Genomic DNA, 115343 nt, shown 5'->3' with positions numbered 1-115343 from the left:
AAATATACAATTAATTATCAGAATTATAAGTTTTTTAAGGTTTAAAATGACTGACAATCAGTCGTTATTCGATAAGGAGGTATTTTATGGATCGTACAGCCGTTAAAACTTTAACCTTGAATATGTACATAAACGGAGAGTGGAGAAAAGCAGAGAAGCAGCGCTCTACTGTTAATCCAGCGACAGGTGAAGTGATTGGATATGCTGCAGAAGGCAGCGCAGAAGATATGAAAGCAGCAATTGAAGCAGCACGAGAAGCCTTTGACAGCGGAATTTGGTCTGAGACTTCTGCATCTGACAGAGCAGCCATCTTATTCAAGATTGCCGATAAGCTTGAGGAAGCGAAAGAAGAACTAGCAGCATTAGAAACAATGGATAACGGAAAGCCCTATCGTGAAGCTGAGGCTGATGTGGAAGATGCAGCTGCTTGTTTTAGGTATTACGCTGGGTTAATTACAAAGCCAGACGGTCAAACGTACAGCGTTCCTGCACCTATGCAAGCAATGGTTATAAAAGAACCAATCGGCGTGTGCGGATTGATTGTACCTTGGAATTATCCGCTATTAATGAGCGTGTGGAAAATTGCACCTGCTTTAGCTGCAGGAAATACGATTGTATTTAAACCTTCTGAAGTGACACCAGTTACTCCTACAAAACTTTTTGAGATCTTAGAAAGCGTAGGATTGCCAAAAGGAGTGGCAAACCTTGTTATGGGAGCCGGAGATACTGTGGGAAATACGCTTATTCAAGATAAGCGTGTTGATAAGATTTCTTTTACAGGCGGAACGGTAACTGGAAAACACATTATGCGTCAAGCAGCAGAAAATGTAACGAAGGTATCTTTAGAACTTGGAGGAAAGTCACCGAACATTATATTTGCTGACGCTGATTTTGAAACAGCTGTAGATTATGCCTTGTTTGGAATTTTTGCAGGGAGCGGCCAAATTTGCGCTGCAGGTTCTCGTATTTTAGTAGAAGAAAGCATTGCTGAGCGATTTATCGAACGTTTTGCAGAACGTGCTCAAAAAATTAAAGTAGGAAATGGAATGGACCAAGAGATTGAAATGGGTCCTCTTGTAAGTGAAGAACATATGAAAAAAGTATTAAAGTACATCGAAATTGGAAAGCAAGAAGGCGCCCGCCTTGTATGTGGAGGTAATCGAATCACCAGCAGTGGATTGGAAAAAGGATTCTTTATAGAACCTACGGTTTTTAGTAGCGTTACGTCAAATATGAAAATTGTGCAAGATGAAATCTTTGGGCCCGTGGTTGTTATTCAAACGTTTAAAGATGAAAAAGAAGCTATTAAGCTTGCAAATGATACGGAATATGGTTTGGCAGGCAGCGTGTTTACAACTGACGGTGCAAAAGCTCTTCGGGTGATTAAAAAGCTGCGTGCGGGCATCACTTGGGTAAACACGTATCATTTTACGTTTAACGAAGCACCTTGGGGCGGATATAAGCAGAGCGGAATTGGCCGAGGACTGGGCACGTTTGGATTGGAAGAATTTCAAGAAGTAAAACAAATTAATATTAATTTACAAGTAGAGCCAATCGGCTGGTTTGAAAATTAAAAAGTAGAGAAGGAGCGATATTAAAATGAATACAGTGACGAAAAATCAAGAGGTAAACAAAGCATATGGTGAAGTAAACGAATATATCAACAAAGTGCTGGGACTTATTGAAAAAAGCGAAGTGTCAGCTGAAGAAGCACAGTGGATTACGAAAGAAACAGTAGACGGATTTCGCGAGCATGTCAACCCAGGCTTTTTAGAATATCGTAAAACAGTAACGGTGGATACGCAGTTTGCAGCTGTTGAATGGTCAGATGAAGGTTCTTGTTTTACGGATGTAAACGGTAAAAAATACATTGATTGTTTGGGCGGGTTTGGAATTTATAACGTGGGACACCGTCATCCTAAAGTAGTCAAAGCTGTTCAAGATCAGCTTCAGCGTCAAGCCCTTCATAGCCAAGACTTATTAGATCCACTTCGTGCGATGCTTGCTAAAATTTTAGCAGATATTACACCGGGGGATTTGAAGTATTCCTTTTTCACAAACAGCGGAACAGAAAGTGTAGAAGCCGCTTTAAAACTAGCGAAAATGTATAGTGATCGAACAACGTTTATTTCCACAACACGTTCTTTTCATGGAAAAAGTCTAGGTTCTTTATCAGGTACGGCAAAAGGAATGTTCCGTAAACCATTTCTGCCGTTAATTCCAGGTTTCCGTCATGTACCGTTTGGTGATATTGACATGATGCGCAAAACATTTGAAACGTGCGCGCTTGTAGGGGAAGATGTGGCAGCTGTTTTATTAGAACCAATTCAAGGAGAAGGGGGCATTATTCTTCCTCCTGAAAATTATTTAAAAGAAGTGCGTGCACTATGTGATGAGTACGACGCTATCTTAATTTTTGATGAAGTTCAAACAGGCATGGGACGTACCGGTGAAATGTTTGCATCAGAATTATACGATGTTGTACCCGATATTTTATGTCTTGCTAAAGCGTTTGGAGGAGGAGTTATGCCTGCTGGCGCGGTTGTAGCAAAAGAAAAAGTGTTTTCAAGCTTCTTTGATAATCCGTTTATGCACACAACAACGTTTGGAGGCAACCCGCTTGCCTGCGCAGCGGCTATTGCAACTATTAACGTGTTGATTGAAGAACAGCTGCCAAACCGTGCAAAAGAGCTAGGAGAATATTTCCTTGCTGGTTTAAAGAAAGCTGCTGAAAACCATGGAGATAAAGTACTTGAAATCAGAGGGCAAGGCTTAATGATTGGAATTGAGTTCCACCAAGATGAAATTGGCTACGCGCTTTCTAAGGGAATGTTTGATGAAGGAATTCTAGTAGCTGGGACGCTTGTAAACTCTAAAACAATTCGTATTGAGCCACCGTTGACTATTGCAGCTGAAGAAGTAGATCAAGTCATTTCTACATTTGAAAAAGTATTAAATGAGCTGAACCACCAATAAATGTAACAAGGAGCAATGAATATGAGTCGTCAAACGTTTCTTATTCCTGTATTGCTTTCAATGATTTTAGTAGTGGAAATGCCTAGCGACTAACTGAAATCATTGAAACGGAGGAGTAAATTATGAAATATCCATTGTCCCCAGATGTCAAACCAGAGTTTTGTACAACGGGCTCATTTATGAGGCTGCCAGCGGAAAGAGAAAATGCAAAAGTAGGGCTAGTAGGAATGCCGTTTGATACGGCAGCATCTTTCAGAGTAGGTGCACGCTTTGCACCTCAAGCCATTCGTCAAGCTTCCATGACGCTGTTTCCTTATCACCCGGTACACGACGTATACCCATTTGATGATACAAATGCCATTGATATTGGTGATGTGCCGGTTATTCCGCACAATATTCACAGAAGCTATGAATTGATGGAAGAAGCGGTAGGAGCTCTTATGGATAGAGGAATCGTTCCAATTGGAATCGGAGGAGATCATTCTGTTACTTTAGCAAGCCTTCGTGCTGCTGCTAAAAGATATGGCCCAGTGGCTATGATTCATTTTGATTCTCATACAGATACGTGGGATACGTATTATGATGAAAAATATTGGCACGGATCTCCTTTTATACGCGCATATGAAGAAGGGCTAGTAGATCCGAAGAAAGTTTTTCAAATTGGTATTCGCGGAACATTAAATCATCCGGGAGATGTTCAAGAAAGCAAAGATCTCGGTTACCATGTAGTAACGGCAAGAGAGCTTGAACATCAAGGGTTTTCATTGATTTTGGAGCAAATGAAGACAGCGATTGGAGATACCCCGTGTTTTTTAACATTTGATATTGATTTTGTTGACCCTTCGTGTGCACCGGGAACGGGAACGCTTGAAGTAGGCGGATTCAGCAGCAGAGAAACGCTGCAAATGATCCGTTCTCTGACGGGATTTAACTATGTTGGATTCGACTTGGTAGAAGTGCTGCCCGCTTATGATCCAACGCAGATAACCTCTTTGCTTGCAGCTACAATCATTCATGATTTTGCTAGTTTAGTTGCAGTGAAAACGAAAAGAGAGTCATTGGATACGATGATTAAATAACAGTTTGTAAGCAGAAATCCCTCTTATTCAGAGGGTATTTCTGCGTGGATATAGCAGGAGATTAGGAATATATAGCTATTTAAAATAAAGCGCTTTCATAATATGATAAAAGAAAAAGATAGTTTGTTAGCAACCCTTACCAACTTAAAGAAATAAATCATATATTTGCTTATAGTAAATGTAACAACTCTTTATATAAAAATGAATGAAAGTCATTCATTTTTATATAAAGAAATTAAATCATATGCATTTATGGGTTAAATTGTCAGAATGTTCTTAATAAAGTGAAGGGGGAAGATAAATGAAACATGAAACAGTAACATTAAAAAGGTCGTTGAAATTATGGCAGATTGTATTAATGGGGATTGGATATATGACTCCGATGGTAGTGTTTGATACGTTTGGGATTGCGTCTGATATGACGAATGGACACGTTCCCACATCTTATATCATAGCCCTTGTCGGGATGCTTCTCACGGCAGTAAGCTACAAAAAGATGATTCAAGTGTTTCCAAATGCAGGCTCAGCCTATACATATACGCAAAAGACAATCAATCCACATTTAGGGTTCTTAGTTGGCTGGTCTGCACTAATGGATTATCTCTTTTTACCGATGGTTAACGCACTTATTTTTCAAATTTATTTATCATCTATTTTTCCTTCGGTACCATCGTGGATTTGGGTTGTCAGTTTCGTCATTATCGTTACGCTGCTAAATTTACGAAGCGTTAATTTCACCGCCAATTTCAATACGTTTCTTGTTGTATTTCAAATGACGATTTTAGTATTGTTTGTTGCTGTTTCAGTCAAAGCGTTGCTAGGCGGAATGGGGGAAGGAACCCTTTTTTCTATGAAGCCTTTTTTTAATCAGAACATGACGTCATCAGGGCTAATAGCGGGAGCGACACTTATGTGTTTTTCCTATTTAGGGTTTGATGCAGTGGCCATGTTATCAGAAGAAACGCCCAATCCTAAAAAAACGATTCCGCGAGCTATTTTTTTAGTTGCGTTAATTGGAGGAGTCATGTTTACCGTGACATCTTATTTTATCCAAGCGGTTTTTCCAACGTTAGAAGGATTCAAGCATCCAGACGCTGCAGCTCCTGAAATTGCTATGTATGTGAGCGGCACGCTGTTTCAAATTGTCTTTTTAGCTGGAGGAATTGCAGGAACATTATCATCAGGCATGTCATCGCATGCAAGCGTTTCACGTTTATTATACGTAATGGGACGGGATCGAATTTTACCTCAGTCATTTTTTGGGTATGTTCATCCTAAGCTGCGCACTCCCTCGCGAAATATTGTATTGGTCGGAGTTGTATCAGCAACTGCCATTTTCTTCAGTCTGGCAACGGCTACTTCATTTATTAATTTTGGAGCACTCATTGCGTTTTCTTTTGTTAATATTTCGGTTATCGCGCACTATGCTGTTCATCAAAAGCAGCACCGGTCGGCTAAGGGATTTTTGTCATACATTGTTATGCCACTATTAGGAGCAGCAGCGATTGGCGTTTTATGGCTTAACTTGGAGCGCAATTCATTTTTACTTGGGATTGGCTGGGCGATTGCTGGTTTAGTTTATTTGGTGTATGCAACGAAAGGTTTTAGAAGGCAGCTGTCTTCCATTGAGTTTAAGGAAACAGAAGAAATGTCACCTTTGATGAAAGTCGGAGAAAAGTAAGGATAGAAACTACCTGTTTAAGCCTATCTTATTAAGGAAGCCACATTTATGGATTACGTATTTTGAACGTGTTACTATGTAAGAACGATAAGATAGAAAAAGGTAGGTAAATTATGATTAAAGCAGTTGTGTTTGATTTTGATGGATTAATTATTGATACAGAATCAGTGTGGTACGAGGTGTACCGCGAAATGTTAGAAGACAGGGGAGTAGATCTACCGATTGCAACGTTTGCTTCTTATGTGGGAACGGATGCTACGGCACTTTACGATTATTTGCTTCAGCAGTTTAACAATGAGTTCACGAAAGAGGAACTGGCTCAAGAATCGTTAAGACGTCATCAAGAAAAAATGAAATCATTAGTAGCCCGAGAAGGTGTAGCAGAGTACTTGGCAGAAGCAAAAGAACTTGGATTAAAAATTGGTTTAGCAAGCAGCTCATATCGCGACTGGGTAACAGCATTTTTAAAAGAGCTAGATTTGCTACACTATTTTGAAGTCATTCAAACGCGCGATGATGTAGAAAAAGTGAAGCCAGATCCGGCTCTTTACCGAAATGCAATTGAAAAGCTAGGAGTAGAGCCCTCTGAAGCTTTAGCATTTGAAGATTCTTCTAATGGAGCAAAAGCTGCTATGGCAGCAGGCTTGCGCTGTGTGATTGTACCAAATCCGTTAACTAAACATCTGTCATTCGAAAGATATCACTTACACATCGAATCGATGAAAGAGAAAAGTTTAAAAGAAGTGATTCAGTATCTTTGTATTGAAGATTAAAAAGAAAGGACGCTCCTGCTGCGTCCTTTCTTTTTTTATAGAATAGGTATAACTTTTTTAATTAAAAAATAGCGAATCAGCTTGTTTAAATAGATAAAACTGATATAATGATAACGATTATCAGTTTCAAGAGTCGATTATCTACATAAAGATACAAGCAGGAGGAATGACATTTGAATAAGAAAAAAATAGGACTGCTGGCTTTTATTACAATGCTGGCAATCGGAATGCTTATCGGCTGCAGCAGCACGAACAAGGAAAATTCAGCCGATGAAAAAAATGAAAAAACAAGAGTGGTTAAACATGAGCTTGGAGAGACAAAAGTAAAAGAAAATCCAAAGCGAGTAGTTGTATTAGAGTTAGGTTTTATTGATGCATTGTTAGATGCTGGTATTAAACCTGTAGGAGTAGCTGATGATGATAAAGCAGAACAGCTTATTGATAAAGATGTACTAAAAGAAATCAAAGGATACAAATCAGTTGGTACGCGAGCACAGCCTAGCTTGGAGTCGATTAAACTGTTGAAGCCAGATTTGATTATCGCTGATTCAGAACGTCATAAAAATGTATATAAAGAATTATCGAAAATTGCGCCAACAATTGAATTAAAAAATTTAAATGCTAATTACGATGATTTACTAAATACGGAGTTAAAAGTAGGAGAAGCGGTTGGCAAGAAGGCAAAAGTTGAAAAAGTTGTAGAAGAGCATAAGCAAAAAATGAAAGATTTAAAAGCAAAAGCGCCAAAAAATCCGGGCAATGTACTTGTTATCGCTGATGCAAATGGTAATATTAATGCTAGAACTTCAAATTTCTTTACAACGGGTGTTCTTGAGCAATTAGGCTTCAAAAATGCATTAACAGATCCTACAAAAGAGTACAGTGTAAAAATGACAATGGAACAGCTCGTAAAAGCAGATCCAGACAAACTCATTGTTATGCGAAATGAAAAAGGTCATACGCCTTTAGCAAAACAGCCATTATGGAAAGAGCTAAAAGCGGTTAAAAATAATCAAGTGTATGAAGTTGATGTATTTAAATGGTCTCTTCGCCGAAGTGTACAAGGTGCAAATGGTATTGCAGATGAAGCAGAAAAGTTATTATTTGAAGGCAAATAATAACGAAGAAAAGAACAATCCAGCGGGGTTGTTTTTTTCTTTTTATTGAACTTTCAAATGGAAGGAGGCGCAGTCTACTATGAAAGCTGTTCACGGTTTATCCAAAAGAAACAAATCTCCACTTCGCATAATAGCTATTTTTCTTGCTGTTATCATTCTTTTACTGATTTCTATGTTTTTATCTATTTCCATCGGTTCTATACATATTTCTTTTGGAACGATTAAGCAAGCTTTACTAGATTTTGACGGATCAAAAGAACAATCGATTATTCAAACTGTCCGCCTGCCTCGCTTATTGGTCACGGCATTTGTTGGTGCTAATTTGGCTGTCGCCGGAGCGTTGATGCAAGCATTAACTAGAAACCCATTAGCTTCTCCTGGTATTTTTGGTATTAATGCCGGGGCATCAGCGGCAATGGTATTTTTAACGGTTTTAGTGCCAGGTGTAAGCATGATTGGCGGGGTGTTTGGAGCATTTTTAGGAGGCGCCTTTGCTGCTGTTATTGTCTACGTCATGAGTTCGTTGATTAAAGGAGGAGACAGCGATGTAAAGCTTGCTTTAACGGGTGTCGCTATACAAGGTATGCTTATGTCTCTTACACAAACGCTGCTAATTTTTAATGAAAGCAAAACAGAAGGCGTTATGTTCTGGCTCACCGGCTCAGTTATTGGGCGGGACTGGGGACATGTTCACGTGTTGCTTCCTTTTAGCATTGTAGGTCTGCTTGTTGCGTTTGGTCTGGGAAGAGCGTCTTCTTTGCTATCTTTAGGAGATGATGTAGCTAGAGGACTCGGGCAGCGAGTCTTTGCCATTAGAGCGTTCACTGCAGTTGTTGTGATTGTATTAGCAGGTGTTTCAGTGGCGATTGCGGGTCCCATTGGCTTTGTAGGGCTTGTTGTTCCCCATATGGTGCGCTATTTAATAGGTGTAGATTACCGAGTTGTTTTGCCAATGAGCGCGCTGCTTGGAGCATCTTTACTGCTATTAGCAGACGTATTGTCGCGATTTATTACATACCCGTATGAGACCCCTGTAGGTGCAGTGACAGCACTTCTTGGAACACCGTACTTTATTTACTTAGCGAGACGCAAAAAAACAGAAAGGAAGGCATGAGTATATATGCAGACTGTCAATAAAACAAAAAAGCAGCCATCTCGATTCAAGTCTGTCGGCCTGTTTATCATTCTTTCTGTCTTCATTATAGCGCTGAGCGTGATAAGCCTTAGCTTAGGAGACATTAACATACCTCCTTTAGATATTATTACGTCTTTTATTGGCATTGGCGATCCTGACTTGACGTCTATTTTGGTAGAATTTCGCCTGCCTCGTATTTTGCTGGCTATTTTAACCGGGATCGGCCTAGCTGTGTCCGGAGTCGTCGTACAGTCTATTATGAGAAATCCGCTCGCTAGTCCAGATACATTAGGTCTTTCAAGCGGATCAGGGTTAGCTGCTGTTGCAGTCACTATTTTACTGCCTTTAGCAAGTCCGTCTGTTTTATCAGTCGCTGCGTTTGCAGGAGGCTCCTTTGTCTTCGTAATCGTCTATTTGCTTGCTTATAAAAAAGGAGTAGAACCTATTCGATTTGCGTTAATAGGTGTAGCGGTCAGCGCTTTTTGTTCATCCGGTATTCACTTGTTAATTTCAAAAGCAAATCCAAACGTAAACGCAGCACTCATTTGGCTGAGCGGCAGCTTATGGGGAAGAACATGGGATCAATTGATTGGTTTACTTCCGTGGGTCGTTATACTAGTACCGCTGATTTGGCTGTTAGCTGCTCGGTTAGATTTAATTCATTTAGGCGATGAAGTGGCTAGGGGGCTAGGGGCTAGAGTAGAGCTAATTCGTCTAATATTACTAGCAAGCGCAGTGGCAATGACGGCTGCCGTTGTATCGGTTGTTGGTACCATTGGCTTTGTCGGGCTTATTATTCCTCATGTGGCCAAACGGTTAGTGGGACCGAGACATAAACAACTGATTCCTACAGCCGCTTTACTTGGAGCTTTGTTTGTACTAGCGGCAGATTTGATTGGGCGAGGAATTGCTCCTCCGATTGAAATTCCGGCCGGATTAATCATTGGCATTATCGGCGCTCCGTATTTTCTTTATTTACTGTGGAGAGAATCTAAAAAATAAGCTCGCGCTTTAGCGCAAGCTTATTTTTATTCCAAGTGAATTTTGGGAAATGGAATATGCGGAGGCTCTTCTAGCCATCCTTGTTCAATACTTATTCTTGATACTTCTTTGGCATATTCCAAAATTTCAGTCGTGAAGTTTGTATAGTTTAAAGCGAGATCTAAACGGGGGCTTGTTGACATCGCAAGCCCGTAGCCACGTACATTTTCAGTAATCATCGCAGCTAGGTGAAACATCATGAGTTTTTCTGAAAATGGGGGAACAGAAGACTTTTCTACTCCGTAATCCCACTTCATTGTGACCGGTATGTTTTCTACCATTAGCGGTTGTGACAGGGATTCAATATGCTGCTGCACAAGCTCTCTACCCTTTAATAAAAAAGCCTGAATGTCCTGAGAAGGAGCTGTTTGAGCAAACCCTAAAATTAAATCCTTTGCAATTAAGTTCGTCTGTATGCTTGACACGATATGAGAAATTTCAATGACGGTTAACGGCCGCTTTTCATCAAAATAGCTTCCTAAGAAGAGTTCTTTATCGTTCATATCAGACGCATCTGCAATAGGAATGGGAGGCAGTTCTATAAAAATTTGTTTTTCCAACAACAAATCTGTAATCGTTTGGTTAAGCTTTTCTGCTTTTAACAGCAAGCTGCGAAAAAAAGATCGTACATCATTTCTTGCGGCAACATCGACGCCCGTAGTTGCTGACAGCAGAAGGACATTTGAAATATGCTTTAAATAAAGCAAATAAAAAGAATCCGAAAATAATTTTGGAGCTTCAGCGTCAAGGTCTTCTTCTCCGAAACCAAGCGGGATTGGCATATTTTCTTTTAAAAAGATAGCAGTGAGCGCATCACTGTTTTTTGTTGTGATATGCAGTGTACCTTGAATCGCTTTTTGAATCTCTAAATCGTCTACATGACAAAGAAATTGTTTGAGCATACAAGAAATCGCTTTATCGTTCATATATTGCTTCCAAATAACAGCCATCTCAGCGGCTGATAGTGGAGAAAATGATTGATTATTCATAATAAACTCCTCATGCTAAGTAATTAACAAGTTTCTAAAAGGTTACCAACTAGTATAAGTCAAAGGAAGTAAGATAAACACTATAGAAAGTAAAAAAGGTATCAACATTTTACTATAAGAGTAAACGTCATGCATAATTTAAAGGTTCTTTTAGCAAAAGAAGGGCGCAGCCGCTTCTTTCTTGCAAAGCAGAAATAAAACCTAAATAATAAATGAAGAAAGTTAGGCAAGAAAGGAGTTTCATTATATGCCAGAAGGTCCAGAAATTAGACGAGCAGCCGACGAAGTGGAAAAAGCGATTATCGGTCTTCCTGTTCGCGAGATATGGTTTGCTTTTCCATCTTTGCAACATTATGAAGAAGTATTAACAGGAGCTCGTATTGAGAGAGTAGATACAAAAGGAAAAGCTATGCTTATTCGTTTTGACAACGGCTATACCATTTACTCACATAATCAGCTTTATGGAAAATGGTATGTTCGTTCATCTTACAATTATCCATCTACAAACAGACAGCTGCGCCTTGCAATTCATAATGAAAAAAAATCAGCGCTGCTTTATAGCGCTTCTGATATTGAAGTATTGCGTGATGAAGAAGTTCCAGCTCATCCTTTTGTATCAAGGGTTGGTCCTGATATCTTAAGTGAAGAAGTAACGGCAGGTGAGCTTTTAGACCGTTTTTATTCTAAACCATTTTATCGTAGAAAGTGGGCATCGCTGCTGCTAGACCAAAGCTTTATAGCTGGGATTGGCAATTACTTGCGCAGTGAAATCCTATTTGTAGCGGGAATTAACCCTGCAGCTCGTCCCATAGACTGCACGGAAGAACAGCTTAAAAAGGCAGCTGAAGCAACCATTTCTCTTGTAAAACAGTCCTATAAAACAGGTGGCATTACAAATGATGTAAAGCTTGCTGAATCGTTAAAAAAGAAAGGGCAAAAGCGCTCTGCATACCGCCACTGGGTTTTTAACCGTGAAGGAGAAGCTTGTCGAATTGACGGCACGCCTATTCTAAAAGTCCAAGCTGCTTCTAGAAGGCTTTATTACTGTCCTACTTGTCAGAAATAGCAGGATATATTTATTCTGCTATTTTTTGATGTAAAAATGAATTACCATTCATTTTTGTGATATAGTTAAAAAGTAAAGTCATAACCTTAAGGGGAGGGATAAGATGGAATGTAAAGCAGGAGATACATTTACGTGGCAAAGAACGTTTCAAGAGGAAGAAATCATGCAGTTTGCGGAGATGACTGGAGACCGGGGCAAACATCATATAGAACGTGACGAAAAAGGGCGGCTAATGGTACATGGGCTTATGACTGCTAGTATTGGGACAAAGATAGGGGGAGACTTAAACTACATTGCAAGAGAAATGGTGAGTGAATTTCTTCGTCCAGTTTTTGCAGGAGATACAGTTACCTGTGAATGTATATTAACTGAAGTAGAAAAAGCAGATGGTTTTCAAAAAGTGAAAATCAAATCAGTGTATCGAAATCAACAAGGTAAAGAAGTACTGATAGGGACAAGTAATGGAATTATAAGAGATTGAAATGAAAGCGCTAACAAAAAAAGTTATGAAGGTTGTTAAAAAAGTCACGGATTCGTGGCTTTTTTATTGTTCAATTTCCTTCTTTTGTTGGTTACCATTTAAATGTAAATATGGTAATTTGGTAAAGTTGAGTTTCACAAATGGTAAAAATGTGTATTTACTAAGTACATAGATTCTTATTTTTGGAAAAATATTTAAAAAGGAGTTTCTTAGATGAAAAAAATAATGAATACCGGCTTAGCACTATCATTCGCTCTATTGCTTTCGGCATGTGGGATGCCGTCTTCAGAGGAATTAACGGGTGACGTGAAAGAAGCACAAGAAAAGGTGAAAAATGTTCAAGTGAAAGTCAATGGGAAAGAAGAAGGGTCGTCTAATTACAAAGTCAACGGAGTACAAGAGTTTGATTTTAAAAGTAAAGCAGGTTACATTAACACAAAAATGAACGGCGAAGAATTGAAGATGTATCATGACGGTGATGAAACGTTAGCTGTGGCTGGAGAAGAAAGCAAAAAAGTACAGGGAGAAGAAAAAAAGTACGTTAAGGCTTTAATTAATAACGCTAGGGAGCTTCAACAAAATCCAATACGCTACTACCAAAAATATGATAAAAATCTTCCAAATGAATTTGACGTCACCGAAAAAGACAAAGAGTATGTATTAACATTTAACGGAGACAAAGACAAAAAGCAAAAAATTGTAGCAGGTGATGCTAAAGCTTATTATAAAATAACAAATCAAGGCAGCGATACTGCTGTAGACCTTGACCAAATTAAAGGAAAAGATTTTTCGCTTATTGTGACAATTGATAAAGAAACGAAGCAAATAAAGAAAGTAGTAAAAAATCAGTCGTATTCAGTTAAAGTAGACGGAAAAACAGAAAACTCAAAGTCTAAGCAAACGTATACGTATACATATAACCAATTAGACAATGTAACAAAACCAAAAGTGGAAGCAAAAGCCGCTGCTGCTTCTAATGGTAGCAGCACCGAAACGCCAAGTAAAGAAAAGCAGGCTGCCTATGCCAAGGAAGCGGGACAATACGTGGATGCTTTAATTCAAGCCACTGTTTATCAAAATACAGATCAATTTGTTGCTAAACATCCGAATCAGCAAGATAAGAAACAGGTAAAAGAAAAAGGGGAGTTCCAAAAGAGTTCGTTTGTAGAGTTTTTTGAAACGAATTTTAAAGGGGCTTTATCATCATTGAGCTCAAATATAACCGATGAGCAGTTAAACGAAGTAAGCAGCGCTTTTCTAAAAGCTCTTTCATCTACAAAATATACCATTAAAGATGCAGCGTATAGTGCTGAAGATGATGCGTACGTCGTACAAGTCGAAATTCAAGGATTTAACGATGCAAGTGTATTAGCGGAAGTCATGACACCACTTGCAGAAAAATATCAGGCGGGTGAGCTGAGTAACGAGCAGTTAGTAAACGAACTTATTGACGGAGTAGCAAAACGCTATCGTGAGCCAGTTGAATTACTTCCGGCAAAAACAGTCCCTGTACACGTCGTAAGAAATGGTGAAAAAGATTACGAAGTTTTAATGCAAGATGAGTATCTGTTAACATTTGCTCAACAATCATAAATAGACATAAAAAAGGATTTCAGCTATATGCCTGAAATCTTTTTTTATGTTGTTTTAAAATATAATTTCAAAAAACAAAATAAATTATTGAAATTATATTTTAAACGAATTATAATAACCATAACTTCACTACATGATGAAAAAGGGGCCGAAAAGATGAATGAACAGCTTACGTTATTAACAACAGAGTCTCAAAACGAGCAGACCATGAAGATAGATACGGCTAGTACAAAAGAAATTTTAAACGTAATGAATAAAGAAGATCAAAAAGTGGCGCTGGCTGTGCAAGAGGTACTTCCAGACGTAGAGGTAGCAGTTGAGTTTGTAAGCGAATCGTTTCAAAAGGAAGGGCGGCTTATTTATGTCGGAGCAGGAACAAGCGGACGGCTGGGAGTATTGGATGCTGTTGAATGCCCGCCTACTTTCAGTACCAATCCCAATCAGGTACAGGGACTGATGGCTGGAGGAGAAAAAGCATTTGTGAAAGCAGTTGAAGGTGCAGAAGATAAAGAAGAATTGGGAGCAGCAGATTTACAAAAAATACATTTAAATGAACGAGACACAGTCATTGGAATTGCTGCAAGCGGACGTACGCCTTATGTGATTGGTGCATTGAAATATGCAAAATCTGTAAAAGCTAAAACAGTGGCGCTGTCTTGCAATGGTAATTCACTTATTGGAAAAGAAGCAGATCATAGCATCGAGGTAGTAGTAGGTCCAGAAGTGCTAACAGGTTCCACAAGGTTAAAAGCAGCAAGCGCTCATAAAATGATTCTCAACATGATTTCTACCGCGGCCATGATTAAAGTAGGAAAAGCATATGAAAATTTAATGATAGATGTTCATGTGAGTAATGAAAAGCTTAAGGAACGAGCGATAGGTATTATTTGTAAAATTACAGGTGTTTCTTACGAGCGAGCAAGTCAAACGCTTGAAGAAGCAAATAATGAGGTAAAAACAGCAGTGGTTATGATCAAAACAAATGAAAATTACGACACCGCAAAGATGTTACTGAATAATGCGGGGGGGTATGTGAGAAAAGCGATTGAACATTACGTATAAAGGAGAGAAACGATGTCAACAGGCGGATTAACAATGATTAAAAACACGGTGGCTAAGCTTCCAGATTCGGAGCGGAAAATTGCTGAATATATTTTAAACAACCCGCATACTGTGGTAAACAGTACGGCTGGGGAACTAGGAAGACTAGCGAATGCGAGCAGTGCTGCTGTTATTCGTTTGTGTAAATCTATCGGGGTTAGCGGCTTTCAAGAATTAAAGGTTAGAGTAGCCGGTGATTTAGCTAAAGATACAGAACAAGGATACCGTGATATTGAAACAAATGAAACAATTCAATCTATTGTCAAAAAAACGGCAAGCAACAGCATTCAAAGTCTAAGTGATACGGCTGAGCTTGTGAATTATAAAGAAGTAGAGCGGGCTGTTTTGGCGCTGATTGGAGCAAAAAACATTCATTTTTTCGGAATTGGTGCTTCACATATTATTGCTATAGATGCGCAGCAAAAATTTCTTCGAATTAATAAAAATGCGACGGCTTTTGCGGATAGCCATTTAGCAGCTACACTCATCGCAAATGCAAGTAAAGACGATGTAGTTGTGGGTATTTCTTTTTCAGGAGAGACTCCTGAAGTAAGCAACGTCTTATCTTTAGCTAAAAATCGCGGAGTAAAGACGATTAGCTTAACTAAGTACGGACAGTCTACCGTTTCGTCTTTAGCAGATATTTGTTTGTATACGTCTTATTCTCAAGAAGCGCCGTTTCGAAGCGCAGCAACATCGTCTCGTTTAGCCCAGCTTTATGTGATTGATGTTTTATTTTTAAGTATTGCAGCGCAGCAGTACGACCAGACGATTGAGTATATTGACAAAACAAGAGATGCCATTCAGTTTTTGAAAGATAAGAAATAAAAAAAGAAAACGATTACAAAAAAGGGGATTTTGTGGTCTGTTTCCTCAGTGGCGTATCCATCTAAGAGGAAAATACAAAGGGGGATTAACATGTCTTTAGATAATCATCAATTAGCAAAGGCTGTTTTGGAGATGCTTGGGGGAGCATCTAATATTGAAGCGTATACGCATTGTATGACGCGGCTGCGTGTGACTATAAAAGATGATTCAATTGTTAAAAAGGCAGATATACGAAAACTTGAAGGCGTGCTCGGATTAGTGGAAGAAGAAACGCTGCAAATCATTATTGGGCCGGGCAAAGTGAACAAAGTAACAGAAGAATTTGGAAAGTTAATTGATGAATCCGGCGGTATTAACTTAGAAGATCGTGCAGCACAGCGGAAATCGGAGCTGAAAGAAAAAAATGCAACTCCGTTTAAGCTGTTGCTTCGCCGAATTGCAAGTATTTTTATTCCGTTGATACCTGCTCTTGTAGCATCTGGACTTATTACCGGAGTGACAAAAGCAGCTGTGCAGGCGAAGTGGCTTCCGGCAGATTCACAGATTGCTATTCTTTTAACCGTTATCGGAAGCGGTTTATTTGCCTATCTGGGTATTTTAGTAGGTATTAATGCAGCAAAAGAATTTGGTGGTTCGCCAGCTCTAGGAGGCTTAGCGGGCATTTTAGTCATTAATCCTGCCGTAGCTGATATTAAACTTTTTGGTGAAGCACTTTTGCCGGGGCGTGGGGGCTTAATAGGAGTGCTGCTTGCAGCAATCTTTATGGCCGTGTTAGAAAAACGAGTACGTAAATTTGTCCCACAGTCACTGGATATTATTATTACACCAACCGTTACGGTGTTAATTACAGGAATTATTACGTATGTGGTATTCATGCCAATCGGCGGCTTCATTTCAGATGGAATCACAAAAGGTCTTTTAGGAGTTTTAGAGGTTGGAGGAGTTGTAGCAGGCTTTGTTTTAGGGGCAACGTTTTTGCCGCTCGTTATTACAGGACTGCATCAAGGTCTTACTCCGGTCCATTTAGAGCTTATTAATTCGATTGGAGATGATCCGCTTCTTCCTATACTAGCAATGGGCGGAGCCGGTCAGGTTGGTGCAGCTTTTGCTATTTATATCAAAACAAAGAAAAAACGCTTAAAGCGAGCAATTGGAGGCGCACTTCCTTCAGGGCTGCTGGGAATCGGAGAGCCGCTTATTTTTGGAGTCACACTTCCTTTAGGGCGTCCATTTTTAACCGCTTGTCTTGGAGCTGGAATCGGCGGAGCGTTTCAGGCGCACTTCCATATTGCAACTGTAGCAGTGGGAGTATCGGGTTTGCCGCTTACGTTTTTAGTTCATGCGCATCAAATTCTTCTTTATTTACTTGGATTAGTTATTGCTTACGCAGCAGGCTTTATTTGTACCTATTTCTTTGGATTTAACGATGAAATGGCGAGGGAGTTTGAATGATTGGCATTTCATTTTATTTGAACGATAGAGATGCCAAACAAAGATTAGTAGAAGCGAGTGAATGCGGCGTTACACGCGCATTCACTTCACTTCACATTCCAGAGGAAAAAGGAGATTTGGCTGAACGGGCAAAAGAATTGCTTCATGTGGCTAGAGATTGTGGAATAAGCGTGTATGCAGATGTATCTAAGCATACACCGGTTCATTTAGGTATCGAAAGCCTTATGACTCTATCTTCACTTGGCGTATCAGGTATTAGACTAGACGATGGCTTTAGCGTAGAAGAAACGATTTTACTTGCGGATGAGTTTTATATTGCCCTTAATGCAAGTACAGTGTCAAAACTAGAAATAGAAGCGCTATTATCTGCAGGCCTTCATCATCATCAGCTGCTTGCTTGGCATAATTTTTATCCGCGGCCTGAAACAGGGCTTGAAGAAACGTTTTTTCAACAGCAAACAGATTTATTTAATGAACTTCGTATTCCAGTTTGTGCTTATATTCCTGGAGAAGGCGAAAAGAGAGGACCTATTTATCAAGGACTTCCTACTAGAGAAAAAGACCGTAATAAATGTCCTTTTACCTCTGCAGTAGATTTATACGGATGCGGAGTAACGGAGGTTTATATTGGAGATCCATACGCCAGTTCAAATTTATTAAAACGTTTAGTTCAATATCAAGAAAACCGCATTATTCCGCTACGCATTCGTTCACCTCATATACAGGGAACGTACAGCGTGCGTCCGGATGTATCAAGAGACGTTCTGCGTTTGGTTGATACACGATCTGTAAAACCAGTGCTGCCATTTCATACAGTAGAACGCAGAATCGGAGCAATTACAATGGACAATGATGGCTACGGACGTTACAGAGGAGAGGTTCAAATAGCTAAAAGGAATTTGTCTGCAAATGCTAATGTGAATGTGATTGGGTATGTAATAGAAGAAGATCATGAGCTGCTTTCATTAGTGAGACCGGGACAAAAACTTAAGCTTATCAATGTCTAAAAGGAAAAATGGATTCATCATCGAATCCATTTTTTTATTTAAGCGGAAGAAAAAAGAATTGTCAAACTAAAATGAAAGCGTTATACTGAGTTTAGTAAAACGTTAAACTAAAAATGGAGATGGTCATCTGGTTACAATTAAAGATATTGCAAAAGCAGCAGATGTTTCAATTACGACTGCCTCCCTCATTTTAAACAACAAACCGGGAGCAAGCAGAATTTCTGAAGCTACTAAACTGCGTGTAATTGCAGCTTCAAAAAAATTAGGCTATATCCCCAATATGTCTGCGCGTAACTTGCGGGGACAAGACAAATCAGCGCAGCTAACAATTGCTCTTATTTGGCCAATTGATACGCGCGTATCGTTAGTGGGACGCATTCTTACAGGTATTCAAAACTACATAGCTTCATTAAAAAGCGGCCCTACTATTAAATTATTAGTCGAAACGTTTCAAAATGAAGAAGGTATTTCCTCTGTAAAAGGTCTTCAAACATCTTCATATTTTAACGGAGCGATTATTGCGAATACAACGGCAGCTGATGAGGCTTATATTCACCGATCTAAACCTGGTGTTCCGATTGTTTTATTTAATCGTGTATCATCTATATACTCTGTTATACAATCCAAAAATTATGAAGCGGGCCAAGCGGTAGCAGATCATTTTATTCGTAATAATCATCAACATATCAGTATTTTAGTTCCAGACGTGTCTTCACAGGCTTTAGAAGCAGGAGTAAAAGGCGTAACAGATAGAATTGAACAGACTGATGTTACGTATTGTCACCATTACTGTTCATATACAGAACAAGGTGGGTATGACAGCATCAAACAACTTATTGAACAAGGAAAAGTTCCAACCGCTGTGATTTGTTTGAGTGATCATGTTGCATTAGGAGCTCTTTCTGCTCTTAATGACTACGGCATCTCTGTGCCAGCTGATTGTGAAGTGATGGGATTTGATAACCAAGAGTTCTCTAAATTTACTAACCCAAAACTTTCGACTGTCAATTTGCCGGTAGAAAAAATGGCCTATTGTGCAGGAGAGCTTTTAGTTAAAACAATTTCTGATCCATATGGGGATGTGGACCAACAGATATTTGATTTGGAAATTATTCATCGTAATACAACGAGAATCAAATAAAAAGCAATGCCATTCATGAGGTCTCTTTAAAAAGAGACCGATTTACAAAAATATAAGAGCAAGCTTTTTATTTTTTATTAGTAAAACGTTGTACTAAAACGTTTTACTAAATATAGAGTAATTCACTACTAACAAAGGGGAGAAGGAAATGAAACATTTATACGGAGTTACAACAGCAATGGTTACACCGTTTACTAAAACGGGTGAAGTAGATTTAGAGAAAGTAGTAAATTTAACAGAGTTTTTAATTTCAAAAGGAGTGCACTGCTTGTATCCGCTTGGTACAACGGGCGAGATGCTTCGTCTATCTGTCAAAGAAAGAAAGCAAGTTGCAGAAACAGTAGTGAAACAAGCGGCTAATCGTGTAACCGTATTCATACATGTAGGAGCTATGAATGAAGAAGATACAATTGAGCTTGCAAAACATGCCTATGAAATTGGCGCCGACGGTATCGGAGTAGTTACGCCTATGTTCTTTGGAGCAAACGATAACGAACTAGAAACGTATTTTATAAAAGTAGCAAACAGTGTCCCGAATGATTTTCCCGTATATTTATATAATATCCCTCAGTGTTCAAGCAATGATTTAACGGCAGAGGTAGCTCAAAAAGTGGCAGATTCATGCAAGAATGTAATTGGTATTAAATATAGCTACCCTGACTATTTACGCGTAAATGATTATTTAAATATTAACGATGGAAACTTTTCTGTTCTTCCCGGAACCGATCGTTTATTTTTAGCAGCTCTGGCTATGGGATGTGAAGGAGTTGTCTCCGGTGTATCGGGCGTTTATCCCGAGCCTTTTGTAGAGACTTATAATGCCTTTAAAGCGAATGATTTAGAAAAAGCGAGAAAGATGCAAAAAGTTGCTATTCAATATTGTGAAGCTCTTTTAAACGGAAGCAACATGTCTTATTTTAAAGAAGCATTAAAATTGAGAGGCATTGATGTTGGTGGCATGAGATCTCCTCAAATAGATTTAACAGAAGAAGAAGTCAAAGAATTAGATGATAAACTAAATAGTATTCGTCCAAAGAGCAGTGTTTAATAATTGGTTCATGTTCTGAATAAACTCATGCATTTCTAGTGAACAGGGCTGTTTAATAATAAGCAAACAGCTCATTCACTATAACGATTAAGGTTATGGAGGGATATTCTATGGCGGTTACATCTAAATTAAATGAAAGCGTTAACAAAGATTTAGGTCCTGTAAAGCAAGATGTAAAAAAGACGAATATACGCTGGTGGCTTATTATTGTATTGCTAATTGGAGCAGTTGTTAACTATTTAGACCGCTCTAATTTAAGCATCGCTAATACCACGATTGCCAAAGAGTTTGGGCTGTCTTCTACACAAATGGGTCTTTTGCTTTCAGCTTTTCTCTGGCCATATGCCTTAGCAAATCTACCAGCAGGCTGGCTGGTTGACAAATACGGGCCGAAAAAAATGTTTGCATGGGCATCAGGCCTATGGTCTGTGGCAACGGTAGCAAGTGCATTTACTAACACGTATTCTGCTCTTTATGCCATGAGAATGCTTCTTGGTGTATCGGAGTCTCCTTTTTTTACTTCAGGAATTAAAGTGACGGAAAGATGGTTTAAAAAAGAAGAGCGCGGCCTTCCTACTTCGATTATTAATACAGGGTCTCAAATTGCTAATGCGATTGCTCCGCCACTTCTAACGGTACTGCTTTTAACAATGAGTTGGAGAGGAATGTTTGTTGTTATAGGAGCAGCAGGCTTTATTGTGATGTTTGTTTGGCTAAAGATATACCGAGATCCGGATTATGTTGCCAATAAAGTGAAAGCTGTCCCTAAAGAAGAAATAAAAATCAGTCATACCTCACAAGCAAAATGGTCACAGCTGTTTAAATATAAAAGCACATGGTTTATGATTATCGGGAATTTCGGAATTATGTTTACGATATGGGTTTATTTAACTTGGCTTCCTAGCTACTTAGAAACAGAGCGCGGTTTTAGCCTAAAACAAACGGGCTGGATTGCTGCTATTCCGTTTCTAGCAGGAATCATAGGAGTGTTGCTTGGTGGTGTAATTTCAGATAGATTTATTCGAAAAGGAATTAATGCAGTAACGGCAAGAAAAATACCAATTGTAGGCGGGGCAATCTTAGCCGCAGCATCGGTAGCACCCGTTCCTTTTATTGATAATGCAGCCTTAAGTATTGTCTTATTGTCGATTGGCTACTTCGCGTCACAGCTGCCATCAGGCGTCATTTGGACTCTAGCGGCGGATATTGCACCAAAGGAACAAGTTGCTTCACTCGGCGCTATTCAGAACTTCGGTGGATTTCTAGGAGCGGCAATGGCTCCTATCGTAACAGGGTTTATATTAGATGCAACGGGAACTTTTACGGCGGTTTTCCTGTTAGGAGCAGGACTGCTTTTAATTGGTGCTATTAGTTATGGCGTATTTTTAAAGAAGCCAATAGCTAACTAGTAATGTCACAAAAACAAAGAGCACACACTGCATGAAAAAGGTGTGTGCTTTTTCTTTTACTACTAAAAAGGAAACTATTTTCATTACCATATCATGAACCTTTCTATTGAATAAAACGCTTTACTATGATAAAACTATTACAGGTAAACATATGATAATAGATTAATTTCATAGAGATACAACACCACTAGGGGTGCTTTCGAAGCTGAGAGAGACGATAAGTCTTAACCCTTATAACCTGAACTAGGTAATACTAGCGTAGGAAAGAGGTATTGTAATGGATGTTTTGTATGGGATTTCCTTACGAACTCGTTATAATAATTTTGTGTACATAAACAAAAACACTTCTTTCCTGCGAAAGAAGTGTTTTTTTATGCGTAAAGGAAGGTGTCATACATGAAAGAAACAATTGATTTGCTTGTCAAACAGGTAGAGGAGCGCAAAGGAGAGTTAATCCAGTTATTAACAACGCTTGTTTCGTATAAAACGCCAGCGCCTCCTGCACGAAATTCTCATGAAGCGCAGCTGTACGTAGCGGATTTTCTTAAAAACTGCGGTTTTTCCATTGATATGTGGGACTTATATTCTAACGACCCTATCGTAGTGGGAACGTTAAAAGGACAAAAATCGGCTGACTATCAAAGCTTGATTATTAACGGCCATATGGATGTTGCTGAGGTACAAGAAAATGAAAATTGGGAAACCAATCCGTTTGAAGCTGTTGTGAAAGACAATATGATAATTGGACGCGGAGTTGCTGATATGAAAGGCGGTTTGGCGGGAGCATTATTTGCAGTTCAGCTTTTAACAGAAACAGGAATCGAGCTGCCAGGAGACTTGATTTTTGAATCCGTTGTAGGAGAAGAAGTAGGAGAGGCAGGTACGCTGCAATGCTGTCAGAAAGGGTATACAGCTGATTTTGCGCTTGTAGTCGATACAAGTGATTTACATATTCAAGGTCAAGGCGGAGTGATCACGGGATGGATTACGATAAAAAGCAGTAAAACCTATCATGACGGTACACGCCGAAGTATGATTCATGCTGGAGGAGGGCTGTTAGCCGCAAGCGCTATTGAAAAGATGGCAAAAGTGATCGGAGGGCTACAAGAATTGGAGCGTCACTGGGCTGTTACAAAGAGCTATCCAGGATTTTTGCCAGGGACAAATACGATTAATCCAGCAGTAATCGAAGGCGGAAGACATGCTGCTTTTATTGCAGATGAATGCAGGCTGTGGATCACCGTTCACTATTATCCTAATGAATCGTACGACCAAGTATCAAAAGAAGTGGAAGAATATATTATAGCTATTGCAAAAGCAGATCCATGGTTAAAAGATAATCTGCCAACCTTTGAATGGGGAGGCACATCAATGATTGAAGACAGAGGAGAAATCTTTCCGTCATTAGAAATTGATGAAAATCATGCAGGAGTGCAGCTGCTTGCAAATACTCATGAACAAATGGAAGGGAAAAAGCCTCCAATTGATGTGTCAACTAGCGTAACAGACGGGGGATGGCTAGCTGATGCGGGAATTCCCGCTGCTATTTACGGTCCGGGAAATTTAGCAAATGCACATGCTGTGAACGAACAATTAGATATTAATCAGCTTGTTCAATATACAAAAGTGATAGTGCAGTTCATTTATACGTGGCTGCATACGCATAAGGAGTGATCATCATGAAATTTAGTGAACGATTATACGAAAAGCTGCAGCCTATTTGGCGTCAAAATCATAATCATCCCTTCGTACAGGGGATGGGAGATGGAACGCTTGAAAAGGAGAAGTTTCGCTTCTACATGATTCAAGATTACCTTTACCTAATTGATTATGCCAAATTATTTGCGATTGGAGCCATGAAAGCTACCGATCTTCAAACGATGGGGAAATTTGCAGCCCTTTTAGATTCTACATTAAACGAAGAAATGAGTCTGCACCGTGAGTATGCCAAGAAATTTGAAATCAGCGAAAAAGAATTAGAAAAAGCGCAGCCATCTCCTACAACGCTTGCATACACGCACTATATGCTGCACGTTGGTCAAAGTGGAACATTAGCTGAATTAGTAGCCGCTCTTTTGCCTTGTATGTGGAGCTACTGGGAAATAGGAAAAGAACTTAGTGAAAAGCCTGGAGCTAACAATGAGTTTTACCGTGAGTGGATTGAAATGTACAGCTCAGAAGAATTTGGAGAACTGGCGACATGGTGTATCAATTTATTTGACTCACTTACTGAAGATAAATCAGAAGTGGAATTAGAAAAGCTTGAAGAAATTTTCTTGAATACGACGCGTTTTGAGTATATGTTCTGGGATATGGCTTATAACGAAGCGATGTGGCCAATTCATGAATAGGTCTGTGTTATCTTTTCAAAACGTCAGTTTTACGTACAAGAACGGTGATCAAGCGATTTTAAAATCATTAAACTTAGACGTGAAAGAAGGCGAGTTTGTCAGTATCGTTGGAGCGAGCGGCTCTGGGAAAAGTACGTTGTTTCGTCTCATTACAGGTCTTGAACAGCAGAGTGAAGGCGATATCGTGATTAACGGAAAGTCTTATGAAAAGCGACTAGGAAAAGTAGGCTATATGCCGCAGCAAGATTTGCTGCTTCCGTGGCGTACGATTCTAGACAATGCAGCACTGCCTCTTGAGCTTCACAATGTATCAAAAGCAAGTGCTCATAAGCAAGTGTCTCAGCTGCTTGAAGAGTTTGGCCTAAAAGGGTATGAAAACCGTTTTCCAAGTGATTTATCCGGAGGGATGAAGCAGCGCGTTTCTTTTCTTCGGACGGTATTAAGCGGTTCTAACGTGCTGCTTTTAGATGAGCCTTTTAGTGCACTTGATGCAATCACACGTTTATCGATGCAGGAATGGCTGCTTGACCAATGGCAAAAGCGTAAGCATAGCATCTTATTTATCACTCATGACGTCAATGAAGCGCTTTTTTTATCAGATCGCATTTTTATCTTTTCAGACAAGCCAGTAAGTTGTCTTGAAGAAATTCAAGTGCCGCTTAGCAGACCTCGAACGCAAAAAGATCTGAATCAACAGCGAGTGCTTGATGTGAAAGATTATTTAATTGAACAGCTAAGATCGAAGGTGAACACATGAAAAAGTACGGGGCTTCAGTGATTTTAGTAGTCATTTTGCTGGCTGCTTGGGAAATTGGAGCACGCATTGTAAACTATCCGTTTATTTTACCAACGCCCAGCGGTATTTTAACGAAGCTTTGGGAGCTGCGAATGGATTTATTGTTTAAGCATTTACCAGCTACGTTATCTATTGTCGTAATTGGGCTTGTAATATCCGTTGTGCTAGGGGTTCTGCTGGCTGTGTGGATGAATTGGAGTCCGCTTATTGAGCGTGCTTTTTATCCGCTTATTATTGCGTCACAAATGATTCCGACCATTGCCATTGCTCCTGTATTTGTGCTGTGGTTTGGCTACTCCATTTGGAGCAAAGTGATTGTGACCGTATTAATTACGTTTTTTCCCATTACCGTTAGCACATTTGACGGGCTTCGTTCTACAAACAAAGAGTTAAAAGAACTCATGTTAACGATGGGAGCAACAAAAAAAGATATTTTCTTTAAGTTGAACATTCCTTCTGCACTGCCTCATTTTTATTCGGGACTCAAAGTAGCGGTTACCTTTAGTATAATAGGTGCTGCCATTGGGGAATGGTTGGGTGCGCAAGCAGGCTTAGGATATTTCAGTCGTCGCATGATGACACAGTTTGATGCAGCTGGTGTATTTGCACCAATTGTGATTTTATCCGCGCTCGGTATTTTATTTTTTATTATTGTAGTAGGTTTCGAAAAACGTTCATTAAAGTGGAGGAAAACAGAATGAAAAAATGGTTTGCGATTAGCTTAAGCCTGCTGCTTGTTTTGATGCTCGCTGCTTGCGGTCAGGACAAGGAAAATAAAGCTGGTGACAGTAAAAAATTAAAAGACGTTACAATTATGCTTGATTGGTATCCAAATGCAGTGCACAGCTTCATTTACGCTGCACAAGAAAAAGGATATTTCAAAAAAGAAGGGCTGAATGTAAAAGTACAATTTCCTGCTAATCCAACAGACTCGCTTAATTTAGCAGCTGCAGGGAAAGTCACGCTCGGCCTTTACTATCAGCCTGATGTAGCAATGGCACGAGCAAATGAAGATGTGCCGGTAAAGTCGGTAGGAGCGATTGTAAGATCTCCGCTAAACCGGGTTGTGGCATTGAAAGATAGCGGTATTAAGCGTCCTAAAGATTTAGAAGGAAAAGTAGTAGGATACAGCGGAACACCATTAAGTGAATCTGTTCTAAAGAAAATGGTGAAAAGTGATGGAGGAGATCCGAATAAAGTAAAACTAGTAGACGTAGGGTTTGAGTTAAATTCATCGCTGATTAGCAAAAAAGTAGATGCTGTAATAGGTGCGTATATTAACCACGAAGTACCATTGCTTCACAAAAAAGGATACAAAACGGTTGACATTGATCCGTCAGATTACGGCGTGCCATCTTATTACGAGCTAGTGGCCGTTACAGGGGATCAAACGTGGGCAAAAGATTCTGATACGATTAAAGCGTTTTGGCGTGCCGCGACAAAAGGGTATGAATACACGGAGAAACATCCAAAAGAATCACTTCAAATTTTGTTAGATAATCAAGATAAATCAAACTTCCCGCTTGAAAAAGATGTGGAAACAAAAAGTTTGAATATCTTACTTCCAAAAATGAAGTCTGAACAAGGATTCGGCAGTCAAACGAAAGAATCATGGCAATCAAATGTTAACTGGTTAAAAGAGTCAGGGTTAATTAAGAAAAAGCCAAATGTAGATGAGATGTTTGAGAATATTGGGGAATCTCAGTAAATAATTTAAGACGAATTTAAAAAAACCTCCTTATACTGAACGTAACTTTCTGAAAGAGAAAGTGAAAAGGTCAAGGAGGTTTTTTTATGGCTTTTACGATAGTAGAGAAGGAAACATGTATTGCTTGCGGAGCATGTGGAGGGAGTGCGCCAGATCTTTATGATTATGATTCAGAAGGTCTTGCTTATGCCGTATTAGATAACAACGAAGGAACAAAAGAAGTTCCTGAGCATCAGCAAGATGAGATGATGGAAGCGTACGAAAGGTGTCCAACAGACTCGATTAAAGTTGCAGAGCAGCCGTTTTATGGAGATGCAGCAAAATTCGAATAGGGCTTTTGAAAAAATAAATAATGATAAAGTACATTTAGTTATCTGATAAGTGAATATTTGGTTATATAGAAAGTTCCAAAACAAAAAAGGTCTTGCCTAGGCAAGACCTTTTTCTACTCTAAATTTGCATGCTTTCCGTACATCGTATGAGTATCAAGTTCTTTCTTCTCCATGAAGCGAAGAATCAGCGCATCGTAAAAAAGAAGAAGCGTTTGTTCAAACAGTGACGCCATAGGCTGTACGGTTTGATAACTGCTTTGTTCTTGATCCTTCGGAGCGCCGGGCAGCTTCACGATGAAGTCAGCCAGCTTGCCAAGCGTGGAATCGGGGGAAATCGTGACTACTCCAACTTTTCCTCCAAGTTCTTTTGCTTTTTGAGCAATAGGAATCAAGCTCTTCGTTTCGCCAGAACCTGATCCGATGATTAATAAATCATCCTGCGTGAAAGTGGACGTCACGGTTTCTCCAATGACATAAGCATCAATGCCCATATGCATCATACGCATAGCAAACGACTTGCCCATAAGACCTGAACGGCCTGCTCCTGTGACAAACACTTTTTTAGATGAGATGATGCCATTTACAAGCTGTTCAGCTTCATCGTCAGCGATTAGAGCTGTTGTTTGTAAAAGCTCATTCATAACCGTTTTTAAATGTTCGCTCGTCTGCATAGAAAGCTCCTTAATTTGTAATAAGCTCTTTCATTTGAGAAGCAACTGATTTTTTATCATCTTGGCTCGTGATGCCTCCGCCAACGATAACAAGATCAGGCTGTGCTTTTACTACTTCAGGTAAAGATTCTAATTTAATGCCGCCAGCAACGGCTGTTTTTGCATTTTTTACAACGCTTTTGATTGTTACTAAATCTTCAAAAGAGTTTTGACCAACTGCTTGAAGATCGTATCCTGTGTGTACGCAGATATAGTCAACGCCAAATTCGTCTAGCTCTTTTGCGCGTCCTTTAATATCTTTTACACCAATCATATCGACTAGAATTTTTTTACCTTGTTTTTTCGCTTCTTCAACTGCACCTTTAATTGACATATCTTCAGCCACACCTAAGATGGTAATGATGTCTGCTCCAGCTTGAGAAGCTTGCTGTACTTCATAACCAGCTGCATCCATGATTTTTAGGTCAGCTAATACTTTTAAATTAGGAAATGCTTCTTTAATTTCTTTAACGGCGCGAAGCCCTTCATTGATTACAACAGGTGTACCGATTTCCACGATATCAATATGTTCTTCAACTTCTTTTACTACCTCTTTTGCTTGAGAAATATTAACAAGATCTAATGCTAATTGTAATTCCATTCTACTCCACTCCTTACAGAAATCTATAGATACCTTTTGTGCCTTTTTACATAAAAAGCAGCTGGTGTAGTTATTGTACCCGCAGTTTGAGGTTCTTAAAAGTACGCACTTTTCCCACAAATAGTGTGGGGAATGATAGTATACAGAAGTATACTAATGGACATATCAGTCTTGTAACCGCTTAATTTTCATTAAAAATGCGGATGATATTGAGTAATATCATCCGCATAAAAAAATAAAAACTATGGAATAGAAGGATTCGTTTCCATCATTTAATTAACGTTTCTGCCTTTTGTTCTTGATTGACCAGCACTGTATCACGGTAATTTTTACCCCAATCGTACATGGCTGTCAAAATAGGCATTAAACTTTCTCCTTCTTTTGTAAGTGAGTATTCGACTTTAGGTGGTACGACAGGATAAACTTTACGGTTAACAATTAGATCTTCTTCCAGTTCCCGCAGCTGGTTAACCAGCATGCGCGGCGTAATATCAGGAATAAGCGATTTTAGTTCCCCGAACCGTTTTGTTCCTTCACGTCCTAAGTGCCATAGTATCAGCATCTTCCATTTTCCGCCGATAATAGCAAGCGTTAATTCTTTTTCACAGTTAAATTCCTTATTAAGCTGGCTCAATTGTTTCACCCCTATGACCAATAGTATAAAATTTCTTTTACAGTACTTCTTATTATACCGGTGCTGACAATCCTTTTACAAAAATCCGGCTTGTATCTTTCCATTAAAAAATTTAGCTTTTTTTACTATATAGTTATTCTTGACTAGTGAGATATAAAAGGTGGCCTTTAGTCATGTTTTTTATTTTTAATGAATTCAATTGTTTAAATATAAAAAAAGATGGGAAATCACTCAATAACGATGCTAAAGGAGGCAGTAAAAATGGAAAGAAACCGATCTGAATTACAAAACCCTGCTTTAAGCAACAGCGCAGGCATCAACAACGATGTAGGAATTAATAACAATCCACAGACAGCTAATAGCACTGCTGCTGTTAGCACCACGGGGAAAAGCTACAGCAGCAAGCTAGTAAAAGGTGTTGTTGTCGGGGCAGTTGTAGGTGGATGTATAACATTACTTGATAATAAAACTCGCTCATCTGTTAAAAGAAGAGCCGTTACATTAAAGGACTCTTCTGCAAACATGATTAATCAAGTAAAAGAGAACCCTCAAGAAACAAAAGAAAAAATGGTGCAGCAAATGAAAAATGCATCGAATCTTTTAAAAGATGCAATTAATGATGCCAAACATTTGTACGAGCGTGTAAATGAAGATTTCTTTAAGCAAGCAGAAGATGTGAAAAGCGTTACGCATGATGCAAAATCAACGGTAGAAGATGCTAAAAGTGATTTACAGCAAATTGGTGAAAAAGTGAAAGATGCAACTTCTGAAATAAGTAAGGAAAAGATGACGCCGGACGAAAAACCAGAATCTGAGCGTGAAAGAACATATCAGTCTATTCACTAAGAAGGAGATGTTAACTGTGAGTCAAATGAATGAAGGAACTACAAAAGACATGAATAAAATTGAAGAAACGGTAGATAATTTAGGGACGGAGAAAAAAGAAGCAATTTTGCAGAATTTTGATACGTTTACTGATTATTTAACTCAAAAAGTTCATGTCGGTAAAAAGCTCGGGTTAAATGAGGAACAATTAGCAGCTGCTACAAAAAAAGTGGCTAGCTATTTAGCCAAAAATGAGGAGCCTCGAAACCGAGAAGAAAAAGTCCTTCATGAGTTATGGAAAGTCAGCAGTGAAGAGGAAAAGGAAGTCCTTTCTCATCTCATTTTAAAACTAGTTGCGTAACATTAAAAAAGCATCCCGTCTATCAGGATGCTTTTTTAATGTATTAAGATGATTGATTTTGAGCCTCTTGAATCGTTTTATCCCAGTCAATACCGCAATCATCCGTTGCACAAGAAGATTGCTGTGCGCAGCTTGCACATTTTCCCTGAGTACTCTTGCGGAAGAATTTTGTCATATGATAAAGGGCATACCCAAAAATCAAAACCCCAATTAAAATGTTAATAATCAATGTTATTCACTCCTTTTAAGAAAAACCAAGTACTTTTCCAATAGTGTGTACAAGCAAAGCTACGAGATAAGCGACAACCAAAGGGTAGGCCACAGCAAATGCTGTCCATTTTAATGAGCCGGTTTCTCGTCGAATAACAGCGACGGTTGCTAGACACGGAACGTAAAGAAGAACAAACACCATAAACGTATAGGCTGTTAGCGGTGTAAAGAATGTCTTCATTGTGTCGCCAAGCTGTCCTTCTTGTACTTTATAAATGATGCTCATAGTTGAAACAACCACTTCTTTCGCTAGGAAGCCTGTAATCAGTGATGCTACAGCTTGCCATGTCGCAAAACCTAAAGGGATAAATAGAGGAGCGATAGCACCTCCAATAATAGCCATAAAGCTATTTTCCATATCTACTCCAAAACCGCCAGGGCCAGCGTAAGATGATAGCCAGATAAATACAGAGCCAGCTAAAATAACCGTACCTGCTTTTCGGACGAAATTTCGGCCTTTTTCCCACGTGCTTCTCCAAAGAGTCTTGGCTTGAGGTACGCGGTAAGGAGGAAGTTCAACAATAAAAGTTGATTGTTCGTCTTTAAGAAGCGTTACTGATAAAATTTTCGTTACAACAAGTGCTAAAATAATGCCAAGCAAGTACATAGAAAACACCACAGCTGCTCCGTTTTGCACAAAAAACGCACCTACAAACAAAGCGTATACAGGAAGACGTGCTGAGCAGCTCATAAATGGATTGACTAAAATGGTCATAAGGCGCTCTTTTCGCTGTTCAATTGTACGCGCGGCCATAATCCCCGGTACGTTACATCCAAAGCTAATAATCATCGGAATAAATGCTTTTCCGTTCAAACCGAAAAATTCCATTATACGATCCATTACTACAGCAATTCTAGCCATGTATCCTGAATCTTCAAGCAGTGAAATGAAAAAGAACAGGACAAAAATTTGTGGTACAAATACCAGTACGCCGCCTACTCCTGCAATAATGCCATCCACAATTAAATCGTGAATAAATGGAGCAGCACCAGCTGCATTTAAAAGAGAATCAGCGCCTTCACTAAGCGTTCCGCCAAAGAAGCCGTCCAGTTTATCAGAAAGCGGAACGCCAATCCACGTAAACGTAATATTAAAAATCAAATACATTAAGCCAAGAAAAATAGGGAGACCAAGCCACTTATGCGTCACAATTCGATCGATTCGATCCGTGAAAGTTAAAGGTGTTTCGCTGCCCTTTATGATACACTCGCTCGAAATGCGTTCAATAAATGTCGTACGCACGTCAAAGAAATGCTCACTAAGCCGCTTGTTTATTTTTTGTGCAGCGGCTTTTCGAAGCTCAAGCAGCTCTGAGTAACTCGTTTTTTCTTTTAATGTTGATTCGATTACGCTATTTTCCGCTAAGAACTGAATGGCCATCCATCTGCTGACGTCCGCTTTTGTTTGAATCATATGAATTGCTTGTTCAGCGGTTTCCCCATAATTTAATTGAAATGAAGGGGCTTTTAAATCTTGCTTCAAAGTAGAGAGCAGATCGTTAATTCCTTTTCCATTGCGGGCAATAATCGCTGAAACCGGAATATGTAATGATTTGCTAAGCTTCTCCAAATTAAAAGTCAATCCGCGTTTTTCCGCTACATCAATCATATTTAAGCCGATTACTAATGGCTTTCCATATTCCAATGCTTGAATAGTGAGATGCATGCTTCTTTCAAACTGAGAAGCGTCTACAATATTCAGCATACTGTTAAATTCTCCGGTTAACAAAAAGTTAGTTACCACTGCTTCATCTGAAGAAAGAGGAGTAAAGTCATACACACCCGGCAAATCAACCAGCTGGCTGTTTTGCTTTTTAATAGATCCAACTTTCTTTTCAACGGTTACACCGCTCCAGTTTCCTACGTATTCATAGGAATCTGTTAATATATTGAATAAAGAAGTTTTTCCTGTGTTTGGATTTCCTAAAAGTGCAATTGTACTCATGCTGTCTCAACCTCAATTTTGGCCGCATCGCGTTTTCGGATGCTAATCATTTGACCTTGACATTCAATAATACAAGGTCCTCCTAAGATGGTTTTTTGCTTCATGCATAGTTCGCAGCCTTTTTTTACTCCAAAAGAAAGAAGGCGGCGTTCTAATGATCTATCTAAAAATTCAATGTTTTTAACTTTTACTTTGTCGCCAATACTCACGGTAGTTAAATTCATCATTCAGCACTCCTGTTAATGATAATCATTTTCAATTTGTATCTATCTCGATTATACATAAGGTTCTAAAATCAATCAATGCTTCTAGAGCGTTACAATTAAAAATATATATTTATAACTATATTTTTCAGGTGAAATTATGTACGATTTTAGCAGTAAATTGTCAGGAGGGATGTGAGTGGAGGTAATCATTCGCAAAATGAGAAAAGAAGATATTACGTCTGTTCAATACGTCGCAAAGATGAGTTGGTATGATACATATGAAGGAATTATTCCTAGAAGCGTTCAGAATCGGTTTCTTTCAGAAGCATACTCCAATAAAAGGCTGCTGTGGCGCTTGCGTAATTCGTTCATTTATGTAGCAACTATTGATGAGAAAATCGTAGGATACGCTAACTTTTTCCGACTACAAAACAGAGGGGAAATAGAACTAGGATCTATCTATATACTGCCTGCTTATCAAGGAAAAGGAATCGGTTCGCAATTGTTAGAAAAAGGAATGAAGCGCTCGAAGGAATTAAAAATCGTTTACATTAACGTAGAAAGGGAAAACGGAATAGGCCGTGCATTTTATCAATCAAAAGGTTTCCAGCTTGTGGATGAATTTGATGATGAATTTGACGGGCATTTACTAAGAACGATGCGAATGAAACTCATGATTTAAGCCTGATATTTAGTGTGAACGTTATCTTAAAAAGCTGATTTTAAACTTTCTGCTAAAATCAGCTTTTAATTACAGAATAACGATTGACCTTATTCTTGTGAATATGGTAACATTAATCAGAACTTCATGACCGAAAATGTTTTTCGGTCAAACAGTCAGGCGGAAGTAAGGATTATTGGAGGCTAAAAAACATGAATATGATTAAAGGAGAATGGAAAAAAATCTTTTCCAAACCAATGACTATTGTTGTGATTTGCGGATTGTTATTTGTTCCATTACTTTATAATGTCATCTTTTTATCTGCTTACTGGGATCCATATGGAAAAACAGATCAAATTCCAGTTGCAGTGGTAAATGAAGATAAAGGTGCTACGTTAGATGGAAAGAAATTGAATGTCGGTCGTGATTTTGTTGATGATTTAAAGAAAAACGATAAATTTGACTGGAAATTTACGAACAAAGAAAAAGCGTTAGAAGGCTTAAAAAATGAGGACTACTACTTAGTTTTGGAAATTCCAAAGAATTTCTCCAAAAATGCAACAACATTAATGGATGAGAATCCTAAAAAAATGAAATTTATCTACCATACAAATGCCGGAAAGAACTATTCAGGCGCTCAAATTAGCTCAAATGCAGTAGCTAAAATCAATGATCAGATTAAAGAAGCAGTCACAAAGCAGTATGCTGAAACGGTATTTGACAGCTTTAAGCAAGTAGCGGACGGTCTTCAAAAAGCAAGTGACGGTGCAGGAGAGCTAGAAGATGGCTCGAAAACGCTGCGAGATAACATGAAGAAACTAGCAGACAGCACGGTTACGTTTGAAGACGGTACAGCTAAATTGGCAAATGGATTAGCAGATGCACGAAAAGGAGCAACTGATCTAGATGCCGGTGCAGCTAAGCTACTAAACGGTGCGGACACAATTAATGAAAACTTAGGCAGCCTAAACAGCGGTTTAGGGAAGCTAGAAAGTGGAAGCGGACAGCTTTATGCGGCTTCTAAAGAACTTGAAACAGGTGCAGGAAAGCTTAGCACTGGGTTGGGAAAACTACAAGACGGAACTGAAAAACTGCAAGGTGGGACCAAAAAACTCCAAGATGCTACAAAGCAACTTAATGAAGGAACAAAAACACTTCAAGGGAAACTACCGCAGTTCACAAGCGGCTTAAATCAAGTAGATGCTGAAGTGAGCAATGTTACGCAGCAAATTAATCAAGCGGAACAGGAAATCACTCAGATTAAACAGCAAGTAGACTCAAAAAAAGCGGAGTTTGAACAGCAGCAGCAAGCTCTCATTGACAGCATTAACAGCAACGAATCTATTCCCGATGAGCAAAAACAAACGCTGATTGCAGGAATTAAAAAGCTAACATCTCAGCAGTTTATGGATGAACAGCAGCAAAAAGCAGAGCAGCTAAAAGCAAAAGTAGATAAAGTGCAAGAGTTATCAGCGGCGCTTCAAAAGCTGTCTAAAGGCGGAGAAGATATTCAAAGCGCCATTAATAAAATTGCTGACGGTCAAAATCAGTTGTACAATGGTCAAACTCAGTTATACAACGCACAGACTCAGTTATACAATGGTCAAACTCAATTATATAACGGTGCTGTTAAACTAGCAGACGGTGAAAAGCAGTTCAACAGCAAATTTGCAGAGCTAAACAGCGGTATAGCTGACGCTCATACAGGAGCTGGAAAGCTTGCTGATGGGCAGCAGCAACTTGTGGATGGGCTTAAGAAGTCTGAACAAGGAAGCGCAGCGCTAGCAAATGGTTTAACGCAGTTAGAAAACGGGGCAACCAAATTAGCAAATGGTTCTAAAGAGTTAACAAATGGTTCATCCAAACTATATGACGGTTCATCTAAATTATCAGATGGAACAAGCGAGCTTCATTCATCTTTAGCGGATGGTGCAAAAGATGCAAAAGATGTTAAAGCAGATGATAAAACATACAGCATGTTTTCAAATCCAACGGATTTAAAATCAGATAAACAAAATAACGTAGATAAGTATGGTGTCGGATTAGCTCCATACATCTTATGTATTGGCTTGTTTGCGGGAACATTAATGTTTTCAGCGGTGTACCCAATGAAAGAGCCATCAATTCGACCGACATCAGGTATTTCGTGGTTCTTAAGTAAGTTTAGTGTCATCACTATTGTAGGTATGCTGCAAGCAGCGATTGCTGTTACAGCTCTTCTTTGGGGCTTGCATTTAAACGTAACAAGCATTTGGCACTTCTATATCTTTACCATGATTACAGGTGTAACGTTCTTTACACTGATCTTGTTCTTAACAACAGGGTTAGGAAAAGTAGGGCAGTATTTAGCCTTTATTATTCTGCTGCTTCAAATTGGCGGCAGTGCAGGTACATTCCCTAAAGCACTTGTGCCGGAATTCTTCCAGGCAATCAATCCATACTTGCCTATGACCTATGCAATTCGCGGTTTCCGTGAAATTATTTCAATTGGTGATGATTTCGGCTATGTATGGCATCAGGCTGGCGTACTTGGAATCTTTGCAGCAATCTTCATCACTCTTTCATTGATAATGTTTTATATCAATGCCAGAAAAGAGAAGCATCACACAGAGGAAGAGGCAGCAGCCTAATTTAACTAATAGAAAAAGAGAGTTCCAGTTTAAAAAGGAACTCTCTTTTTCTTTATGTTAGTATAGGTTTACGTGTAAAAGAGGGGAATGTGAATGCATGCAGCTTACAAAATTTGCGGTGTATGAAAGTGATTGTGTGAAAAAGTGGCAGGAAGGGCTGAAAGAATGGGACGGTTCAATATCGGAACGGATGATAAATGACAAAGCTGAAGATGAATTTTGGCAGCAATATCTAGAAAAAATGTCTTTTGATTCAGAAAATGATCCTGTAGTGAAACAGCTTCAGCAAAAACTTCTTGCTTTTTTGAATCCTAGTGACTCTGTCATGGAAATTGGCCCTGGCTGGGGAAATTATACGTTTTCAATTGCGGATTATGTAAAAGAACTTACGTGTATGGATTGTTCGCCAAGCATCATCCGCTACTTACAAAAACAATCAAATGCCCGCTCTAATCTAAAGTTCATAGAAGGTAAATGGGAGTATGAGCGTCTAACAGATAACTATGACGTGGTAGTAGGAATAAACTGCTTTTATCGTATGCATAATATTGTCGATGGTCTCTTAAATATGAATGATTCGGCTAATCGTTTGGCGGTTATCGGCATGTCAGCGGGTCCAGAAAAGCCTCATTACGTAGAGTTACATAGAAAACTTGGGTACGAGATTAAATGGCGTCGTAAGGAATATATTGACTTACTAAATATTTTATATGAACTGGGTATTTACGCAGATTGTAAGCTGGTTCCTATAACCAAAACGATAACCTATGAGACGTACGAAGATCTCATCAAGAAGAACTCGACAAAGCTGCTTTCTAAAGATATTGACAAGTTAGAAACTGAGAAGATTATTTTACAGCATGTAAAGAAAATAAATGGCACATATGAATATACGTATCAATATCATATGGCTTTTATTTATTGGAAACCGATAAAAAGAACCCGTTGATTTTTATTCAACGGGTTCTTTTTAGTAGTGATAAAGCTGTAATTTAGAATAAATAATATTAAAATCGTCGCCGCTTAGAAGAACTTTCAATTCCAGCTTCTTCACGGTATTTAGCTACTGTTCTTCTTGAAATTTGAATTCCTTCGCTGGAAAGAAGAGACATGAGCTTTTGATCTGAAAGAGGTTTTAATTTATTTTCTTCGGCAATTAATGTTTTAATTTTCTCTTTTATAAAGGCGGTAGAATTGCTTTGTTCGCCATCGGTTCTCTCTAAAGAATTAGTGAAAAAGTATTTTAGTTCAAACAGTCCGCGCGGCGTTTGAATATACTTTCCGTTAGTTGCACGGCTTACCGTTGATTCGTGACAGTCTACTTTTTGAGCAATATCTTTTAAGGTAAGCGGCTTTAGCCCCGAAATACCCATTTCAAAAAAATCTTGCTGATGTTCCACAATGGCTTTAGACACGTTGTAAATCGTCGCATTACGCTGCTCAATACTATTAATTAGCCAAGTAGCTTCATGGATTTTTTCCTGTACGTATCGATCGGTTGTTACGCATGCAGAGCGATGAACCAGTTTTTGGTAGGTGCTGTTAATCTCGATGGGCGGAAGCAGCTCGCTATGAAGAATAACATGATAGCGGCCGTCTATTTTTTGTACCGTTACATCAGGCGAAATGTACTTCGTAAGCGGAACATAGAAATCTCCTGCTGGACGAGGATTCAATGTCCGCAAGCAGTCAACAATTTCTTGTACTTCGCGCATTGAAATAGAGTATTTTTTTGAAATGTTCCGATATTTTTTGTTAGCAATATCTTCAATATCGTGTTTCACCACATCATATAAAAGAGGAGGCTTTGACTTTTTGGCCTTAATTTGAATAAGCAGTGAATCGACAAAGTTTTGAGCGCCCACTCCGATTGGATCAAAGCTTTGTAAAACGTGAATCATATCGTTGACTTCGTCAATTGAAACGTTAAGCAGTTCGGCTGCCAATTTTGGTTCAATTGCTAAAAAGCCGTTTTTATTTAAGTTTCCAATTAGAAATTGAACGATGTGTTTTTGCTGTGAGTGTAAATGATTTAGCATAGACAGCTGCTCTAATAAATGGCTCTCTAATGTCACAGTTTGATCGGATATATAATTAAACGGATTATACTCGTCATCGGTGTGACCTTTTGAATATGAACGCTGTTCTCGAGTGTTAAATGAATTTTTTTGCTGAGAATCGCCAGCAGACAGTTTAATTACAGGATTTTCATTGACTTGCTCATGAAGATAATGAACTAAATCGGCCGTAGAATAATTTAAAATGTTGATAGACTGACGTAATTCAGGTGTCATGGCCAATTTTAATAGTTGTTTTTGAGATAAATCTAAACCTAATTGCATCATTGAATCACCTATCATTCTTGAGTTTTATTTCGACAATTCTGGCTGCATCGTTCGACATCATCATATATGAAAATGCGAAAGAATTCTATAGTGTTGTCAGATGTTCTTACACAAGGGCGACTCATAAGAAAGAGTAGGGAAATAGATAAAACAACCGAATAGCTCTTCCCAGCAGCTATTCGGTTATTTTAACAAAGCTGCTAGGAGAACTTAGCTGCAATTTGGGGTGTTTCCCATTCTTCTATCTCCCCATGCGCACATCATATTTAAAATTTCTCGTAAGGTCTCGCCTTCTTCACTGAGTGAGTACTCTACTTTAGGAGGAACTTCATTGTATACTTTTCTATTAACTACACCGTCTTTTTCTAATTCTTTTAGCTGTTGAGACAGCATTTTTTTAGTAATAGTAGGCATAGCTCGCTGAAGTTCGCTAAAACGTTTTTCGCCTTCTTTTAAGAGGCATAAAATAACGACTTTCCATTTCCCGCCGATTACTTCAAGTGTTGCTTCAACAGGTACATTATAGTGGGGTGCTTTCACCGCTAATCCTCCATTCATAAACAGATATGAAATATGGATATAATAATTTAATATCCATAGACCTAGGTTACCGGGAAGGTACCTGGTTACATGAAAGTGCCGTCTTTTGTAAACAACATGTATTTATTATACTGAAAAAGAACTTTTAATTGAAGGAAGAAATGTAAAAGGGGAGATCTTGATGAAAGCTTTACTGCTAGAAGGCAAAGGGAAAGTAAGTGAGATGAAAGTCGGAAATATCCAAAAGCCGCATCCAGCTAAAGGTGAAATTTTAGTTAAAATTAAAGCTACTGCCTTGAACCCTGTAGATTATAAAACAGGAAACGGCGGTAATCCCAGTTGGACATACCCTCACGTATTAGGACTTGATTCAGCTGGCGTTGTCGAGGAAGTGGGAGAAGAAGTCACAACTGTCAAAATCGGAGACCGCGTTGTATATCATAGCGATTTATCAAAAAAAGGCGGGTTTGCACAGTACGGAGTGACAACAGCTCATACGGTTTCCCTTATTCCACAAGGAGTTTCATTTGAAGACGCTGCAGCTATTCCATGTGCGGGGTATACAGCATATCAAGCATTGTTTCACAAAATGAACGCTTCAAAAGGACAAACGATTTTAATTCACGCAGGTGCTGGAGGGGTTGGAGGGTTTGCCATTCAGCTTGCTAAAAATGCAGGTCTTACAGTGCTTACAACCGCATCTTCTGCCAATCATGAGTTTGTAAAAAGTTTAGGTGCTGACTATGCAATCGACTACCGTAAAGAAGATTTTGTGAAAAAAGTGCTGGAGCTTACCGATGGACTCGGTGTAGATTTAGTCTTGGATACAGTCGGGCGTAACAATGCAGACGAGTCGGTAAAGGCTCTTGCTTTTAATGGTCAAATTGCATTTATCGCAGGACCTCCTAATGTAAATGATGCGATTTCGTTTGCGCATCCACTATCGTTTCATCAAGTTGCATTAGGAAGCGTACATCAGTCTAACAACGTAAAAGAACAGCAAAAACTTGCGGAGATGGGAAATAAAATGCTTTTGCTTTTACAAGAAAATAAGCTGAATGCTCTTGTGGAAAAAGTCATTTCACTAGACGAAGTGCCGGCAGCTTTAGATGAACTGGCGACTCGTCGAGTAAAAGGGAAAATTGTAGCTGTGATAGATAAATGATAGAGCGAAAAAGAGCTTGAGACAAAAGTATTTTAGTTGAAGTAAAAAACGAACTATTGATCAATAGTTCGTTTTCTCGTCTTTAGATTGGATTGGGTTAAGTTATGTCCCAGCCTCTTTTAAATCGTAAACTGCTGCGTATAGAGCTTGTGGTAAAAACCTTGTTTCTCTAATAGCTCGTGATGATTTCCTTTTTCAATAATCTGTCCGTCTTTTAAGACAAGAATTTGATTTGCATTTTCAATCGTTTTGAGGCGGTGGGCAATTACAAAGCTTGTTTTTCCTTTTAATAGATTACTCATTCCTTTTTGAATATCAATTTCTGTTTTTGTATCAATATTGGAAGTAGCTTCGTCTAAAATTAAAATATCACAGTCAGAGAGCATGGCTCGGGCAATCGATAAGAGTTGCTTTTGACCTTCACTTAAATTTCCTCCACCGGCTGAAATCACGGTATCGTATTGCTGCGGCAGGTGCTTGATAAAAGAATGAGCATTTGCCATTTTTGCTGCGCTTTTCACTTCTTCATCGCTGGCATCTAACCGGCCGAATCGAATGTTATCCGCAATCGTACCGGAAAATAAATAGGTATCCTGAAGAACAATGCCAATTCGATTTCGTAAATCATGGATGTTATAGTCACTGATGGAACGGCCGTCAATTTTAATGTCTCCGTTTGCGATGTCATAAAATCGTGTGAGCAAGTTAATGATTGTTGTTTTACCAGAACCTGTAGGACCGACCAAAGCAACCATTTCACCTTTTTTTGCTGTAAGTGTAACATTTTTTAAAATCATTTTTTCGTCAGTATAGCCAAATGATACGTTCTCAAAAGCAACGTCTCCTGCAAATTTTGTAACAGAAAGAGCGTTTGGCTTGTTTGTGACGTCCGGCTGCTCATCCATAATCGCAAACACGCGCTCTGCGCCGGCAATAGCCGAAAGAATAGTGTTTACTAAGTTTGCCATTTGACTGATTGGGCGAGAGAACTGACGTGAGTAGTTAACAAATGAAGCGATCATCCCAACTGTAACGCTACCTTGAACAGCCATAAATGCTCCTGCTCCAATCACTAGTGCTAAGCCTAAGTTGTTAATAAAGTTTGTGACAGGACCTAAAAAGCCTGAAAATGTTTCTGCTTTTGTTGCTGAACTTCTCAGCTGTTCATTTCGTTCATTAAAAACAGTTAAAAAATCTTTTTCCTTACTAAAAAGCGTAACAACTTCTCCTCCAGAGATTGCTTCTTCTACAAAGCCGTTTAGCTCACCTAAGTCTTTTTGGCGTTTGACAAAATTTTCACTGCTTCGTTTTAATATTTGTCGAACGATTATAACCATTAATGGAATAACAATCAGTGTGATAATGGCAAGAATCCAGTTGAGCGAGAACATCGCAATGGTAATACCGACTAGAGATAAAATAGAGGACAGAGCCTGAATAACGCTTTGACTCAGAGCGTTATTCAGGTTATCAATATCATTCGTAACCCGGCTCATTAACTCTCCGTGAGCTCGCTTATCAAAAAAGCGAAGAGAGAGAGTTTGAAGCTTTGCAAATAAATCTTGGCGGAGCATTCCGATGGTCGTAAACGAAACGTTTACCATTAAATAGGTTTGCAGCCATGTTAACAAAGATGTCGTAATGTAAATTCCTGCAAGAGTGAGTGACATTCGTATCGTTCCGCTGATATCTTTGGGAATAATATGCTCGTCAATAATAACCCCAATTAAATAAGGGCCTAATAAATTAAGCAGGGAAGTCACAATAACTAAGATGATCGCAGCCACAAGCGGAGGCTTTCGTTTTCCCATATATGACCAGATTCTATATAGTGTTTTTTTCGCATTCTTTGGCTTCACTACAGGACCCTTCATCATGCCTCTAGGGCCGCGAATAGAGCTCATTTGATTTTTACCTTGATTATTCACTAGGCAACACCTCTTTTCCGCCTTGTGCTAGATAAATGTCGTAATAAAGAGAGTGGTGACGAAGCAATTCTTCATGAGTCCCTTGTTCAGCAATTTTGCCTTCATCCATGACGATAATATGATCAGCGTGAAGAAGAGACGAAATTTTAGACGCAATAATAATGACGGTCGCATCGGAAAACTCTTCTTTTAAATGTGTTAGTACCTGCGCTTCTGAGACAGCATCCAACGCGGAAGTTGCATCATCAATGACCAATATAGCAGGCTTTCTAACAAATGCACGCGCGATTGAAAGACGCTGCTTTTGCCCTCCTGATAAGTTGGTTGCTCCTCGCGTTAAAGGATACTCATATTTTTCTGGGAGTTTTTCAATAAACTCCGTTGCGCATGCAAAAGCTGCAGCATCTTCAATTTCTGAGGAAGAAGCATGATCGTTTCCCATTCGAATATTCATATCAATCGTTCCGGTAAACAGTGTAGCTTTTTGAGGAATAAACCCAATGGATGAGCGAAGCTCTTTTACGTCATAGTTTGTCAGATTTTTTCCATCTACAAAAATTTCGCCGCCATCAGGATCATATAAGCGCGAAATAAGTTTTGCAAGCGTCGATTTTCCGCTTCCAGTAGAGCCGATAATGCCAATAGTTTCCCCATGTTTAGCAGTAAATGAAATATCTTTTAATACGTTTTCTCCATTTTTACTGTAGCTGTATGTAACGTTTTGAAACGATAGATCACCTTTAAGCCTGTTGATTTGAGCAGCAGAGTTTGCTGGAGGAATGTCTATTTTTGTTTTTAAAACAGAATCGATTCGTTCAGCTGAAGGGAATGCACGTGTAATTTGCATCAGCACCATGCTGCTTGACATAAGTCCGTTTAAAATAATCGTTAAGTAATTAATAAAAGCTAAAATCACACCTGCTTCAATTTTTCCTGCTTCAACTTGAAGTCCACCCAGCCATAGAGTAGCTACCATGCCGATATTTACTACAAATAAAATAACGGGCATTAAAAGCGAAATAAGCTGAACAGCACTCATATTAGCTTGCGTCAAGGAGCTGTTTGCTTCTTTAAACTGATTGATTTCATATGATTCTCTTACATACGCTTTTACTACGCGCATCCCTGATAAATTTTCTTGGACTTTTGTGTTTACACGATCAACGCTTCGCTGAACTTTTTTGAAAAGTTTTCCGGCTTTCGTGATCACAAACCAAATGCATAAAAATAAAATAGGGACGACCACGACGATAATAGGAAACAAAGAACGAGCGGTTAATAACACGATCACAATACTTCCTGCAAAAAGTAAAGGTCCTCTAACTAATACTTTTAGCGTCATATTCAATGCGTTTTGAACACTCGTTACATCATTTGTCATGACGGTGATTAAGTGACCAGTCCCTAGTTTATCTCTGTTGCTGTTTGAGAGGTTTTCAATCTTTTCAAAAAGCGATTTTCGAATATCGGTAGAAAAATTTACTGCTGCTTTTGTGCTAAGGATGGCGCAGACGATACCAGCAGCTAAGCCAATGATTGCTAACATAAGCATAAGAATACTTCGGGTGATAACATATGTTTGATTGTTGTTTGCAATGCCATAATCAATGATATGCTGCATAATAGTAGGCTGAAGAAGGTCAGCTAACACTTCAATGACCATCAATAGCGGGGCAAACAGCGCGAGCCATTTGTAAGGTTTTAAGTAAGGGTATAAAGATTTAATTGTATTCACACATTGTGGCACTCCTTTCTGTAAAAAATATGGTAACATAGAATAAGTTTAGAAGTTTGTTTCAAGCACCATTTATTATACGCCAATGCAAGCAGAAATCCACTTTTTGAGAGGGTCAGGTATGCAATGAATCAAACATTACGAGTACATCATCCACTTTTTGGATCTTTGTTATATGACTCGGCCTGGGTTGGAGAAAAACAGGTCACTTTCTTTGGACAACAACAACATGTGTTGCTGACAATTGATGGAGATAAAGAGAAGCCATTTCAAAAACGGCAAGAAGAGGCTTTTCAAGCATTTTGGCTTCAAAGCGAATTATTGTTAAAGAGGACGGAAAAAGCTCTTTTTGATTATTATCAACAGGTGCGAGATGAATACAGAACTCAAGTTGAAAAAGACGTGGTAGACTTATTAGTTCCGAATGTAAAAAAGCGAAAAGACATCGGTTTTTTAGTTGAGTGTATTCAAATCTTTGTTCCTGAAGCACCCCATGATACAAGAGAAGTTGGTTTGTTTTTTGAATGTACGTGGGAAGAAGAGCATATGTTAGCTGTAAAGTTTAGAAATGAACAAATTGCCGCTATTGGCTTACAAGAAGATTTATTCTAGTAAAAAGCCTTGAAGCAACCTGCTTCAAGGCTTTTTGGCATTAATGTTTGACAGGCTCTTCGATTCCCATACCTGTATTTGCTTTTACTAAAATCTCATCAAATTTCTTTTCGTCTGCTTTTTTAGACGAAAGAAGTGTTCCTATAAAAGCAGCTAAGAAGCCTAGAGGAATGGAGATAATACCAGGGTTTGTTAATGTGATGAGCGGTTCACCTACAAAGATAGCAGCTCCAGGCTCAGGTGCCCACACGTTTGGACTAATGGCAACTAAAAACAGTGAGCTGAATAGTCCAACCAGCATGCCAGTGACTGCTCCTGCTGTATTAAAACGTTTCCAAAAAATAGTAAGAAGAATAATTGGCAAGTTAGCGCTCGCTGCTACGGCAAATGCAAGTGCAACTAAAAATGCTACGTTCATGTTTTGAGCAAATAATGCAAGAATAATAGATAGAATGGATACCCCAATAGAAGCCCATCGTGCAGCCACTACCTGTTCTTTTTCAGTTGCAGCCCCTTTACGGAGAATATGACTATAAAAGTCGTGAGCGAATGCTGAAGCTGCTGAGAGCACCAGCCCAGCTACAACAGCTAAAATCGTAGCAAAAGCTACAGCTGAGACAAACGCAAAGAGAAAGTCTCCGCCAAGAACTTGAGCGAGCAGGGGAGCTGCCATGTTTCCTGCTGCATTTGCTTTGATAATATCATCGTACCCTACGAATGCAGCAGCACCGAACCCTAAAAAGATTGTCATAATGTAAAAAACGCCAATGATCCACGTTGCATAAATAACAGACTTTCGTGCGGTGATGGCATCTTTTACTGTAAAGAAACGAATAAGGATATGAGGAAGGCCTGCTGTACCAAGAACAAGAGCTAAATTCAACGAAATCATGTCCAGCGGATTTTTGAATTTATTTCCTGGATTTAAAAATCCGTCGCCAAGAGGAGTTGCGGTTTTCATCTCAGAAAACATTTTAGCAAAGCTAAAATCAAATTTTGAAAATACAATAATGGAAATAATGAACGTACCAATCATGAGAAGCAAGGCTTTGACAATCTGCACCCAGCTGGTCGCCGTCATGCCTCCAAATACAACGTAAACCGTCATCAACACGCCGACAATCAAGACAGAATACACGTAATCTAGACCAAGTAATAAATGAATTAATGCTCCTGCTCCAACAAGCTGCGCAATCATATAAAAAATGGAAATGGTGATCGTGTTTAATGCGGCAACTCCCCGCACTTTCTTTTCGTTAAAACGAGCTGCTATCATATCTGCCATCGTGTACTTTCCTAAGTTGCGAAGTGGTTCAGCTACAATGTATAACACGACGAGATAGGCAACTAAAAAGCCGATGCTGTAAAAAAAACCGTCAAATCCAGAAAGCGCTACCATTCCAGCTATGCCTAAAAATGACGCAGCAGACATATAATCTCCGGCAATCGCCATGCCGTTTTGCCAGCCGGTTAAACTTCCATCTGCTGTATAAAAGTCACTGGTCGTTTTTGTTCGCTTGGATGCCGCATACGTAATGATTAGCGTAAGACCTACAATAGCTAAAAAAAGTGAGAAAGCTAGTACGTTCATTCATTTAACCCCCTATTCAATTTGCAGCTTCTTTTTTTATCGTGTCAACAAGTTCATCAAATTTCGAGGCTCTTTTTGTGTATAAAATGCATAGGGCCCAAGTCATAACAAACTGTGCAAAAGCAAATACCCACGCCCAAGTCATAGAAGCAAAAGCTGGTTTGTTTAAGACGGTTGTGTAAGCCGTTAAGATGGGCAAGGTAAAATAAAAAGCAAGAAAAAACAGAGAGAGCGGTAAAATAAAATTGCGTTTTTGTTTCAAAAGTTTTTGAAATGAAGCAGACTGTACAATTTCTGTGTAATCAGGAGAGGAAGAAGCGTTGTTTACCTTCTTTAAAGAATTTTCATTCATCGCCAAGCGGAATTCCCCCTTTGATAATAAATAGATGAAGCAAAAAGCTCCATATCACTTGAATTATATTATTTTCGGAATAAAAAGTAAATTCTGTCTTTTTGTGAGAATGGTAACTTTGGAAGTTTTTTAATATACTAAAGCTTCAAACTAAATGCATACTGCCATAATAAAAAAAGAACAACATTCAGTATAAAGGAGAAATCGTTCACAATAGAAATGTTGAAATTAACCCTTAGTTTCTTTTACATATAAGGCTTTTCTTTATTATCTAAACGTTATTTTTTTGTTTGATTTTTTGAAAAATAAAAGAAGATGATGATAAAATCATAAGCACACAATAATGTTAGATAGGAAACAGGTGAAGAAAGTACGCTATTATTTAGAGATGGTTATAAATAGACAAGATATTATGAAAGATTTCTATATGAATGATATTTTTTCTTTATAGTAAACAAACAATGTGACTACTTATATAAAAGAGAAAAGGTGAAATAATGGCATTTGGAATCAAACGCCCGGAACTAAACGCATGGAAAGCAGCTGTTAAGCGAGGAGAGATCGCATTTTTAACTCATTACTGGCTCGATGAGCGTTTTCCGCACGCAACTACCGTAACAAAAGTAGGTTGCAGTGACTTAAATAAGCTGATTAAGTGGGGAGAAAAGTATGGTATTCCCGCTAAGTATATTGATAATCGATCCGGCTATCCTCATTTCGATTTACTAGGCGAGCGTCAGAAAGAAATTATGAAAAAGGAAAATCAGCTGGAGCAGCTGAAGCGATTTGAAGAAGTTAACGAATGAAAAGCAAAGTTAATTTTAAAAAACTGTAAAAAAATTCTATTGTTACGGCTTTTTTTATGTTTAAATAGAAAAAACAGTGGAATAGATTAAGAAGAACAATTACGTTATGTATTCTCTCATATAGGGAAAATAAGTTGATTTAGTTTCCTTATTTGATACGATAAAGAGCTTTGTTTTATAATAAAATTGTTGTTCGGATAAAAGGAGGAAGAAGGGCATGTCCGAGGTTGGAACTTTAAAAAAAGGATTAGATATCTTCTCTTTGCTTTTAAACCGTCCGAATATGACTATTCCGGAAATGATGGAAGCGCTCGGTTTTAATAAGAGTACGATGTATCGTCTTGTGAGCACGCTTGAACAAAACGGATTTATTGTAAGAAACCCGTCTAACCGCTATACGGTTTCACCACAACTGGTGCTGGCACTCGTACAAAATACGATGCATACGAACTATGAAATGAATTGGCTCTCAGTTCCTGCTATGCAGAAGCTGAGTGAAGAGACCAATGAGACCATTTACGCGGGAATTCTCCATCATAAACAGATGGTTACAACTCAGGTGGTGAACGGGCAATATAGCACTCGTACGCATTCCGAAGTAGGAAATAAAAAGCCGCTTCATGCAAATGCTATTGGAAAGTGTATTCTTGCTTATCAAGAGGACAGCGTGCAAAAATCTATTCTTCACGAACTTTCGCTTGAAGCTTATACAGATCGAACGATCACCGAGCTGGACGAGCTGGAAGCTGACTTAGCTTTAAGTAAGGAAAGAGGATATGCTGTCGATGATGAAGAACGGGAGCCTGGCGTTCGCTGTATTGCAGCCCCTATTTTCAGAAAAGGAAAAATAATGGCAGCTATTGCTTTATCAGGTCCATCCGTTCGTATTTCAGAAGAGAAAGACGAAGAACATGCTGCACTTGTTAAACAGTGCGCAGAACAAATTTCACAAGCAATTACTCTTTACGAATAATTCAACAGTAAAAAAGGGGATGAACAGCAACATGGAAAACTTACAGTCAACAACGACCTTAGCAAACGGCGTTAAAATGCCGTGGTTAGGTTTAGGTGTTTATAAAGTAGAAGATGGTCAAGAAGTTGTAGATTCAGTTAAATATGCAATCAAAGCTGGATACAAAAGCATTGATACGGCTAAAATTTATGAAAATGAAGAAGGCGTGGGACAAGCGATCAAAGAATCAGGTGTTTCTCGCGAAGAACTATTTGTTACATCAAAAGTGTGGAATGCAGATCAAGGATATGACACAACTCTTCAAGCGTTTGAAACAAGCTTAAACAAGCTAGGTCTTGAATATTTAGATTTATACTTAATTCACTGGCCGGTTGAAGGTAAGTATAAAGATACGTGGAAAGCACTTGAAAAGCTTTATAAAGACGGGAAGATTCGTGCAATCGGCGTATCGAATTTCCAAGTGCATCATCTAGAAGACTTAATTGCAGATGCAGAAGTTAAGCCGATGGTAAACCAAATCGAATTTCATCCACTTTTAACACAAACAGAAGTGCGTGAATACTGCAAAAAACAAGGAATCCAAGTGGAAGCATGGTCACCGCTTGCACAAGGTGAGCTGCTTGATAACGAAGTGTTAACTCAAATTGCTGAAAAGCACGGAAAATCAACTGCTCAAGTTATCTTACGTTGGGACTTACAAAACGAAGTAGTAACGATTCCTAAGTCAACAAAAGAACATCGTATTATCCAAAATGCAGACGTATTTGATTTTGAATTAAATGCAGAAGAAGTTGAAAAAATTAACGCATTAAATCAAAATCATCGCGTAGGTCCAGATCCAGATAACTTTGACTTTTAATGTTAAATTAAGACTAAAACGTCTTGTAAGATAAATAATAAACAAAGCGCTATTGTCATTCATGCAGTAGCGCTTTGTTTATTAATTAGGAAATGTGATGGTTGAACGAGGAGGAAAAGTAATGAAAATGTCAGGAAACACTATTTTAATTACGGGCGGAGCGTCTGGAATTGGATTGGCGCTTGCAGAACGTTTTTTAAAGGAAGGAAATGAAGTTATTATTTGTGGAAGAAGGGAATCAAAGCTGCAAGAAGCAAAAGAAAGATTCCCTTCGTTACATACAAAAGTGTGCGACGTATCAATAGAAGAAAGCAGAGTAGAGCTGGTAAAATGGGCGACTGAAAGGTTCCCAAAATTAAATGTTATTGTGAATAATGCAGGCATTCAGCAGCGCGTAAATCTTTTATACATGCACGAAGAGTGGCAGTATTACGAAAAAGAACTAATGAGTAATGTAAGTGCTCCTATTCATTTAACTTCGCTATTGATTCCTCATTTTGTTCAACAAGAACGTGCTGCGGTTATTAACGTAACGTCGGGGCTGTCTTTAACACCTGGAGCATGGGTGCCAATTTACAGCGCAACAAAAGCGGCGTTAAGGTCGTTTACGATTAGTTTAAGACATCAAGTAGAAGAAACAAATACCGAAGTGATAGAAATTCTTCCTCCAGCCGTGAACACGGATTTAGGAGGACCGGGACTTCATACATTTGGAGCACCGCTTGATGACTTTGCTGATTCGATATTTGAAGAATTGAAAAAAGGTAAAATCGAAATTGGCTATGGAGACAGCGCTAAAAGGCTTCAAGCTTCCAAAGAAGAAATTGAGAAAGCTACAGCACAGGCTTGGAGGGGATTTTTGAAAAATAATCCTGAATTTTAAAGGCAGAAAGCAAAAAGGTTTCTAAAGCCTTCAATGGTAGCGGGTCATAAAAAGCGTGTGTCCATAAAATAAATGGACACACGCTTTTTATCATTAACGATCCACGGTTTGTCTAATTCGTTTTTCCATTTTCTCAAGCATGCGGAGGTACTCATCCTGTTCTTCAGGAGTTAGAGCAAAAAGCATGTCTTGCCAAAATAAATTTCGCTGCTCAATTACATAGTTCACTAATGTTTCGCCAGCTTCTGTTAAGGATATCCATACAATTCGGCGGTCTTTTTGGTCACGTACGCGCTTAATGAGTGCATCATCTTCTAATTGATTTAATAAAATGGTAGTAGCCCCGGAGGTTAGCTTTAGATTTGAAGAAATTTCGGCTACCATACGTTTAGAGCTGATTCCAATGAATTTTAGAATTAAAAATTTTGTAATGGTCAAATTATAGGGCTGCTCACTGATTTTATCTTCCAAGAGCTTTCGCTTGAGTTCAAATAACGAGGTTTTAACTTGGTCAAGTTTTTCTAGTTTATCTATTAACTGCTGATCCATCATAATCACCTTTTCTTTATCATTATAGGTGTTAAACAATTGCTGCTAGTTACCTATTGTGGTTTATGTATATAGGGAGTTTGTTCCAAAAAAAGGAGCTGTTTTTATGTATAACCCTATGCTTATATATCTAACTTTAAAGTAAAGTAAAGTACTTGTAAAGAAACCAAAACTTTTAAGTTGTATTTCAGTTAAAGATGTAGTAAAGTATTCAGTCGGGAAAACTTTATGAAACATAAATGTTTAGTTTTAAAAATAAATTAAAATCAAAGTTATTTACAACTAAATATCTTTGTGATAAAGTTATCTAGCGTAATACTTAACTGAATGAAATATTAAGGAGGTAAAATAAATGTCAAGAGGGCGTTTAATTTTAATGAACTTTATCGGAATTATTGTAGTATTAGCTTTAATTATTGGTGGGGGATACTATTATATTCAAAAATCTAATTATGTATCCACAGACAATGCAAAAGTGTCGGGCGATCTTTATACAGTAGTAGCGCCAGCGGCAGGTAAAGTAGCAAGCTGGAATATTGAAGAAGGTAAAGATGTTTCAAAAGACGATGAGGTAGCTAAAATCCAATCAGAAGATGGAGAAAAAACAGTTACAGTACCAGAGGATGGTAAAATCATCAAAACACAGGTAAAAGAAAATCAAATGGTTCAAGCTGGTCAACAAATTGCTAGCGAAGTAGATATGAATAACTTATTCATCATTGCAAACATTAAAGAAGACAAATTAAAAGATATTGAAGCTGGCGATGACGTTGATGTAACAGTTGACGGAGATACTAAAACAACAATCGATGGAAAAGTAGAAGAAATCGGTTATGCAACAAACTCAATTTTCTCATTAATGCCAAGCTCTAATTCAGACGGCAACTATACGAAAGTATCACAAACAGTTCCTGTTAAAATCTCTATTTCTAACTACTCTGAAAACGTACTGCCAGGTATGAACGCAGAAGTTAAAATCTCTAAAAACTAAGAACGTACATGATTAAGAAGAGAAGAAAGGAGGAAGGAACTGATGTCAGCAAACACGATACAACCAGAGGAAAGCTCAGTTAAAAAGCATATCCCGCTACTAGTCGTACTTATGCTTGGATTGTTCTTAGCAATTTTAAACCAAACGCTGCTAAATGTTGCGATTCCGCATCTGATTACAGAGTTTGGCGTTACGGCTAATACCGCACAGTGGTTGCTTACAGGATATATGCTTGTAAATGGTGCACTTATTCCATTATCAGCCTATTTAATTGAACGTTTTGGCGTTCGTCGCTTATTCTTATTTGCGATGGCCTGCTTTACAATTGGAGCGCTTGTCTGCGGAATCGCGCCGACTTTCTCAATTATGCTAATTGGACGTCTGGTTCAAGCAGTCGGGGGCGGAGTGCTAGCACCTCTAGTTATGACCATTATCGTATTTATTTTCCCTCCTCATATGCGCGGAAAAGGAATGGGTATCTTTGGTTTAGCGATGATGTTCGCTCCGGCAATTGGACCGACGCTTTCAGGATGGGTTATTCAAAACTATGACTGGCACATTTTATTTACGGGAATGGTGCCACTAGGTGCACTCGTACTTATTATTGCAGCTTTTAAATTAAAAGATATTAAACCGCCTCAAAATGTAAAAGTAGATCTAATTTCTGTGTTTACATCTCTTGCAGGTATGGCTTTACTTCTATACGGCTTCAGTGAAGCTGGAAACGATGGCTGGACGGATTCAGTTGTATTATCAACGATGATCGGCGGTATTGTCTTATTAATCATCTTTGTTGTACAGCAGCTTCGACTTAAAAGTCCATTACTTGATGTGAGAGTATTTAAATACAATATTTTCTCATTATCTAATATCATCAGTATTGCCATTACAATCAGCATGTATGCTGGTATGTTCTTATTACCGATTTATTTGCAAAACATCCGTGGCTATTCAGCGTTTGACTCAGGCTTATTAATCTTGCCTGGTGCACTTGTTATGTTAGTCATGTCACCGATTTCTGGTACGCTGTTTGATAAATTAGGACCGCGTCCACTAGGGATTGTCGGGATGTTGATTACGGTTGTAACAACATTTGAATTTACAAAATTAACGTTAGAAACACCGTTTAGTCATATTGTTATTATTTATATGATTCGTGCATTCGGTATGTCATTATTAATGATGCCAATTATGACGGCTGGTTTAAATCAGCTGCCGGCAAAATTAAGCAGCCATGGTACATCTATGTCGAACACGCTTCGTCAGGTGAGTGGTTCAATCGGTATTAGTTTAATGACTACAATCTTTACAAATCGCACAACATATCATGTGAATGAAATGAGCAGTTCAATGACTACATCTGATCCATTCTTTATGAATAACTTCCAGGTATTTGTTCAAAAGATTGCTCAAACGCTTCACCTTTCTCAAACAGAGGCGCAAAAACAAGCTTTAACAACATTAGCTGGAAAAGTTCAAGCTCAAGCAACTGTACAAGGAATTAACGACGCGTTTTACTGGACAGTTATCATTGCCATTATTGGATTGATTTTAAGTTTCTTCCTACGTGATGTTCGTAAAGATCCAGTAGTGGAAGTGGAAGAAATAGAAAAAGAAACAACAGACGATATTCGTATGTTACCGGCACCAAAAGATATGAACTCATAAGCAACGGAGGGATAAAGGATGAAAATTTGTATCGTATATGATAGTGAAGGCGGACATACAGAGGCATTAGCCAAAGCGATTGCTTCTGGCGCTGAGCTGTCTGGAGAAGCAACTGTATATGTAAAGCATGTAGAAGAAGCAGATGTACGTGAACTGCCTGAAATGGATGCTATTATTTGGGGCTGTCCAGGGCATTTTGGAACAATCAGTTCAGGGTTAAAAACGTGGATTGATAAATTAGGTTATTTATGGGCAGAAGGTAAATTAATTGATAAAGTAGGTGCGGTGTTCTGTACAACAGCTACAACGCACGGTGGCTTAGAAGCAACGCTTTTAAATTTAATTACACCAATGCTTCACCAAGGAATGGTTATCGCTGGCTTACCAGGTAACATTCCAGAAAATGCGCTGTACGGTACTTATTACGGTGTGGGAATTACTTGTCCAATCGAAGGTGACGAATTATTAACAGAGAACGACCAAGCGCTAGGTAAAGCGTTAGGAGAACGTGTTGTTCAAGTGACTAAACGAATGACACAAGGACAGTAGGTGACGGTATGCTAGGTATTTTACTGATCGTTGTAGCTGTGATTCTGGTTGTCCTAATTATTACAATGAATGCTAAAGCATCATCTTCTAAGCGCCAGCGTACAGTTCCACCTAAAAAAGAAGCGGCTGCTTCAAATGCTCCTAAAGAGCCAAAAGTAGCAGAGAAAAAAGTAGCAGAAGAAAAACCTGCAGCACCAAAAGAAACACCAAAAGAAGAGCCAAAAGAGCCGCAGGCGAAGACGGAAACAAGAACATCTAGACATAAGAAAGAAAAAGATGTCATGAACGATGATATGTATCGTCAAGTGCTGCAAAAGTTTAGAGAAGGCGAAAAAGACGACACGGTTTTTACAAAAGAAGAACGTGACGTTATGAATGATGACGCTTTTCGTAAAGCTTTAAGATCGTTTAAGAAAAACGATGATGAATGAGTTTCTTCTATTATAATAGTACGGAATAAAACAGATAGAAAATAGGTTATAAGCATTCCGCGAAACCAGCCGCTCTCCCCAGGTTAGGTTTCGCTTGGGGTGCAGCAGGGGGCTGACATGTTAGAATCGACTCCCTGATTATAAGAAAGGGGACGTCAAAACATGGAACAGCTCACATTTATTGAAGAGGTCCAGAGAATTTCGATATCCCTTAACAAAAAGGTAATGACAGAGATAAAAGAAAGGTTACTTTCACAAGGGATTACGCCTTTTCAATATCATATCTTATTAATTATCGGTAAATGCAGTCACATTGGAGTAACCAAGCTGGCAGAGGAGATGCGCGTAAAGCCTAGTGCGATTACTCCTGTTATTACTCGTTTAATAGATTTAGAGTTAGTTTCACGCTATCACTCTAAAGAGGATCGCCGTAAGGTAAACATTGAGTTAACTGCTAAAGGTGAACAAGTGATTGAAGAAGCAAATGAAATTGTGCAAAAGATGATTGCTCATTTCTTTTCTTGCTATGAGCCGAAAGATCAAGAGCAATTTTTGAAATTATTTAAGAAACTAGACGCTAATATCTAATGAAAGAAACATCACTTCTTAATGGAGTGATTTTTTTTTGATAAAAAGATTGTCAACTTCACTTTTCCATGATATCATTTGTGTAAACGGTTACATATATGGAGGGAGGGAAATAAAGTGGTAACAATTCGTGATGTAGCAAAAGAAGCAGGCGTGTCCGTTGCGACCGTTTCGCGTGTTTTAAACAGTACAGGGTATGTAAAAGAAGACACGCGTGTGCGAGTAATGAATACAATTCAAAGATTAAACTACAGCCCTAACGAAGTAGCCCGTTCGCTTTATACACGTGAATCACGTTTGATTGGTCTATTGCTTCCAGACATCACAAACCCTTTTTTCCCTCAGCTCGCACGAGGAATAGAAGATGAAGTACATAGCCATGGATTTCGTTTAATTCTTGGCAATAGTGATGAGCAGTTAGAGAAAGAATTAACATATCTCCAAACGTTTACGCAAAATCATGTAGTAGGAATGATTACGGCAACAACAAGTTTAGCTCAGAAACTATATGAAGGTCTTACATTTCCCGTCGTGTTTTTAGATAAAAGTTCTGATCAGTATCCATCCGTTTATGCTGATGGTTTTGAAGGCGGGAAAATTGCTGCAGAAGAAATAATCAAAAGAGGAAGTAAAAGAATTACTCTTATCAAAGGTCCAGTAAATGTAAAGCCTGCTCAGGAACGTTTTCAAGGCTCTCTTTCTGTCTTGAGTCAGTCTGATGCAGACTTTTACGTATTAAATACAAATTCTCTAGCATTTGACGATGCGCAGAAATGGGCAAAGGAAATCTTTCAAAAGTACCCTGAAACAGACGGGATTATCGCAAGTAATGACATTGTAGCCACAGCTGTTTTACATGAGGCGTTTCGATTAGAGAAAAGCGTGCCTGATGATCTTCAAGTGATTGGTTTTGATGATATTCCGCAAAGCCGCTTTTCGTTTCCAGCCCTGTCTACAATTCGTCAGCCTGCTTATGAAATGGGCAAGCAAGCAGCAGGTCTGTTAATGAAATGCATTAAGAAAGAACCTTTAATTCAAAAGCAAGTACAACTACCCGTTACGTTTATTGAACGAAATACGACACGAAAGGTTGAGGAACATGGCTAAAGTAACTGTGATTGGAAGTTCATCAATGGATTTAGTAGTAACATCAAATATTCGTCCTGGAGCTGGAGAAACAGTGTTAGGAGAATCATTTAAAACCGTTCCGGGAGGAAAAGGAGCGAACCAAGCTGTTGCAGCAGCCCGGCTTGGAGCGGATGTGAGTATGATTGGATGTGTGGGCGAAGATCATTACGGAAAAGCAATCCTGGAGAATTTCAAATCAAACGGTGTATCTGTGGAAAATGTGAAACCGGTTACAGATTCAGATAGCGGAACAGCTCACATTATACTCGCTGAAGGAGACAACAGCATTGTAGTTGTTAAAGGAGCAAACGACCATATTACGCCCGACTACGTAGAAAAAGCAAAAGAAAAAATTAAAGAAGCGGATATCGTACTTATTCAGCAAGAAATTCCAGAAGAAACGGTTGAATATGTTGCTCAGCTTTGTCAGGAACTTAAAGTACCGCTTTTATTAAATCCAGCGCCTGCAAGACCATTAAAAGCAGAAGTGATTGAACAAGTTTCTTACATCACTCCAAATGAACATGAAGCAGCGCTTTTATTTGAAGGAAAAGAAAAAGAAGAAGTATTAAAACAGTATCCAAATAAATTGTTTATTACAGAAGGAAAACAAGGTGTACGCTATTTTAACGGCGAGAAAGAAGTATTGGTTCCTTCTTATCAAGTAGAAACGATTGATACAACAGGAGCAGGAGATACGTTTAACGCAGCGCTTGCTGTGGCACTTGCCGAAGGAATGGGTTTTGAAAAAGGAATTCAGTTTGCTAATCGCGCAGCTTCGCTATCCGTCACTAAATTTGGTGCGCAAGGCGGCATGCCGACTCGAAAAGAAGTGGAGGAGAGTCTGTAAATGAAACGTCACGGAATGATTAACAGTCATATTACGAAAATACTAACAGATCTAGGTCATACAGACACTATTGTCATTGCAGATGCAGGGTTACCTGTTCCGAGTGACGTGCCTAAAATTGATTTATCTTTAAAGCTAGGAGTGCCTAGCTTTGAAGATGTAGTAGTAGCTGTGTTAGAAGATATGGCTACAGAAAAAATAGTGATTGCTTCTGAAATGAAAGAAAGAAATCAAAAGGCTTACGAGTTGATAGAAAAGCAAAACATCTTAGTAGAAGAAGTATCGCATGAACAATTGAAAATGTTGACAAGCAAAGCGAAAGTTGTGATTCGTACAGGAGAAGCAACTCCTTATGCAAACTGTATTTTACAAGCGGGAGTTATTTTTTAAAAGAGGTGAACAGCATGCATATTGCAATGAGAGGGATTCATAAAGCCTTTGGAGCAAACCGTGTACTAAGAGGCGTGGATTTTGAATTACATGAAGGTGAAGTTCACGCACTAATGGGGGAAAACGGAGCAGGGAAATCTACGCTGATGAATATTTTAACCGGCCTTCATAAAAAAGATGAAGGACAGATTCTGATTGATGGCAAAGAGACATATTTTCAAAACCCAAAAGAAGCAGAACAAAACGGAATTACCTTTATTCATCAAGAGCTGAACGTTTGGCCTGAAATGACGGTGCTTGAAAACTTATTTATCGGCAAAGAATTAAAAACACCTTTAGGTTTTTTAAAAACAAAAGAAATGAAAGCGTTAGCAAAGAAGCAGTTTGAAAAATTAGCTGTCACCATTCCTCTCGATCAAGAAGCAGGACTTTGTTCTGTCGGACAGCAGCAAATGATTGAGATAGCCAAAGCGCTGATGACGAATGCAAAAGTGATTATCATGGATGAGCCGACCGCAGCGCTTACTGAAAGAGAAATTCAAAAGTTATTTGACGTAATTAATGCGCTGCGAAAACAAGGTGTATCGATTGTCTATATTTCACATCGTATGGAAGAGATTTTCGCTATTTGTGATTCCATTACGGTCATGCGTGACGGACAGACGGTAGACAAAAAGCCGATTCCAGAAACCAGCTTCGATGATGTTGTTCGCAAAATGGTAGGAAGAGAGCTAACGGATCGATTTCCTGCTAGGACATCTCCTAAGGGAGACGTTGTTTTTGAAGCAAAAGGCTTGGAGAGAAAAGGTATGTTTCAAGACGTTCATTTTTCAGTGCGATCAGGAGAAATTGTCGGCGTTGCGGGGCTAATGGGAGCTGGAAGAACCGAGATTATGCGCGCTATCTTCGGGCTTGATCCGTTAGAAAAAGGCGAAATTATCTTAAATGGCAAACGGGTCAGTATCACAAAGCCAGACCAAGCCATTAAATTAGGTCTCGGGTTCATTACAGAAGATCGTAAAACAGAAGGGCTCGTTCTGGATTTTTCTATTCGAGAAAATATTGCACTTCCAAGTCTATTCAGCTTTTCGCCAAAAGGCTTTATTGAACAAAAAAGCGAGCAGCAATTTGTAGATTTGCTTATTAAACGTTTAACGATCAAAACCGAGTCGTCTGAGACGAGTGCGGCTAATTTATCGGGAGGAAATCAGCAAAAAGTAGTTATTGCCAAGTGGATTGGCATTGGACCAAAAGTGCTAATTTTAGATGAACCAACTCGAGGAGTTGACGTCGGGGCGAAGCGTGAAATTTATCAGCTTATGAATGAACTGACAGACAGAGGCGTGGCTATTATCATGGTGTCTTCAGAGCTTCCGGAAGTACTCGGCATGAGTGATCGCATTTTGGTTGTGCATGAAGGAAAGATAACAGGTGAACTGACAAGTGAAGAAGCAACTCAAGAAAAAATTATGACATTTGCAACAGGAGGTCAGTAAAATGAAAGCAAACACAGCGATAAAAGAAAATCGCGTTGATAACGTGATGCAAAAGCTAGGTCCGTTACTAGGTTTATTTATTCTTATTGTCATTGTATCGATTTTAAATCCAAGCTTTTTAGAACCTTTAAATATTTTAAACTTGCTGCGTCAAGTGGCTATTAATGCTTTAATTGCATTCGGTATGACATTTGTTATTTTAACAGGGGGAATTGATTTATCCGTGGGCTCTATACTTGCTCTATCAAGTGCGTTAATGGCAGGTATGATTGTGTCAGGTGTAGATCCTATTTTAGCTATTTTAATAGGATGTGTGTTAGGAGCTGTAATGGGTATGGTTAACGGCTTACTTATTACAAAAGGAAAAATGGCGCCGTTTATTGCGACGCTAGCGACGATGACAATTTTTAGAGGGTTAACGCTTGTTTATACAGATGGAAATCCGATTACGGGCTTAGGTGAAAACTATTACTTCCAGTTATTTGGCCGAGGCTATTTCCTAGGTATTCCTGTTCCAGCAATTACGATGGTACTAGCGTTTGCTGTCCTATGGGTGATTTTGCATAAAACACCGTTTGGCCGTAGAACATATGCAATCGGTGGAAATGAAAAAGCAGCATTTATTTCAGGAATCAAAGTTCCGAAAGTTAAGGTTATGATTTACTCACTAGCAGGATTATTGGCAGCGCTATCAGGAGCGATTTTGACTTCTCGCTTGAATTCTGCTCAGCCAACGGCAGGTACGTCTTACGAGTTAGATGCTATCGCCGCAGTAGTACTGGGTGGCACAAGCCTTTCCGGAGGACGTGGACGCATTGTTGGAACGTTAATTGGTGCGCTGATTATCGGAACATTAAACAACGGTTTGAACTTACTCGGCGTTTCGTCGTTTTACCAAATGGTCGTAAAAGGAATTGTTATTTTAATTGCGGTATTAATTGATCGCAAAAAGTCAGCTTAGGAGGGAAAAACATGAAGAAAATTTGGCTCGTGCTATTATCATTTTCATTATTACTGTTAGGGGCTTGTTCACTTCAGCCTCCTGAGTGGGCGAAACCATCTGAAAGTAAGAATTTAAAAGATATTAAAATTGGTTTATCCGTGTCTACATTAAACAATCCGTTCTTTGTTTCCCTAAAAGAAGGAGTACAAAAAGAAGCAAAAAAACTGGGCATGGAAGTAGTTGTAGTAGATGCTCAAAATGATTCAGCAAAACAAATTAACGATGTAGAAGATTTAATGCAGCAAGGTGTTAACATTCTGCTTATTAACCCAACGGATTCAGCCGCTATTTCAACAGCTGTACAATCGGCTAATAATGTAGGGATTCCAGTTATTACGCTAGATCGTTCAGCAGAAAAAGGAAAAGTGGAAACACTGGTAGCTTCAGATAATGTAAAAGGTGGTCAAATGGCTGCTGATTACATTGTAAAAAAAGTAGGTGAAAAAGCTCAGGTAGCAGAACTTGAAGGCGTGCCCGGAGCTTCAGCAACTCGTGAACGAGGAAAAGGGTTCCACAACGTTGCAGATCAAAAGCTAGATATTACGGCTAAACAGTCAGCTGATTTTGACCGTACAAAAGGCTTAAACGTTATGGAGAACGTTCTTCAAGGAAACCCTGGTATCAAAGCCGTATTTGCTCACAATGATGAAATGGCATTAGGAGCTATTCAAGCGATTAACAGCTCAGGAAAAGATGTATTAGTAGTAGGGTTTGATGGAAACGACGATGCAATTAAAGCAGTAAAAGAAGGAAAACTAGGAGCAACTGTAGCCCAGCAGCCTGTTTTAATTGGTAAACTTGCCGTAAAGTCTGCTAAAAATGTTCTTCAAGGCAAAAAAGTAGATAAGCAAATTCCAGTGCCTTTAAAACTAGTAACCTCTGAAAAATAATGGCTTTATACGTGTGAAGAAAAAAGACGCTCATTTGATTTATGGGCGTCTTTTTATATATATAAAGTGTAAAAAAGAAGTGAAAAAGTCACAACCTTATAAATAGTGTAGGAATTATGTAGGTGGAATTTATGTAATAAAAAGTAAAAAACACAGAAAAAAGGCGGTAAAACACATAATTTTCTGTGAAAAATTTGTAATATAGCTGTAATAATAAGCGTTTATTTTGATTTTTAAAGAGTAATTTTGCCCCCTTTGTGACAAAAATATATCTTTTTTAATAAACAGTAAACCTCTCTATCAAGGGATTTTGGTGGTGAATTCCCAGAAAGAGATTCTTGGTTATACAGATTATGGGAAACTTTTAACTGTATTGTAACATAAACAGCTAGTTTTTTATGGTATAACTATGTCTATGAGGAAAGGGGACTATTACTTTATGAAAATTTTTAAGCGTATGACTCTTGCAGCAGTCACAGGAATTTTCTTCATGACCGGCATTACAGAGACTCACGCCCAATCGAATGAAGAAGCGCTCCAGACTACTGAAAATAAAATTAAAGAAACAGAAAAGGCTGTTCAACAAAAAGAGAAAGAGAAACAGTCTATCAATTCAGATGTTCAAAACATACAGTCACAATTAAATTCATTACATACAGTAATCTCTAGCAATAAAAAAGAGTTAGCATCGACTGAAAAGCAGATTTCAGAAGCGAACAAAATGATTGAGAAAAAGAAAAAAGAGATCGTTTTGCTTCAGGAAAAAGTGTTAAGTCGTAAAGATATTATTGAAAATCGATTAGTTGCTTTACAGCAGGACGATAAAACAAGCGTTGTTATTGATACATTAATGAATGCTGATAACTTTGGAGATTTTGTTGCACGTATGGGTGCGGTCACAACTTTATTGTCAGCAGATAATGATATTTTAAAGCAGCATCAAAATGACTTAGATCAAATTGAAAAAGATAAAAAAGAAATTGATAAGCAAGAAAAAGTATTAGAAGCAGCAAAAAGTAGCCTAGCGGCTAAACAAGCTGAATTAGATAAAAACGTTGCGAAACAAACAGCAACGTTAACAACTATGCAAGAAAAATACAGTACGGTCGTAAATGAAATTGATGCAGCTTCTTCAGAAAAAGCAAATCTTCAGTCTGAACTAACAGGCATTCAAGATAAGATTGCAAAAGAAAAAGAAGCAGCTCAAAAGCAAGCTGAGCAAGTGGCAAAACAGCAGGCGGCTGAAAAGGCTGAGGCTGATGCAGAAGCAAAGCGTCAAGCTGAATTAGCAACAGCTAAAAAAGAAGTAAAAACAGAGCCGAAACAAGAAGTAAAAACAGCTGCGGCTACAGAGAAGAAAGCAGCCGTTTCTTCAGAAGAAAAAGAAACGAAAAAAGAAGAAAGCACACAAAAGCATTCTGGAAAAGAAATGTATGTAGAAGCAACAGCTTATACAGCTAATTGTGCAGGCTGCAGCGGCGTAACAGCCACTGGACAAAATGTAAGTTCAGGCACTCATAAAATTATTGCGGTAGATCCATCCGTTATTCCATTAGGTTCAAAAGTATATGTAGAAGGATACGGAGTGGCAACAGCAGGTGATACGGGCGGTGCGATTAAAGGATATCGAATTGACGTATTAGTACCTTCTGAGTCAGCTGCAAAAGCATTTGGACGTCGTACAGTGAAAGTAACGGTGCTAAACTAAAGAGAAGATCCGAACGATTTATCGTTCGGATTTTTTCATTTTGTTGGTTTTCAGATGAGATGGATGCAGCTATGTCTCACCCTCTTCTTTGCATGTTTGGTGAGCAAGTTGCTAGCTAATCTATGCTCTTTTCGTTACCATACAATAAAGTAAATGGAAGAAAAGGAGTGGGTAAAATGAAGGTAGTTGATCCAGCGGTACAAAGTGCAAAAGATAATTATCATTTGCTAACAGGTGTCGTCATTCCCCGGCCAATTGCGTTTATTACAAGTCAAAATGATGACGGTGTAGTAAATGCCGCGCCGTTTAGTTTTTTTAATGTAGTTGCGGCAGAGCCTCCGCTGATTGCCGTTTCGGTTTCGAGAAGTGAAGGTCAAATGACGAAAGATACGGCCAAAAATATTAGTGCATCTAAAGAATTTGTAGTTCATCTTGTAGACGAAAACTTAGTGGAACAGGTGAATCAAGCGGCATCTTCTTACCCTTCTTCCGTGAGTGAAGTCGAGGAAACAGGGTTAACACTAGCACCGAGCAAAAAAGTGCAGGTTCCCGGAATTCAAGAAGCCAGCATTCGAATGGAATGTAAGCTTCACCAAATTGTTCCATTAGGAACGGATGAGGCATACAGCTCAGATTTGTTTATCGGTGAAGTTGTGATGTTTCATATTAGTGAAAAAGTGATAGAAAACGATCGCGTTTCTGCAGAACGTGTGAAGCCAGTCAGCCGGCTTGCGGGTTCTAACTATAGTAAATTGGGGCAATTATTTTCCTTAGAACGTCCCAAATAAGCAAGAAAGTGTTGCTTATGTAGCAAAAAAATAGTATACATTGGATTTTTTTAAATAAGCGATTGTGTTCTGTTTCAACAATAACAGTACATTCGCTTTTTTTTATGAACGAAAAAGTTAATAGAAACCATAATAACAAAATCAATTTACAAAAAGGCAAAAATGTAAGGTTTTTGCCTTTTATATTTACCATTGAGGAAAAGGGTATTCATTCATATAATTTAGATTAAGTAAATTGTATACGCTTTCAATATACAGAATTATTTTTCAATAATTCTATCTAGAAAGAGACGTGAGCGTTTACAAAAAAACTTGCCACACTAGGAGACGAGATCATAGGAGGGGTATTCATTGAAACGTTGGTTTAGTTTAATCAGTTTTGCACTCATTTTAACCCTAGTACTTGCAGGATGCGGAGGAAAGTCCGCTAATGAAACAAGTGGTAGCGGTGGAAAAGAAGTTGTTGCATGGGCTTGGAATATTAACGTACCGGTATTAAAGAAAGCAGCAGCAGAATATCAAAAAGAGAATCCAGGATTTAAATTAAAAGTAGTGGATATGGGACGTGAAGACGTTTATTCAAAACTAACAACAGGATTGCAAGCTGGCGGAAAAGGTCTTCCTGATATTGTATTAGTAGAAGACGATCGTTTCCAAGGATATTTGGATGCATTTCCAAAAGCATTTTTAAACCTATCTAAAAAAGGATTTGATAAGCAAGAAGATAAATTTCCAGAGTTTAAGAGAGCTCTTTTATCAAAGGATGGAGACATGTACGGCTTCCCGTTTGATGCAGGTCCGACAGGCGTTTTCTACCGCACAGATTACTTTGAAAAAGCAGGTGTAGATCCAAACAGCATCAAAACATGGGATGATTACATTGCGGCTGGTAAGAAAATTAAAGAAAAAGTTGGCGTTGATTTACTAGGTTTAGATTTTAATAATGACGATGGCTTATTCCGAATGGCACTAACGCAGCAAGGTACGTTCTATTTTAATAACAAAGGTAAGCTCAATTTAACTTCTAAAGAAGCGAAAAAAGCGATGGAGTTAAATAAGAAGTTAAAAGAAGCAGGCATTGTTAAAAATACAGTGGGCTGGGATGCTTCAATCAGTGCTTTAGCAGAAGGTAAAGTAGCAAGTTCACCATCGGGTGCTTGGCTATCTGGTTCTATTACGCAACAGGCTCCAGATTTAAAAGGAAAATGGGGAGTGTTTTTATTACCTTCGTTTGAAGAAGGAGGCAACCGTGCTTCTAACTTAGGCGGAAGCAACTATGTGATTTCAGCAAATAGCCAAAAAGCAGATGAAGCGTACAAATTTATGGAATATTTCTCAACAACAGATAAAGTTCAAGAAGAAGCGATGAAGGGCGGATTATTCCCATCATTAAATACCGTATATTCTTCAAAATTATTCACTGCACAAGATGAGTACTTTAACAATCAGACGATTTGGAAAACATTCGCAGATGAAATGAAAGATATTAAGCCGGTTAATTTTACAGGCAATTACTCAGTTGCAAACAGTGAAGCAGTCAAAGCTGTGTCAGAGGTAACAAATGGTAAGGGCGTTACAGACTCGCTTGAAGCAGCTCAAAAACGCTTAGAAAACCGAATTCAAAAATAATCAAGAAGCATAGAAGGTGATTTCTAGAAAATTGCCTTCTATCTCTTCTTCTTGCGGTACTAGGAGGTCATCATGAAGACAAATAAATCATTGCCTTACTTATTTATTGCTCCAGCACTTTTGCTGTTCGCGCTGTTTACCATCTATCCTATTTTTTCATCGTTTATTCTAAGCTTTCAGAGTATGGAAGGCGGAAAGTATGTATTTACCGGTTTATCAAACTATACACGTTTGCTCGGAGATGATATTTTCTGGAAAGCGCTTGGAAATACGGGGATTATTTTAATCGTTCAAGTACCCGTCATGATTTTATTAGCGCTTGTACTAGCTAACGCGTTAAACAGTCAGCTTTTAAGACTAAAAGGTTTTTTCCGAGTTTCATTTTTCTTGCCCGCAGTAACGTCGCTAGTTGCCTATTCTATTTTGTTTTCAATCATTCTTCAAGATGAAGGAATTATGAATACTATTTTAGGGTTTTTCGGTATCGATGCCATTCAGTGGCTGGGAGATCCTTTCTGGGCTAAAGTCTCAATCATCGTGGCGATGACTTGGAGATGGACAGGTTATAATATGGTTATTTTTCTAGCAGCTCTTCAAAGTTTATCTCATGAAGTTTACGAAGCAGCTGATTTAGACGGGGCAAATCGTATTCAAAAGTTTTTCCACGTAACGGTTCCACAATTAAAACCCGTTATCTTGTTTGCTACTATTTTATCAACAATTGGCACGCTTCAATTGTTTGACGAACCTTTTAACTTAACAAAAGGCGGCCCTGCTGATTCCACGATGACGCTAGGCTTATATATTTATCAAAATGGCTTTAAATATTTTGATTTTGGATATGCTTCAGCCATTGCGTACGTTGTTGTATTATTAGTCGGTATTTTAACGTTCTTCCAATTTAAATTTACGGGTGATAAATCATGAGTGTATTAGAGAGAGTAGAAGCAACCGCAGTAGCTACCGTGCCTAAGGTTAAAAAGAAAAGCAACATCATGCGTAAAATAGGATTATACAGCATGCTTGGGCTGTTCACGATTATCTCTATTTTTCCGTTTTACTGGATGATTATCGGCGCTACGAATGAATCGGGAAAAATGTTTACAAACCCTCCAACGCTGAAGCCTGGCGATCAATTTATGACAAATCTACAAAATTTAAATGCTTCAATTGATTTAGGGCGGGTCTTTTTTAACTCAGTATTTGTTTCAGTCGTGTATGTGATTGTAGCTTTAATGGTTTGTTCTACAGCTGCATATGCGCTATCTAAATTTGAATTTAAAGGCCGAAACGCAATTTTTACGACGCTTTTATTGTCCATGATGATTCCATATCAAGCAACGCTCATTCCGCTTTTTCAGCTGATGTCGAATTTTAATTTGCTTGATACGTATTTTGCTCTTATTGTTCCGCAGCTGTGCTTTCCGTTCGCTATCTTTTTATTACGTCAAAACTTTTTAGCTTTTCCAACGGAACTGATTGAAGCAGCACGTTTGGACGGTGCTGGAGAGATGAGAATCTTTTTAACCATTGTGCTTCCTTCTATGAAGCCTGCGATGGCTGCAGCAGCTATTTTCTTATTTATGACACAGTGGAATAACTTTATGTGGCCTTTAGTTGCGACTACATCAAACGAAATGGCTACATTGCCAGTTGCTCTTTCAAGCTTAATTGGGTTATCGATTATTGATTACGGTCAAGTAATGATGGGGGTAACGATTGCAACCATTCCAATCATTGTCTTCTTCCTAGCACTTCAGCGTCATTTTATTTCAGGAATGCTTGGAAGTGCAGTAAAATAAAAAGCAGCAGATGTTGAGAAAAAAGTATGTTAGTTAAAGGAGGATCCGAAAGAATCTGATTGTTGATCGAGAATCAAATTCGTTCGGATTTTTCCCTTTCTAGGATGAACGTAGATTTAATTGTAGTTAATTGCTTCTAGGTGTTGATTGGAGGGCAAGACGAAGACTCCTGCGGGAAAAGCGGAACAGGTGAGACCCCGCAGGAGCGTAAGCGACGAGGAGGCTCACCGGCCGCCCGCGGAAAGCGAAGTCTTGCACGGAAATCAACAGCTGTGTAACAAGTAATTCATACTAGTTCAATTTGTTCGTCTTTAGATTGGGTTGATTTAGCCATAGTTCAATCACTTTCTTAATGAACAGGGGGAGAGAAGATGGGAGAAATACCTGTAGGAGTACAGCTTTATACGCTGCGTGAAGAAACGAAAAAAGACTTTAAAGGAACTCTTCAAAAAGTAGCTGCTTTAGGATACCAAGGGGTAGAATTTGCAGGGTACGAAGGATATACAGCGCAAGAAGTAAGAGCGTGGTTAATGGATTTGCAGCTGAAGCCAGCTTCTAGTCACGTGCCGCTTGAACAATTAGAAGCAAATTTAGAGCAAGTGATTCACTTTGAGCAGCAAGTTGGAAATTCACATATTGTTTGTCCTTATTTAATGCCTGAACGACAAACTGAAAAAGGATATTTCGAACTTATTGATTCTTTAAATTACATTGATGCTTATTGTAAAAAAGAAGGCATGTCGTTTAGCTATCACCATCATGATTTTGAGCTAAAAAAATTGTCAACTGGAAAGTCAGCTCTCCAAACGATTCTAGAAGAAACTGGGGTAAATGTAGAGCTGGACATTTATTGGCTCACTAAAGCAGGCGAAGATCCAGTTGAGTGGATGAAGCACTATCGAAATCGTACGCCTTTTATCCATTTAAAAGATATGACAACAGACGGCGAGCAATTCTTTGCTCCTCTTGGTACCGGAGGGGTAAATGTAAAGGCTGTCATGAAAGAAGGCAATAAAGCAGGCGTAAAATGGTGGATCATTGAACAAGATCAGTGCATAGAAAATCCTCTTAGCAGTATTAAAAAAAGCTTAGCATATATCAAATAAAAAAAACGAACAGACGCTGTCTGTTCGTTTTTTATTGATAAGCTGGAGTCCATTCAATTTCTCCGCACTTATTCGTATAATCAATATTTACTTCAAAGTTATGTTTTTCATAAAAATGAATTAATCTTTCGAGATGATCCCAGTCGCGCTCAGCGATATCTCCTTTAATGACATGAACATTTTGATCAACCGCTACTTCTTTTAAATAATTCATACATACAGAGCCATATCCCTTATTAGCGGGACCTTTAATATCACCAATAAAAATCGTGTGAGTATCTTCATATACGCCATCGATGGCAAAATCCCAAGCCCCTCTATAGGCTTTTGTGCATTCATTTAGCATAATTTTACATGCGTTTCCGTCATTTTGTGCCGATACAATAACTAACTGATTATCTTCAGGCTGATCGACACCGATAACTTCGTACTTTTTAGCAATTTCTTTTAAATTATCCTGCATGCGAAATAGCTGAAACTCTAAATCATCAAGTGTTTCTTTCAGTTCTTCTGCATTCTGGTTTTTTTCTGTAAGCTGAGTAAACATTTTATACTCCTTTCCGTCTGTTTTCGGTCTAAGTGCGCCTATGACAAAGAGGACACGGTGTATAAAGCGAAACTTTATTTAGCAAAGTATCTGCCTTAGTAAAAATATAAAAAGGAAAGAACCTGATTTGATTGATCGTTCATCAAAACGGCTGCTTTCCTTAACATTCACTTTTAAATTTTTTACAACGTGTATAAGGGTAACAAAGACTCATTAATTTTGTCAATAAGGTTTCAGGTCTATTTGTAAAGAAGATAACAGGACATTTTACTTATCTGGAAAGAAAAATAATGAGTGAAAAAAGAATCATTTTAAAGTAAAATCATTGGAGGAAAAGTATGGTTAAAAAGGAATTGCTTTTCATTTGGAAAAAACATACTTAAAATAAAATTAAGAAAATATTTCATTTACTTACAAAATATTATAGAAAAATGGATGGAGTAATATGGGGTAAGTGTTAACTATATCGAACAAAGGGTGTATAAGATGGATAAATATCAAATTGCATTATTAGCTAATGTGCGTAAGCGGCTGCAAGAGTGGACTGATCAAAATGAAGAAATACTTCATGAAGAGGTGTACCGCTTTTTGCATTCAATTTCTGGAACGTCTGCAACTATTGGACTGCATTATTTAGGAGATCGCTCCCGCGAGTTAATGGAAGCTGTTGAAAAAAAACAGAAAAAAACCTGGAATTACGCCGAATTGAATACTTTTTTATTAGATATTATTAAAATTTGTTATCAAGATGAAATTCAATCCGCAGAAGATATAAATAAACCGATAGAAATAAGTGAACAAACAGCTAATATTTTACTTGTTGATGACGATCTTTCAATGCTGATGTATTTAAAAGAACAGTTTGAAAAACAGGGCTGGTACGTATTAGCAACTGCATCTAAAGAAAAAGCCATTACGGCTTTTTACGAATTAAAGCCGGATTGTTTTGTTGTTGATGTACATATGAAAGACTGTACAGGCTTTGACATTCTTTCATTTTTACGCGATAAAACAAAGCAACTGTTCGTTCCGATTGTCATGATGAGCGTTGATAATCAAAGAGATACGCGTTTGAAGGCTTTTAAATTAGGGGCCGATGACTTCCTTGTTAAACCTCTCGATATGGAAGAAAGTCTACTTCGAATTGGTCATCATATTGAACGAAAGCAGATGTTTAACTCCTATTTAATGTTTGATGAATTAACAGGAGCCTATAACCGAACGTATTTAAAAGAAATCTACAGTCAGCAGCTATCCAGCTACGACCGCTTAAAAGATCCTTTTTGTTTAGCGATTTTAGATTTAGATTTCTTTAAAAGAATAAATGATCAGTATGGACATCTTATGGGAGACCGCGTGCTGCAAGCATTTGTAGAGTATATGAAGCATGAAATTCGTCCAACAGATCACATTTTTAGATATGGAGGCGAAGAATTTATTCTTTTACTGCCAAAAACCAATATAAAAGAGGCAGAAACAGTATTAAATAGACTGTTGGATTCCTTTGTGAAAAAAGTGTTCACACATCAAAGCAATTCGTTTTATTGCAGCTTTTCCGGCGGAGTTGTAGAAGTTCATAACAATGAATGGCCGTTAGAAAAAGCGCTTCATCAAGCTGATGAAGCATTATATATAGCGAAGGAATCAGGACGTCAAAAAATTGTAGCTTCTTCTCAAAGCAAGCTGGTTAAAAAGCGAACGCTTCGTATGGCTATTATTGATGATGATTCTATCATTCGAACGATGCTGAAAGAGCTTTTAAGTAAGATTGATGTAGGAGATCGTTATGAAGTGAAAATAGAAGTGTTTAAAGACGGCATCGAGTTTTTTGAGTCCCAATGGATTCACTCTAGCGATCACTACTTTGTTATTTTAGATGGAATGATGCCTAAGATGGATGGCTTAGAAGTGCTGCAAAAATTAAGGCAGCAGAAACGTCACGATCAGTACACGGTTATTATGCTTACATCACGAAACAGCGAACAAGATATTCAAAGAGCATTAGAACTTGGGGCAGACGATTACATGACAAAGCCATTTAAGTTAATGGAGCTTGAAGCGCGCGTACGTCATTTAATGAAGAAGGTGAAATAAATGGCGATGTCAATTCAAGTGGTATATATCTTATTTAGCGGATTGCTATTGCTGTTGGTTTGTTTTCTAAGTTATTTACTTATTCAAAAAGCGCGTTTAAACGCTTTTCGAGCAAAAGTAGAATCCTATAAAGAGAGTGTTAAAGAATCTCTTTTCATTTACTTATATAGAAAAGATGAAGAGCATCGGATAGAGCCTAAAAATAAAATAGAGCTGGCGGGTGTAGCGGAACTATTGAGCGGTTTTTCTGCAGCTGTGCAAGGTGATGACATCCGAAATAACATCACGCTCTATGCGGAGAAGGTTTTTACACCCAAATATAAAAAAGAGCTGCATCATTCTAGGTGGAGTGTCAGAATGAATGCCCTTTATGCTATTGAAGATTTTGGTCTTACTACGCTAACAGACCAATTAGTAGAAATGTATGAGAAAAAAAATAGTACAGCGGCTGAAAAAAATCAAATTTTAAAGATTTTAGTTAAGCTAAACCGTCCTGAGTTTGTTGTGTATATGACGAATGCCTCTAAACCGCTGTCTGAATTTATGTACCGCTCTTTGTTTGGAACTATGAACAGTGAGCAGTTTCAGCAATTTATTAATAAATTTGAAGACCTGCAAGAAGAAATTCAGCTGCCACTTATCGATATGATCGGTATCAATCATAAGTTAGAGTATATCGATTTCTTAAAAATGCACATGAAAAGTTCATCAGAAGAACTGCGAATTCGTTCGTTGAAATCACTTAACGCTTTATCTTTTCCATTAAAAGTAGAGGAGCTCACGAAACATCTTCAATCAGATATGTGGCAAGAGAGAATGATGGCTACCAAACTAGTAGGCAAAACGAGAGATGAGAAGGGATTGTCACTTCTCGAGCAGTCGCTGAAAGATTCTCATTTTCTTGTGCGTTCGAATGCTGCTCAGTCAATGATGAAAATCCCAACAGGTACGGAATACTTAGTTCATGTATATGAAACGACTGATGACAAGTTTTCGAAAGATATGGCAGCAGAATGGCTTGAAAAGGGAGGAATTACGGTTGTGGAATAGTGTTTGGCATCTTTTTTTGTCCGTTTGCGGATGGGCTGTATTTGCTTATATGATTTTTGTGCTTTGTTTTTATTTTATGATGTTTATCATCTCTGCTTTTCAACTGCGAAAGCAATATCAATTAAATGATGAAGAACCTTATGAAGATTTGCTTGCGGTTAGCTATACAACGCCGTTATCTATATTAGTTCCTGCTTATAACGAATCTGTCGGGATTATTGGAAGCGTGCGTTCGCTGCTTGGAATTGAATATCCGGAATATGAAGTAATTGTAGTAAATGATGGATCTTCAGATGATACGTTAGAAAAGCTCATCGAAGAGTTTTCTCTTGTGAAAATGAATCGAGTTGTGAGAAAGCAAGTGGAGACGAAAGAAGTAAAAGCTGTATATCGTTCTAAATTATACGATTATTTATATGTAGTCGATAAACAAAATGGAGGAAAGTCAGATGCATTAAATGCAGGAATTAATTTATCCAACTATCCTTATTTTTGTTCGATCGATGGTGATTCAGTGTTGGAAAGAGACGCTTTTTTAAAAGTTATGAAGCCAATTATTGATTCAGACGGAGAAGTAATTGCTTCAGGAGGAAGTATTCGAATTGCAAACGGATGTAAAATCGAAAACGGTGCGGTCGTATCGATTGGACTTGATACGCAGCCGCTTGTTGTGATGCAGATTATTGAATATTTACGTGCCTTTCTTATGGGGCGCATTGGTCTCAGTCGCCATAATTTATTACTTATTGTGTCAGGAGCATTTGGCGTATTTTCTAAACGCTGGGTGATTGAAGCTGGGGGTTATTCTCATACAGTCGGCGAAGACATGGAGCTTGTTGTTCGCCTCCACCGACTGATTAAACAGAAAAAAGCCAACAATCAAATTGTTTATATTCCAGATCCTGTATGCTGGACAGAGGCACCTGATGAAATCAAATATTTGCGAAGACAGCGAAACCGCTGGCACCGCGGTTTATTTGATAGTCTTTGGAAGCATAAAGAGATGCTGTTTAATCCGAAATACGGAAGTATCGGAATGATTTCTATGCCTTATTTTGTGTTTATTGAACTAATCGGGCCGGTCATGGAAATGTTAGGCTATTTGTTTATTGTTATTTCTCTAGTTGTAGGCGGGATTTATGTAGAATTTGCGTATTTGCTTTTTCTCTTAATGGTTGTATATGGTTCTCTTTATTCGATGGCGGCTGTTTTGCTAGAAGAGTGGAGCCTTCGCAAATATCCAAAAGTATCTGATATCGCTAAGCTGTTTGTCTTTTCCCTGACTGAATCCTTTTGGTATCGCCCTCTAACTGTTATATGGCGCTGTCATGGATTGTTGGACGTTATTCGCAATAAAAAAGGCTGGGGAGACATGCAGCGAAAAGGAGTTTCACAATGAAAAAATGGTTATTAATCGGCGGCATTATTTTGGTTATGGCAGTAACGGCTTCGCCATTTCTTATTTGGCAGTTAAAGAAACCAACTGATTTGAATATGCTTGTCATTGATAAAACAGTGCCAGATCAAACGTTTCGAGAGCATCAGGGCTTAATGTGGATGCTGAATCAAGCGAAAGTACGCAAAGACGGGAAGCATTATGAAATCTCAAAAGATTATGCAGGGTTTTATCCGAATGGAGATAAAACATACAGCATTAAATCTCTGCCAAAAACAAACTCTGCAGATATGATTTATATCACGGACACGTATGGCGTATACAAAGAAGATTTAGGCGTAAAAGCTAAAAGAGGAGATCGTTCTCAGCTGGTGTATGGCGGCATGACTTCTGAAGACGTGAGCTACGTTAAGAAAGCACTGAATGGACGTACAAAAACGTTGATTGGAGAGTTTAATACATTTGGAAGTCCTACTTCTCTAGACGTTCGCAAAGAACTGTATGAATTGTACAATGTTACGTGGTCCGGCTGGATTGGTCGCTATTTTGATGAATTCGGCAGTGAAGAAGTTCCTGCTTGGGTGAAAAGTGCTTACAAAAAGCAGTACAACAAAGAATGGAACCTTACGGGCAAAGGCTTACTGTTTGTTAATGAATCCAATAAGCTCGTTATTATAACGGAAAAAGAATTAAAAGAAAATCCAGTATGGTTTCAATATACAAAACAAGGAAAAAAAACATTGAATTTACAGGATGAATCTGCTTATCAATATTGGTTTGACGTCATTACACCCCAGCAAAAAAGTGATGTGCAGGCTCAGTTTGTCTTTCACTTGGATTCTGAAGGAAAAAACAAGCTAAAGGAAAATGGTATTCCTTTGTCCATACCAGCAGTCGTTCATCATAATAAAGAGCGATATGATACTTATTACTTTGCAGGAGATTTTGCAGATCAAGGAGAAGTACCTTCCATTTATCAAACCTCTTTTTACCCGGTGTGGAAGAAATGGACAGAGAAAATCGGAAAAGAAGATGAGTCTTCTTTTTACTGGACTGTTTATCTGCCTCTTATGAATAAGATTATAGATCAACAGCAAAATGCATCGCAGCCTGCTTCTGTTACTTTTAATGAAAATATGGAAATCTATGAAGATGCTGACCGTAAAGTAGCAGGGAAAGTAGGAAAAGATTATTTGCAAGTTTATCAAAACGGCAAGTGGAAAGATTTGCTGATTAAAGGAGTAAATATGGGCATTAGTAAGCCAGGCCATTTCCCTGGTGAGACCGCTATTTCGAAAGAAGAATATTTGCGCTGGTTTAAAGAAATTGGCAAGATGAATGCAAACTCAATCCGCGTATACACCATTCACCCTCCCGGCTTTTATGAAGCGCTTGCTGAGTATAACCAAAAAGCCAAAGAACCCATTTATCTTTTTCATGGAGTATGGGTGAATGAAGAAGTTTTCTATGATTCACAAGATGCTTTTGCAAAGGAAAATACAAAAGAATTTGAAGCTGAAATGAAAAGGATTGTAAACGTTATTCATGGAAATGCAACACTGCCAAAACGGACGGGACATGCAAGCGGAACGTATACAGCAGACGTGTCTCCTTATGTTTTAGGCTGGATTATAGGAGTTGAATGGGATCCCACGGTAGCCCTTTCGACAAATGAAAAACATAAAGGAATGAAAGATTTTAAAGGGAAGTACATCTATACGGAAAAAGGCAATCCCTTTGAAATTTGGCTTGCGCAGCTTATGGAAAAAACAATTTCCTATGAGCAGGATAAATATGATTGGCAGCGGCCTATGAGCTTTACGAACTGGGTGACGACGGATTTATTGACTCATCCATATGAGCCTTCTGAAGACGAAGATAAAGTGTCTGTTAATCCTAATTTAATTCACACAACTAAAAAATTTGAGCCGGGATTATTTGCTTCTTATCATATTTATCCTTACTATCCTGATTTCTTAAACTATGAACCTCGTTATCTCGCTTATCGCGATCATCGAGGAGAGAAAAATAACTACGCAGGTTATTTGCAAAATATGAAAGAAGTTCATCATATGCCCGTGCTTGTTGCTGAATTTGGCATTCCGGCTTCGCGAGGACTCACCCATAGAAACGTATACGGATGGGATCAAGGCTTTCATACGGAACAAGAACAAGGAAAGATTCTGTCACGCTTGTACGAAGATATTGTTGAAGAAAAAATGGCTGGCGGTATGGTCTTTACATGGCAAGATGAATGGTTTAAGCGAACGTGGAATACGATGGAGTACGACAATCCGAACCGCAGGCCATTTTGGACGAATTTGCAAACGGGAGAACAGCATTTTGGCCTGTTGAGTTTTGATCCAGGAACAAAGCTGAAAGTCAAAGTAGACGGCAAATCAGATGATTGGGAAAAGCTGAACAGCAAGTCGGTATATAAGCCGTCTAAGAAGTTAAAAGCATTGAACATTACAAGTGATGAAGGTTATCTATATCTACACGTGAGTGCAAAAGAGCTGGAAGATCAAAAGCTTTATTTCTTGTTTAACACAATTAACAATCAGGGACAGTCAAAGATTCCTCAAATTCCTTCTTTAAAAACAAAAGGAATTGATTTTGTAGCAGAATTAAACGGGAAAGAAGACAGTCACTTGTGGATAGACAGCTATTACGATACGTATTATTTTTCGTATGCCCATCAGCTTCAAATGATTCCATCTGTAAAAGGAACCGATACAAAAGATAACGGCATGTTTAATCCAATCAGGCTCGCCCTTAACAAAGAGTTAGCGATTGGAGAGGGGAAAAACAAGAGAACCATTCCTTTTGACGCCTATGAAACTGGGAAGCTCCAAGAAGGAAACAGCGATCCTAACTCTTCTTCATTTGATTCGCTGGCAGATTTTAAAGTGAATGAATCAAATGGAATTGCTGAACTTCGCATTCCTTGGGCGCTTTTAAATGTAAAAGACCCGAGTCAAAAAGAAATAATGGGAGATATTTGGTCCAAAAAAGGATTAGAATCCAGCGAGAAAATGAAAGGAATTCAAGTGGGAGTCGTAGCTGTTAATAAGAAGAGCAATGACGTGGAAGATACGTTTCCGACTCAGAAAAAAGGAGAACTTTTATTAAAAGATTTTTACTTATACAAGTGGAAAAATTGGGAGTATCCAACTTTTCACGAACGAATAAAGCCGTCCTACTTCATATTGCAAAAAACGTATGGACGACTACAAGCGGAGGAATAACAATGGCAAAAATTTTATTAGCGGAAGATGAAGAAGTGCTTCGTATGTTAGTGGTAGATACGCTTGAAGATGAAGGACATGAAGTGACGGAAGCAGAAAACGGCGAAGAAGCGTTGGAATTTATTAAAGAACGTGATTTTGACTTAATTATTTTGGATTATATGATGCCCGTGTTCACCGGGCTTGAAGTCATTCAGCAGCTGAAAGAAATGAAAGATAAGCGCCATACAAAAGTATTGATGCTTTCAGCTAAGAATCAAGCTGCTGATCAAAGCCGGGTGTTAGAAGCAGGGGCTGCGTATTTTATGTCTAAACCGTTTAGTCCCCTATTGCTAGCCGAACGTGTTGAGGAAATTTTAGATGAACAATAAACTAAAACGAAAAAGTATCTCAACCCAGTTCATCTTCTTAGCAAGTATCCTTTTACTTGCTTTTGCGGCGGGTTCAACTGTACTTGTTGTACGGCAAAAAGAAATTACAGCTGATTATGCCCAGTACAGGGCACAAGTACGGGAAAAGGCACAGCTGCTATCTACAATTGATAAATCAATGAACAGAGCTTTTTTGCAGGCTCGTGGGTTTATTGCATTTGATTCAGAGGATATGTATAACGAGGCTGCAAGTCAGCAAAAAAGTATCGAAGAAAATCTTGATCGACTTTCAGGTCTAGCGGCAGATAGACGTGAACGTACGTTTGTAAATGAAGCGACGGTGATGCTAAACACGTATTTTAATCAAACGCTTCCTTATTTTAAAGATATTTACGACAAAAAAGGCATTGAAGGAGTCCGCTCTAGTCCTGAGCGGAAGGCTGCTTCTAAATCAATAGAACAAATGCAAAAAGAACTTGATGACTACCAAAATGAATTAACTAAAGACTTAAATACACAGTACGATGACACGTCGAGTGACATGCAGAAAAGTCAAACGTTCTTTATTTTATTTTTAGCGTTTACAGTGGTCATTTTATTATTGCTTACACGGGTATTGCTAAATAAGTTTGTAAAGCCGCTGAGTCAGCTAGCATATACGGCAAGCGAAATTGCTGCGGGAAAAGAAATGCCTATGACATTTGATGAACATAGAAGAGATGAAATCGGTATGCTATCTCAGGCCTTTTACAAAATGGTATCGACTTTGCAAAATAACGAACAGGAGTTAACGGCTCAAAATGAAGAGCTGATTGCACAGCAAGATGAGTTGCACAGTCAGCAAGATGAACTTCAGCACGCATTGGAATTGACAAAGGAACGAGAAGGCGAGTTAGAATTGCGCAATTTATTTGTGCATGGACTAACAAATTCTCTTCACAAGCAAGAAGTTCTCACGAGTGCTGTCACAAACATGAGCCGGGTGATGAAAGCTGATCACGGTTTTATTATGCTAACCGATAAAAAGACACATGCTTCATTTGGTCTATCTTCATCAAGTGTTAAACAGATGATGGAAAACCTTCATAATAATTACATTGATCATGTGCAAAAGACGAAAAAATGTATGGTAGTAAAAAGAGAGTGTAGAGAACATGAGCGCCTATATCACCGGCAAACGTTTTATTTGTATGATGTTATCGTACCGGTGCTGTCTTCACAGGGAGATATGCTAGCCTATATGTTTTACAGCCGCTACGCGGATGAATACACAGAACATGAATTACAGACATTTGAAATATTGGCCAAACAAATTACGATTGCTCTTGAAAAAATTTATATTTACGAAGAGTCTGAGCATGACAGACTGCTATCTCAAGATATTTTAAATTCGATTCAAGAAGGAATGCAGCTTGTAGATACAAGCGGTACGATTCTACAAGTGAATACGAAGACTAGCGAATTGTTTCAATATGAGCATCAAAGCGGGCTTCTTCAGCTTTCTCGTGATCAATGGCTAGATGCTCTCTCTCAAAAAGTCGAAAATATAGAGGAGCTAAGACAATACGTTAAAGCCATTTGTAAGGGAGAGCAAGTAGAAAAGTCTTTTGTTTATTATCTGCATACGGAAGGTAAGCGAAAAGTTATAAAAGTTTATAGCGAATACGTATATCGAAACCGTCAGATGTTTGGCGTATTGTTCGTTCATCGTGATATTACGAAAGAATTTGAAGTTGATCAGATGAAGTCGGAATTTGTAAGCACTGTGAGTCACGAGCTGCGCACACCTTTAGCAAGTGTATTAGGGTTCACTGAGCTTATGCTAAACAAAACATTAAAAGAAGAAAGACAGAAGAAGTATTTAACTACTATTTATCAGGAAGCACAGCGGTTGACTTCTTTAATCAACGATTTTTTGGATGTCCAAAGAATGGAAGCGGGGAAACAAACCTACGATAAAAAGTATCAAGACATTCTGCCGCTTATTAAGCAGGTGATTGAGGTCCAGAACATACAAACAAGTAAGCATGAATTTGATATGATTTCCGATCAAGAGCATTTTACAGTAATGGGAGATAAAGATAAGCTTCTGCAATTGTTTAATAATGTAATTAGCAATGCAGTAAAATATTCGCCCGAGGGAGGGAACGTTACAGTTAAAGTGTATCAAAAGGAACACGCTGTTTATATTGATATTCAAGATGAAGGAATTGGTATACCAAGTGAAGCGCTAGGACATTTGTTTACCAAATTCTACAGAGTAGATAACTCCGATATGCGCAAAATTGGCGGAACGGGTCTAGGGTTAGCAATTGTAAAAGAAATTGTAAAAGCTCATGGTGGAGACATTACTGTACAATCAGAATGGAAAAAAGGAACAACATTCACGGTTGTTCTCCCGCTTCTACATGAAGTTCAGTACGATGAAGAAATGATGATAAGTGCGAATGATAACCGTAAAAGCGTAGTGATTGTAGAAGATGATAAAAGTTTAGCGACGCTTTTACAGGTAGAATTAAAAGAAAGCGGCTTTCACGTTCGGTATTTTAATAACGGAGAAGACGCATTAAACTCTATTCATCAGCAAAAGCCTGAAGTGGTTGTTCTAGATATCATGCTAGGAGAAAATAAGTTAGACGGCTGGGATGTTTTAAGGCATCTCAAAGAAAATACAGAGACAGAAAAAATTCCTATCTTAATCTCATCTGCTTTAGACGAAAGAAGCAAAGGATTAGAGCTTGGAGTGTGTGAGTTTCTGATTAAACCCTATCAGCCTAGTAAACTATCTAAAACGATTCTCCAGCTGCTTTTGAAAAAACAAGAGCATGAAGGAGAAATTATGATTCCATCAGATAAAGAAGAGTAGAAATTTGGTGAGGCTTCGTTATATGTACGGAGTCTCATTAAACGAAAAGAAAATTAGTAAAGTAATAAAAAAACATTGAAAACGCTATCAAAATGTGGTTTTATAGAAAGTAGGCATAACATGATGACCTTAGAATTACCTTTTTCCACCTCCTTACATGCGTAAGGAGGCTTTTTTGTATAAATATAGTAAGATAAGATAACAAAACCTTATGCAGAATCGTTTATTGAATTTCAGCTAGTTAAGAAACTGCTCAAGAAAGTTTGATAATGAAAGGAGTGAAGCTCTAGAAACGATTTCACAAAGGGAGGATAGTCTCTCCAAGAAGTGAAGGTAGTTCAATTTTTATAATCATAGTATAATAAAAAATACGGTTATAAAAGCTGTGTTTTTTATACATCTTTTATATAGAAGGTAAGATTGAATTTTATATTTTCTTAAAGGAGGTCTTTCCTTGGATATTGCGTATATAATTGCTGAAGAAAGAATTAGACAAGCAATAAAAGACGGTGACTTTGATAAGCTGCCTGGGGAAGGAAAACCATTAAAGTTAGAAGATTTATCACATATACCTGAAGAACTGCGCCAAGCGTATAGGATGTTAAAAAATGCAAATATGATAAGTGATGAACAAGAGCTAAAACGAGATATGGCTACAATAGAAGAATTGATTTCTATATGCACGGATGCTAATGAAGAACAAAGGCTAACAGAGATGCTTACGGAAAAGCGTTTGCGCTTTGAGCAGCTCGTTGACAAGAAAAAGATGACAAGTTCTGCAGCTTACAGGACGTATCAGAATAAAATTTACTCCAAATTTTTTTATTAATGAGTGTAGTGGACCAGACGATCGGAGGGTGAGAACTTGCGGCTGTTAATTTTATTGATCAGTATCATACTATTTATTTCGCTTTGTTTTTATATTTTTGCCCCACAAATAAAACGAGGTGCCCAATCGAAAAATGTGCCGGTTTTATTTATTCATGGCTATTTAGGCAGTCAAAAAAGCTTAGGGAAAATGATTAAACGATTTGAACAAAACGGATGGGGAACTAAAGTAGCTTACTGCGTCGTTCAAAAAGATGGAGCTATTCAGTGGAAGCACATTATGAAAGCAAAAGAGGGAAAACTTCCGCTTATTCATATCGTCTTTAAAAAGCCAGATGCCAGTATTGCACAGCAGCAAAAATGGATTGAAGCTATTATGCAAGATGTACGTGATACATATAAAGCATCTTCTGTGGATTTAGTTGGACATAGTATGGGAGGAGTAACAGCAGCAGCAGTTAGTTTGGCTAACCCTCAATATATTCAAAAGTTAGTTACGTTAGGATCGCCAATTCAAGGATTAGATTATCAGGAATTAATGGAGATGTATCCTCATGCACGCAATCATATTGAATCTATGGGGGCTCGTGATTTAGCTTTTCACTCTATAGCGTTAAACAAGCTATACGAAAGTCGTCAAGATTTCTCAAAAGAGATCGACGTTTTTTCAGGAGCAGGAGATGTGGGAGATAAGACAGATGGAGTGGTAACAGTAGAAAGTGCATACGGACTGCAAGAGTTTACCGAACACATTCATCTCCAAACGTTTCATGAAGCACATTCGGATTTACATGAAAGCTCAGAGGTTGATAAAGCTGTTTATCAATTTTTAAAACGAGATTAAAGGGGGATTACGATGCTTTACTTAATTAGACACGGCCAAACAGATTGGAATAAAAACAAACTTATTCAAGGGCATGCTGATATTCCGCTCAACGAAACAGGAAAGCAACAAGCCAAACGCGTAGCGGAACGTTTTAAAGATATCCATATTGATGTAGTCTACACAAGCGATTTGCTTCGTGCGCAGGAGACGGCTAGGAAAATTGCCGCAGTCGCTAAAGTAGAGAAAGTCGAGGTTTGTGAGCAGCTGCGCGAGCGCTCTTTTGGAGAATTAGAATCAAAGAACGTAGAAGTGCTGCATGAGCTTGTGCCAAACTATGCGACAAATTGGGGAGAAGAACCTTTATATAATATTGAAACACTCGAAGCCGCTCAAGAACGGATGGTTCGGCGTTTAACGGAAATTATGAAGGAGTCTATTGGAAAGAAAGTAGCAGTTGTTAGTCACGGGGCGGCAATTAATACATTCATTCATCATGTAACAAGCGGAGAACAAGGAACAGGGACTACTATTTTACAAAATACATCGATTACAACTTTTGCTTATGAAAGTGGAAAATGGCGTCTTGAAACAATCAATGATGCCAAACATCTTGAATAAATATACTTAAAGAGGTTGTGACAGTAGTATTTTAGTTGAGGGAGGATCCGAACGATTAATCGTTCGGATTTTTTTATGGTTATGGTGAACACAGGTTTCATATATGTAAGTACTTCTGGCTGTTGATTGGAGGGAAAGGCGAAGACTCCTATGGGAAAAGCGGAAGGGATGAGACCCCGCATATTAATTTTATATATAAATATTTATACAATTGATTTTAATAAAAATGCATAGTAAAATAAGTTTTATTACTATTCTATTAAAGCGTTTAGTATAACTGGATTTCCTAATATTGTTTAATAAGTAACTATATTTCGGAATAAGATTAATTGATTTGTATAATTTCAAGGAGGATGTAGTATGTCTAAAGATTGGAGTCACTTATTTGAAAGAATGCCTGAATTGCTAGCACCGACAATGGCTAAAGATCATCCGAATTTGCCCGTTGTGAAAGAAGAAGGATGCTATTATTATGGATTGGATGGTAAAGAATATCTCGATTTTACTTCCGGAATCGCTACGACAAATGTAGGACACAGACATCCGAAAGTAGTAAAAGCAATCAAAGACGGAGCAGATCAATTATTGCACGGTCCCTCAGGTGTCATTATGTACGAATCGATATTAAAGTTAGCCGATGAGTTAGGAAAAGTAACGCCGGGCAATTTAGACTGCTTTTTCTTTGGAAATAGCGGCACAGAAGCAATTGAAGGAGCCTTAAAATTAGCGAGACATGTCACAAAGCGTCCGTATGTTATTTCTTTTTTAGGATGTTTTCATGGACGCTCGATGGGAGCTTTAAGTGTTACAACATCGAAAAGCAAATATAGACAATTTCAGCAGCCTTCGGGACTGACGTATCAACTTCCATATGCCAATCCAAAAGAGTGCTCTGCGGAGCTAGACAGCGATGTATACTTCACTGAAAAGCTTGAAAAAGATTTTGAAATACTCTTTAAGCACCAAGTCACTCCTGAAGAAGTGGCTGCCGTTATTTTGGAACCAGTATTAGGTGAAGGCGGCTATATTATCCCTCCGAAAAGCTGGATGAAGAAGTTAAGAGAGATTTGTGATCGTCACGGAATATTACTTATTTTTGATGAAGTGCAAACAGGGTTTGGCCGTACCGGTGAATGGTTTGCTGGCCAAACCTTTGATGTTGTACCAGATATTATGGCTATAGCAAAAGGAATTGCTTCTGGAATTCCGCTTAGCGCAACGGTCGCTTCTCAAGAATTAATGAAGCAGTGGCCTCTTGGCACACATAGTACAACATTTGGAGGGAATCCTATCGGATGCTCAGCAGCTCTTGCAACTCTTGAAGTGATGAAAGAAGAACAGCTGCTGGATAACACGAAAAAAATGGGCGCTTATGCATTAGAAAAGCTGCATCTTTTAAAGGAAAAACATTCAGTTATTGGAGATATCCGTGGTTTAGGACTTATGATTGGAATTGAAATTGTTAATCCGCATACGGGAGAAGGAGATGGAGACGCTTTATTCGAGATTTTGGACTTAGCTTTAGAAAAAGGCGTGTTATTTTATTTTTGCGGAAATGCAAGTGAAGTTATTCGCATGGTACCTCCGCTTACTGTGACAAAAGAACAGATAGATGACGGCATTCGTATGCTAGATGAGGCTATTACTTCTTTTGAGAAAAAGTCAGCTGTAAAAGCGTAATAAAAAAATATAAAAAATTTATATATTTGTAACCTAGTTGTCATAGTAATGGTAGCGATATCATAGTTTTAGAGGGAAAACAATTTTCTGAAAAGTAGTTGACATCTGTTTGTGCAGCATGTAACATAATATTTATCTTATCAACAATTATCAACAAAATTCGACAAACTTCTTATCAAGAGAGGCGGAGGGATAGGCCCTGTGAAACCTCGGCAACGGACTTTATAGAACCGTGCCAACTCCCACAAGCAGTGCTTGAAAGATGAGAAGAGACCAGGCTTACTAACAATTGTGATCCCAACCTCTTCTTACAGGCACTTAGACACTGTAAGTGGAGGTTTTAATTTTATGACAAGAATATGACATTTAGATAAAAAACAGCAGGTGAAATTACCTGCTGTTTTTATATGCTGTAAAATGATAAATAACCTACCAGAATTCCTAGTAAAAGCACCCCGGCCGTAATACCAATAATCCACCACATCATTTTTTTCATCGTTTATTCCTCATTATCAATTGACTGTAGCTGTAGATCCGCCAGAAGCGCCGGAAGCCGTACCATAAGCGGTTTGTCTTTTGATTCCAGCATTTTTAGCTGCAACTTTCCACTGCCAGTCAATTCGCCCGTAGGCTCGATTATTTTGTACCCAAGATTTTGAGCTCTTTTTTGAAATAGACACAAGGGGGTTTACGTTTTTTGTGACCACACCTCGTACACTTTTGACTGAAGTTACTGAGGAGCTTTTTGTGTAATAATCTACATACACCGTTAGTTTTGTTGTTGTAAATCCAGCCGCTTTATAAGAAGCCGTATAAGCTGCTGTTTTGAATAAAGGTGAAGCCGTTTTTGCTCCGTATGCTGCTGTACTTGCAGCTTCGACCGTGCCGCTGCTCTCTTCAATATCCATTTTGAACAGAGATGGATCCCTTAGTGATTGTACAACTTTTTGTTTTTGTTGACGCGACAGTTTTGAAAATTCATACAGTGAACTTTTATCACCTTGCCCTTTCAAGAACTGCGTGTAAGAAGCAACCGTTAAATGAGCAGGTTTTTCACTAGCCTGAACAGAGTTTGGTACGACTAATAGACATAATAATGCACCTATCAGGGAAAAAGCAAAAAACGTTCTTTTTGTAGCCATATTCATATAAATCCTTTCTAGTACTCTATCTTTATAAATAGATAAGAAGTAATTTATCGTTTTGAAGAAGGGCTGTGTGCTGACATATTAACTGTCATCACGACACGAGCTTGCTGTACAGATTTCATAAAGCATTCGTATAGAGAAGCGAATACTTTGTCCACATCTCCTTCTAGAGCTGTTGCAAAAGGCACGGTTTCGGCAAATACTCCCTGTTGTTTAACTGCGCCAATTCCGCTTTTGATGATGTCTACATAATGCGGCGTATCTAATGGATACAAAGAAAATTGAGTGGATACAGGGAACGAAGCACAAAGCTGTTGGTTTAAAGGTATGTTTTCTTTTGAGTTTATTTTTCTTTCTTCGAAATATTCTTCGTGACGCCCTGTTGAAAACGTGGCATTCAGCACAATATGCTTTTCTGATTTTCCAGCACTTTTATAAATGGCCTGTACAACTTCAAATACGTCTTTGGCAGTTCCTTCAATAAACGTACTAACACGGTCCGTTTTTCGCTGAACTTTAGACATATCCACTTCGTTTAGTGCGCTTAAAATAATATCGATGAAGTTATCGCTCATAACGGAAAGCGTAAAACGACAGCCAACATTTATTTTTTCCAAGTTAATCACCCCTAAAATATAGATTTGTAGTTTTTTAATCATACAAATCATAAAATAACTTTTCTGTTTTGTATAGAAACAGAAGATAGATTCTTTATTTTTAGTAAATATTACATAGAAGAAACGAGAATAAATTGCATAACATGAAAATTAAGGGTGTCAAGAAAAGTCACATAGTGAAAAAGAATAAAAAAACAATGTTAGAACTTCTGACAAAAAGCTGGTATATAGACTGAAAACACCATATTATAAATACAAGATCACATTATTCTCCTGCGATTTCGTATAACCTCTTGAAAAAGGGACTTGGGATTTTATCATAAATCCAACCTCCTAGCTGTATAATCAGCTAGGAATTTTTTTTACCCAAAGTCTCTATCGCCCATGAGGTTACCTGCACTTATTCAACTCAGAGCATGCACCATATATATTTAAGACCAGTGTAAGAAAGATTGCTTGAAGATGTTAGTGTTCGGTTTGAGCTAGAAATAGATAGATGTTACGAAAGAGGGGAAAGAAGGTATGACGCACACATTAATTAAAAATGCAGAGATTATTACGATGAATGAGAAGAATGATATTATTTACGGTGACCTTTATATTGTTGGAAATCGTATTGCAGCCATCGGGAAAAATCTGCATCCGGAAAAGGTAGATAAAGTCATTGACGCAGCAAATAAAACGATTGTGCCGGGCTTTATACATACTCATATTCATTTATGTCAAACGCTTTTTAGAGGGCAAGCAGATGATTTAGAGCTGCTAGACTGGCTAAAGAAGAAAATATGGCCGCTTGAAGCTTCGCATGATGAAGAATCTATCTATTATTCAGCACTGTTAGGGATCGGTGAACTCATTCAAAGCGGGACTACAACAATTGTCGATATGGAAACTGTTCATCATACAGACTGTGCTTTTCAAGCTATATCTAAGAGTGGAATCCGAGCTCTTGCAGGAAAAGTAATGATGGATAAAAAAGGCGACGATCTGCCAAAAGCTCTGCAGGAGACAACGGCTGACTCGATTAAAGAAAGCGTAGAGCTGCTTGAAAAATGGCATAATTCAAATAACGGTCGTATTCGATACGCATTCTCCCCAAGATTTGTGCTGTCGTGTACGGAAGATTTGCTGCGTGAAGTGAGCCATTTATCAGCTGCCTATAATGTTCATGTCCATACTCATGCTTCTGAGAATCAAGAAGAAATTCGCATTGTAGAAGCTGAAACAGGTATGAGAAATATCATGTACTTAGACCATTTAGGATTAGCCAATGAGCGCCTTATTTTAGCGCACTGTGTGTGGCTAAACGATCAAGAAAAGCAAATTATTAAGAATCAAGGAGTAAAAGTCAGTCATTGCCCAGGCTCAAACTTAAAACTTGCATCGGGAATCGCAGATGTGCCCAGTTTATTAGAGCAAGGTGTATTTTTAAGCCTTGGCGCTGATGGTGCTCCTTGTAATAATAATTTGGATATGTTCAACGAAATGAGGCTGGCCGCTACGATTCATAAACCCTCTTACGGACCAACAGCCATGAATGCAAAGCACGTGCTCGAAATGGCTACAATCGGCGGAGCGAAAGCAGTTGGGCTTGAAAAAGAAATTGGAAGTTTAGAGGTTGGGAAAAAAGCGGATCTTGCCATTTTAAATTTAAATCAGCTTCATACTTTTCCATCTTACGGCGTAGACCCTATTTCCAGAGTTGTGTATTCAGCAACGCGAGGAGATGTAGAACTAACAATGGTTGACGGTGAAATTGTGATGGAGAATCGCCAGTTAAAAACCATTGACCAAGGAATTGTGCTGAAAGAGGCAAATCATTCGATAGATCGTCTTTTAAAAAGAATTCCACTTTTAATTTCGTAAGATGTAAAACGAAGAAGAGGCTGGGATAAAAGTATTTTAACAAAAGTAAAACTCGAATTATTAATCGGAGTTATTGATTAATAATTTGAGTTTTTTGTTGTCAAGGTGAACGTAGGTTTCATCTGTTTAGTTGCTTCTAGCTGTTGATTGGAGGACAAGGCGTAGACTTCTGCGGTTATTCCATTTATTTGTCTTTAGAATGGATTTATTTAGTTATGTCTCAATCTCTTTTTTGTATAAATGAGTAAAAAGAGTACTCTTGCAACAGACTAAAAAGATAAGAGAAATAAATTTTCAAAATTCCAAACTAACGGAAGATAAAAATTTTTATAATGATAGCGTTTTCCACCTTTGCATATCTACAAATTAAGACTATAATAGGACAAAAGATTTTACTTTGAAACGTAAAATCCTCCTAAATCGTGTCCTTTTTAGGACATTTGAATAGGTAGGATTTTTTATTTTTTTTAGAAGTAGGGAGGCGCGCGTGTTGGAGCGTAACGGAATATTAGAGCGCTTGTTTAAACTATCAGAGCGCAACACAACACCAAAACAAGAAATACTAGCAGGACTTACAACTTTTATGACGGTCAGTTATATGGTAATCGTCAATCCCATTATCATGTCTGACGCGGGTATCCCTCGAGAAGCGGCTCTTGCAGCTACCATTTATGCCATTGTATTTAGTACGTTACTGATGGCTCTATGGGCAAACTTCCCGATTGTAACCGGTCCAGGGATGGGTTTAAATGCGTTTTTTACGTATTCAGTAGTATTAGGACAAGGATTGTCATGGCAAACGGCACTTGGAGCAGTTTTTATATCCGGGGTCTTATTTTTTGTTTTAACGGTAACAGGAATACGCGGAAAGATTATTGATGCCATTCCGAACGTATTAAAGTCTTCAATAGCAGTTGGAATTGGTCTTTTTGTTGCGTTTATCGGTTTGAAAAACGCTGGATTAGTTGTGGCAAACGAGTCTACTTTTGTAGGGCTTGGAAATGTCATGGATAAAGGCCCGTTACTTGCTATTTTTGGGCTGATATTAGCAGCTGTACTGATGGCTAAAAATGTAAAAGGTGCTCTTATTATAAGTATTTTTGCTACCACAATATTAGCAATGATTGTAGGAGTACAAGCAGTTCCTCATTCTCTGAAAGACGTCTTTTCAGCTACGCCGCCAAGCGTTGGAGAAACATTCTTTCAAATGGATTTAAAGGGTGCAGTTGCCTACGGCATTTTTTCAGTTGTATTTTCTTTCACCATCGTAGAATTATTTGATACGCTAGCGACATTGATTGGACTATCTAAAAAAGCAAACTTAGTAGATAAAAACGGTAAAATTCCAGGTTTAAATCGCGCGCTTGCAGCAGATTCAATTGGTACAATGGCGAGTGCTATTTTTGGAAGCACTGCGTTAAATACGTATATTGAAAATGCAACAGGTATTGCAGAAGGAGGGCGTACCGGCTTAAAGGCATTAACGGTTGCCATATTATTTATATTTACCTTGTTTTTTGCACCGCTTATTCAATTTATCCCAAGCGTTGCTACTGCTCCAGCACTCATTATTATTGGTTCGCTTATGCTAAGTGACATTCGAAACGTTAACTTCGACGATTTCACTGAAGTTGTTCCCGCTTTCTTAACAATTGTCATGATGCCGTTAACCTACAGCATTGCAGAAGGGTTAGCATTCGGCTTCATTTCATACACAGCGATTAAACTGTTTACAGGACGCCATCGCGAAATTCATTGGATGATGTATGTAATCACCATTGCCTTTTTTATCAATTTTTATATGAGTTCCCATTAGGAAGAAAAGACGTAGCATTAAGCTACGTCTTTTTTTGTTACTGAGTCCTTGTCAGAGAACATCGTGAAAGAATGAAGCTTTTCTTTTATTTTAGATAATTGTAAAATAATTATAAAAGGTGCGTTATAAAGGGTTGGTGGAATAAATTGAAACAAAGTAAACGCAAACGTGTAACCTTACAACAAGTGGCAGAACACGCGGGAGTATCTCGAGCTACTGCTTCGCTTATTGTGCGAAATAGTCCAAGTGTTTCTGAAAAAACAAGGGAAAAAGTTCTAGCTTCGATGAAAGAGTTAGGATACGTGTATGACCGAATTGCGGCAAATTTAAGATCTCAAACTTCATCAACAATCGGAGTTATTATTACGGATATATCTAATACGTTTTTTACAGAATTGTTAATTGGAGTACACGAGGAGCTCGAGAAAGACGGATATACGGTGTTTTTAGGTACGACGTTTGATTCGGATAATCGACAGGATCAGCTGCTTTCTACAATGCTGGAGCACCGGGTAGGAGGCATTATTTTATGTCCTGTTGCGGGTACATCGGAAGATACGATAAGAAAAATTCAGCATCTAGATGTTCCTTCAGTACTAGCAGTAAGGGAATTGCCTGAGGTGGAGTCAGATTATGTAGGGGTAGATTATAGCTTAGGCGTTCAAAAAGCGGTTCAACACTTACTTGAACAGGGACACAAAAGAATTGCATTTTTAGGAGGAACAACCGGTTCTACAACGTGGAAAGAAAGAATGGAAGGTTACCGTTCGGCACTAAAGAACGCAGGAATTTCTATTGATGAAGAGCTTGTTATTCCGAGCGGTCCGACAAGAAGCGGCGGTGTAGAAGCTGCACATCAAGTACTGAACATTTCTGAGCCTCCAACAGCAGTTTTTTGTTTTAGCGACTTAGTTGCATTTGGTGTTATGCAAGGTTTAAAAGAGAAAGGGATTGTTCTCGGAGAAGATATAGCGGTAGTAGGATTTGATAATGTCATGGAATCATCTGTATGTCACCCTACTCTAACAACCGTCTCTTCTTTTGCAAGACAAATAGGAAAAGATGCTGCACGGTGTCTTCATAACCAAATTGTTGATAAAAAAGAACATCATCATCGCATTATTTTAACACCTCAGTTAGTTGTTCGAGAATCGTCATCAAAAAAAAGAAGCAGTTAATGAACTGCTTCTTTTCCTTGTGAATTATTTAGACGGTTCGTAAATATCCCAAGCCATTTTCAAGGAATCAACGATATAATTTGCTACTTCTTCAATATCCAAATTGTCAGTTTCTACTTTGGAGTGGTGGTTGGAATAAATTGCTTGTCGCGTATAAAATAATTTTTCAATATCCTCTAGACTTCTTCCTTGTAAAACAGGGCGACTGTCAATAATGAGGCTGATGCGCTCTTTCCATGAATCCCATGAAAGGTCTAAAAAGAATACAATACAATTTGATAAGCATATTTTTTGAATTTCTTCTTGAAGAAATGCGCCTCCGCCAACGGATATAATTTTTAAACGCTGCTGAGATAACTGGCTAATTACTTCTTTTTCTTTATTTCGGAAAAACTCTTCACCAAACTCTTTAAAGATTTGTGAGGTAGGCATTTGAAACATTTTTTCGATTTCTTGGTCTATATCGACAAAATCTCTGTATAATTTCTTAGCGACTAGTTCGCCGATTGTTGTTTTACCTACGCCCATAAAGCCAATAAATACAATGCTTTTTTCTCTAAGAGACATCTCGCTGTAAGTCATTTTTCAAAGCCTCTTTCTGTTTTTAACAATAAAAAACTTATTATTTTGTATTTGAGTTATTAGAATTATAATACAAATTTTACTGTTTGTAAAAACAGTGAAAGGATATTATGTCCTAAGAAACAAGTATCAGCTTACATTTATAAAATTTCTGTTAGTCAACAGATGGGATCAGCTGTGAGTAAAACAAAAAAGCAATAGTTCAGCTCGATCAAGATCATAAACCTTTATTATATTGATAATACTGCTATCTTTGATATTTCTACAGTGTATGTTAGAAAAAAAGGGAAGTGAATGTGACGCTGCTTAAGAGATTATAATCAATATTAATAAATATTTTTAGAAAATTCTTTAATTTTCTATTGCTAGATTAAAATTTCTGTTGTAGGATTATGATAACGTTTACAAAACGAGTTATTACTTTAAATCAGTAGAATTTATAGAAAACTGCGTCAAATTTTAGATCGATCTAAAATTAAAATTAGATCGATCTAAAAAGGCAATCAGGTCAATTGTTAAAAGGAGAGATCTCAATGAGCTTTAGACGAGCAAGGCCTTATGTAAATACAGAATGGCTTGAAGGTAATCGATCAGCAGTAAGTATTAAAAGTCCGTATTCGCAGGAAGTAATTGGTGAACAAATTATAGCAACGCCAGAAGATGTGGAACAAGCGCTATCAGCTGCCTATGAAGCCAAAAAAACAATTGCGAGTCTGTCTTCTTATGAAAGGGCCAAAATTTTAAAAGAAGCAGCACGGCTTTTGGAAAAGCAAAAAGAAAAATTTGCTTCTCTCATCTCAAATGAGTTAGGAAAACCGATGAAGAATACGTTGGACGAAGTATCTCGATCTGTAGAAACATTAGAGCAATCTGCGGAAGAAGCAAAAAGGCTTATCGGTGAGACGATACCAGGAGATGCTTCCGAACGAGGAGGAAAAGCGATAGCTTCCACATTTCGTGTACCAGTCGGAGTTGTTGCCGCTATTACTCCTTTTAATGCACCTTTGAATTTAGTATGCCACAAAATTGGACCAGCTTTTGCTGCTGGCAACAGTGTTATTTTAAAACCAGCTCCGCAAACAACTTTAGTTGCTTCAGAGTTTATAGCTCTATTATTAGAAGCTGGAATGCCTGAATGCGCTATTAACATGGTTTTAGGGGGAGTAGAAACAGGGCAGCAAATCGTAAAAGATGACCGTGTAAATATAATTTCTTTTACTGGTGGAACAGTGGCAAGCAGAAATATATGTGAACTGGCTGGAATGAAAAAAGTCCTTCTAGAGTTAGGAGGAAATGCTTCAACAATTGTTCATGAAGATGCTGATATTAAAAAAGCTGCTGAAATGTGTGGGAGAACAGGGTTTAGCAACTCCGGTCAAAGCTGTATTTCAGTTCAGCGTATTTATGTACATGACTCAGTTGTTTCTGAATTTACAGAGCTTCTGAAGAATGAGGTAACGTCTTTAAAAGTTGGTGATCCTCTGCTGCCGCAGACGGATGTTGGATGTTTAGTAGATGAAAAAGCAGCAAACCGAGTTTTGGCTTGGATTGAAGAAGCAGTCGATTTAGGTGCAAAACTGATATGCGGCGGCAAAAAGACAGGGGCTTCTATAGAACCTACTGTTCTATTAAATCCTCCTAAACAAAGCAAAGTAGTATGTCAAGAAGTGTTTGGACCTGTGGTGAGCATCATTCCTTATCAAAATATTGAAGAAGCTATTCGGGAAACAAATGATTCATCATTCGGTTTGCAAGCAGGGCTGTTTACAAATCAAATGGATTTAGCTTACCGTGTGGCTGAATCTCTAGAAGTAGGAGGAGTTGTGATTAATGGAACCTCTAATTTTCGACTCGACCATTGGCCGTACGGTGGAATAAAAGACAGCGGCGTTGGTAGAGAAGGACCTCGATTTGCGATTGAAGATATGACAGAAACAAAAATGATTGTCCTACACCTATCGTAGCTGAGTTTATTACTTGACAAAATATACAGTGAATTTAAAGGAGGATATACAATGGAAAAATTAATATCACATCAATTAGTAAATTATCTTGAGGAACGAGGCATCGAGCATATTTTTGGTTTGTGTGGTCATACAAACATAGCGGTATTAACAGCCTTAGAAGAAAGCAAAATTAAATTTATCAACGTTCGACATGAACAAATTGCAGCGCACGCAGCTGATGGCTATGCGCGTGTGACGAAAAAAGCAGCAGTAGTATTAAGTCACTTAGGTCCTGGATTAACAAATGCTGCTACAGGTGTAGCCAATGCAGCGTTAGATTCAATTCCAATGGTTGTCATCGCTGGTGATGTTCCTACTCATTATTATGGAAAGCATCCGCATCAAGAGGTAAATTTACATGCTGATGCTTCGCAATATGAAATTTATCGTCCATTCGTTAAGCGTGCATGGAGAGTTGACCGTCCAGATTTATTTCCGGAAATATTAGAGAAAGCATTTTTACTAGCGGAAAGTGGAAATCCTGGCCCCGTATTAGTATCTGTACCAATGGATATCTTTTCAAAAAAGATCGATGTTTCTTTATTTGATCGACTGCATCGTCAAACGAAATCTTTGCAAAAACCTTCTATCGATGATGAAACGGCAAAGAGTATTGTACAAAAATTAGTTAATGCCAAAAATCCAGTGTTATATGTAGGCGGAGGTATCCTATTAGCAGATGCAGCAAATGAATTAAAAGAGCTTGTGGATCACTTGAACATTCCGGTAGCCCACTCCTTAATGGGCAAAGGAGCACTTTCAGATGATCATGACTTGACTCTAGGGATGACTGGTTTTTGGGGTACGAAGTTTATTAATGAAAAGTGTCGGACTGCCGATTATATTTTAGCATTAGGAACACGATTTGCAGAAGCAGATTCTAGCTCCTGGGAGCCGGAATATACGTTTGATTTTTCACAAACAAAATTAATTCATATTGATATTGATCCTAGTGAGATAGGGCGTAATTATCCTGCCGAAATTGGTGTAGTGGCGGATTTAAAACAAGCCCTTAAAGTCTTGAATCGCGTGGCTAAACAGCTTATTCCGGAAGGAGTAAAAAACGAAGCATTAATAAAAGAGATTGCTTCTTATCGTGAAGAGTTCAAAGCTAGCAATGAAGAGTATATTCACGACAATTCATTTCCAATGCAGCCGCAGCGAATTTTAAATGAAGTTCGTGAAGTCCTGCCGAAAGATGCCTATATTACTACTGATGTAGGCTGGAATAAGAACGGGGTAGGACAACAGTTTCCAATCTATGAAGCTGGAAGTATATTAACTCCAGGAGGTTTTGCTACAATGGGATTTGGAGCGCCGGCAGCTTTAGGAGCAAAGGTAGCTCAGCCTGATAAAGTAGTTGTTTCTCTAGTAGGAGACGGGGGATTCGGCCAAAATCCAGCTGTGCTTGCTACGGCAGCTGAAGAGAATATTCCTGTGGTTTGGATCGTTATGAATAACTTTGCGTTTGGTACGATCGCTGGACTGCAAAAAGCACATTTTGGAACCACTCTAGGCACGGTATTTGAAAAAGATGGAGAGGTTTATTCTCCTGACTTTGCAAGTATCGCTAAAGCTTATGGAGTAGAAGGTATAAAAATTCAATCAGCCGAAGAGTTCAAACCTGCACTGCAAAGAGCTATTGCTTCTAATAAACCAGTTGTAATTGATGTAGCGATGTTAAACAATCCTGTACCAACATCAGGACATTGGAACATCATGGATATTTACTCACCGGATAAGAAAGTACACCATGTATCTGTTTAACAAGTATGGAACAAATGCTGAAATGAAAACGGAAACATTTAACTTTGATAAAAAGGAGCTGTTCCTATGTTAGAGAGTGTGGAAGGAACTCATTCTCCATCTATTTGTACGCCTCTAGTAGGCAAAAATCACAAAGAGCTTTTAACAGAGCTGGCGGACATTCTATTAAAAAAGCCGGATATAATTGAATGGCGCCTAGATTTTTATGAAGAAATTCAAGATATGAACAGCGTCCTTTCTGCAGCTAAAGATATATATGAAAATAGTGAGCGCACTCCTATTTTGCTTACTGTACGTTCTCAAAAGGAAGGAGGACAGCCTATTTCTTTATCAGAAAAGGAAGTAGTAGCCATACTTGCAGAGGTATGTAAACACCCGTATGTAGCAATTATTGATTTTGAAGTATCAAATCAACCGGATCACATCCGCTATTTGCGTGAAGTGTCCAAGGAAAATAACAAGAAACTTGTGCTTTCTTATCATAATTTTTCTTTTACGCCTCCTAAAGCGGAAATTTTTAAAAGCTTATTTCTAGCTGAATTTTACGGAGCAGATGCAGCAAAAGCAGCTGTCATGCCTCAGAACAATCAAGATGTTTTAACTTTATTGGAAGCTACAAGAGAGGCTGAAAAAGAGCTCAGCATTCCTCTCATTACCATGTCGATGGGAGGGTTAGGAGCTATTAGCCGAATTGTCGGATGGATGTACGGCTCGTCTGTTACTTTCGCTGTAGGGAAAAGCAGCTCAGCTCCTGGGCAAGTTCCAATTGATGAATTACGAAAAATAATTCAGTTAACAAAAAAAGTTACGGATCCTGAGAGCAACCCTTTCCATCAAATTGGTTCGATATAAAATAAAAAGAACAAGAGCATGCTATGCTCTTGTTCTTTTTATTTATCCTTTAAATGCATTGAAAGATAAACGCGAGTATCTTTTTTGTGCTCATATTTTGGATTAGCGCTTCGCGTATATTCTTTTGACTGATGTTCTATATGGTAGTTCTGTTCAAATTGTTTGATTGCTTCATTAATTTCTTCTTGTGTTCCCATTAATCTTACTTGCAGCATTGTAATGTCTCCTTCCATACACTTTGCTTTTTGACTATATCATGAAATGAAAAAGAAGTAATTTTATTTTTGTTGACGGACTTGTATATACAGGTTAGAATAAAAATATAAAACTTGTATATACAGGTTTGTGGTGAGATTTATATGGGGGATAGGAGATATAGGAGTAAAATGAAAGCGGAAACAAGGGGGAAAAGACATGAATCGAGAATCTGTTGAACGCATTGTAGAAGCCGTTGGCGGAAAAGAAAATATCTCTGCTGCAACGCACTGTGTAACGCGCCTTCGACTTGTTTTAAAAGATGAAGGTAAAGTCAATCAACGTATGCTAGATGAGCACGAATTAGTAAAAGGATCTTTTTCTACAAACGGCCAGTTTCAAGTTGTCATTGGTCAAGGCACGGTGGATAAAGTATATAAAGAAATGGTGGCGCTTACAGGTATAGGCGAGCTATCAAAAGAAGAAGTGAAAAACGAAGCGGCTAAAAACTTAAATCCGCTGCAGCGCGCAATAAAAACATTAGCTGACATTTTTATTCCTATTTTACCGGCCATCGTAACCGCGGGTTTATTGATGGGAATCAATAATGTACTAACAGGAGCCGGAATTTTTTACGATGATAAATCAATCGTAGATGTTCATACACAGTGGAAAGACTTCGCAAGCATGATTAATTTAATTGCGAATACGGCTTTTGCCTTTTTGCCAGCTCTTATTGGGTGGTCAGCTGTTACGCGTTTTGGAGGAAGTCCTTTATTTGGAATTGTCCTTGGGCTCATGCTTGTACATCCTGACTTGCTAAATGCTTGGTCTTACGGAGAAGCATTAAAAAAAGGAAGTATTGATACGTGGAATTTATTTGGCCTGCATGTTGAGAAAGTAGGCTATCAAGGACAGGTTTTACCCGTGTTAGTTGCTTCATTCGTCTTGGCAAAAATCGAATTATTCTTACGAAAACGCATACCGGATGGATTTCAACTTTTGATTGTAGCACCTGTAGCTCTTTTAGTAACAGGGTTTCTCGCTTTTATTGTAATTGGTCCAATTACATTTGCAATAGGAAATGTTATTACAGATGCAGTTGTATGGCTGTTTAAAACGGCTCCATTTATTGGAGGGCTTGTATATGGAGGTTTATACGCTCCTCTTGTTATTACAGGGATGCACCATACATTTTTGGCCGTAGATTTACAGCTGATTGGAAGCATAGGGAGTACGTTCTTATGGCCAATGGTAGCATTATCGAATATTGCACAGGGCTCTGCGGCTTTCGCGATAATGGTTCTTTCAAAAGATGATGAGAAATTAAAAGGATTATCTTTAACGTCAGGGGTTTCAGCGTGGCTTGGCATTACGGAACCTGCAATGTTTGGTGTGAATTTGCGTTTTAGATTTGCTTTTATTTCTGCAGTGATTGGTTCAGCTATTGCCGGTATTGTCATATCTGTAGCCGGAGTGAAAGCAGCGTCGGTAGGAATTGGGGGTATACCAGCTCCGTTATCAATTGTTCCACAGAGCTGGCCGCCTTTTATTATTGGAATGGTCATCGTAATCGTTGTGCCGTTTCTTTTAACGTTAACGCTCGGAAAGCTTCAGAAAAAATCAACCGTTACATCAACGGTCGCGGGTACAGACTCATTTCAACATAATTCTAAGAATTAAATGGTGGTGTTAAAGATGCAAGAACCTTGGTGGAAAAAATCGGTTGTTTATCAAATTTATCCAAAAAGTTTTTATGATACGACTGGAAACGGCGTGGGTGATATAGCTGGCATTATTGAAAAGCTAGATTATTTGAAAAAGCTCGGGGTAGATGTTCTGTGGCTAACGCCAATTTATAAATCACCACAGCGGGATAATGGATATGATATAAGTGATTATTTTGTTATTCAAGAAGAATACGGAACAATGGAGGACTTTGATCGTTTAGTAACAGAAGCGCATAAGCGGGGGCTTAAAGTCATCATGGATATTGTCGTTAATCATACATCAACTGAACATGAATGGTTTCAAGAAGCTAAAAAATCGAAAGATAACCCGTACAGAGATTTTTATATTTGGAAAGATCAAAAAGAAGATGGAAGTGCTCCGACGAATTGGGTTTCAAAATTTGGGGGATCCGCGTGGGAGCATGATAACCTCACAGAACAATCGTATCTGCATTTGTTTGATGTTACGCAAGCGGATTTGAACTGGGAAAACGAGCGTGTGCGCCGCAGCGTGTATGACATGATGACGTTTTGGTTTGAAAAAGGAGTAGATGGATTTCGTCTGGACGTTATTAATTTAATTTCAAAAGATCAGCGTTTTTTAGATGATGATGGTTCCGTTGCACCAGGAGATGGCCGGAAATTCTACACCGACGGTCCTCGCGTGCACGAATATATGCGGGAAATGAATCAAGAAGTTTTTTCAAAATATGATAGTATGACCGTTGGAGAAATGTCGTCCACAACTGTTGACCACTGTATTCAGTACTCTCATCCGGACCGACGCGAGCTTAGTATGACGTTTAATTTTCATCATTTGAAAGTCGATTACCCGAATGGAGAAAAGTGGGCCCTAGCAGATTTTGATTTTATTAAATTAAAAGAGATTCTATCAACTTGGCAAACGGAAATGAATAAAGGTGGGGGATGGAATGCATTATTTTGGTGCAACCATGATCAGCCTCGCGTTGTTTCACGCTATGGAGACGACGAACTCTATCATAATAAATCTGCTAAAATGCTCGCTACAACGATTCATTTGATGCAGGGAACGCCTTATATCTATCAAGGCGAAGAAATAGGTATGACAAACCCGAAGTTTTCCTCTATTGATGAATATAGAGATGTGGAGTCATTAAATGTGTATGAAATAAAACGTGCACAAGGAATGGACGAAAATGAAATTTTGGAAATTTTAAAACATAAATCAAGAGATAATTCCCGTACACCGGTGCAATGGAACGATAAGCCGAATGCAGGTTTTACAAAAGGAAAGCCATGGATTAATCCGGCCGATAACTACCGTAAAATTAATGTAGAAAAAGCGTTAGAGGATAAAGATTCAATCTTTTATTTTTATCAAAAGCTTATTGCACTGCGCAAGCAGTACGAGATTATCACCTATGGAAACTATGAATTGATTCTTGGAGAAGACGAGCAGATTTTCGCTTATATCCGAAATGGAGCAGATGAAAAGCTGCTCGTAATAAACAATTTCTACGGCAGCGAAACAGCCTTTGAACTGCCAGAAAATCTAACTTTTGAAGGATATCATAGTGAAATATTGCTGTCTAACTACGAAGATTCACCAAAGGAATTCAAGCGAGTCTTACTTCGGCCGTATGAATCAATCGTGTATCATTTAAAAAAATAGAGAAAAAGTGAAAAGAACGATGGGTGACAATCTATCGTTCTTTTTATACAATTGGGTATATATAGAAAGTAAAATAGGTGATGGCAATTGAAAGAAAATAAATTTATCAGCATTTACGAACAGTTAGTCGATAAAATTAAACGCGGTGACTGGCGTCCTAATACAAAACTTCCTTCTGAAAATGAGCTTGTTGAACAGTATCAAACGTCCCGTGAAACGATACGGAAAGCGTTAAATTTACTCTCGCAAAATGGGTACATTCAAAAAATGAAAGGAAAAGGTTCTTTTGTATTAGACGTATCACGCTTTGATTTTCCAGTATCAGGACTTGTTAGCTTCAAAGAAGTCGCGGAAAAGCTAGGACATACATCGACTACTATTGTAAAAGAGTTTGAATTAGTCAAGGCCGATCAAGATCTGTGCACACAGCTTGGGGCGACGAAAAAAGATCTCATATGGAAAGTAGTTCGAGCGCGTGAAATCGATGGAGAAAAAATTATTTTAGATAAAGATTTTTTTCATAAAAAGTATGTTCCTCACCTCACAAAAGACATATGCAAAGGCTCTATTTATGAATACTTAGAAAAAGATCTTGGGCTGAAAATCAGCTTTGCAAAAAAAGAAATTTCCGTTGATGAGCTGACGGATGAAGATAAGTGTTACTTAGATTTAAAAGACTATGAACATATTGTGGTAGTAAGAAACTATGTGTATTTAGAAGATGCAAGTCTTTTTCAATATACGGAATCACGTCATCGTCTTGATAAGTTTCGTTTTGTAGATTTTGCTCGCAGAGGTATATAATGGTTTACTGCCCATGAGTTTTTCCTTTTTGTACATGTTTACAAAAAAACTGCTTTGGTATAAAAAACAAAGCAGTTTTCTTATGAGGAAAACTGAAAAAACGTGATCCTTTTGACGATAAAATTCTAAAAAGGTTGAATTTTTATTTAGAGTTTGTTTTAGTAGAACATAAGATTATTTTATATTTGTATAATGTTATTCATACGGTATACAGATTTATTGATCTTTTTTTATTAGATATATAAGAAAATGTTATTTGAAAATGATAACTTCATTAGTAATTCTAATAAATCTGTCTAACTACAGCATTAAAGGGAGCTGCTCAAACAATACTAAGTAAAAAGGAGGAGACGGAATGAGTAACGATTATCGACTTTATCCTCTTGGTGATAGCGGCATTGTCGTTTCATTTGGAGACGAAATTAATTTCGGTATACATAAACGTATTCAGCAATTTACTGAGGTGCTAGAGCAATCATTATGTAAGGGAATGATTGAATATGTGCCGGCTTTTACGACTGTTACAATCTATTATGATCCTTGGATAATGAGTGAAAAAGGAAGAAGAAATCCTTACAAAGCAATATCTACATATATTGAAGAACTGCTTTTCCGCCAGGAAGAAAAATCTGAAGCGGTCGCTAGACAAATTGATATTCCGGTGTGTTACGGAGGAAAGTACGGCCCGGACTTAGAGAGAGTAGCTGCTTTTCATTCATTAACGCCTGATGAAGTTATCTCCATTCATACAAACGGAGAATATTTGGTGTATATGATAGGCTTTGCTCCTGGTTTTCCTTACTTAGGAGGGATGAGTGAAAAAATTGCGACTCCAAGGAAAGAATCACCGAGAAACAGCATCCCAAAAGGGTCAGTTGGCATCGCAGGAATGCAAACCGGCGTGTACCCAATTGAAACACCTGGAGGATGGCAGTTAATCGGGCGTACTCCTCTTACACTATTTAACCCAGAAAAAGACTCGCCAAGCTTACTTCAAGCAGGTGATCGTATCCGATTTGTTTCCATTTCTGAAACGGAATATGAAGCACAAAAGGAGGTGGATGAAGATGAGTATTAAAGTGATGCGTCCTGGTTTATTAACAACGATTCAAGATATCGGCAGACATGGATATCAAAAGGACGGCATGATTGTCAGCGGGGCAATGGACAAAGTTGCTTTAAGGATTGCCAACTTATTAGTAGGAAATCAAGAAAATCAGCCGGTTATTGAAATTACGTTAATGGGACCAAAAATTGAATTTCAGCAAGATGCTTTAATTGCCCTGACAGGAGGGGATTTATCGCCAACTGTTAATGATGAAGCCGTAAAGATGTGGCGGCCTTTATATGTGAAAAAAGGGAGCGTGCTGCAGTTTGGTGTTCCGACTTTAGGTTGCCGTTCTTATTTATCGGTTTCCGGTGCCTTTAACGTTCCTGCAGTTATGGGAAGTACATCTACTTCGCTTCGCGCTCGGATAGGAGGGCTGCACGGTAAAGCATTACAGTCAGGAGACGAAGTATTAAGCCATCCTCCTACAGAAATAGGGGAAGCAATTATAAAGAAACTGGTGAAAAAGCAAACGGACCGCTCTTTTCAGCAGGCTTTTTGGACCATTCATCCCAAACTTCTTCCTTCATACGAGACGCCTATTATCCGCACGATGAAAGGTGCGGAATTTGATTGGTTTACGAAAGAAAGTCAACAACATTTCTTTAATCAAGAATTTGACGTTACGCCGCAATCTGACCGAATGGGCTATAGACTAAAAGGGAAGAAACTAGTCCTTCAGCAGGAAAAGGAGCTGCTTTCTAGCGCTGTGACGTTTGGTACAATTCAAGTACCAAAAGAAGGACAGCCCATTGTTTTATTAGCAGATCATCAAACGACAGGAGGATACCCTAGAATAGGGCAGGTAGCAACTGCCGATTTTTCGGCGCTGGCACAAGTTTCTCCAGGGCAAAAGGTTTCTTTTCAATTCGTTTCACTGGATGAAGCGCAGCATTTATATATGGAGCAGGAAAAGAAAATCAATCATATTAAAAGAGCACTTCGAATGAAAATATAAGGGGGAAGAAAATGGCTACCGTTGATTTGAACTGTGACTTAGGGGAGAGCTTTGGGAACTATAGATTAGGAAATGATAAAGAAATTTTACGCTATGTAACGTCAGCAAACATTGCTTGTGGCTTTCATGCCGGAGATCCTTCGGTTATGAGAGAAACAGTAAAGCTGGCTTTGAGTGAAAATGTGGCGATCGGCGCGCACCCCGGATTGCAAGATTTAGCTGGATTTGGACGTAGATATATGAAAATTACGCCTCGAGAAGCTTATGATTTGATGGTGTATCAAATGGGGGCTCTTTCAGCTTTTATACGTGCAGAAGGAGGGGCCCTTCATCATGTGAAACCTCATGGTGCTTTATATAATATGGCTGCAGGGGATCGAGACATAGCTAAAGCTATTGCTGAAGCTGTTTATAATGTTAGTGAGGAAGCTATTCTATATGGTCTTGCTGGAAGTGAATCGATTAAAGCTGGAAACGAAATCGGCTTGCGTACGTCTCAGGAAGTATTTGCAGATCGAACCTATCAACAGAACGGCATGCTGACGCCGAGAAACGTTGAAAACGCCGTGATTCAAGATGAGAAAGCAGCTATTTCTCAAGTAATTAAAATGGTCAAAGAAAAGAAAGTATTCACTGTGCAAAATGAAGAGATTCCGATTCAGGCAGATACCGTCTGTATTCATGGAGACGGTGCACATGCTGTTGAATTTGCCAAAGCTATTTGTGACAAGCTAAAAGAAGAACAAATCATTATTCAACCACAATGAGGTGACATCATGAAAAAAGAACGCAACTGGAGCGTGCTCCTCGGAGCAGCATTTTTAATGGCTACTTCAGCAGTGGGTCCAGGTTTTTTAACTCAAACAACGGTCTTTACACAAGCTCTCGCCGCAAGTTTTGGTTTTGTCATTTTACTGTCGATTTTATTAGACATTGGCGTTCAGCTAAACGTATGGCGTATTATTGCCGTCTCAGAAAAAAGAGCACAGGATATTGCTAACAGTGTTTTCCCAGGTCTCGGTTTATTTATTGCTATTTTAATTGTAATCGGAGGCTTAGCATTTAATATTGGAAATGTAGGAGGAGCGGGTCTTGGCTTCAATGCGCTATTTGGTATTTCTCCTAAAGTTGGTGCAGTCATTACAGCCATTATTTCTATTGCCATCTTTTTAGTCAAAGAAGCCGGAAAATTAATGGATCGTTTTGCTCAATTAATGGGCGGAATATTAATTATTTTAATGGTGTATGTTGCGGTTTCTTCCGCTCCGCCAGTAGGAGAAGCGGTATCTAAAACATTTTGGCCGGATCACATCGACGTAATGGCGATTGTTACTCTTGTAGGAGGAACGGTAGGAGGATATATTACATTTGCAGGAGGTCACCGTTTATTAGATGCAGGAATCAAAGGAAAAGCCGCGATTCCGGAAGTAACAAGAGGAGCAGTATCCGGCATTACGATCGCTTCGATCATTCGAATTTTTCTATTTTTGGCGACATTAGGTGTGTTGAGTCAAGGGTTAAAACTGAATCCCGATAATCCACCAGCCTCTGTTTTTCAGTTAGCCGCAGGGGATATTGGCTATAAATTATTCGGTGTCGTCATGGCAGCAGCGGCTATCACTTCAGTTATTGGTTCGGCATATACATCGGTTTCCTTTATTAAATCCTTCAGCAAAAGGATTGAGAAATATGAAAACTGGATTATCATTGCATTTATTACGATTTCAACCCTGGTTTTCTTAACGATTGGTCAGCCGGTCACGCTGCTCATTTTAGCTGGAGCATTAAATGGGTTAATCTTACCTATTACACTCGGTACAATGCTTATAGCGGCGTATAAAAAGAAGATAGTAGGGGATTACAAGCATCCGACTTGGCTTACCGTTTTTGGCGGTTTTGTGGTCGTTATTATGGCTGTGCTAGGAGTCTATACGCTTGTCACTCAAATGGCAAAACTGTGGTAAGAAATTCTATAACCAATTAAAAAAGGGCCAGAAGGCCCTTTTTTAATTGGTTATAGGCAATACATATAAAATGATTGCTAAAAAGTGAAGTACGGTTCCGCCAAGAACAAACATATGCCAAATCATATGGTGAAAACGAAATCCTCGCCATACGTAAAAAACGGCTCCGATTGTATACAACACGCCTCCAACTACAAGAAGGACAATTCCTTGATGGGCAATGTTTTGAGTTAACGAATCCCACGCAAACACAATCATCCATCCCATAAATACGTAAAGAATGGTGGAAATAAAAAGGAATTTCTTCACAAAAAAAGCTTTGAATACAATTCCTGCAAGAGCGATGCCCCATACAATTCCAAAAAGTGTCCAGCCGGTGGTTCCTTTTACTGCGATAAATAAAAATGGAGTGTACGTACCGGCAATAAACAAGTAAATAGAAGAGTGGTCAAATATCTCAAAAAGATCTTTTACCTTACCTTCCGGAAAGCTATGGACAAGCGTAGAGGAGACATAGAGAAGCAGCATGGTTACTCCGTAAATAGTAAAACTGATAACATGCCAAGGCGTTCCTTCTAACGAAGAAAGTACGATTAAAAGCGTTAATCCCACAATGCTGAGTACGGCTCCAACGCCGTGTGTAATCGCATTTGCAATTTCTTCTCCTCTTGTAAATGTGTGTGTAGTAGCCATTTACAAAATCCTTTCTTTACACAAATTTATCTTCTATTTTCTCAGAGGATCAGTTTTGAACATACCTGCTGAGAAAAAATCCGTAACGGTCAAAAACATGAGTGAAAAGTTCATTGGTTATTTCTTTATTATAGACCATTCTTTTGATTTTATCTATTCTGACTGGAGGTCCGAAAAGAGGAAAGATGTATATGTGAATGTTCACTAGCTGTAAAAAGCATGTATAGAAGAAAAAAATGCTTTTTGAAAAAATGGCAGAAAAGTTGTCATGAAGGCATGATTTTGAAATACATATAAAATAAAACTTTTAACAGTCAAGGTTACGATTACTGCTTAGCTCATTTGCAATAGATAAGTAACAAGATTGTAAGAAGGCAGGGGGATGGAAGCAGTGAAAAAAGAAGTTATTTTTGATGAAACAGGCACATACAAATATTCTCTATTATGCAAATGGAGTGAAGTAAACGAACGTAAACTTACGTTTATCTTGTCCTTTCCAGAAAATACGTATGAATACAGCGATGATACAGCTGTATCCAAATGCATCGACCTGGCACAAAAGTGGGGATTTGGAGTTTTAGAAATCGTTTATTTATTCAGCTATCAAACCGATCATGTTTCGTTTTTACGCATGCTTTCAAAAGAAGAAGCTGTTGGAACAAGAACAGGTGAATATATTCAAAAGGCTGTGGAAGATGCTGAACTAGTTGTGGTAGCTTGGGGTGATCATGGAAGCATTTATAACCGGCAAGAGGAAGTAGAACGCTTTTTGAAACACAAGCCGGTATACTGTTTTGGAAAAACGAAGCAGCAATTTCCTCGCCATATTTTATCCGTCGTGCACCGTACAGAATTACAGAAATACGAAGTGCCGGCTAATCGTGAAGAGTCAGAAGAAGTTTCTTCGTTTATTGAAGACATAGATCAAAGTTTTGGTGGAGAGGATTATTCTCCAATTAAACAACTAACAGAAGAAGAACCGCTTATGTTTATTGAAGACATTGCCAGTATGTATCGATAAAGAGAAAAAGCGAGGTTTATATTCCTCGCTTTTTCGTTAGTATAAAACACCAAGTTTTGTCATATGGTTGTATCAAGAAGCGTGTGTGAAGGGGGAACTTTATGAAGTTGAATGAAGTACTGCACCGCATCACAACTATTTACAATGAGTTAGAAGAAGAGTGCTTTCAATATATAGGGACTGTGATCAATGAAAATGCAGAGCTGGATATTTCTCGTCTAGAAGAATTAAGTACGCTGTTAAACTTCGTATATGAATGCTCGCAGGATGTATTAGTAGGTTCTATTTTAACAAAATTGGATTATGGACAACCCATTTATCAATTTGCTATGTTAAAGCCTATTTCCCTTGAAGGAAATGAAGATAAGTTAGATATTTTATATGAAGAAAAGGTAAAAGTAGAAAGAGCGATTCTAGATGTGTATACAGCTCAGCGAAAGAAGTTATTGACTCAAGCAGCTGAAGACTTAAAAGAACTGCACTACGAGCTGCAAACCTACGTGTATGCTTGCAACATATAAGTGAATCTGTTGAAATGGCAAGGTATATATACAAATAAAAGGGAACATGTTAGGATAAATAAAAAGAACTCCTAATCAAAGAGTTCTTTTTATTGTAAAATATATGATTTTGAACTAGTCAAGCATAAAGACGGTGGTAATGGCAGTTACCCTTTTCTTTGTGCTTTTTTTATCCGATTGTGTTGATGATGCTGCTTACTGCGTTAAAAAAGTTCATAAGTACCTCGTTTAGCATGTAATATGCCTCCTCTCTTACTCAATATGTACAATCAAATTATCCAATTGTGTTAATGATGCTGCTTACCGCGTTAAATAAGTTCATTAAAACGTCGTTGAACATGTTTGCAACCTCCTTTATGATAGATTCATATAGTAATACGAGAAAACATAAAGTTTGGATCACATTTTTTTAATGTTTTTTTAGAAAAATAGTTAAAAAAAGAGTTTAATGGAGGTTGAAAAAGATGAATTCGTTTACAAACGACGAAAAGCAAGCGGTATACAAAGCGATTTACGGAAGAAGAGATGTACGCACATTTTTGTCTGATGAGATTCCGAATGAAACGGTTTATAACATTCTACAGGCTGCTCACAGCGGACCTTCCGTCGGGTTTATGCAGCCTTGGAATTTTATATTAGTATCTGATACAGAAGTGAAAAATAAACTTGCCTGGGCAGCAGATAAAGAGAGAAGAGCACTGGCTATTCATTATGAAGGTGAAAAGAAAGAAGATTTTTTAGAGCTAAAGATTCAAGGATTAAAAGAAGCGCCGTTAACTATTTGCGTAACGTGTGATCCAACAAGAGGGGGCTCTCATGTTCTCGGAAGAAACTCAATTCCAGAAACTGATATGATGTCAACTGCGTGTGCGATTCAAAATATGTGGCTTGCTTCATATGCAGAAGGACTGGCAATGGGATGGGTAAGTTTTTATAAAAAAAATGATGTACGTGACATTTTACATATTCCTCCTCATATTGATCCTGTAGCGCTCATGTCAATTGGCTATACAGATAAATACCCTGAGAAACCAATCTTAGAACAAGCTAACTGGGAAAAAAGAAGGGATTTAGACAAGCTAATTTATCATAATGTATGGGAAAATGAAAAAGAATAGCGGAGAGAAAATAAAGACATACTAAAAAGCGCCGAAATATAGTAAAATTTGAATATTAAATGATACACTATATATAGCGAAAGCGGATATGAGCGTCTAGCGTATCCGTTTTATTTATATGTATACAAATGACTTGGGAAAAAGAGAGATAGGAGAATTGAAGGTTTCATGAATATTGCAAGAAGTTGGCTTCACAACAAACTTACTGTTCGCATCATTACGCTTATTATTATTACAGTTTTACTTGTCAGCATTAGAAGTATGCTTCAGCTGCTGTTATTTACGTTTATTTTTACCTTTTTAATTGGTCGTCTTCAACAAACGTTAAGAAGAAAGCTTCCGCTTAATTCAACGCTTATACTCATCGTCATCTATATCGCACTGATTGGTGCTCTCGGTATTGTAGGATATGTATATATCCCGGTTATTATGACGCAAGTTACTGAGCTTGTACAGAAGCTGATGTATTTTTACAAGCACCCCCCTGATAATACATTCGTCACCTATATTATCGATAATCTAAAGAGATTTAAATCACCAGAAAATATTCAGCAGAATATTGATTTAGTATACAGCTATTTATCTAATATTGGAAAAGTAAGTGCACAAGTTTTCTTAGCACTCTTGTTAAGCCTATTCTTTTTACTTGAAAAGTCGCGGATTCACCGATTATTTGTCCAACTGGAACAATCTAGGCTGGGCTGGTTTTTCAAAGAAGCTGGCTATTTGGGGAGAAAATTTGTTAATTCCTTCGGCAAGGTAATAGAAGTTCAGTTTATTATCGCTTTTGTGAACAGCATTTTATCCGTTATTGCCCTGTGGGTGTTAGGGTTTCCTAATTTGCTTGCGCTTGGCGTTATGGTCTTTCTACTAGGGCTAGTGCCGGTTCTTGGGGTATTTGTTTCACTCATTCCGCTTTGTACAATCGCTTACAGTTTAGGAGGCGGTGTAAAAGTACTATCTGTGTTAATTATGGTGGTAGTACTTCACGCACTTGAAAGCTATGTATTAAATCCAAAGCTTATGTCATCTAAAACAAACTTGCCAACATTCATTACGTTTATCATTTTAGTATTTGGTGAACATTTCTTGGGCGTATGGGGGCTGATTCTTGGTATTCCTATTTTTATTTTCTTTTTAGATCTCGTAGGAGTAGATTCAGCACAGCAATTGTCAAAAAAAGAAGAGACTGGGACAAAATGATTTTAGACGAGGTGAAAAACGAACCACTAATCAAGATGTTTGATTAGTGGTTCGTTTCTTTTTTTAACGAGCGTATCGTTTTTTGAATGACTGGATGATCTCGATGCTTAAGTTTATAAGCAAGAAAGATCTGATTTTTTACCGCTAAATGTTCAAGTTCGATTTTCACCTTTTTTTCTTGGAGCGCTTCTTGAATCAAATAGCGGGGAAGCAGGCTGATTCCCATGTGATGCTGAATGGCTTTTAACAACGTTTGAAGATTTGGAATCACGTGATGAGGCTGAATTTCAGGCCGTTTTTTAAAATGCTGTCGCCAAAAACGCCTGATAATAGGAAGTTCAAGGCCATAGCTAATCCACCGCTGATTGTATAAAAAATCCTCTATGTCTTCATTGGGTGTCATTTCAAAAGAAGGAGGGACGGTTAAGACAAACTCTTCTTCTTCAATGACCGTATATTCGACTCCTGGTATTTGCAATCTTTGGGTTGTAATCGCAATATCAATTTCGTCGTTTTGTATCTTTTCCAGTAAAACAGAAGCAATACCAAACTGGCTGTAGCAGCGGATACCTGCATCTTTTATTCTTTCTAAAGCTTGTTCGGTAAAATACTCTACGGGAGAACCAATTTTTACGACCGGCAGCGCGTCGGGAGATGAAGCGGTCATTTTTAATTCAATTGAAGCAGCTTCTAGACTTTCAATTAACGGCACAATACGCGTGTACAGTTCTTTACCTTTTTCTGTTGGAATCATCTTTCTTGGTGCACGGATAAATAAACCTTCGCCTATTTCAGCTTCTAAAGCAGCTAAGTGCTGACTCATGGCCGGCTGCGTTAAGATCCTCGCTCTGGCTGCTTCAGAAACGGATCGATATTTGTAAATGCTAATAAAGCTGCGATACCATTCAAAATCAATCATTTATGCTATCCTTTCTTATAAATTTATTTATGGATATCTATTTATTTTCTAATTTGTATTATAGACAAGCTCTCTTTAAAATAAAAATAGTAAGCAAATCATTTTTAGATAAAATAATAAAAGTAACGCTAAGCAAATGATTTAAAAAGGAGAGTTAGACTGTGAAAGCATTATTATTGCAAGATAAAAATAAATGGACAGAAATGAAAGTAGAAGAAATAGAAAAACCTCTTCCAAATAAAGGGGAAGTAGTAGTTGAAGTTCACGCAGTGGGACTTAATCCAGTGGATTATAAAACGGCTACTAATGGAAATCCTCATTGGACATATCCTCACATTCTAGGTTTGGATGTAGCTGGGACAATCGATGAAGTTGGAGAAGGAGTAGTTGACTGGAAAAAAGGAGACCGCGTTGTCTATCACGGGGACTTTATGAAAAAAGGCGGATATGCTGAATATGCGGTCACAACTGCTCATTCAATTTCGCGCATTCCTGATGCTGTTACATTTGAAGAAGCTGCTGCTTTGCCTACTGCAGGTTACACGGCGTATGAAGCACTATTTCGTAAACTTCCAATGAACCATATTCAAACCATCTTAATTCACGGAGGAGCTGGAGGCGTAGGGGGCTTTGGCGTGCAGCTTGCTAAAAACGCTGGAAAAACCGTTTTCTCAACAGCTTCAGCACATAATCATGAGTATGTGAAGTCGTTAGGAGCTGATTATGTAATTGATTATCGCGAGGAAAACGTCGCAGAAAAAGTATTGGAGCTGACAAATGGCCGCGGCGTAGATGCTGTGCTTGACACGGTGAGCGCAAAGAACGCAACGGATTCTTTAGATATGATTGCCTATAGAGGACATTTAGCACATATTGCTGGTGCACCTGACTATACAAAAGTAAAGCCTTTTACAAAGGTGATTTCTTATCATGAAGTAGCTTTAAATGCTGCACACCACATTGATGACATGATGGCGCAAGCGGATTTAGCAAAAATGGGCGATGAGCTTTTAGCATTAGTAGCAGAGAAGAAAGTAGCTCCGATGATTGAGCGCATCATCTCGTTAAAAGAAGTGCCAAATGCATTAGAAGAGCTTTCAAAACGCCATGTGAAAGGGAAAATCATTGCTAAAATTAAATAATAGCAGGACAGAAAAGACTCTTTTATTACAACTAATAAAAGAGTTTTTTTCTGCTATTTTCTTTTTTTGCGTTACTTCACTTATGAACTGCATATGATAGAAGATAATCAAATATAGCAAACGGGTGCGTATAAGCTTTTTTTACTAGTAAAATTGCTTTGAAATCGTGAAATTTTGAATAGTTTGAGTTATGATGAAAGAACGTGAAATTTGTATGATTGAAAGGAGAAAAAAGGTGCAAGGGTTTATTGATTTTGTACAAAATTTAGGCATAGTGGGCATCTTTATTGCTACAGCAATCGAAGCTGCGGCAATTCCTTTTCCGTGTACGTTATCGATTTTGCTCATTGGCTCGGTGCTGCAGCTTTCAATATGGAAAATCCTTATTGTTTCAGCTGTCAATACCGTTATTTATATCGCATTCAACTATATTCCGTTCGTTATGGGATACAGGTTTGAATCTATTACCAAGCGCTGGTTTGGTGAAAAAAATATAAAGCGTGCCCAAAAATGGTTTCATAAATATGGAAAATGGAGTATTACGATTTCTCGTCCCATCAGTATCGCAAACTATATAACCTATTTGGCAGGACTTAGTAAAATCAAATCTAAGGACTTTGTTTTATACAGCACCTTAGGAATTTTTCCGTGGTTTGTTTTTTTGCTCTATGTAGGAGGACTTGGAGATATTGAAAAAATCCAAAAATATTTGCATGATGTAGATCGTTTAATATTTGTTATTCTTATAATCGGAGTGATAGTTGGTGCAGGCTGGTGGATGAAAAAAAAAAGAGAAAGCCAAGCTCAAGAATAAAGCTATAATGATGGTTATAGCTTTATTTTAATATAAAGAAATTATTTAAATAAAAACATTTTTCTGAAAAGTTACAAAAAAACATTTTTCCTTTTAAAAAAATGTGATACTATGGTACATAAGGTCGCTAAGAGTTGTCTTGGTTCACCGGGTGTTTACTGCAGTCATTTAATAAAAGAAGCTAGGTATAGGTGAAAGCTTTGTTTCTAGTAATGTTGAGAAATGCTGCCTTGCGAAGGGAGGTAAGACGTACAGCACGCGTCCAACGTATGTTATTAAAACCATAAATTTGTAAGCGATTTCTTTCTTTTTACATGTGAGTAGAGCAGCTTTCGTTTTGAATGCAGCTTGTTACAGATTGGTTAAATAATGAATATAGCTTAAAATTGGATCGATCTAATTACCCGTACTATATGAATGTGAAATGTGTTTGATCGGAAATGAAAATAAGCTTAAAAATTACAGGTTAGGTACCCCAAGTATTTCTGAAATTTTAATAAAACAGGAGGTAAAATCATGAAGAACGTAGGGCGTATTAATGGCAAAACTCAGCTCATAGGCCTTTTAGCAACTCCAATTGGACATTCATTGTCACCATCTATGCATAATATGGCCTTTAAAAAACTGGGATTGAATTATGCTTATTTAGCTTTTGAGGTAGGAAATGACTCGTTAGAAGATGCGATTAAAGGACTGAGAGCGTTAAATGTTAAAGGTTTTAATGTATCCATGCCAAATAAAACAAAAATTCTCCCGTTTCTTGATGAATTAGCAGACAGCGCCAAATTTTCAGGAGCTGTCAATACCGTCGTAAACGATAATGGCGTACTAGTTGGGCATAGCACAGACGGTATGGGCTACATTCGAAATTTAAAAGAGAACGGCGTGGATATCACAGGGAAAAAAATGACGTTGGTCGGTTCGGGCGGAGCAGCAACGCCTATTGCTATTCAAGCGGCTTTGGAAGGCCTTGAAGAATTAACAATTTTTGCTCGTCATGATGAATTTTATTCAAAAGCTGTAGAAAACGTAAAAATTATTAATGAAGAGATGAAACATGTTTCATGTAAGGCGAAGCTGTATTCTCTTGAGGATACAGACAGGTTAAGAGAAGAAATTAGAACGAGCGATATTTTGACAAATGGAACAGGAGTAGGAATGAAACCGTTAGAAGAATTCAGCATTATTGAAGATATATCAATGCTGCGTCCTGATTTAATTGTAACAGATGTCGTGTATATGCCTATGAAATCAAAACTGTTAGAACAAGCTGAATCAATCGGATGTCACACCGTTAATGGAATAGGAATGATGATCTGGCAAGGGGCCATGGCGTTTGAATTGTGGACAGGAAAAGAGATGCCTGTGGAGTATATTAAGGAACAAATGTTTGAACCGAGCTTACAGTATTAAAAACGCGTATTTTTTAACTTTGCTAGAAATTTGTATAAATGAAGGGACTATATCTTCTTTTCCTCTAGCACAATAAAAAAATGATTCTAGACGATTAATATATAAAAGGTTTTGTTATATTAAAAAAGTATATATTTCAATTTTCTAAAAATTAAAAATATATATTGCGCAGAAAAATGTAATTCAGTATACTAAAACTCAGGTTTGAATTGATTTTATATTAGGCTGTGTTAAAAGACGAAGCTTAGCGAAAAAAAGGCAGGTGTTACAATGAGAAATTAAAAAAGCAGACATTAATCACATCATGTTCGGATATTCGAGTAGATCATAAAATATACGGCATCGTTCCGCAATATGTGAAGAGATTCCCAATGGAATTAGATCGTTCTAATAAAAATTTATTAGATCGTTCTAATTAGAACTTTCTATTAATCTTTTTAATTCCACTAATAAAAGTTTTACGGAAAGGATAAGAGAACAAGTAAATAGCTAGAGGATTAGGTTTTCAGCATTGCCATCTTTCAACTTTAGTTCAGGCAGACTTTATGTAAGTAAGCAATTGTAAATGGGATCTGAGCAAAGAAATATTTCATAAAAATGAAAGCGCATACTTAAAATCTTATGAGTGAGGGAAGATAATGAAAAAACATCGTTGGTCGATTGTATTCTTGATTGCGGTTGGTGTAGTTGTAAACTATTTTGATCGAATTAATATGTCCATTGCTATGCCATTGTTACAAAAAGAATTTAACTTGACAGCAGGTCAGATGGGGATTTTCCTATCAGCATTTGCATGGTCTTACGCTTTACTTCAACTTCCTATAGGGCCTTTGCTAGATAAAATAGGCGTAAAATGGGTAACGCGTGTAGCGACCGTGATATGGACAGTAGCTTGTCTTTTAACTGCAGTAGCAAATGGATGGGGGTTAATTATTTTATCTCGGGTGCTGTTAGGAGTTGGAGAAGCACCATTCTTTCCGTCTGCTTCCAAAGCAGTTAGCCATTGGGTTCCGCGTCAGGAACGCGGAAAAGCTATCGCAGCTTATGATTCTCAATCCAAACTTTCCAACGCCATCGGGGCGCCTATATTAGCACTAATTGTAACAGAGTGGGGCTGGCGAGGTGGTTTCTTAGCAACTGCTATTCTTAGTTTCATATATGCTATTGTTTATTGGATCTGGTATCGTGAACCTCATGAAGATGAGCGTTTGACGAAAGAAGAATATGACTACATTGTTCAAGGCGGTTCTCAAAGTTCAGAAGAAGTTAAAGGCAGTGCAATGGAGAACATTCGCTATTTGCTAACTAAAAGAAAAGTCTGGGCAGTATTCATTGGGTTTGCGGCGTACGGCTATTCATGGTTTTTGTTCTTGACTTGGCTTCCCGGATATTTAGCAACAGAAATGAACATGTCTATTTTAAAATCAGGCTGGTACTCGGCTATACCTTGGATTGTAGGTACCATTACTGAAATAGTAATTGGGGGCTGGCTTGTTGATCGTCTTATTAACAAAGGGTATAACCGGACGCGTGTCAGCAAATTTTTTCTAGTAATAGGTATGGTATTTGGTTTGTCAATTATTGGGGCAGCGTTTACTCACAGTGCGAACGTAGCTGTATTTTGGATTTCAACAGCACTTGGAGGTCTTGTTGTCACATCTGCTGTTGCCTACAGCATTCCTACATTTATTGCACCAAAAGGAACGGTAGGAACATTAACGGGACTTTTAACATTTGGAAATAACTCGATGGCTATTGTTGCACCTATTACGACTGGGTTTATTGTTCAGGCCACGGGTTCATTTATGTATGCGTTCCTTTTAGCAGCTGTTTTTTTAGTGATTGGAATTTTAAGCTATACGTTCTTATTAACAGATTTAGACCCGATTGAAAGCAAAGAGTCTATTCTATTAGAAGAAAAAGAGTTAACTTTAGAAAAATAAATAATCTTAATATTTTGACTAATAATATTCGTTTTTAACATATCAAAAGAAATCTACTAATTAATTATCTTAACTAAGCATACAAACAGTTATTACCGGAGGGGATTCAACGTGTTAACCAAAAATTATGGACCTTTAACAGGAGTTCAAATACTAGATATTTCTACTATGATTGCTGCTCCCTTTGGAGCTACTTTATTAGCGGACTTGGGGGCGGAAGTAACCAAAATTGAACTTCCGGGAAAAGGAGATACGCTTCGGACTGTAGGGCCTTGGAAAGGGACTGAACCTTTAAGGTGGCCCGGACTTGCTCGCAATAAAAAGTCTGTTACGCTGGACATTCGATCAGAAGAAGGAGCAGAAATTTTCAAAAAGTTAATTAGTGGAGTAGACATTTTAATTGAAAATTTTCGCCCCGGTACACTGGAAAAATGGAACTTGGGATATGAGGAGCTTAAAAAAGTTAACCCTAAGCTAGTAATGGTGCGCGTATCAGGCTATGGGCAAACAGGTCCTTATCGAGAAAAAGCTGGATTCGGTACACCGGGGACAGCGTTTAGCGGACATACTTATTTACAAGGATATTCAGATCGTCCGCCAGTCAGTCCTTCTTACTCTTTACTAGATTATGTAACGGGCATATATGCTGCGTTCGCTTGTGTAAGCGCTATCTATCATAGGGATGTAAACGAACAGCCGGAAGGTCAAGTAGTAGAAATGGGATTATATGAATCTATTTTTCGAATGATGGAGTTTTTAATCGCTGAGTATGATCAAAACGGAAAAGTAAGAGAGAGAAGCCCTGGACTTGCAGGTCACTCAAGCCCTGCAGGCACATATGAAACAAAAGACGGAAAGTTTGTTGTATTAGTATGCAGTACAGACTCTACCTTTGATCGTCTTGCAGAGGCAATGGAAAGAAAAGATATGTTAAAGGATCCGCGATACTATACAAACGTAGAGCGTCTAAAGCATGATCATGAAGTTCAGGAAATTGTGTCAAATTGGATTAAGTCCTTCACTCAAGACGAGCTGCAGGCAAAGTTAGATTCATTTGGTGTGCCAGTTAGTCCTATCTACAGCATTGAAGATATATTTAATGATCCTCAATATAGAGAACGAGAAAACATTGTAGAAGTAGAGCACCCCCGCCTAGGAAAAATTAAGGTTCCGGGAGTAGTGCCAAAGTTTTCACATACACCGGGAGCAATTCGTCATCGTGCCCCTGAATTGGGAGAACATAATGAAGAAATTCTAGGTGGAAAACTGGGGTTATCAAGTGAAGACTTAGCGGTGTTAAAAGAAAAGGGGGTTATTTAATGAATACTATTCAAAAAATAGAATTACCGGAAAAAGTCATAATCTGTGAAGTAGCTCCAAGGGATGGGTTTCAAGCTGAACATGAGTGGATTCCTACAGAAGAAAAAATATCTATTATTCGTCAGCTAGCCAAGACAGGCATTCAATCAATGGAAATCACGTCT

General features: G+C 38.3%; 107 protein-coding genes, 1 pseudogene and 2 riboswitches (1 of these 110 cut by a window edge). Of the genes and pseudogenes, 87 read left to right on the top strand and 21 right to left on the bottom strand.

Annotated features, from left to right (window positions below; genetic code table 11):
* Positions 1-86: 86 nt before the first annotated feature.
* The 8 genes from AC1VNJ_RS10540 to AC1VNJ_RS10505 all read left to right on the top strand — a co-directional run bounded on the left by AC1VNJ_RS10540 (position 87) and on the right by AC1VNJ_RS10505 (position 9764).
* Entirely contained in the window at positions 87-1574 is a 1488-nt protein-coding gene (locus AC1VNJ_RS10540) for an aldehyde dehydrogenase family protein (protein ID WP_482640775.1), read from the top strand.
* 25 nt (positions 1575-1599) lie between these two features.
* Positions 1600-2976 carry a putrescine aminotransferase gene (locus AC1VNJ_RS10535; RefSeq protein ID WP_033578138.1) on the top strand — a complete coding sequence of 459 codons (1377 nt, stop codon included), beginning with the start codon at positions 1600-1602 and terminating at the stop codon, positions 2974-2976.
* Positions 2977-3098: 122 nt separating this feature from the next.
* Positions 3099-4055, top strand: coding sequence for an agmatinase (gene speB / locus AC1VNJ_RS10530; RefSeq protein ID WP_033578139.1), 957 nt, complete (start codon positions 3099-3101; stop codon positions 4053-4055).
* A 301-nt stretch (positions 4056-4356) separates the two neighbouring features.
* Positions 4357-5736, top strand: coding sequence for an APC family permease (locus AC1VNJ_RS10525; protein ID WP_033578140.1), 1380 nt, complete (start codon positions 4357-4359; stop codon positions 5734-5736).
* Positions 5737-5849: 113 nt separating this feature from the next.
* A complete protein-coding gene (locus AC1VNJ_RS10520; RefSeq protein ID WP_014461428.1) occupies positions 5850-6509 on the top strand; it encodes an HAD family hydrolase in 660 nt (219 codons plus the stop codon).
* A 173-nt stretch (positions 6510-6682) separates the two neighbouring features.
* Positions 6683-7627, top strand: coding sequence for an ABC transporter substrate-binding protein (locus AC1VNJ_RS10515; protein ID WP_028412138.1), 945 nt, complete (start codon positions 6683-6685; stop codon positions 7625-7627).
* 79 nt (positions 7628-7706) lie between these two features.
* The gene (locus tag AC1VNJ_RS10510) at positions 7707-8741 is read left to right on the top strand and encodes a FecCD family ABC transporter permease (RefSeq protein ID WP_033578146.1); all 1035 of its coding nucleotides are present in this window, start codon (positions 7707-7709) and stop codon (positions 8739-8741) included.
* Between the two features lie 6 nt (positions 8742-8747).
* Positions 8748-9764, top strand: a complete 1017-nt coding sequence (locus AC1VNJ_RS10505; RefSeq protein WP_482640774.1) for a FecCD family ABC transporter permease — start codon at positions 8748-8750, stop codon at positions 9762-9764.
* A gap of 26 nt (positions 9765-9790) precedes the next feature.
* Here the strand turns inward: AC1VNJ_RS10505 and AC1VNJ_RS10500 are convergent, their stop codons facing one another.
* Positions 9791-10792 carry a DUF3231 family protein gene (locus tag AC1VNJ_RS10500; protein WP_033578148.1) on the bottom strand — a complete coding sequence of 334 codons (1002 nt, stop codon included), beginning with the start codon at positions 10790-10792 and terminating at the stop codon, positions 9791-9793.
* A 247-nt stretch (positions 10793-11039) separates the two neighbouring features.
* On the opposite strand from AC1VNJ_RS10500, the gene nei reads away from it, so the two are divergent.
* The 17 genes and pseudogenes from nei to AC1VNJ_RS10415 all read left to right on the top strand — a co-directional run bounded on the left by nei (position 11040) and on the right by AC1VNJ_RS10415 (position 27105).
* Entirely contained in the window at positions 11040-11858 is an 819-nt protein-coding gene (gene nei, locus AC1VNJ_RS10495) for an endonuclease VIII (protein WP_028412142.1), read from the top strand.
* Between the two features lie 103 nt (positions 11859-11961).
* The gene (locus AC1VNJ_RS10490) at positions 11962-12339 is read left to right on the top strand and encodes an FAS1-like dehydratase domain-containing protein (protein ID WP_013055587.1); all 378 of its coding nucleotides are present in this window, start codon (positions 11962-11964) and stop codon (positions 12337-12339) included.
* 213 nt (positions 12340-12552) lie between these two features.
* Positions 12553-13932: a DUF6612 family protein gene (locus tag AC1VNJ_RS10485; RefSeq protein ID WP_482640773.1), complete on the top strand. Its 1380-nt coding sequence runs from the start codon at positions 12553-12555 to the stop codon at positions 13930-13932.
* Between the two features lie 156 nt (positions 13933-14088).
* Positions 14089-14994, top strand: coding sequence for an N-acetylmuramic acid 6-phosphate etherase (gene murQ, locus AC1VNJ_RS10480; RefSeq protein WP_028412145.1), 906 nt, complete (start codon positions 14089-14091; stop codon positions 14992-14994).
* A gap of 12 nt (positions 14995-15006) precedes the next feature.
* On the top strand, positions 15007-15861 hold the full coding sequence (locus tag AC1VNJ_RS10475) for a MurR/RpiR family transcriptional regulator (protein ID WP_033578150.1): 855 nt from the start codon (positions 15007-15009) through the stop codon (positions 15859-15861).
* A 90-nt stretch (positions 15862-15951) separates the two neighbouring features.
* Complete coding sequence (locus AC1VNJ_RS10470; RefSeq protein ID WP_033578151.1) at positions 15952-17313, top strand: PTS transporter subunit EIIC; 1362 nt, start codon at positions 15952-15954, stop codon at positions 17311-17313.
* Positions 17310-18320, top strand: a complete 1011-nt coding sequence (locus AC1VNJ_RS10465; protein WP_049163020.1) for a MupG family TIM beta-alpha barrel fold protein — start codon at positions 17310-17312, stop codon at positions 18318-18320. The genes AC1VNJ_RS10470 and AC1VNJ_RS10465 overlap by 4 nt, the downstream gene beginning before the upstream one ends.
* A 127-nt stretch (positions 18321-18447) precedes the next feature.
* Positions 18448-18588 (top strand): annotated as a pseudogene (locus AC1VNJ_RS10460) (LacI family DNA-binding transcriptional regulator); the annotation flags it as partial.
* A gap of 12 nt (positions 18589-18600) precedes the next feature.
* The gene (locus AC1VNJ_RS10455) at positions 18601-19461 is read left to right on the top strand and encodes a LacI family DNA-binding transcriptional regulator (protein WP_028412149.1); all 861 of its coding nucleotides are present in this window, start codon (positions 18601-18603) and stop codon (positions 19459-19461) included.
* 148 nt (positions 19462-19609) lie between these two features.
* Entirely contained in the window at positions 19610-20509 is a 900-nt protein-coding gene (locus AC1VNJ_RS10450; RefSeq protein ID WP_028412150.1) for a dihydrodipicolinate synthase family protein, read from the top strand.
* A 110-nt stretch (positions 20510-20619) separates the two neighbouring features.
* Positions 20620-21918: an MFS transporter gene (locus AC1VNJ_RS10445; RefSeq protein WP_028412151.1), complete on the top strand. Its 1299-nt coding sequence runs from the start codon at positions 20620-20622 to the stop codon at positions 21916-21918.
* A 179-nt stretch (positions 21919-22097) separates the two neighbouring features.
* A riboswitch (TPP riboswitch) is annotated at positions 22098-22200 on the top strand.
* A gap of 114 nt (positions 22201-22314) precedes the next feature.
* A complete protein-coding gene (locus AC1VNJ_RS10440) occupies positions 22315-23592 on the top strand; it encodes an acetylornithine deacetylase (protein WP_034269620.1) in 1278 nt (425 codons plus the stop codon).
* 5 nt (positions 23593-23597) lie between these two features.
* Positions 23598-24269, top strand: a complete 672-nt coding sequence (gene tenA / locus AC1VNJ_RS10435) for a thiaminase II (protein ID WP_028412153.1) — start codon at positions 23598-23600, stop codon at positions 24267-24269.
* The gene (locus AC1VNJ_RS10430; RefSeq protein WP_028412154.1) at positions 24262-25026 is read left to right on the top strand and encodes an ABC transporter ATP-binding protein; all 765 of its coding nucleotides are present in this window, start codon (positions 24262-24264) and stop codon (positions 25024-25026) included. Before tenA ends, AC1VNJ_RS10430 begins: the two co-directional genes overlap by 8 nt.
* Complete coding sequence (locus tag AC1VNJ_RS10425; protein WP_028412155.1) at positions 25023-25766, top strand: ABC transporter permease; 744 nt, start codon at positions 25023-25025, stop codon at positions 25764-25766. The genes AC1VNJ_RS10430 and AC1VNJ_RS10425 overlap by 4 nt, the downstream gene beginning before the upstream one ends.
* Entirely contained in the window at positions 25763-26773 is a 1011-nt protein-coding gene (locus AC1VNJ_RS10420) for an ABC transporter substrate-binding protein (protein WP_033578153.1), read from the top strand. The genes AC1VNJ_RS10425 and AC1VNJ_RS10420 overlap by 4 nt, the downstream gene beginning before the upstream one ends.
* Positions 26774-26859: 86 nt before the next feature.
* Complete coding sequence (locus AC1VNJ_RS10415) at positions 26860-27105, top strand: ferredoxin (protein ID WP_482640772.1); 246 nt, start codon at positions 26860-26862, stop codon at positions 27103-27105.
* Positions 27106-27218: 113 nt separating this feature from the next.
* Here AC1VNJ_RS10415 and hxlB read toward each other — a convergent pair whose 3' ends face one another.
* The 3 genes from hxlB to hxlR all read right to left on the bottom strand — a co-directional run bounded on the left by hxlB (position 27219) and on the right by hxlR (position 29050).
* Positions 27219-27776, bottom strand: coding sequence for a 6-phospho-3-hexuloisomerase (hxlB, locus tag AC1VNJ_RS10410; RefSeq protein ID WP_013055598.1), 558 nt, complete (start codon positions 27774-27776; stop codon positions 27219-27221).
* 10 nt (positions 27777-27786) lie between these two features.
* Positions 27787-28416: a 3-hexulose-6-phosphate synthase gene (gene hxlA, locus AC1VNJ_RS10405; RefSeq protein ID WP_013055599.1), complete on the bottom strand. Its 630-nt coding sequence runs from the start codon at positions 28414-28416 to the stop codon at positions 27787-27789.
* A 268-nt stretch (positions 28417-28684) separates the two neighbouring features.
* Positions 28685-29050: a transcriptional activator HxlR gene (gene hxlR / locus AC1VNJ_RS10400; protein ID WP_028412158.1), complete on the bottom strand. Its 366-nt coding sequence runs from the start codon at positions 29048-29050 to the stop codon at positions 28685-28687.
* A gap of 261 nt (positions 29051-29311) precedes the next feature.
* On the opposite strand from hxlR, the gene AC1VNJ_RS10395 reads away from it, so the two are divergent.
* Positions 29312-29896, top strand: coding sequence for a hypothetical protein (locus AC1VNJ_RS10395; RefSeq protein WP_033578155.1), 585 nt, complete (start codon positions 29312-29314; stop codon positions 29894-29896).
* A gap of 16 nt (positions 29897-29912) precedes the next feature.
* Positions 29913-30236, top strand: a complete 324-nt coding sequence (locus AC1VNJ_RS10390) for a DUF3243 domain-containing protein (protein ID WP_013081917.1) — start codon at positions 29913-29915, stop codon at positions 30234-30236.
* Between the two features lie 43 nt (positions 30237-30279).
* Here AC1VNJ_RS10390 and AC1VNJ_RS10385 read toward each other — a convergent pair whose 3' ends face one another.
* The 3 genes from AC1VNJ_RS10385 to AC1VNJ_RS10375 are packed head-to-tail and all read right to left on the bottom strand — an operon-like array spanning position 30280 to position 32678.
* Positions 30280-30465 (bottom strand): FeoB-associated Cys-rich membrane protein, encoded by a 186-nt coding sequence (locus AC1VNJ_RS10385; RefSeq protein WP_013081918.1) that lies wholly within the window; start codon positions 30463-30465, stop codon positions 30280-30282.
* A gap of 15 nt (positions 30466-30480) precedes the next feature.
* Positions 30481-32451 carry a ferrous iron transport protein B gene (gene feoB / locus AC1VNJ_RS10380; RefSeq protein ID WP_482640771.1) on the bottom strand — a complete coding sequence of 657 codons (1971 nt, stop codon included), beginning with the start codon at positions 32449-32451 and terminating at the stop codon, positions 30481-30483.
* Entirely contained in the window at positions 32448-32678 is a 231-nt protein-coding gene (locus AC1VNJ_RS10375) for a FeoA family protein (protein ID WP_013055605.1), read from the bottom strand. Before AC1VNJ_RS10375 ends, feoB begins: the two co-directional genes overlap by 4 nt.
* A gap of 175 nt (positions 32679-32853) precedes the next feature.
* On the opposite strand from AC1VNJ_RS10375, the gene AC1VNJ_RS10370 reads away from it, so the two are divergent.
* The 3 genes from AC1VNJ_RS10370 to AC1VNJ_RS10360 all read left to right on the top strand — a co-directional run bounded on the left by AC1VNJ_RS10370 (position 32854) and on the right by AC1VNJ_RS10360 (position 36897).
* The gene (locus AC1VNJ_RS10370; protein ID WP_013081920.1) at positions 32854-33339 is read left to right on the top strand and encodes a GNAT family N-acetyltransferase; all 486 of its coding nucleotides are present in this window, start codon (positions 32854-32856) and stop codon (positions 33337-33339) included.
* Between the two features lie 191 nt (positions 33340-33530).
* Positions 33531-35948 (top strand): YhgE/Pip family protein, encoded by a 2418-nt coding sequence (locus AC1VNJ_RS10365; RefSeq protein WP_482640770.1) that lies wholly within the window; start codon positions 33531-33533, stop codon positions 35946-35948.
* 97 nt (positions 35949-36045) lie between these two features.
* On the top strand, positions 36046-36897 hold the full coding sequence (locus AC1VNJ_RS10360) for a class I SAM-dependent methyltransferase (RefSeq protein ID WP_154989533.1): 852 nt from the start codon (positions 36046-36048) through the stop codon (positions 36895-36897).
* 58 nt (positions 36898-36955) lie between these two features.
* Here the strand turns inward: AC1VNJ_RS10360 and rpoN are convergent, their stop codons facing one another.
* Positions 36956-38290, bottom strand: a complete 1335-nt coding sequence (gene rpoN, locus AC1VNJ_RS10355) for an RNA polymerase factor sigma-54 (protein ID WP_028412164.1) — start codon at positions 38288-38290, stop codon at positions 36956-36958.
* Positions 38291-38503: 213 nt separating this feature from the next.
* The gene (locus AC1VNJ_RS10350; RefSeq protein ID WP_482640769.1) at positions 38504-38851 is read right to left on the bottom strand and encodes a winged helix-turn-helix transcriptional regulator; all 348 of its coding nucleotides are present in this window, start codon (positions 38849-38851) and stop codon (positions 38504-38506) included.
* A 163-nt stretch (positions 38852-39014) separates the two neighbouring features.
* Here AC1VNJ_RS10350 and AC1VNJ_RS10345 point away from each other — a divergent pair, with 163 nt between their 5' ends.
* Positions 39015-39998, top strand: a complete 984-nt coding sequence (locus AC1VNJ_RS10345; protein WP_033578159.1) for a zinc-binding dehydrogenase — start codon at positions 39015-39017, stop codon at positions 39996-39998.
* Between the two features lie 119 nt (positions 39999-40117).
* On the opposite strand, the gene AC1VNJ_RS10340 is transcribed toward AC1VNJ_RS10345, so the two are convergent.
* Both AC1VNJ_RS10340 and AC1VNJ_RS10335 read right to left on the bottom strand, forming a co-directional pair.
* The gene (locus AC1VNJ_RS10340; RefSeq protein WP_028412166.1) at positions 40118-41902 is read right to left on the bottom strand and encodes an ABC transporter ATP-binding protein; all 1785 of its coding nucleotides are present in this window, start codon (positions 41900-41902) and stop codon (positions 40118-40120) included.
* Positions 41903-41918: 16 nt separating this feature from the next.
* The gene (locus AC1VNJ_RS10335) at positions 41919-43661 is read right to left on the bottom strand and encodes an ABC transporter ATP-binding protein (RefSeq protein ID WP_028412167.1); all 1743 of its coding nucleotides are present in this window, start codon (positions 43659-43661) and stop codon (positions 41919-41921) included.
* 126 nt (positions 43662-43787) lie between these two features.
* On the opposite strand from AC1VNJ_RS10335, the gene AC1VNJ_RS10330 reads away from it, so the two are divergent.
* Positions 43788-44273: a DUF6985 domain-containing protein gene (locus AC1VNJ_RS10330; RefSeq protein WP_028412168.1), complete on the top strand. Its 486-nt coding sequence runs from the start codon at positions 43788-43790 to the stop codon at positions 44271-44273.
* A 40-nt stretch (positions 44274-44313) separates the two neighbouring features.
* Here AC1VNJ_RS10330 and AC1VNJ_RS10325 read toward each other — a convergent pair whose 3' ends face one another.
* Positions 44314-45864 carry a solute symporter family protein gene (locus tag AC1VNJ_RS10325; RefSeq protein ID WP_028412169.1) on the bottom strand — a complete coding sequence of 517 codons (1551 nt, stop codon included), beginning with the start codon at positions 45862-45864 and terminating at the stop codon, positions 44314-44316.
* Between the two features lie 16 nt (positions 45865-45880).
* On the bottom strand, positions 45881-46216 hold the full coding sequence (locus AC1VNJ_RS10320) for a DUF485 domain-containing protein (protein ID WP_033579473.1): 336 nt from the start codon (positions 46214-46216) through the stop codon (positions 45881-45883).
* 497 nt (positions 46217-46713) lie between these two features.
* On the opposite strand from AC1VNJ_RS10320, the gene AC1VNJ_RS10315 reads away from it, so the two are divergent.
* The 4 genes from AC1VNJ_RS10315 to AC1VNJ_RS10300 all read left to right on the top strand — a co-directional run bounded on the left by AC1VNJ_RS10315 (position 46714) and on the right by AC1VNJ_RS10300 (position 49737).
* Positions 46714-47022 carry a hypothetical protein gene (locus AC1VNJ_RS10315; protein ID WP_034269656.1) on the top strand — a complete coding sequence of 103 codons (309 nt, stop codon included), beginning with the start codon at positions 46714-46716 and terminating at the stop codon, positions 47020-47022.
* Positions 47023-47239: 217 nt separating this feature from the next.
* The gene (locus AC1VNJ_RS10310) at positions 47240-47995 is read left to right on the top strand and encodes an IclR family transcriptional regulator (RefSeq protein ID WP_028412172.1); all 756 of its coding nucleotides are present in this window, start codon (positions 47240-47242) and stop codon (positions 47993-47995) included.
* A 31-nt stretch (positions 47996-48026) separates the two neighbouring features.
* The gene (locus tag AC1VNJ_RS10305; protein WP_028412173.1) at positions 48027-48854 is read left to right on the top strand and encodes an aldo/keto reductase; all 828 of its coding nucleotides are present in this window, start codon (positions 48027-48029) and stop codon (positions 48852-48854) included.
* A gap of 121 nt (positions 48855-48975) precedes the next feature.
* Positions 48976-49737 (top strand): SDR family oxidoreductase, encoded by a 762-nt coding sequence (locus AC1VNJ_RS10300; RefSeq protein ID WP_482640768.1) that lies wholly within the window; start codon positions 48976-48978, stop codon positions 49735-49737.
* Between the two features lie 93 nt (positions 49738-49830).
* Here the strand turns inward: AC1VNJ_RS10300 and AC1VNJ_RS10295 are convergent, their stop codons facing one another.
* On the bottom strand, positions 49831-50286 hold the full coding sequence (locus tag AC1VNJ_RS10295) for a MarR family winged helix-turn-helix transcriptional regulator (protein ID WP_025749716.1): 456 nt from the start codon (positions 50284-50286) through the stop codon (positions 49831-49833).
* Between the two features lie 352 nt (positions 50287-50638).
* On the opposite strand from AC1VNJ_RS10295, the gene AC1VNJ_RS10290 reads away from it, so the two are divergent.
* The 18 genes from AC1VNJ_RS10290 (at position 50639) to AC1VNJ_RS10205 (ending at position 67303) form a co-directional block, all read left to right on the top strand.
* Positions 50639-51277: a biotin/lipoyl-containing protein gene (locus AC1VNJ_RS10290; protein WP_028412179.1), complete on the top strand. Its 639-nt coding sequence runs from the start codon at positions 50639-50641 to the stop codon at positions 51275-51277.
* Positions 51278-51319: 42 nt separating this feature from the next.
* Entirely contained in the window at positions 51320-52945 is a 1626-nt protein-coding gene (locus AC1VNJ_RS10285) for a DHA2 family efflux MFS transporter permease subunit (RefSeq protein ID WP_033578163.1), read from the top strand.
* Positions 52946-52963: 18 nt separating this feature from the next.
* Positions 52964-53494, top strand: a complete 531-nt coding sequence (locus AC1VNJ_RS10280) for an NAD(P)H-dependent oxidoreductase (protein ID WP_014461382.1) — start codon at positions 52964-52966, stop codon at positions 53492-53494.
* 8 nt (positions 53495-53502) lie between these two features.
* Positions 53503-53925: a hypothetical protein gene (locus AC1VNJ_RS10275; RefSeq protein ID WP_482640767.1), complete on the top strand. Its 423-nt coding sequence runs from the start codon at positions 53503-53505 to the stop codon at positions 53923-53925.
* Positions 53926-54087: 162 nt separating this feature from the next.
* On the top strand, positions 54088-54513 hold the full coding sequence (locus AC1VNJ_RS10270; RefSeq protein ID WP_028412182.1) for a MarR family winged helix-turn-helix transcriptional regulator: 426 nt from the start codon (positions 54088-54090) through the stop codon (positions 54511-54513).
* 117 nt (positions 54514-54630) lie between these two features.
* Positions 54631-55620 (top strand): LacI family DNA-binding transcriptional regulator, encoded by a 990-nt coding sequence (locus AC1VNJ_RS10265; protein WP_482640766.1) that lies wholly within the window; start codon positions 54631-54633, stop codon positions 55618-55620.
* The gene (gene rbsK, locus AC1VNJ_RS10260) at positions 55613-56491 is read left to right on the top strand and encodes a ribokinase (RefSeq protein ID WP_063248258.1); all 879 of its coding nucleotides are present in this window, start codon (positions 55613-55615) and stop codon (positions 56489-56491) included. The genes AC1VNJ_RS10265 and rbsK overlap by 8 nt, the downstream gene beginning before the upstream one ends.
* Entirely contained in the window at positions 56492-56881 is a 390-nt protein-coding gene (gene rbsD / locus AC1VNJ_RS10255) for a D-ribose pyranase (RefSeq protein WP_108674409.1), read from the top strand.
* A gap of 14 nt (positions 56882-56895) precedes the next feature.
* Positions 56896-58377: a sugar ABC transporter ATP-binding protein gene (locus AC1VNJ_RS10250; protein ID WP_482640765.1), complete on the top strand. Its 1482-nt coding sequence runs from the start codon at positions 56896-56898 to the stop codon at positions 58375-58377.
* 1 nt (position 58378) lies between these two features.
* Entirely contained in the window at positions 58379-59338 is a 960-nt protein-coding gene (gene rbsC, locus AC1VNJ_RS10245) for a ribose ABC transporter permease RbsC (protein ID WP_033578167.1), read from the top strand.
* 11 nt (positions 59339-59349) lie between these two features.
* The gene (gene rbsB, locus AC1VNJ_RS10240) at positions 59350-60270 is read left to right on the top strand and encodes a ribose ABC transporter substrate-binding protein RbsB (RefSeq protein WP_014461376.1); all 921 of its coding nucleotides are present in this window, start codon (positions 59350-59352) and stop codon (positions 60268-60270) included.
* A gap of 439 nt (positions 60271-60709) precedes the next feature.
* Positions 60710-61978: a 3D domain-containing protein gene (locus AC1VNJ_RS10235; RefSeq protein ID WP_033578168.1), complete on the top strand. Its 1269-nt coding sequence runs from the start codon at positions 60710-60712 to the stop codon at positions 61976-61978.
* A 176-nt stretch (positions 61979-62154) separates the two neighbouring features.
* A complete protein-coding gene (locus AC1VNJ_RS10230) occupies positions 62155-62766 on the top strand; it encodes a flavin reductase family protein (protein WP_016763208.1) in 612 nt (203 codons plus the stop codon).
* Between the two features lie 351 nt (positions 62767-63117).
* Positions 63118-64395 carry an ABC transporter substrate-binding protein gene (locus AC1VNJ_RS10225; protein ID WP_340843056.1) on the top strand — a complete coding sequence of 426 codons (1278 nt, stop codon included), beginning with the start codon at positions 63118-63120 and terminating at the stop codon, positions 64393-64395.
* Positions 64396-64467: 72 nt separating this feature from the next.
* Entirely contained in the window at positions 64468-65322 is an 855-nt protein-coding gene (locus tag AC1VNJ_RS10220) for a carbohydrate ABC transporter permease (RefSeq protein ID WP_014461372.1), read from the top strand.
* A gap of 68 nt (positions 65323-65390) precedes the next feature.
* A complete protein-coding gene (locus AC1VNJ_RS10215) occupies positions 65391-66197 on the top strand; it encodes a carbohydrate ABC transporter permease (RefSeq protein ID WP_013055640.1) in 807 nt (268 codons plus the stop codon).
* Positions 66198-66340: 143 nt separating this feature from the next.
* A complete protein-coding gene (locus AC1VNJ_RS10210) occupies positions 66341-66475 on the top strand; it encodes a hypothetical protein (RefSeq protein WP_255293447.1) in 135 nt (44 codons plus the stop codon).
* Between the two features lie 93 nt (positions 66476-66568).
* Positions 66569-67303, top strand: coding sequence for a sugar phosphate isomerase/epimerase family protein (locus tag AC1VNJ_RS10205; protein WP_482640764.1), 735 nt, complete (start codon positions 66569-66571; stop codon positions 67301-67303).
* A gap of 31 nt (positions 67304-67334) precedes the next feature.
* On the opposite strand, the gene AC1VNJ_RS10200 is transcribed toward AC1VNJ_RS10205, so the two are convergent.
* Positions 67335-67850, bottom strand: a complete 516-nt coding sequence (locus AC1VNJ_RS10200; RefSeq protein ID WP_165635519.1) for a GNAT family N-acetyltransferase — start codon at positions 67848-67850, stop codon at positions 67335-67337.
* 486 nt (positions 67851-68336) lie between these two features.
* Here AC1VNJ_RS10200 and AC1VNJ_RS10195 point away from each other — a divergent pair, with 486 nt between their 5' ends.
* From AC1VNJ_RS10195 to AC1VNJ_RS10150, 10 genes are all read left to right on the top strand, one after another.
* On the top strand, positions 68337-69944 hold the full coding sequence (locus tag AC1VNJ_RS10195; RefSeq protein WP_482640763.1) for a GGDEF domain-containing response regulator: 1608 nt from the start codon (positions 68337-68339) through the stop codon (positions 69942-69944).
* Positions 69945-70994 (top strand): HEAT repeat domain-containing protein, encoded by a 1050-nt coding sequence (locus tag AC1VNJ_RS10190; RefSeq protein ID WP_482640762.1) that lies wholly within the window; start codon positions 69945-69947, stop codon positions 70992-70994.
* Positions 70984-72393, top strand: a complete 1410-nt coding sequence (locus AC1VNJ_RS10185; RefSeq protein WP_033578173.1) for a glycosyltransferase family 2 protein — start codon at positions 70984-70986, stop codon at positions 72391-72393. Before AC1VNJ_RS10190 ends, AC1VNJ_RS10185 begins: the two co-directional genes overlap by 11 nt.
* Entirely contained in the window at positions 72390-75638 is a 3249-nt protein-coding gene (locus AC1VNJ_RS10180; protein ID WP_482640761.1) for a hypothetical protein, read from the top strand. Before AC1VNJ_RS10185 ends, AC1VNJ_RS10180 begins: the two co-directional genes overlap by 4 nt.
* 2 nt (positions 75639-75640) lie before the next feature.
* Complete coding sequence (locus AC1VNJ_RS10175) at positions 75641-76009, top strand: response regulator transcription factor (RefSeq protein ID WP_028412195.1); 369 nt, start codon at positions 75641-75643, stop codon at positions 76007-76009.
* Positions 75999-78875, top strand: a complete 2877-nt coding sequence (locus AC1VNJ_RS10170; RefSeq protein WP_482640760.1) for an ATP-binding protein — start codon at positions 75999-76001, stop codon at positions 78873-78875. Before AC1VNJ_RS10175 ends, AC1VNJ_RS10170 begins: the two co-directional genes overlap by 11 nt.
* A gap of 454 nt (positions 78876-79329) precedes the next feature.
* Positions 79330-79704: a DnaJ family domain-containing protein gene (locus tag AC1VNJ_RS10165; protein WP_014461362.1), complete on the top strand. Its 375-nt coding sequence runs from the start codon at positions 79330-79332 to the stop codon at positions 79702-79704.
* 36 nt (positions 79705-79740) lie between these two features.
* Positions 79741-80547 carry an alpha/beta fold hydrolase gene (locus AC1VNJ_RS10160; RefSeq protein WP_033578176.1) on the top strand — a complete coding sequence of 269 codons (807 nt, stop codon included), beginning with the start codon at positions 79741-79743 and terminating at the stop codon, positions 80545-80547.
* Between the two features lie 12 nt (positions 80548-80559).
* Positions 80560-81147 (top strand): histidine phosphatase family protein, encoded by a 588-nt coding sequence (locus AC1VNJ_RS10155; protein WP_154991682.1) that lies wholly within the window; start codon positions 80560-80562, stop codon positions 81145-81147.
* Between the two features lie 360 nt (positions 81148-81507).
* Positions 81508-82827, top strand: coding sequence for an aspartate aminotransferase family protein (locus tag AC1VNJ_RS10150; RefSeq protein ID WP_034269726.1), 1320 nt, complete (start codon positions 81508-81510; stop codon positions 82825-82827).
* A gap of 169 nt (positions 82828-82996) precedes the next feature.
* Positions 82997-83096, top strand: a riboswitch (SAM riboswitch).
* 243 nt (positions 83097-83339) lie between these two features.
* On the opposite strand, the gene AC1VNJ_RS10145 is transcribed toward AC1VNJ_RS10150, so the two are convergent.
* Complete coding sequence (locus AC1VNJ_RS10145; RefSeq protein ID WP_034269729.1) at positions 83340-83969, bottom strand: hypothetical protein; 630 nt, start codon at positions 83967-83969, stop codon at positions 83340-83342.
* Positions 83970-84022: 53 nt separating this feature from the next.
* Positions 84023-84601: a YkoF family thiamine/hydroxymethylpyrimidine-binding protein gene (locus tag AC1VNJ_RS10140; protein ID WP_325076013.1), complete on the bottom strand. Its 579-nt coding sequence runs from the start codon at positions 84599-84601 to the stop codon at positions 84023-84025.
* A 513-nt stretch (positions 84602-85114) separates the two neighbouring features.
* Between AC1VNJ_RS10140 and AC1VNJ_RS10135 the strand changes: the two genes are divergently transcribed.
* The 3 genes from AC1VNJ_RS10135 (at position 85115) to AC1VNJ_RS10125 (ending at position 89452) form a co-directional block, all read left to right on the top strand.
* Positions 85115-86458 (top strand): 5'-deoxyadenosine deaminase, encoded by a 1344-nt coding sequence (locus AC1VNJ_RS10135; protein ID WP_482640759.1) that lies wholly within the window; start codon positions 85115-85117, stop codon positions 86456-86458.
* A 490-nt stretch (positions 86459-86948) separates the two neighbouring features.
* Positions 86949-88274 carry an NCS2 family permease gene (locus AC1VNJ_RS10130; RefSeq protein WP_016763224.1) on the top strand — a complete coding sequence of 442 codons (1326 nt, stop codon included), beginning with the start codon at positions 86949-86951 and terminating at the stop codon, positions 88272-88274.
* A 146-nt stretch (positions 88275-88420) separates the two neighbouring features.
* Positions 88421-89452, top strand: coding sequence for a LacI family DNA-binding transcriptional regulator (locus AC1VNJ_RS10125; protein ID WP_482640758.1), 1032 nt, complete (start codon positions 88421-88423; stop codon positions 89450-89452).
* A gap of 24 nt (positions 89453-89476) precedes the next feature.
* On the opposite strand, the gene AC1VNJ_RS10120 is transcribed toward AC1VNJ_RS10125, so the two are convergent.
* Positions 89477-90034: a shikimate kinase gene (locus tag AC1VNJ_RS10120; RefSeq protein ID WP_028412204.1), complete on the bottom strand. Its 558-nt coding sequence runs from the start codon at positions 90032-90034 to the stop codon at positions 89477-89479.
* Positions 90035-90567: 533 nt separating this feature from the next.
* On the opposite strand from AC1VNJ_RS10120, the gene AC1VNJ_RS10115 reads away from it, so the two are divergent.
* The 3 genes from AC1VNJ_RS10115 (at position 90568) to aroD (ending at position 94659) form a co-directional block, all read left to right on the top strand.
* Positions 90568-91998: an aldehyde dehydrogenase family protein gene (locus tag AC1VNJ_RS10115; protein WP_482640757.1), complete on the top strand. Its 1431-nt coding sequence runs from the start codon at positions 90568-90570 to the stop codon at positions 91996-91998.
* Between the two features lie 51 nt (positions 91999-92049).
* Positions 92050-93807, top strand: coding sequence for a thiamine pyrophosphate-binding protein (locus AC1VNJ_RS10110; protein WP_034269738.1), 1758 nt, complete (start codon positions 92050-92052; stop codon positions 93805-93807).
* 66 nt (positions 93808-93873) lie between these two features.
* Positions 93874-94659, top strand: coding sequence for a type I 3-dehydroquinate dehydratase (gene aroD, locus AC1VNJ_RS10105; protein ID WP_115653164.1), 786 nt, complete (start codon positions 93874-93876; stop codon positions 94657-94659).
* A gap of 38 nt (positions 94660-94697) precedes the next feature.
* Here the strand turns inward: aroD and AC1VNJ_RS10100 are convergent, their stop codons facing one another.
* A complete protein-coding gene (locus AC1VNJ_RS10100) occupies positions 94698-94874 on the bottom strand; it encodes a YvzF family protein (RefSeq protein ID WP_081356462.1) in 177 nt (58 codons plus the stop codon).
* Between the two features lie 199 nt (positions 94875-95073).
* Between AC1VNJ_RS10100 and treP the strand changes: the two genes are divergently transcribed.
* From treP to AC1VNJ_RS10065, 7 genes are all read left to right on the top strand, one after another.
* A complete protein-coding gene (treP, locus tag AC1VNJ_RS10095; RefSeq protein ID WP_482640756.1) occupies positions 95074-96537 on the top strand; it encodes a PTS system trehalose-specific EIIBC component in 1464 nt (487 codons plus the stop codon).
* A 15-nt stretch (positions 96538-96552) separates the two neighbouring features.
* A complete protein-coding gene (gene treC / locus AC1VNJ_RS10090; RefSeq protein ID WP_247807327.1) occupies positions 96553-98238 on the top strand; it encodes an alpha,alpha-phosphotrehalase in 1686 nt (561 codons plus the stop codon).
* 87 nt (positions 98239-98325) lie between these two features.
* Complete coding sequence (gene treR / locus AC1VNJ_RS10085) at positions 98326-99042, top strand: trehalose operon repressor (RefSeq protein ID WP_013055666.1); 717 nt, start codon at positions 98326-98328, stop codon at positions 99040-99042.
* Between the two features lie 355 nt (positions 99043-99397).
* Complete coding sequence (gene pxpB, locus AC1VNJ_RS10080; protein WP_430053838.1) at positions 99398-100120, top strand: 5-oxoprolinase subunit PxpB; 723 nt, start codon at positions 99398-99400, stop codon at positions 100118-100120.
* A complete protein-coding gene (locus AC1VNJ_RS10075; RefSeq protein WP_028412212.1) occupies positions 100110-101108 on the top strand; it encodes a 5-oxoprolinase subunit C family protein in 999 nt (332 codons plus the stop codon). Before pxpB ends, AC1VNJ_RS10075 begins: the two co-directional genes overlap by 11 nt.
* 11 nt (positions 101109-101119) lie before the next feature.
* Positions 101120-101875, top strand: a complete 756-nt coding sequence (locus AC1VNJ_RS10070) for a LamB/YcsF family protein (protein WP_034269755.1) — start codon at positions 101120-101122, stop codon at positions 101873-101875.
* A gap of 9 nt (positions 101876-101884) precedes the next feature.
* A complete protein-coding gene (locus tag AC1VNJ_RS10065) occupies positions 101885-103072 on the top strand; it encodes an NRAMP family divalent metal transporter (RefSeq protein WP_033578187.1) in 1188 nt (395 codons plus the stop codon).
* A gap of 42 nt (positions 103073-103114) precedes the next feature.
* Here the strand turns inward: AC1VNJ_RS10065 and trhA are convergent, their stop codons facing one another.
* Positions 103115-103765, bottom strand: a complete 651-nt coding sequence (gene trhA, locus AC1VNJ_RS10060) for a PAQR family membrane homeostasis protein TrhA (protein WP_013055671.1) — start codon at positions 103763-103765, stop codon at positions 103115-103117.
* 382 nt (positions 103766-104147) lie between these two features.
* On the opposite strand from trhA, the gene AC1VNJ_RS10055 reads away from it, so the two are divergent.
* From AC1VNJ_RS10055 to AC1VNJ_RS10040, 4 genes are all read left to right on the top strand, one after another.
* Positions 104148-104786, top strand: a complete 639-nt coding sequence (locus tag AC1VNJ_RS10055) for a DUF1643 domain-containing protein (RefSeq protein WP_205689676.1) — start codon at positions 104148-104150, stop codon at positions 104784-104786.
* 101 nt (positions 104787-104887) lie between these two features.
* Entirely contained in the window at positions 104888-105307 is a 420-nt protein-coding gene (locus AC1VNJ_RS10050) for a hypothetical protein (RefSeq protein WP_016763238.1), read from the top strand.
* A gap of 464 nt (positions 105308-105771) precedes the next feature.
* Positions 105772-106425, top strand: coding sequence for a 5,6-dimethylbenzimidazole synthase (gene bluB, locus AC1VNJ_RS10045; protein ID WP_013055676.1), 654 nt, complete (start codon positions 105772-105774; stop codon positions 106423-106425).
* Positions 106426-106593: 168 nt separating this feature from the next.
* On the top strand, positions 106594-107628 hold the full coding sequence (locus tag AC1VNJ_RS10040) for an AI-2E family transporter (protein ID WP_028412216.1): 1035 nt from the start codon (positions 106594-106596) through the stop codon (positions 107626-107628).
* Positions 107629-107671: 43 nt separating this feature from the next.
* On the opposite strand, the gene AC1VNJ_RS10035 is transcribed toward AC1VNJ_RS10040, so the two are convergent.
* The gene (locus AC1VNJ_RS10035) at positions 107672-108547 is read right to left on the bottom strand and encodes a LysR family transcriptional regulator (protein WP_482640755.1); all 876 of its coding nucleotides are present in this window, start codon (positions 108545-108547) and stop codon (positions 107672-107674) included.
* A 161-nt stretch (positions 108548-108708) separates the two neighbouring features.
* Here AC1VNJ_RS10035 and AC1VNJ_RS10030 point away from each other — a divergent pair, with 161 nt between their 5' ends.
* From AC1VNJ_RS10030 to AC1VNJ_RS10005, 6 genes are all read left to right on the top strand, one after another.
* On the top strand, positions 108709-109689 hold the full coding sequence (locus AC1VNJ_RS10030) for a zinc-binding dehydrogenase (RefSeq protein WP_247807323.1): 981 nt from the start codon (positions 108709-108711) through the stop codon (positions 109687-109689).
* A gap of 235 nt (positions 109690-109924) precedes the next feature.
* The gene (locus AC1VNJ_RS10025; RefSeq protein WP_014461334.1) at positions 109925-110503 is read left to right on the top strand and encodes a DedA family protein; all 579 of its coding nucleotides are present in this window, start codon (positions 109925-109927) and stop codon (positions 110501-110503) included.
* A gap of 516 nt (positions 110504-111019) precedes the next feature.
* Positions 111020-111916 (top strand): shikimate dehydrogenase, encoded by an 897-nt coding sequence (locus tag AC1VNJ_RS10020; RefSeq protein ID WP_014461333.1) that lies wholly within the window; start codon positions 111020-111022, stop codon positions 111914-111916.
* A gap of 638 nt (positions 111917-112554) precedes the next feature.
* Positions 112555-113859: an MFS transporter gene (locus AC1VNJ_RS10015; protein WP_482640754.1), complete on the top strand. Its 1305-nt coding sequence runs from the start codon at positions 112555-112557 to the stop codon at positions 113857-113859.
* 111 nt (positions 113860-113970) lie between these two features.
* On the top strand, positions 113971-115179 hold the full coding sequence (locus tag AC1VNJ_RS10010) for a CaiB/BaiF CoA transferase family protein (RefSeq protein ID WP_482640753.1): 1209 nt from the start codon (positions 113971-113973) through the stop codon (positions 115177-115179).
* Positions 115179-115343: the start of a hydroxymethylglutaryl-CoA lyase gene (locus AC1VNJ_RS10005; RefSeq protein ID WP_208732696.1), read on the top strand. The gene runs 792 nt beyond the window's last position; 165 of the gene's 957 nt are visible here — the first part of the coding sequence; the start codon lies at positions 115179-115181; its stop codon lies off the right edge, out of view. Before AC1VNJ_RS10010 ends, AC1VNJ_RS10005 begins: the two co-directional genes overlap by 1 nt.

Source organism: Priestia sp. 3CA3 (assembly GCF_056836725.1).
Note: the sequence above shows the minus strand (reverse complement) of the source record. Positions and strands in the feature narration are given on the sequence as shown.

Bases quoted from the DNA above. Each gene is read 5' to 3' on its own strand.
- AC1VNJ_RS10540 (WP_482640775.1), top strand. From the start codon at position 87: ATGGATCGTACAGCCGTTAAAACTTTAACCTTGAATATGTACATAAAC.
- AC1VNJ_RS10535 (WP_033578138.1), top strand. From the start codon at position 1,600: ATGAATACAGTGACGAAAAATCAAGAGGTAAACAAAGCATATGGTGAA.
- speB (WP_033578139.1), top strand. From the start codon at position 3,099: ATGAAATATCCATTGTCCCCAGATGTCAAACCAGAGTTTTGTACAACG.
- AC1VNJ_RS10525 (WP_033578140.1), top strand. From the start codon at position 4,357: ATGAAACATGAAACAGTAACATTAAAAAGGTCGTTGAAATTATGGCAG.
- AC1VNJ_RS10520 (WP_014461428.1), top strand. From the start codon at position 5,850: ATGATTAAAGCAGTTGTGTTTGATTTTGATGGATTAATTATTGATACA.
- AC1VNJ_RS10510 (WP_033578146.1), top strand. From the start codon at position 7,707: ATGAAAGCTGTTCACGGTTTATCCAAAAGAAACAAATCTCCACTTCGC.
- AC1VNJ_RS10505 (WP_482640774.1), top strand. From the start codon at position 8,748: ATGCAGACTGTCAATAAAACAAAAAAGCAGCCATCTCGATTCAAGTCT.
- AC1VNJ_RS10500 (WP_033578148.1), bottom strand. From the start codon at position 10,792: ATGAATAATCAATCATTTTCTCCACTATCAGCCGCTGAGATGGCTGTT.
- nei (WP_028412142.1), top strand. From the start codon at position 11,040: ATGCCAGAAGGTCCAGAAATTAGACGAGCAGCCGACGAAGTGGAAAAA.
- AC1VNJ_RS10490 (WP_013055587.1), top strand. From the start codon at position 11,962: ATGGAATGTAAAGCAGGAGATACATTTACGTGGCAAAGAACGTTTCAA.
- AC1VNJ_RS10485 (WP_482640773.1), top strand. From the start codon at position 12,553: ATGAAAAAAATAATGAATACCGGCTTAGCACTATCATTCGCTCTATTG.
- murQ (WP_028412145.1), top strand. From the start codon at position 14,089: ATGAATGAACAGCTTACGTTATTAACAACAGAGTCTCAAAACGAGCAG.
- AC1VNJ_RS10475 (WP_033578150.1), top strand. From the start codon at position 15,007: ATGTCAACAGGCGGATTAACAATGATTAAAAACACGGTGGCTAAGCTT.
- AC1VNJ_RS10470 (WP_033578151.1), top strand. From the start codon at position 15,952: ATGTCTTTAGATAATCATCAATTAGCAAAGGCTGTTTTGGAGATGCTT.
- AC1VNJ_RS10465 (WP_049163020.1), top strand. From the start codon at position 17,310: ATGATTGGCATTTCATTTTATTTGAACGATAGAGATGCCAAACAAAGA.
- AC1VNJ_RS10455 (WP_028412149.1), top strand. From the start codon at position 18,601: ATGTCTGCGCGTAACTTGCGGGGACAAGACAAATCAGCGCAGCTAACA.
- AC1VNJ_RS10450 (WP_028412150.1), top strand. From the start codon at position 19,610: ATGAAACATTTATACGGAGTTACAACAGCAATGGTTACACCGTTTACT.
- AC1VNJ_RS10445 (WP_028412151.1), top strand. From the start codon at position 20,620: ATGGCGGTTACATCTAAATTAAATGAAAGCGTTAACAAAGATTTAGGT.
- AC1VNJ_RS10440 (WP_034269620.1), top strand. From the start codon at position 22,315: ATGAAAGAAACAATTGATTTGCTTGTCAAACAGGTAGAGGAGCGCAAA.
- tenA (WP_028412153.1), top strand. From the start codon at position 23,598: ATGAAATTTAGTGAACGATTATACGAAAAGCTGCAGCCTATTTGGCGT.
- AC1VNJ_RS10430 (WP_028412154.1), top strand. From the start codon at position 24,262: ATGAATAGGTCTGTGTTATCTTTTCAAAACGTCAGTTTTACGTACAAG.
- AC1VNJ_RS10425 (WP_028412155.1), top strand. From the start codon at position 25,023: ATGAAAAAGTACGGGGCTTCAGTGATTTTAGTAGTCATTTTGCTGGCT.
- AC1VNJ_RS10420 (WP_033578153.1), top strand. From the start codon at position 25,763: ATGAAAAAATGGTTTGCGATTAGCTTAAGCCTGCTGCTTGTTTTGATG.
- AC1VNJ_RS10415 (WP_482640772.1), top strand. From the start codon at position 26,860: ATGGCTTTTACGATAGTAGAGAAGGAAACATGTATTGCTTGCGGAGCA.
- hxlB (WP_013055598.1), bottom strand. From the start codon at position 27,776: ATGCAGACGAGCGAACATTTAAAAACGGTTATGAATGAGCTTTTACAA.
- hxlA (WP_013055599.1), bottom strand. From the start codon at position 28,416: ATGGAATTACAATTAGCATTAGATCTTGTTAATATTTCTCAAGCAAAA.
- AC1VNJ_RS10395 (WP_033578155.1), top strand. From the start codon at position 29,312: ATGGAAAGAAACCGATCTGAATTACAAAACCCTGCTTTAAGCAACAGC.
- feoB (WP_482640771.1), bottom strand. From the start codon at position 32,451: ATGAGTACAATTGCACTTTTAGGAAATCCAAACACAGGAAAAACTTCT.
- AC1VNJ_RS10375 (WP_013055605.1), bottom strand. From the start codon at position 32,678: ATGATGAATTTAACTACCGTGAGTATTGGCGACAAAGTAAAAGTTAAA.
- AC1VNJ_RS10365 (WP_482640770.1), top strand. From the start codon at position 33,531: ATGAATATGATTAAAGGAGAATGGAAAAAAATCTTTTCCAAACCAATG.
- AC1VNJ_RS10360 (WP_154989533.1), top strand. From the start codon at position 36,046: ATGCAGCTTACAAAATTTGCGGTGTATGAAAGTGATTGTGTGAAAAAG.
- rpoN (WP_028412164.1), bottom strand. From the start codon at position 38,290: ATGCAATTAGGTTTAGATTTATCTCAAAAACAACTATTAAAATTGGCC.
- AC1VNJ_RS10350 (WP_482640769.1), bottom strand. From the start codon at position 38,851: ATGAATGGAGGATTAGCGGTGAAAGCACCCCACTATAATGTACCTGTT.
- AC1VNJ_RS10345 (WP_033578159.1), top strand. From the start codon at position 39,015: ATGAAAGCTTTACTGCTAGAAGGCAAAGGGAAAGTAAGTGAGATGAAA.
- AC1VNJ_RS10340 (WP_028412166.1), bottom strand. From the start codon at position 41,902: ATGAGCTCTATTCGCGGCCCTAGAGGCATGATGAAGGGTCCTGTAGTG.
- AC1VNJ_RS10330 (WP_028412168.1), top strand. From the start codon at position 43,788: ATGAATCAAACATTACGAGTACATCATCCACTTTTTGGATCTTTGTTA.
- AC1VNJ_RS10325 (WP_028412169.1), bottom strand. From the start codon at position 45,864: ATGAACGTACTAGCTTTCTCACTTTTTTTAGCTATTGTAGGTCTTACG.
- AC1VNJ_RS10320 (WP_033579473.1), bottom strand. From the start codon at position 46,216: ATGAATGAAAATTCTTTAAAGAAGGTAAACAACGCTTCTTCCTCTCCT.
- AC1VNJ_RS10315 (WP_034269656.1), top strand. From the start codon at position 46,714: ATGGCATTTGGAATCAAACGCCCGGAACTAAACGCATGGAAAGCAGCT.
- AC1VNJ_RS10310 (WP_028412172.1), top strand. From the start codon at position 47,240: ATGTCCGAGGTTGGAACTTTAAAAAAAGGATTAGATATCTTCTCTTTG.
- AC1VNJ_RS10305 (WP_028412173.1), top strand. From the start codon at position 48,027: ATGGAAAACTTACAGTCAACAACGACCTTAGCAAACGGCGTTAAAATG.
- AC1VNJ_RS10300 (WP_482640768.1), top strand. From the start codon at position 48,976: ATGAAAATGTCAGGAAACACTATTTTAATTACGGGCGGAGCGTCTGGA.
- AC1VNJ_RS10295 (WP_025749716.1), bottom strand. From the start codon at position 50,286: ATGGATCAGCAGTTAATAGATAAACTAGAAAAACTTGACCAAGTTAAA.
- AC1VNJ_RS10290 (WP_028412179.1), top strand. From the start codon at position 50,639: ATGTCAAGAGGGCGTTTAATTTTAATGAACTTTATCGGAATTATTGTA.
- AC1VNJ_RS10285 (WP_033578163.1), top strand. From the start codon at position 51,320: ATGTCAGCAAACACGATACAACCAGAGGAAAGCTCAGTTAAAAAGCAT.
- AC1VNJ_RS10280 (WP_014461382.1), top strand. From the start codon at position 52,964: ATGAAAATTTGTATCGTATATGATAGTGAAGGCGGACATACAGAGGCA.
- AC1VNJ_RS10275 (WP_482640767.1), top strand. From the start codon at position 53,503: ATGCTAGGTATTTTACTGATCGTTGTAGCTGTGATTCTGGTTGTCCTA.
- AC1VNJ_RS10270 (WP_028412182.1), top strand. From the start codon at position 54,088: ATGGAACAGCTCACATTTATTGAAGAGGTCCAGAGAATTTCGATATCC.
- rbsK (WP_063248258.1), top strand. From the start codon at position 55,613: ATGGCTAAAGTAACTGTGATTGGAAGTTCATCAATGGATTTAGTAGTA.
- rbsD (WP_108674409.1), top strand. From the start codon at position 56,492: ATGAAACGTCACGGAATGATTAACAGTCATATTACGAAAATACTAACA.
- AC1VNJ_RS10250 (WP_482640765.1), top strand. From the start codon at position 56,896: ATGCATATTGCAATGAGAGGGATTCATAAAGCCTTTGGAGCAAACCGT.
- rbsC (WP_033578167.1), top strand. From the start codon at position 58,379: ATGAAAGCAAACACAGCGATAAAAGAAAATCGCGTTGATAACGTGATG.
- rbsB (WP_014461376.1), top strand. From the start codon at position 59,350: ATGAAGAAAATTTGGCTCGTGCTATTATCATTTTCATTATTACTGTTA.
- AC1VNJ_RS10235 (WP_033578168.1), top strand. From the start codon at position 60,710: ATGAAAATTTTTAAGCGTATGACTCTTGCAGCAGTCACAGGAATTTTC.
- AC1VNJ_RS10230 (WP_016763208.1), top strand. From the start codon at position 62,155: ATGAAGGTAGTTGATCCAGCGGTACAAAGTGCAAAAGATAATTATCAT.
- AC1VNJ_RS10220 (WP_014461372.1), top strand. From the start codon at position 64,468: ATGAAGACAAATAAATCATTGCCTTACTTATTTATTGCTCCAGCACTT.
- AC1VNJ_RS10215 (WP_013055640.1), top strand. From the start codon at position 65,391: ATGCGTAAAATAGGATTATACAGCATGCTTGGGCTGTTCACGATTATC.
- AC1VNJ_RS10205 (WP_482640764.1), top strand. From the start codon at position 66,569: ATGGGAGAAATACCTGTAGGAGTACAGCTTTATACGCTGCGTGAAGAA.
- AC1VNJ_RS10200 (WP_165635519.1), bottom strand. From the start codon at position 67,850: ATGTTTACTCAGCTTACAGAAAAAAACCAGAATGCAGAAGAACTGAAA.
- AC1VNJ_RS10195 (WP_482640763.1), top strand. From the start codon at position 68,337: ATGGATAAATATCAAATTGCATTATTAGCTAATGTGCGTAAGCGGCTG.
- AC1VNJ_RS10190 (WP_482640762.1), top strand. From the start codon at position 69,945: ATGGCGATGTCAATTCAAGTGGTATATATCTTATTTAGCGGATTGCTA.
- AC1VNJ_RS10180 (WP_482640761.1), top strand. From the start codon at position 72,390: ATGAAAAAATGGTTATTAATCGGCGGCATTATTTTGGTTATGGCAGTA.
- AC1VNJ_RS10175 (WP_028412195.1), top strand. From the start codon at position 75,641: ATGGCAAAAATTTTATTAGCGGAAGATGAAGAAGTGCTTCGTATGTTA.
- AC1VNJ_RS10170 (WP_482640760.1), top strand. From the start codon at position 75,999: ATGAACAATAAACTAAAACGAAAAAGTATCTCAACCCAGTTCATCTTC.
- AC1VNJ_RS10155 (WP_154991682.1), top strand. From the start codon at position 80,560: ATGCTTTACTTAATTAGACACGGCCAAACAGATTGGAATAAAAACAAA.
- AC1VNJ_RS10150 (WP_034269726.1), top strand. From the start codon at position 81,508: ATGTCTAAAGATTGGAGTCACTTATTTGAAAGAATGCCTGAATTGCTA.
- AC1VNJ_RS10145 (WP_034269729.1), bottom strand. From the start codon at position 83,969: ATGGCTACAAAAAGAACGTTTTTTGCTTTTTCCCTGATAGGTGCATTA.
- AC1VNJ_RS10135 (WP_482640759.1), top strand. From the start codon at position 85,115: ATGACGCACACATTAATTAAAAATGCAGAGATTATTACGATGAATGAG.
- AC1VNJ_RS10120 (WP_028412204.1), bottom strand. From the start codon at position 90,034: ATGACTTACAGCGAGATGTCTCTTAGAGAAAAAAGCATTGTATTTATT.
- AC1VNJ_RS10115 (WP_482640757.1), top strand. From the start codon at position 90,568: ATGAGCTTTAGACGAGCAAGGCCTTATGTAAATACAGAATGGCTTGAA.
- AC1VNJ_RS10110 (WP_034269738.1), top strand. From the start codon at position 92,050: ATGGAAAAATTAATATCACATCAATTAGTAAATTATCTTGAGGAACGA.
- aroD (WP_115653164.1), top strand. From the start codon at position 93,874: ATGTTAGAGAGTGTGGAAGGAACTCATTCTCCATCTATTTGTACGCCT.
- AC1VNJ_RS10100 (WP_081356462.1), bottom strand. From the start codon at position 94,874: ATGCTGCAAGTAAGATTAATGGGAACACAAGAAGAAATTAATGAAGCA.
- treP (WP_482640756.1), top strand. From the start codon at position 95,074: ATGAATCGAGAATCTGTTGAACGCATTGTAGAAGCCGTTGGCGGAAAA.
- treC (WP_247807327.1), top strand. From the start codon at position 96,553: ATGCAAGAACCTTGGTGGAAAAAATCGGTTGTTTATCAAATTTATCCA.
- pxpB (WP_430053838.1), top strand. From the start codon at position 99,398: ATGAGTAACGATTATCGACTTTATCCTCTTGGTGATAGCGGCATTGTC.
- AC1VNJ_RS10075 (WP_028412212.1), top strand. From the start codon at position 100,110: ATGAGTATTAAAGTGATGCGTCCTGGTTTATTAACAACGATTCAAGAT.
- AC1VNJ_RS10070 (WP_034269755.1), top strand. From the start codon at position 101,120: ATGGCTACCGTTGATTTGAACTGTGACTTAGGGGAGAGCTTTGGGAAC.
- AC1VNJ_RS10065 (WP_033578187.1), top strand. From the start codon at position 101,885: ATGAAAAAAGAACGCAACTGGAGCGTGCTCCTCGGAGCAGCATTTTTA.
- trhA (WP_013055671.1), bottom strand. From the start codon at position 103,765: ATGGCTACTACACACACATTTACAAGAGGAGAAGAAATTGCAAATGCG.
- AC1VNJ_RS10055 (WP_205689676.1), top strand. From the start codon at position 104,148: ATGGAAGCAGTGAAAAAAGAAGTTATTTTTGATGAAACAGGCACATAC.
- AC1VNJ_RS10050 (WP_016763238.1), top strand. From the start codon at position 104,888: ATGAAGTTGAATGAAGTACTGCACCGCATCACAACTATTTACAATGAG.
- bluB (WP_013055676.1), top strand. From the start codon at position 105,772: ATGAATTCGTTTACAAACGACGAAAAGCAAGCGGTATACAAAGCGATT.
- AC1VNJ_RS10040 (WP_028412216.1), top strand. From the start codon at position 106,594: ATGAATATTGCAAGAAGTTGGCTTCACAACAAACTTACTGTTCGCATC.
- AC1VNJ_RS10035 (WP_482640755.1), bottom strand. From the start codon at position 108,547: ATGATTGATTTTGAATGGTATCGCAGCTTTATTAGCATTTACAAATAT.
- AC1VNJ_RS10020 (WP_014461333.1), top strand. From the start codon at position 111,020: ATGAAGAACGTAGGGCGTATTAATGGCAAAACTCAGCTCATAGGCCTT.
- AC1VNJ_RS10015 (WP_482640754.1), top strand. From the start codon at position 112,555: ATGAAAAAACATCGTTGGTCGATTGTATTCTTGATTGCGGTTGGTGTA.